Origin of the sequence: Burkholderia sp. LFS061, assembly GCF_047978125.1 — a bacterium.
Lineage (GTDB): Bacteria > Pseudomonadota > Gammaproteobacteria > Burkholderiales > Burkholderiaceae > Burkholderia > Burkholderia pyrrocinia_C.
Genome location: NZ_JBFPFS010000007.1, coordinates 57,672 through 171,369, shown reverse-complemented (window position 1 = coordinate 171,369; position 113,698 = coordinate 57,672). Strand labels below are relative to the sequence as shown.

The 113,698-nt window shown below is 66.4% G+C and carries 101 protein-coding genes and 3 pseudogenes (2 of these 104 only partly in view); 73 read left to right on the top strand and 31 right to left on the bottom strand.

Annotated elements, in window-relative coordinates; translation table 11 throughout:
* A protein-coding gene (locus ACNQQL_RS09055) for a hypothetical protein (RefSeq protein WP_347063905.1) crosses the window boundary here: on the top strand, nt 1–409 show its 3' portion. 239 nt of this gene lie to the left of the window's left edge; only the last 409 of its 648 coding nucleotides appear in the window; its start codon lies off the left edge, out of view; the stop codon is at nt 407–409.
* Between the two features lie 64 nt (nt 410–473).
* On the opposite strand, the gene fliD is transcribed toward ACNQQL_RS09055, so the two are convergent.
* Complete coding sequence (fliD, locus tag ACNQQL_RS09050; protein ID WP_347063904.1) at nt 474–1,985, bottom strand: flagellar filament capping protein FliD; 1,512 nt, start codon at nt 1,983–1,985, stop codon at nt 474–476.
* 1,077 nt (nt 1,986–3,062) lie between these two features.
* Here fliD and ACNQQL_RS09045 point away from each other — a divergent pair.
* From ACNQQL_RS09045 to ACNQQL_RS09020, 6 genes are all read left to right on the top strand, one after another.
* Complete coding sequence (locus tag ACNQQL_RS09045) at nt 3,063–3,476, top strand: DoxX family protein (RefSeq protein WP_347063903.1); 414 nt, start codon at nt 3,063–3,065, stop codon at nt 3,474–3,476.
* Between the two features lie 251 nt (nt 3,477–3,727).
* Nucleotides 3,728–4,693: a dTDP-4-dehydrorhamnose reductase family protein gene (locus ACNQQL_RS09040; protein WP_072440414.1), complete on the top strand. Its 966-nt coding sequence runs from the start codon at nt 3,728–3,730 to the stop codon at nt 4,691–4,693.
* A 400-nt stretch (nt 4,694–5,093) separates the two neighbouring features.
* Nucleotides 5,094–6,443: a reverse transcriptase family protein gene (locus ACNQQL_RS09035; RefSeq protein WP_347063902.1), complete on the top strand. Its 1,350-nt coding sequence runs from the start codon at nt 5,094–5,096 to the stop codon at nt 6,441–6,443.
* Between the two features lie 363 nt (nt 6,444–6,806).
* A complete protein-coding gene (locus ACNQQL_RS09030) occupies nt 6,807–7,136 on the top strand; it encodes an H-NS histone family protein (protein WP_347063901.1) in 330 nt (109 codons plus the stop codon).
* 336 nt (nt 7,137–7,472) lie between these two features.
* A complete protein-coding gene (locus ACNQQL_RS09025; protein ID WP_347063900.1) occupies nt 7,473–8,720 on the top strand; it encodes an MFS transporter in 1,248 nt (415 codons plus the stop codon).
* A 78-nt stretch (nt 8,721–8,798) separates the two neighbouring features.
* Complete coding sequence (locus ACNQQL_RS09020) at nt 8,799–9,365, top strand: DNA-binding protein (protein WP_347063899.1); 567 nt, start codon at nt 8,799–8,801, stop codon at nt 9,363–9,365.
* Between the two features lie 158 nt (nt 9,366–9,523).
* Here ACNQQL_RS09020 and ACNQQL_RS09015 read toward each other — a convergent pair whose 3' ends face one another.
* Nucleotides 9,524–10,504 carry a helix-turn-helix domain-containing GNAT family N-acetyltransferase gene (locus tag ACNQQL_RS09015; RefSeq protein ID WP_347063898.1) on the bottom strand — a complete coding sequence of 327 codons (981 nt, stop codon included), beginning with the start codon at nt 10,502–10,504 and terminating at the stop codon, nt 9,524–9,526.
* Nucleotides 10,505–10,839: 335 nt separating this feature from the next.
* Here ACNQQL_RS09015 and ACNQQL_RS09010 point away from each other — a divergent pair, with 335 nt between their 5' ends.
* Nucleotides 10,840–11,214 carry a sugar ABC transporter ATPase gene (locus ACNQQL_RS09010; protein ID WP_347063897.1) on the top strand — a complete coding sequence of 125 codons (375 nt, stop codon included), beginning with the start codon at nt 10,840–10,842 and terminating at the stop codon, nt 11,212–11,214.
* A gap of 207 nt (nt 11,215–11,421) precedes the next feature.
* On the opposite strand, the gene ACNQQL_RS09005 is transcribed toward ACNQQL_RS09010, so the two are convergent.
* Both ACNQQL_RS09005 and ACNQQL_RS09000 read right to left on the bottom strand, forming a co-directional pair.
* Nucleotides 11,422–13,857 (bottom strand): PEP-utilizing enzyme, encoded by a 2,436-nt coding sequence (locus tag ACNQQL_RS09005; protein WP_347063896.1) that lies wholly within the window; start codon nt 13,855–13,857, stop codon nt 11,422–11,424.
* 326 nt (nt 13,858–14,183) lie between these two features.
* Nucleotides 14,184–15,278 (bottom strand): AraC family transcriptional regulator, encoded by a 1,095-nt coding sequence (locus ACNQQL_RS09000; protein WP_347063895.1) that lies wholly within the window; start codon nt 15,276–15,278, stop codon nt 14,184–14,186.
* Nucleotides 15,279–15,530: 252 nt separating this feature from the next.
* On the opposite strand from ACNQQL_RS09000, the gene ACNQQL_RS08995 reads away from it, so the two are divergent.
* Genes ACNQQL_RS08995 through ACNQQL_RS08985 form a run of 3 tightly spaced genes read left to right on the top strand, consistent with a single transcriptional unit; the run spans nt 15,531 to nt 19,838 of the window.
* Nucleotides 15,531–16,922, top strand: a complete 1,392-nt coding sequence (locus ACNQQL_RS08995; protein WP_347063894.1) for an APC family permease — start codon at nt 15,531–15,533, stop codon at nt 16,920–16,922.
* Nucleotides 16,923–16,972: 50 nt separating this feature from the next.
* Nucleotides 16,973–18,370, top strand: a complete 1,398-nt coding sequence (locus ACNQQL_RS08990) for an aspartate aminotransferase family protein (protein ID WP_347063893.1) — start codon at nt 16,973–16,975, stop codon at nt 18,368–18,370.
* 28 nt (nt 18,371–18,398) lie between these two features.
* Nucleotides 18,399–19,838, top strand: a complete 1,440-nt coding sequence (locus ACNQQL_RS08985; RefSeq protein WP_347063892.1) for an aldehyde dehydrogenase family protein — start codon at nt 18,399–18,401, stop codon at nt 19,836–19,838.
* A 19-nt stretch (nt 19,839–19,857) separates the two neighbouring features.
* On the opposite strand, the gene ACNQQL_RS08980 is transcribed toward ACNQQL_RS08985, so the two are convergent.
* Nucleotides 19,858–20,712: a FadR/GntR family transcriptional regulator gene (locus ACNQQL_RS08980; protein ID WP_347063891.1), complete on the bottom strand. Its 855-nt coding sequence runs from the start codon at nt 20,710–20,712 to the stop codon at nt 19,858–19,860.
* A gap of 228 nt (nt 20,713–20,940) precedes the next feature.
* Here ACNQQL_RS08980 and ACNQQL_RS08975 point away from each other — a divergent pair, with 228 nt between their 5' ends.
* From ACNQQL_RS08975 to ACNQQL_RS08940, 8 genes are all read left to right on the top strand, one after another.
* Complete coding sequence (locus tag ACNQQL_RS08975; RefSeq protein WP_347063890.1) at nt 20,941–22,149, top strand: ABC transporter substrate-binding protein; 1,209 nt, start codon at nt 20,941–20,943, stop codon at nt 22,147–22,149.
* Nucleotides 22,150–22,218: 69 nt separating this feature from the next.
* On the top strand, nt 22,219–23,079 hold the full coding sequence (locus ACNQQL_RS08970; RefSeq protein ID WP_347063889.1) for a branched-chain amino acid ABC transporter permease: 861 nt from the start codon (nt 22,219–22,221) through the stop codon (nt 23,077–23,079).
* The gene (locus ACNQQL_RS08965) at nt 23,076–24,119 is read left to right on the top strand and encodes a branched-chain amino acid ABC transporter permease (protein ID WP_072440445.1); all 1,044 of its coding nucleotides are present in this window, start codon (nt 23,076–23,078) and stop codon (nt 24,117–24,119) included. Before ACNQQL_RS08970 ends, ACNQQL_RS08965 begins: the two co-directional genes overlap by 4 nt.
* A complete protein-coding gene (locus ACNQQL_RS08960) occupies nt 24,116–24,883 on the top strand; it encodes an ABC transporter ATP-binding protein (protein ID WP_072440446.1) in 768 nt (255 codons plus the stop codon). The genes ACNQQL_RS08965 and ACNQQL_RS08960 overlap by 4 nt, the downstream gene beginning before the upstream one ends.
* Nucleotides 24,880–25,581, top strand: a complete 702-nt coding sequence (locus ACNQQL_RS08955) for an ABC transporter ATP-binding protein (protein WP_072440448.1) — start codon at nt 24,880–24,882, stop codon at nt 25,579–25,581. Before ACNQQL_RS08960 ends, ACNQQL_RS08955 begins: the two co-directional genes overlap by 4 nt.
* 34 nt (nt 25,582–25,615) lie before the next feature.
* Nucleotides 25,616–26,905: a Zn-dependent hydrolase gene (locus tag ACNQQL_RS08950; protein WP_347063888.1), complete on the top strand. Its 1,290-nt coding sequence runs from the start codon at nt 25,616–25,618 to the stop codon at nt 26,903–26,905.
* Complete coding sequence (locus tag ACNQQL_RS08945; protein WP_347063887.1) at nt 26,902–28,410, top strand: M81 family metallopeptidase; 1,509 nt, start codon at nt 26,902–26,904, stop codon at nt 28,408–28,410. Before ACNQQL_RS08950 ends, ACNQQL_RS08945 begins: the two co-directional genes overlap by 4 nt.
* Before the next feature lie 122 nt (nt 28,411–28,532).
* Nucleotides 28,533–29,720, top strand: coding sequence for a beta-propeller fold lactonase family protein (locus ACNQQL_RS08940; RefSeq protein ID WP_347063886.1), 1,188 nt, complete (start codon nt 28,533–28,535; stop codon nt 29,718–29,720).
* A gap of 75 nt (nt 29,721–29,795) precedes the next feature.
* Here ACNQQL_RS08940 and ACNQQL_RS08935 read toward each other — a convergent pair whose 3' ends face one another.
* A complete protein-coding gene (locus ACNQQL_RS08935; protein ID WP_006405345.1) occupies nt 29,796–29,930 on the bottom strand; it encodes a hypothetical protein in 135 nt (44 codons plus the stop codon).
* A gap of 390 nt (nt 29,931–30,320) precedes the next feature.
* Here ACNQQL_RS08935 and ACNQQL_RS08930 point away from each other — a divergent pair, with 390 nt between their 5' ends.
* Nucleotides 30,321–30,779, top strand: coding sequence for a hypothetical protein (locus ACNQQL_RS08930; RefSeq protein ID WP_347063954.1), 459 nt, complete (start codon nt 30,321–30,323; stop codon nt 30,777–30,779).
* 89 nt (nt 30,780–30,868) lie between these two features.
* Nucleotides 30,869–31,681, top strand: coding sequence for an alpha/beta hydrolase (locus ACNQQL_RS08925; RefSeq protein WP_347063885.1), 813 nt, complete (start codon nt 30,869–30,871; stop codon nt 31,679–31,681).
* A gap of 55 nt (nt 31,682–31,736) precedes the next feature.
* Here the strand turns inward: ACNQQL_RS08925 and ACNQQL_RS08920 are convergent, their stop codons facing one another.
* The 3 genes from ACNQQL_RS08920 to ACNQQL_RS08910 are packed head-to-tail and all read right to left on the bottom strand — an operon-like array spanning nt 31,737 to nt 35,793.
* Nucleotides 31,737–33,725, bottom strand: a complete 1,989-nt coding sequence (locus tag ACNQQL_RS08920; RefSeq protein WP_347063884.1) for a DUF4034 domain-containing protein — start codon at nt 33,723–33,725, stop codon at nt 31,737–31,739.
* Nucleotides 33,726–33,739: 14 nt separating this feature from the next.
* Entirely contained in the window at nt 33,740–34,522 is a 783-nt protein-coding gene (locus ACNQQL_RS08915) for a DUF1266 domain-containing protein (protein ID WP_347063883.1), read from the bottom strand.
* Nucleotides 34,516–35,793: a hypothetical protein gene (locus ACNQQL_RS08910; RefSeq protein ID WP_072440462.1), complete on the bottom strand. Its 1,278-nt coding sequence runs from the start codon at nt 35,791–35,793 to the stop codon at nt 34,516–34,518. The genes ACNQQL_RS08915 and ACNQQL_RS08910 overlap by 7 nt, the downstream gene beginning before the upstream one ends.
* Nucleotides 35,794–35,854: 61 nt before the next feature.
* On the opposite strand from ACNQQL_RS08910, the gene ACNQQL_RS08905 reads away from it, so the two are divergent.
* Both ACNQQL_RS08905 and ampC read left to right on the top strand, forming a co-directional pair.
* Complete coding sequence (locus tag ACNQQL_RS08905) at nt 35,855–36,145, top strand: hypothetical protein (protein WP_347063882.1); 291 nt, start codon at nt 35,855–35,857, stop codon at nt 36,143–36,145.
* Nucleotides 36,146–36,387: 242 nt separating this feature from the next.
* Nucleotides 36,388–37,557, top strand: a complete 1,170-nt coding sequence (ampC, locus tag ACNQQL_RS08900) for a class C beta-lactamase (protein ID WP_347063881.1) — start codon at nt 36,388–36,390, stop codon at nt 37,555–37,557.
* Nucleotides 37,558–37,587: 30 nt separating this feature from the next.
* Here the strand turns inward: ampC and ACNQQL_RS08895 are convergent, their stop codons facing one another.
* Both ACNQQL_RS08895 and shc read right to left on the bottom strand, forming a co-directional pair.
* Nucleotides 37,588–37,959, bottom strand: a complete 372-nt coding sequence (locus ACNQQL_RS08895) for a cupin domain-containing protein (protein WP_239483149.1) — start codon at nt 37,957–37,959, stop codon at nt 37,588–37,590.
* 54 nt (nt 37,960–38,013) lie between these two features.
* Nucleotides 38,014–40,068: a squalene--hopene cyclase gene (gene shc, locus ACNQQL_RS08890; RefSeq protein WP_347063880.1), complete on the bottom strand. Its 2,055-nt coding sequence runs from the start codon at nt 40,066–40,068 to the stop codon at nt 38,014–38,016.
* Nucleotides 40,069–40,121: 53 nt separating this feature from the next.
* Here shc and ACNQQL_RS08885 point away from each other — a divergent pair, with 53 nt between their 5' ends.
* The 3 genes from ACNQQL_RS08885 to ACNQQL_RS08875 all read left to right on the top strand — a co-directional run bounded on the left by ACNQQL_RS08885 (nt 40,122) and on the right by ACNQQL_RS08875 (nt 42,600).
* A complete protein-coding gene (locus ACNQQL_RS08885) occupies nt 40,122–40,826 on the top strand; it encodes a TetR/AcrR family transcriptional regulator (RefSeq protein ID WP_072440471.1) in 705 nt (234 codons plus the stop codon).
* Nucleotides 40,827–40,870: 44 nt separating this feature from the next.
* Entirely contained in the window at nt 40,871–41,365 is a 495-nt protein-coding gene (locus ACNQQL_RS08880) for an ATP-binding protein (RefSeq protein ID WP_347063879.1), read from the top strand.
* 107 nt (nt 41,366–41,472) lie between these two features.
* Nucleotides 41,473–42,600, top strand: coding sequence for an aminotransferase class V-fold PLP-dependent enzyme (locus ACNQQL_RS08875; RefSeq protein ID WP_347063878.1), 1,128 nt, complete (start codon nt 41,473–41,475; stop codon nt 42,598–42,600).
* Nucleotides 42,601–42,699: 99 nt separating this feature from the next.
* On the opposite strand, the gene ACNQQL_RS08870 is transcribed toward ACNQQL_RS08875, so the two are convergent.
* The 3 genes from ACNQQL_RS08870 to ACNQQL_RS08860 all read right to left on the bottom strand — a co-directional run bounded on the left by ACNQQL_RS08870 (nt 42,700) and on the right by ACNQQL_RS08860 (nt 45,414).
* Complete coding sequence (locus ACNQQL_RS08870) at nt 42,700–42,924, bottom strand: hypothetical protein (RefSeq protein WP_072440475.1); 225 nt, start codon at nt 42,922–42,924, stop codon at nt 42,700–42,702.
* A 281-nt stretch (nt 42,925–43,205) separates the two neighbouring features.
* Nucleotides 43,206–43,409: a cold-shock protein gene (locus ACNQQL_RS08865; protein ID WP_105392005.1), complete on the bottom strand. Its 204-nt coding sequence runs from the start codon at nt 43,407–43,409 to the stop codon at nt 43,206–43,208.
* Nucleotides 43,410–43,968: 559 nt separating this feature from the next.
* Nucleotides 43,969–45,414: a DEAD/DEAH box helicase gene (locus ACNQQL_RS08860; RefSeq protein ID WP_347063953.1), complete on the bottom strand. Its 1,446-nt coding sequence runs from the start codon at nt 45,412–45,414 to the stop codon at nt 43,969–43,971.
* A 331-nt stretch (nt 45,415–45,745) separates the two neighbouring features.
* On the opposite strand from ACNQQL_RS08860, the gene ACNQQL_RS08855 reads away from it, so the two are divergent.
* Together ACNQQL_RS08855 and ACNQQL_RS08850 are read left to right on the top strand one after the other, a co-directional pair.
* Nucleotides 45,746–46,207: a VOC family protein gene (locus ACNQQL_RS08855; protein WP_347063877.1), complete on the top strand. Its 462-nt coding sequence runs from the start codon at nt 45,746–45,748 to the stop codon at nt 46,205–46,207.
* A gap of 306 nt (nt 46,208–46,513) precedes the next feature.
* A complete protein-coding gene (locus ACNQQL_RS08850) occupies nt 46,514–48,079 on the top strand; it encodes a methyl-accepting chemotaxis protein (protein ID WP_347063876.1) in 1,566 nt (521 codons plus the stop codon).
* Between the two features lie 140 nt (nt 48,080–48,219).
* Here the strand turns inward: ACNQQL_RS08850 and ACNQQL_RS08845 are convergent, their stop codons facing one another.
* The gene (locus ACNQQL_RS08845) at nt 48,220–48,627 is read right to left on the bottom strand and encodes a DUF3224 domain-containing protein (protein ID WP_072440481.1); all 408 of its coding nucleotides are present in this window, start codon (nt 48,625–48,627) and stop codon (nt 48,220–48,222) included.
* A gap of 266 nt (nt 48,628–48,893) precedes the next feature.
* Between ACNQQL_RS08845 and ACNQQL_RS08840 the strand changes: the two genes are divergently transcribed.
* Nucleotides 48,894–49,427: an HD domain-containing protein gene (locus tag ACNQQL_RS08840; RefSeq protein WP_347063875.1), complete on the top strand. Its 534-nt coding sequence runs from the start codon at nt 48,894–48,896 to the stop codon at nt 49,425–49,427.
* Nucleotides 49,428–49,517: 90 nt separating this feature from the next.
* Here ACNQQL_RS08840 and ACNQQL_RS08835 read toward each other — a convergent pair whose 3' ends face one another.
* Entirely contained in the window at nt 49,518–50,054 is a 537-nt protein-coding gene (locus ACNQQL_RS08835; protein WP_347063874.1) for a WYL domain-containing protein, read from the bottom strand.
* 174 nt (nt 50,055–50,228) lie between these two features.
* On the opposite strand from ACNQQL_RS08835, the pseudogene ACNQQL_RS08830 reads away from it, so the two are divergent.
* Nucleotides 50,229–50,564 (top strand): annotated as a pseudogene (locus tag ACNQQL_RS08830) (acetoacetate decarboxylase); the annotation flags it as partial.
* Between the two features lie 46 nt (nt 50,565–50,610).
* A complete protein-coding gene (locus ACNQQL_RS08825; RefSeq protein ID WP_347063873.1) occupies nt 50,611–51,855 on the top strand; it encodes a saccharopine dehydrogenase family protein in 1,245 nt (414 codons plus the stop codon).
* Between the two features lie 238 nt (nt 51,856–52,093).
* Here the strand turns inward: ACNQQL_RS08825 and ACNQQL_RS08820 are convergent, their stop codons facing one another.
* A complete protein-coding gene (locus tag ACNQQL_RS08820) occupies nt 52,094–52,972 on the bottom strand; it encodes a LysR substrate-binding domain-containing protein (RefSeq protein WP_204421013.1) in 879 nt (292 codons plus the stop codon).
* Between the two features lie 132 nt (nt 52,973–53,104).
* Between ACNQQL_RS08820 and ACNQQL_RS08815 the strand changes: the two genes are divergently transcribed.
* Nucleotides 53,105–53,737 carry an FMN-dependent NADH-azoreductase gene (locus ACNQQL_RS08815; protein ID WP_072440489.1) on the top strand — a complete coding sequence of 211 codons (633 nt, stop codon included), beginning with the start codon at nt 53,105–53,107 and terminating at the stop codon, nt 53,735–53,737.
* 81 nt (nt 53,738–53,818) lie between these two features.
* On the opposite strand, the gene ACNQQL_RS08810 is transcribed toward ACNQQL_RS08815, so the two are convergent.
* Nucleotides 53,819–54,436, bottom strand: a complete 618-nt coding sequence (locus tag ACNQQL_RS08810; RefSeq protein ID WP_347063952.1) for a LysE family translocator — start codon at nt 54,434–54,436, stop codon at nt 53,819–53,821.
* 67 nt (nt 54,437–54,503) lie between these two features.
* Between ACNQQL_RS08810 and ACNQQL_RS08805 the strand changes: the two genes are divergently transcribed.
* The 6 genes and pseudogenes from ACNQQL_RS08805 (at nt 54,504) to ACNQQL_RS08780 (ending at nt 59,234) form a co-directional block, all read left to right on the top strand.
* Complete coding sequence (locus ACNQQL_RS08805; protein WP_347063872.1) at nt 54,504–55,427, top strand: LysR family transcriptional regulator; 924 nt, start codon at nt 54,504–54,506, stop codon at nt 55,425–55,427.
* Between the two features lie 409 nt (nt 55,428–55,836).
* Nucleotides 55,837–56,037, top strand: a pseudogene (locus tag ACNQQL_RS08800) (MerR family transcriptional regulator); the annotation flags it as partial.
* 364 nt (nt 56,038–56,401) lie between these two features.
* Nucleotides 56,402–56,860 carry a hypothetical protein gene (locus ACNQQL_RS08795; protein ID WP_347063871.1) on the top strand — a complete coding sequence of 153 codons (459 nt, stop codon included), beginning with the start codon at nt 56,402–56,404 and terminating at the stop codon, nt 56,858–56,860.
* 53 nt (nt 56,861–56,913) lie between these two features.
* Nucleotides 56,914–57,771, top strand: a complete 858-nt coding sequence (locus tag ACNQQL_RS08790; protein ID WP_347063870.1) for an alpha/beta fold hydrolase — start codon at nt 56,914–56,916, stop codon at nt 57,769–57,771.
* Between the two features lie 120 nt (nt 57,772–57,891).
* Nucleotides 57,892–58,492 (top strand): annotated as a pseudogene (locus ACNQQL_RS08785) (MipA/OmpV family protein); the annotation flags it as partial.
* Nucleotides 58,493–58,901: 409 nt separating this feature from the next.
* On the top strand, nt 58,902–59,234 hold the full coding sequence (locus ACNQQL_RS08780; RefSeq protein ID WP_347063868.1) for a cupin domain-containing protein: 333 nt from the start codon (nt 58,902–58,904) through the stop codon (nt 59,232–59,234).
* Between the two features lie 163 nt (nt 59,235–59,397).
* Here the strand turns inward: ACNQQL_RS08780 and ACNQQL_RS08775 are convergent, their stop codons facing one another.
* Nucleotides 59,398–59,697, bottom strand: a complete 300-nt coding sequence (locus ACNQQL_RS08775) for an H-NS family nucleoid-associated regulatory protein (protein ID WP_034182467.1) — start codon at nt 59,695–59,697, stop codon at nt 59,398–59,400.
* Between the two features lie 296 nt (nt 59,698–59,993).
* On the opposite strand from ACNQQL_RS08775, the gene ACNQQL_RS08770 reads away from it, so the two are divergent.
* From ACNQQL_RS08770 to ACNQQL_RS08760, 3 genes are all read left to right on the top strand, one after another.
* On the top strand, nt 59,994–60,482 hold the full coding sequence (locus ACNQQL_RS08770; RefSeq protein ID WP_347063867.1) for a RidA family protein: 489 nt from the start codon (nt 59,994–59,996) through the stop codon (nt 60,480–60,482).
* A gap of 138 nt (nt 60,483–60,620) precedes the next feature.
* Nucleotides 60,621–61,628, top strand: coding sequence for an ankyrin repeat domain-containing protein (locus ACNQQL_RS08765; RefSeq protein ID WP_347063866.1), 1,008 nt, complete (start codon nt 60,621–60,623; stop codon nt 61,626–61,628).
* 463 nt (nt 61,629–62,091) lie between these two features.
* Complete coding sequence (locus ACNQQL_RS08760; RefSeq protein WP_072440505.1) at nt 62,092–62,343, top strand: hypothetical protein; 252 nt, start codon at nt 62,092–62,094, stop codon at nt 62,341–62,343.
* A gap of 168 nt (nt 62,344–62,511) precedes the next feature.
* Here ACNQQL_RS08760 and ACNQQL_RS08755 read toward each other — a convergent pair whose 3' ends face one another.
* Nucleotides 62,512–63,669, bottom strand: a complete 1,158-nt coding sequence (locus ACNQQL_RS08755) for a histidinol-phosphate transaminase (protein WP_347063865.1) — start codon at nt 63,667–63,669, stop codon at nt 62,512–62,514.
* A 600-nt stretch (nt 63,670–64,269) separates the two neighbouring features.
* Between ACNQQL_RS08755 and ACNQQL_RS08750 the strand changes: the two genes are divergently transcribed.
* The 6 genes from ACNQQL_RS08750 (at nt 64,270) to ACNQQL_RS08725 (ending at nt 71,568) form a co-directional block, all read left to right on the top strand.
* Nucleotides 64,270–65,244 carry a helix-turn-helix transcriptional regulator gene (locus ACNQQL_RS08750; RefSeq protein ID WP_347063864.1) on the top strand — a complete coding sequence of 325 codons (975 nt, stop codon included), beginning with the start codon at nt 64,270–64,272 and terminating at the stop codon, nt 65,242–65,244.
* 458 nt (nt 65,245–65,702) lie between these two features.
* Nucleotides 65,703–66,689 (top strand): TRAP transporter substrate-binding protein, encoded by a 987-nt coding sequence (locus ACNQQL_RS08745; protein WP_347063863.1) that lies wholly within the window; start codon nt 65,703–65,705, stop codon nt 66,687–66,689.
* The gene (locus ACNQQL_RS08740) at nt 66,686–67,258 is read left to right on the top strand and encodes a TRAP transporter small permease (protein ID WP_204421034.1); all 573 of its coding nucleotides are present in this window, start codon (nt 66,686–66,688) and stop codon (nt 67,256–67,258) included. The genes ACNQQL_RS08745 and ACNQQL_RS08740 overlap by 4 nt, the downstream gene beginning before the upstream one ends.
* Before the next feature lie 4 nt (nt 67,259–67,262).
* Nucleotides 67,263–68,615, top strand: coding sequence for a TRAP transporter large permease (locus ACNQQL_RS08735; protein WP_072440514.1), 1,353 nt, complete (start codon nt 67,263–67,265; stop codon nt 68,613–68,615).
* Between the two features lie 101 nt (nt 68,616–68,716).
* Nucleotides 68,717–69,820 (top strand): lactonase family protein, encoded by a 1,104-nt coding sequence (locus ACNQQL_RS08730; RefSeq protein ID WP_347063862.1) that lies wholly within the window; start codon nt 68,717–68,719, stop codon nt 69,818–69,820.
* Nucleotides 69,821–70,008: 188 nt separating this feature from the next.
* A complete protein-coding gene (locus tag ACNQQL_RS08725) occupies nt 70,009–71,568 on the top strand; it encodes a methyl-accepting chemotaxis protein (RefSeq protein WP_347063861.1) in 1,560 nt (519 codons plus the stop codon).
* 122 nt (nt 71,569–71,690) lie between these two features.
* Here the strand turns inward: ACNQQL_RS08725 and proP are convergent, their stop codons facing one another.
* Both proP and ACNQQL_RS08715 read right to left on the bottom strand, forming a co-directional pair.
* Nucleotides 71,691–73,160: a glycine betaine/L-proline transporter ProP gene (gene proP / locus ACNQQL_RS08720; protein WP_347063860.1), complete on the bottom strand. Its 1,470-nt coding sequence runs from the start codon at nt 73,158–73,160 to the stop codon at nt 71,691–71,693.
* A gap of 531 nt (nt 73,161–73,691) precedes the next feature.
* Nucleotides 73,692–73,949 (bottom strand): DUF4148 domain-containing protein, encoded by a 258-nt coding sequence (locus ACNQQL_RS08715; RefSeq protein WP_347063859.1) that lies wholly within the window; start codon nt 73,947–73,949, stop codon nt 73,692–73,694.
* Nucleotides 73,950–74,149: 200 nt separating this feature from the next.
* Here ACNQQL_RS08715 and ACNQQL_RS08710 point away from each other — a divergent pair, with 200 nt between their 5' ends.
* Both ACNQQL_RS08710 and ACNQQL_RS08705 read left to right on the top strand, forming a co-directional pair.
* Entirely contained in the window at nt 74,150–74,827 is a 678-nt protein-coding gene (locus ACNQQL_RS08710) for a heavy metal response regulator transcription factor (RefSeq protein ID WP_347063858.1), read from the top strand.
* A complete protein-coding gene (locus tag ACNQQL_RS08705; protein WP_347063857.1) occupies nt 74,824–76,305 on the top strand; it encodes a heavy metal sensor histidine kinase in 1,482 nt (493 codons plus the stop codon). Before ACNQQL_RS08710 ends, ACNQQL_RS08705 begins: the two co-directional genes overlap by 4 nt.
* Here ACNQQL_RS08705 and ACNQQL_RS08700 read toward each other — a convergent pair.
* The 3 genes from ACNQQL_RS08700 to ACNQQL_RS08690 are packed head-to-tail and all read right to left on the bottom strand — an operon-like array spanning nt 76,286 to nt 82,554.
* Complete coding sequence (locus ACNQQL_RS08700) at nt 76,286–77,872, bottom strand: efflux transporter outer membrane subunit (protein WP_347063856.1); 1,587 nt, start codon at nt 77,870–77,872, stop codon at nt 76,286–76,288. The genes ACNQQL_RS08705 and ACNQQL_RS08700 overlap by 20 nt on opposite strands.
* A 31-nt stretch (nt 77,873–77,903) precedes the next feature.
* Nucleotides 77,904–79,265 carry an efflux RND transporter periplasmic adaptor subunit gene (locus ACNQQL_RS08695; protein ID WP_347063855.1) on the bottom strand — a complete coding sequence of 454 codons (1,362 nt, stop codon included), beginning with the start codon at nt 79,263–79,265 and terminating at the stop codon, nt 77,904–77,906.
* 49 nt (nt 79,266–79,314) lie between these two features.
* Nucleotides 79,315–82,554 carry an efflux RND transporter permease subunit gene (locus ACNQQL_RS08690; protein ID WP_347063854.1) on the bottom strand — a complete coding sequence of 1,080 codons (3,240 nt, stop codon included), beginning with the start codon at nt 82,552–82,554 and terminating at the stop codon, nt 79,315–79,317.
* Nucleotides 82,555–82,824: 270 nt separating this feature from the next.
* Between ACNQQL_RS08690 and ACNQQL_RS08685 the strand changes: the two genes are divergently transcribed.
* The 6 genes from ACNQQL_RS08685 (at nt 82,825) to yjfF (ending at nt 88,284) form a co-directional block, all read left to right on the top strand.
* Nucleotides 82,825–83,103, top strand: coding sequence for a DUF4148 domain-containing protein (locus tag ACNQQL_RS08685; protein WP_072440532.1), 279 nt, complete (start codon nt 82,825–82,827; stop codon nt 83,101–83,103).
* Between the two features lie 15 nt (nt 83,104–83,118).
* Nucleotides 83,119–83,328, top strand: coding sequence for a hypothetical protein (locus ACNQQL_RS08680; RefSeq protein ID WP_347063853.1), 210 nt, complete (start codon nt 83,119–83,121; stop codon nt 83,326–83,328).
* Nucleotides 83,329–83,624: 296 nt separating this feature from the next.
* Nucleotides 83,625–84,587 (top strand): ABC transporter substrate-binding protein, encoded by a 963-nt coding sequence (locus ACNQQL_RS08675; protein WP_034182440.1) that lies wholly within the window; start codon nt 83,625–83,627, stop codon nt 84,585–84,587.
* Nucleotides 84,588–84,647: 60 nt separating this feature from the next.
* On the top strand, nt 84,648–86,162 hold the full coding sequence (locus ACNQQL_RS08670; protein ID WP_347063852.1) for a sugar ABC transporter ATP-binding protein: 1,515 nt from the start codon (nt 84,648–84,650) through the stop codon (nt 86,160–86,162).
* Nucleotides 86,159–87,199 carry an ABC transporter permease gene (locus ACNQQL_RS08665; RefSeq protein ID WP_347063851.1) on the top strand — a complete coding sequence of 347 codons (1,041 nt, stop codon included), beginning with the start codon at nt 86,159–86,161 and terminating at the stop codon, nt 87,197–87,199. The genes ACNQQL_RS08670 and ACNQQL_RS08665 overlap by 4 nt, the downstream gene beginning before the upstream one ends.
* The gene (gene yjfF, locus ACNQQL_RS08660) at nt 87,196–88,284 is read left to right on the top strand and encodes a galactofuranose ABC transporter, permease protein YjfF (RefSeq protein ID WP_347063850.1); all 1,089 of its coding nucleotides are present in this window, start codon (nt 87,196–87,198) and stop codon (nt 88,282–88,284) included. The genes ACNQQL_RS08665 and yjfF overlap by 4 nt, the downstream gene beginning before the upstream one ends.
* A 119-nt stretch (nt 88,285–88,403) precedes the next feature.
* On the opposite strand, the gene ACNQQL_RS08655 is transcribed toward yjfF, so the two are convergent.
* Entirely contained in the window at nt 88,404–89,492 is a 1,089-nt protein-coding gene (locus ACNQQL_RS08655) for an aldose epimerase family protein (RefSeq protein WP_347063849.1), read from the bottom strand.
* 27 nt (nt 89,493–89,519) lie between these two features.
* Nucleotides 89,520–90,713, bottom strand: coding sequence for a DNA-binding transcriptional regulator (locus ACNQQL_RS08650; protein WP_347063848.1), 1,194 nt, complete (start codon nt 90,711–90,713; stop codon nt 89,520–89,522).
* 273 nt (nt 90,714–90,986) lie between these two features.
* Between ACNQQL_RS08650 and xylA the strand changes: the two genes are divergently transcribed.
* From xylA to ACNQQL_RS08625, 5 genes are all read left to right on the top strand, one after another.
* The gene (gene xylA, locus ACNQQL_RS08645; protein ID WP_347063847.1) at nt 90,987–92,309 is read left to right on the top strand and encodes a xylose isomerase; all 1,323 of its coding nucleotides are present in this window, start codon (nt 90,987–90,989) and stop codon (nt 92,307–92,309) included.
* A gap of 4 nt (nt 92,310–92,313) precedes the next feature.
* Complete coding sequence (gene xylB / locus ACNQQL_RS08640; RefSeq protein ID WP_347063846.1) at nt 92,314–93,804, top strand: xylulokinase; 1,491 nt, start codon at nt 92,314–92,316, stop codon at nt 93,802–93,804.
* A 93-nt stretch (nt 93,805–93,897) separates the two neighbouring features.
* A complete protein-coding gene (gene xylF / locus ACNQQL_RS08635; protein ID WP_347063845.1) occupies nt 93,898–94,926 on the top strand; it encodes a D-xylose ABC transporter substrate-binding protein in 1,029 nt (342 codons plus the stop codon).
* 60 nt (nt 94,927–94,986) lie between these two features.
* Nucleotides 94,987–96,546 carry a D-xylose ABC transporter ATP-binding protein gene (xylG, locus tag ACNQQL_RS08630; protein ID WP_347063844.1) on the top strand — a complete coding sequence of 520 codons (1,560 nt, stop codon included), beginning with the start codon at nt 94,987–94,989 and terminating at the stop codon, nt 96,544–96,546.
* A complete protein-coding gene (locus tag ACNQQL_RS08625) occupies nt 96,543–97,745 on the top strand; it encodes a sugar ABC transporter permease (RefSeq protein ID WP_347063843.1) in 1,203 nt (400 codons plus the stop codon). Before xylG ends, ACNQQL_RS08625 begins: the two co-directional genes overlap by 4 nt.
* 11 nt (nt 97,746–97,756) lie before the next feature.
* Here ACNQQL_RS08625 and ACNQQL_RS08620 read toward each other — a convergent pair whose 3' ends face one another.
* Together ACNQQL_RS08620 and ACNQQL_RS08615 are read right to left on the bottom strand one after the other, a co-directional pair.
* The gene (locus ACNQQL_RS08620) at nt 97,757–97,927 is read right to left on the bottom strand and encodes a hypothetical protein (protein ID WP_175963431.1); all 171 of its coding nucleotides are present in this window, start codon (nt 97,925–97,927) and stop codon (nt 97,757–97,759) included.
* Nucleotides 97,928–97,986: 59 nt separating this feature from the next.
* A complete protein-coding gene (locus tag ACNQQL_RS08615; protein ID WP_347063842.1) occupies nt 97,987–98,898 on the bottom strand; it encodes a DUF72 domain-containing protein in 912 nt (303 codons plus the stop codon).
* A gap of 199 nt (nt 98,899–99,097) precedes the next feature.
* On the opposite strand from ACNQQL_RS08615, the gene ACNQQL_RS08610 reads away from it, so the two are divergent.
* From ACNQQL_RS08610 to ACNQQL_RS08555, 12 genes are all read left to right on the top strand, one after another.
* Complete coding sequence (locus ACNQQL_RS08610; protein ID WP_239483155.1) at nt 99,098–99,943, top strand: MipA/OmpV family protein; 846 nt, start codon at nt 99,098–99,100, stop codon at nt 99,941–99,943.
* Between the two features lie 10 nt (nt 99,944–99,953).
* Nucleotides 99,954–100,646, top strand: coding sequence for a response regulator transcription factor (locus ACNQQL_RS08605; RefSeq protein WP_204421053.1), 693 nt, complete (start codon nt 99,954–99,956; stop codon nt 100,644–100,646).
* A 193-nt stretch (nt 100,647–100,839) separates the two neighbouring features.
* A complete protein-coding gene (locus ACNQQL_RS08600) occupies nt 100,840–102,255 on the top strand; it encodes a sensor histidine kinase (RefSeq protein ID WP_347063841.1) in 1,416 nt (471 codons plus the stop codon).
* Between the two features lie 549 nt (nt 102,256–102,804).
* The gene (locus tag ACNQQL_RS08595) at nt 102,805–103,476 is read left to right on the top strand and encodes a GntR family transcriptional regulator (RefSeq protein ID WP_347063840.1); all 672 of its coding nucleotides are present in this window, start codon (nt 102,805–102,807) and stop codon (nt 103,474–103,476) included.
* Between the two features lie 127 nt (nt 103,477–103,603).
* Nucleotides 103,604–104,401: an ABC transporter substrate-binding protein gene (locus ACNQQL_RS08590; RefSeq protein ID WP_347063839.1), complete on the top strand. Its 798-nt coding sequence runs from the start codon at nt 103,604–103,606 to the stop codon at nt 104,399–104,401.
* A 49-nt stretch (nt 104,402–104,450) separates the two neighbouring features.
* The gene (locus tag ACNQQL_RS08585) at nt 104,451–105,149 is read left to right on the top strand and encodes an ABC transporter permease subunit (RefSeq protein ID WP_347063838.1); all 699 of its coding nucleotides are present in this window, start codon (nt 104,451–104,453) and stop codon (nt 105,147–105,149) included.
* Nucleotides 105,146–105,871 (top strand): ABC transporter permease, encoded by a 726-nt coding sequence (locus tag ACNQQL_RS08580; RefSeq protein WP_347063837.1) that lies wholly within the window; start codon nt 105,146–105,148, stop codon nt 105,869–105,871. Before ACNQQL_RS08585 ends, ACNQQL_RS08580 begins: the two co-directional genes overlap by 4 nt.
* Nucleotides 105,872–105,882: 11 nt before the next feature.
* Nucleotides 105,883–106,647, top strand: coding sequence for an ABC transporter ATP-binding protein (locus tag ACNQQL_RS08575; RefSeq protein ID WP_347063836.1), 765 nt, complete (start codon nt 105,883–105,885; stop codon nt 106,645–106,647).
* Between the two features lie 79 nt (nt 106,648–106,726).
* Entirely contained in the window at nt 106,727–108,097 is a 1,371-nt protein-coding gene (locus tag ACNQQL_RS08570) for an aspartate aminotransferase family protein (RefSeq protein ID WP_347063835.1), read from the top strand.
* Nucleotides 108,098–108,111: 14 nt separating this feature from the next.
* A complete protein-coding gene (locus ACNQQL_RS08565; protein ID WP_347063834.1) occupies nt 108,112–109,701 on the top strand; it encodes a gamma-glutamyltransferase family protein in 1,590 nt (529 codons plus the stop codon).
* Between the two features lie 45 nt (nt 109,702–109,746).
* Nucleotides 109,747–110,715 (top strand): agmatinase, encoded by a 969-nt coding sequence (speB, locus tag ACNQQL_RS08560; protein WP_347063833.1) that lies wholly within the window; start codon nt 109,747–109,749, stop codon nt 110,713–110,715.
* A gap of 157 nt (nt 110,716–110,872) precedes the next feature.
* Nucleotides 110,873–111,994, top strand: coding sequence for a porin (locus ACNQQL_RS08555; protein ID WP_347063832.1), 1,122 nt, complete (start codon nt 110,873–110,875; stop codon nt 111,992–111,994).
* Nucleotides 111,995–112,030: 36 nt separating this feature from the next.
* Here the strand turns inward: ACNQQL_RS08555 and ACNQQL_RS08550 are convergent, their stop codons facing one another.
* Entirely contained in the window at nt 112,031–112,987 is a 957-nt protein-coding gene (locus ACNQQL_RS08550; RefSeq protein WP_347063831.1) for a mannuronate-specific alginate lyase, read from the bottom strand.
* 147 nt (nt 112,988–113,134) lie between these two features.
* On the opposite strand from ACNQQL_RS08550, the gene ACNQQL_RS08545 reads away from it, so the two are divergent.
* Nucleotides 113,135–113,344 (top strand): hypothetical protein, encoded by a 210-nt coding sequence (locus tag ACNQQL_RS08545; protein WP_416392561.1) that lies wholly within the window; start codon nt 113,135–113,137, stop codon nt 113,342–113,344.
* Nucleotides 113,345–113,374: 30 nt separating this feature from the next.
* On the opposite strand, the gene ACNQQL_RS08540 is transcribed toward ACNQQL_RS08545, so the two are convergent.
* Nucleotides 113,375–113,698 carry the 3' end of a TonB-dependent receptor gene (locus tag ACNQQL_RS08540; protein WP_347063830.1) on the bottom strand. 1,782 nt of this gene lie beyond the right edge of the window, so 324 of the gene's 2,106 nt are visible here — the last part of the coding sequence; the start codon falls outside the window, past its right edge; the stop codon is at nt 113,375–113,377.

Genomic DNA, 113,698 nt, shown 5'->3' with positions numbered 1-113,698 from the left:
GTACGCGCTGTGCACGACGCGCGAGCGGCGCCGCACCGCGCGGCATCTGTCGCACCTCGCGCGGTATCACTGCTGGATCGAAGCGCGCCACGACGACGTCGGTGGCCGCGTGCGCAAGGAGATCGTCGACTTCACGCTGCGCCACGACGAGACCGTCGCGAACAATCTGGGGATGCCGTTCGCCCGCGCGTACCAGGCGTATTTCTGGGGCTGGGAGGACGAGCACGCGGTGCCGGCGGAGTTGCACGATCATCCCGTATTCGCGAAGCAGGGCCCGGTCTGGCGCTGGGCCGAGCGCGAATGCACGACGTTGCTGCGCGCATACGAGCGCGAACGGCCAGGCTATTTCGGGCGTCAGGTGTCGCGTGCGATCGATTTGTTCGCCGACCGCGTCGAGGGGCTCGGCTGACGGCTCGACCCGCTCGAACCATTGCGCGGGAACCGCCGAAGCGGTCACCGCGGGGCCCGGCCGTTCATCTTTTCGCCAGCGTGCCGCTGCTGTTTGCGCCGCCGAACAATCGCGTCAGGTACTGCGAGTTCGAGTTCATCTTGGCCATCAGCGTGTTGAGTGCCGTGAACTGCGCTTGATACTGCTTGGTCAATTGCGCAGCGTAGTCGGACAGATCGGACTGCTGCTGCGTGATGCGCTTCAGATCGGCGTTCAGTGCGGTCGTGCGCACGTCGATCATTCCGTTCTTCTTCGTAAATTGCGTGATCTGCTCGGTCAGGCGCGTGCCGATCCCGTTCGTCGGGTTGAAAAGGCGCGCGACCGCCGCCGGGTTGGCGGACAGCGTGTCGCCGAGCTTCGCGCTGTCGACGCTCAGCGTGCCGTCCCTCTCGAGCTTGATGCCGATCGACAGCAGGTTCGCGTGCCCGCTGCCCTTCTCGGTGTCGCCGCTGTCGACGCCGCGCGCGACGCTCGATGCGAGCGAGTTGCGGATCGTGTTCAGCGTCGAATCGCCGATCAGCGCGCCTTGTGCGCTCGCGCCTTCCGTGTAGCTCGTCAGCGCGCCCATCGTCTTGACGACGGTGTTGTACAGGCTCACGAAATTCGTGATCGTCGCCGCCTGCGATTTCGTGTCGGTGCTGACCGTCAGCGTCTGCGTATCGGTCGCGCTGACCGCGGCCGCCGACAGGTTCAGCGTGATGCCCGTCAGCACACCCGACACCGCGTTGCTCGCGCTGGTCGACGCGATCCCGTTGATCGCGAACTTCGCATCCTGTGCGACCGCGCTTTGCCGCCACGCGGCCGCGCTGTTCGCCGATTCGATCTTCGACGCGCCGCCGGCCGTGTCGGCCGTCGACGTGACGCCGAGGCTCGACAGCCCGTTGTCGTTGGTCACGTTGCCGACCGCGACGCTGATCGCGTTCGCCGCGCCCGTCTTCGACGATGCGAGCACGAGGTGCGCGCCGTCGGTGCCGTTGATGACCGTCGCGCTGATCCCCGGGTTGTTCGACGCCGCATTGATCGCGGCCGCGATGCCCGACAGCGTGTTGTTCGTGCTGCCGACCTCGACCTTGAACGACTGGCTGCCGAGCGACAGCGTCAGCGTGCCGGTACCGAGTGCCCTGGTCCCGTTGAAGCCCGCCGACGACAGCGCCTGCGCGGTCGCGATCTGCGTGACGCCGACCGTGTAGGTGCCGGCGACCGCGCCCGCACCCGCCGTCGCGGTCAGGCCCTTGCCGCTCGCGACGGCGTTGAACGTCGACTGCAGTCCGCCGTTCGTCAGCGATGCGAGGCCCGCCTGGAGCGCGCCCAGCGCCGACGACAGTGCGCCGAATGCGGAAATCCGCGTGCTGCCGGTCGCTTGCGACGCGGCAAGCGTCGCGGCACGGCCGGCCGTCTTCGCGTTCACCAGCGTCTTGACCAGCGTGCCGACGTCCATCGACGGATTGCCGGTCGAGCCGTTGATGATCGACTGCGCCGCCTGTTGCATCAGGCTGTTCGCGTTCGCGCCGCTATTCACGGGCGTGTTCGTTGGCATGGGTGGGCTCCGGTTGAAAGGCGATCCTGCGACGAACGGCTGTCGAGTCCGCTCGCGGTGATCCGGGCGGCCTCGTCGCGATTCGCCTGCATGCGGCCTCCCGCGCGACGCATGCCGGGGTTCACGGGAGGCGTTGGGGAAACGTAAGAACGAATCGGTGCGCCATCGTATATTTAAACCGGCATTAATTGGTAATTTTTTGTAATTTTTGTTGAGAAAATTGTAGGTGGAGGATGGCGAGTGAATACGCGATGGCGGTTTGCGATTCTTCATCGTAAACGCATGATTTTTATTGTATTTATTGAGGGATGTTTTCTGGAGTTTAAAACTTGCCGAAAGCGTGAATGTTTGATGGGGAATTTTTCGTTCATGCCGCTAAACGTCAGGCGGAGCAGCTGCATGGAGCAGGCGTCATGCTTGGTCAGTATCGAGCCGCAAACCTTGTCAGGTAGGCGATATCACGCTACATGAGATGTCGGGCCACGCGTACGTGAAACGTTTTCGGTTACCAATTTTCATTCCCGGTCCGTGTGTCTTTGATCGAAAGAAGATCACTAGATGACTGTAAAGACGATCGAATTGCTACGCCGAATCAATGACGAATGAAGCACGCGTAGAACGCGTCGCCAATTAACTGTCGAGACGAGTTGTTGTGACCGGCATGTGTCAATTGGTGCCAACAATATCAATTGAATAAGTCGGCCAGGAAGAAGAGGAACAGTTTTCCTGATCTGGAAACACGAAAACGGAGCGATTTGCGCGGGGCCGAAAGTCGTTTGCGCTGCCCCGTCATCCGCCGTGTAACGGTCTTGTTGCGTCCGATTGTCTACTTAAGTGAGACAGCGAATCGCTTCAAGGAGGATTGATGATTCATGGTGAGACAGTAGACTGTACCCGTGCTTCGCCAGAACCGATCCGGAGCGCGCCAGGAACGGCGCAACCGGAAGGATTCTTCGGCGGCGGGCCGTCCGGTCCGCTGTCCGATTGCGCGAGGAGTGGTCCGTTGCCGACCTGGCGTGCCGATTCGGCGCGCATCGGCGCCGGATGCCTCAAACCGTCAATTCAAGGGTGTTTGCTATGCGTTACGTTTCGCTGGAGTCGAAGAAGGACGAGCTGCTGCTGGCGGCTCGCGTGCTGCTGATGATCCTGTTCGTGCTGTTCGGCTGGCAGAAGCTGAACGGCTTCTCGGGCACGGTCGCGTACATGGCGTCGACGGGGAACCCGGCGCCGGAACTGACGGCCGTGATCGCGGTGGCGGTCGAACTGGCCGGCGGCCTGCTGATCGCGATCGGCTTCTATACGCGTCCGCTCGCGCTGGTGTTCGCCGCCTATACGCTCGCGACCGCGCTGATCGGCCATCGCTACTGGGCGCTGCAGGGCATGGACCAGTATATGGCGATGATCAACTTCTACAAGAACGTCAGCATCATCGGCGGGTTGCTGTTGCTCGCGCTGACCGGGCCGGGGCGGTATTCGCTCGACCGGAAGTAAGGCGGCGCGAAGTTTCAGTGCAGTATGGCAGGCCCGGTGCGCGCAAGTGTGCCGGGCTTTGTCTTTTGGGTGGCGGGCGAATCGCCGGTGGCTCCGGAGCTTGCGTGCGCCGGGTGGCGATTCCGCATGGTACGGTTCGAGGGTCGTTTGTCGTTGATCGGTTGCGCACCTTTTCCGCTATCCTCCGGACGACCACAGCTCGAACGCCGAACGCGACCCCGCGCCTCCCTACGTCACCCGAATCGCCGCCCATGCCAAGCCCAACTTCGTCGACCGAACTCCCGACCATCCTCGTCATCGGCGCCTCCGGTCTGCTCGGCCGCGCGGTTGCCGCGTCGCTGGCCCGCGAATCGTCGCTGACGCTGCTCGCGACCATCCGGAACCCGCAAAGCGCAGGCGCAAAACTTCTCGCGCTGCCCCCGGAAAACATCGCCCGACTCGACGCGCTCGACCAGCCGGCCCTCGAACACCTCTTCGAAACCCGCAAACCGGCCGCCGTCATCCTCTGTGCAGCCGAACGCCGCCCCGACGTCTGCGAACGCGACCCGGCCGCCGCGCGCGCCATCAACGTCACAGCACCGGCCCGCATCGGCGCGCTCGCCGCGCGATATGGCGCATGGACGCTGGGCATCTCCACCGACTACGTATTCGACGGCAAGGCGGCCCCGTACCGTGAAGACGCCACGCCGAACCCGCTGAACATCTACGGCCGCACGAAGCTGGAAGGCGAAGCTGCGCTCGTCGCCGCATCGCCGCTGTCGTGCGTGCTGCGCCTGCCGTTGCTTTACGGCCCGGTCGCCGACTGGAGCGAATCGGCCGTCACGAGCCTCGTCCCCGCGATCGTCGCTTCCGCGCGCCCGGGTGCCGACGCGGTCGGCATGGATGCATGGGCGATCCGCTATCCGACCTACACGCCGGACGTCGCGCAAGTCATCCGCGACCTGACGCTGCGTCATCTCGCGGGCGCGTCCATCACGGGTATCCGTCATTGGTCGGGCGAGGAGCCGATGACGAAGTACGACATCGCGCAGCGGATCGCGGCAGCGCTCGGCATCGACGCATCGCTCGCGCCGATCGACAAGCCGACCGATGCGACGCCGCGCCCGTACGACTGCCATCTGGACGCGTCGCGCGTGCGCGAACTCGGGATCGATTACGCGACGCCGTTCGATACCGCGTTGCGCACGGTGCTGCGCGATGCGCCGCAGGTGCCGTAGGATCGGGCGCCATCCGAGGCTTGCGGCGCACGCCCGACGCTGGCCTGCCGATTCGCCCCAAGGGCGAATCGCAAACACCGTGCAGCACCTCACGGCGCATCGAGGCGCCAAGCCATGCAACTGAAATGGCTCGAAGACTTCGTCGAATTCGCGCGCGCAGCGGCGGCGCGGGTCTGCCCGCCGGGTTTGACATCCCGCCTTCCCGGCCTATAAAGTCCCGACGCGGGGCGGTGGGTCAAGCACACGCCCGGAACAGGCAGCCGATGTTCCAGGACTACGGGGCTACCCCGTGGATCAGATCGACACCCCGATGCGTCGCAAGAGCGCGGGTTGCGCGTCGCGCAACGACTGCTCTCGCAGTACCGGTCACGTTGACTCATCGTCCCGCCCATCCATTGCCATGTACGCGTCCCTGTTCGATACCGTCCGCGTGATTGCCGAAGCGATGCTGGCCGGTTCGCCCGAACGCGGCGGCATCGTTGCCCGGATGGCGGCCGTGCTCGGCGATGCGCCGCCGTGGGCGCACGAAATCGCGGATGCCGCGCTCGCGCGCTTCGGCCCGAAGTGGGCCGACGCCGACATCGATGCGCTTGCGGCGGACCTGGCCGATGCGCCAGGATTCGTGCGCGCGTGGTACGGCGACGACCGCCCGGCCGTGATCCGCGTCGTGCGGCGGCCGCCGGTCCAGTGGCCGTTGCCGGCGCCGCTTGCCGGCTGCGACGTGCCGCAATGGGCGACGCCCGGCGATCTCGCTGGCTGGCTCGGCGTGAGCGAGCCGGAACTCGACTGGCTGTCCGACCATTGGCGCGTCGACGCACGCGGCGGCACGACGCCGCTGCATCACTACACGTACGTTGCGGTCGACAAGCGCAGCGGCGGGTGCCGCGTGGTCGAGATCCCGAAGGGGCGGCTGCGCGAAGCGCAGCGCCGCATCCTGCACGGGCTGCTCGATCGCATTGCGCCGCACGGCGCGGTACACGGCTTTCGCAAGGGGCACGGGATCGTGTCGTTTGCGGCGCCGCACGCGGATCGCGACGTGGTCGTCCGTTTCGATCTCGCGGATTTCTTCGTGTCGGTGCGCGCCGCGCGGGTCCATGCGCTGTTCGTCACGCTCGGGTATCCGGCCGAAGTCGCGCGCACGCTCACCGGGCTGTGCACCAACCGCGTGCCGTCGGCGCGGCTGCTCGCGCCGGACCTGCGCGAGCGGCTCGACTGGATTGCCCGGCAGCGCTACCGCAACCGGCACCTGCCGCAGGGCGCGCCGACGTCGCCGGCGCTGGCGAACCTGGGCGCATTCCGGTTCGACATGCGGCTCGCCGCGCTCGCGCGTTCGCTCGATGCGACCTATACGCGCTATGCCGACGATCTCGCGTTTTCGGGCGGCGGCGCGCTCGCACGCGAAGTCGAGCGGCTGCAGGTCAGGGTTGCCGCGATCGCGCTCGAGGAGGGCTTCGCGCTGCACCTGCGCAAGACCCGCGTGATGCGGCGCGGCACGCGGCAGCAGCTGGCCGGCGTGGTCGTCAATCGTCATCCGAATCTGGCGCGCGATGAGTTCGATCTCCTGAAGGCCATCCTGACCAACTGCATCCGGAGCGGACCGGCGTCGCAGAACCGCGACGCGCATCCGGATTTCCGCGCGCATCTCGCCGGACGCGTAGCGCATGCGGCCGCGCTGAACGCGGCGCGCGGCGCGAAGCTGCGCGCGCTGTTCGACCGGATCGCGTGGGATGCTGACGGCGTTGGCCGGTAAGGCGTCCTGGCAGGCATCGGCTTCGGCCGGCAAACGGCACGTCGGGCACGTCGTTCAGGCTCGGGCCCGCAACTCGTGCAACACGGCGACGCGCACTGCTATCATTCGCGCCATGCCGCGCCGGTGTCAGGTGCGGCGCATGACCTGCCGCAGCCGTTCGCCGTGCATTGGTACGCGGCGTGCCGCGCGCTGCCGGCCCGACCCGATCTGTTTTTGACGCGCGACGTCGTTTCGTGCGCGTCGCGCAAACCATGCCGGCTCGGCCAAACGATTCGCATATGTGACAGCACCGATCGGCGGAACTTCGTGGTAGGTTCGGCCATCGGAGTTTTTTGCAAAAACATGCCCAAAGAGGATGAATACATGACCCAGGCTCTGCAGGAACTCGAAGCACAACTTCGGGACCTGAACATCAAGCTGTCGGACGCAAAGCAGAAGGAGAAGCAGGCCGCGCTCGCGGCCTTCAAGGAACAGGTCGAGCTTTTGGGAATCACGCAGCAGGAAGTGCTGAGCGCGCTCGGCTATATCGTCCAGCGAAAACGCAAGGCGCCTGCCAAGTACTACGATCCGACGACCGGCCGCTCGTGGTCGGGCCGCGGCCCGCGGCCGAAATGGCTCGAAGGCAAGGATCTCGACATGCTCGTCGTCGACCGCGAGGCCAGGACCTGGTGGCCCGGGGACGATCAGGGCTGAAGCCCGCCGCGGCGCCGTCCGGTTCGCGCGCGCGGGCCGGCCGGCACCACCCGGCCAGCACAATGTCTTTCGTTCGGTGTCCGGCCTGATCGCGACATCGCCGGCCTCGCCGCCGACACCGGATCGCCGCTTTCCCGTTCATTGCCCGCCGATTCCCGCTCTCCGTCCCGGAAAGCGGGCGCGCGGCGCATCCTGAAGCGTCGCCGTCCATGCGCGCATGACGGACGGGAGCGGGGGGTGACGCGCGCCCGCACCGCCACGCATCGGCACGTTCGCCGGCCCGTCATGCGCGGGCACAGGCCTTAGAATGTCGCCGGACTTTCGTGGCAGGACACCATGGCAGCAAACATCAAATCCCCGGCGCTCGACGGCTCGTCGACCCCGCGCGCGGAGCAGGTCGGCCCCTACGCGTGGAAAGCGCTGGCCGGGTCGGCGATCGGCTATGCGATGGACGGCTTCGACCTGCTGATCCTCGGCTTCATGCTGCCCGCGATCACGGCGGCGCTGCAACTGACGCCCGGGCAGGGCGGCGCGCTGGTCACGTGGACGCTGATCGGCGCGGTCGCGGGCGGCATCGTGTTCGGCGCGCTGAGCGACCGCTACGGGCGCGTGCGCGTGCTGACCTGGACGATCCTGCTGTTCGCGGTCTTTACCGGCCTGTGCGCGTTCGCGCGCGGCTTCTCGGATCTGCTCGTCTACCGCGCCATCGCGGGCATCGGGCTGGGCGGCGAGTTCGGGATCGGCATGGCGCTCGCGGCCGAAGCGTGGCCTGCGAGCAAGCGTGCACGCGTGTCGTGCTACGTCGCGCTCGGCTGGCAGGCCGGCGTGCTGCTGGCCGCGCTGCTGACGCCGTTCCTGCTGCTCCACATCGGCTGGCGCGGCATGTTCGTGGTCGGCGTGCTGCCCGCGCTGCTCGCGTGGGTCATGCGCAACAAGCTGCACGAGCCGGAAGCGTTCGTGCAGCGCGCGGCGCAGCCGAAGTCCAACGGGTTTCGCATGCTCGTCGCCAACGGCCGCACCGCGCGCACGAGCCTCGGCATCGTGATCCTGTGTTCGGTCCAGAACTTCGGCTACTACGGGATCATGATCTGGCTGCCGACCTTCCTGTCGAAGCAGATGGGCTTCTCGCTGACGAAGTCGGGGCTGTGGACGGCGGCAACCGTCGTCGGGATGATGATCGGCGTCTGGGTGTTCGGGCAACTGGCCGACCGGATCGGGCGCAAGCCGACGTTCCTGCTGTACCAGCTCGGCTCGGTCGCGACGGTCATCGCGTATGCGCGGCTGTCGGACCCGACGGCGATGCTGTGGGCCGGCGCGCTGATGGGGATGTTCGTCAACGGGATGGTCGGCGGCTACGGGACGCTGATGTCCGAAAGCTATCCGACGGCCGCACGCGCGACCGCGCAGAACGTGCTGTGGAATATCGGCCGCGCGGTCGGCGGTTTCGGGCCGGTCGCGGTCGGCGCACTGGCCGCGCACTACTCGTTCCAGACGGCCATCGCGTTGCTCGCCGGCCTTTATGTGCTCGACATGGTCGCGACGTTGTTCCTGATTCCCGAGCTCAAGGGCGTCGAGCTCGAATGAGCGCGGCGGGCGCGGGCCCGCTTGCGGTCGGAACCCGATGCGATCGCACACACCGCAACGACATCACCGGAAACCACGATGCAACCAAGGAATAAAACGATCGGCGTGATGGGCTCGGGCAAGGAACCGTGGCTCGCGTTTTCGGAACCGCTCGGCGCGTGGCTCGCGCAGGCCGGCTTCAACCTGCTGACGGGCGGCGGGCAGGGCGTGATGCTGGCGGTCGCGCGCGCGTTCGCCGGCGTGCCGGGGCGCGCCGGGAGATCGATCGGCATCCTGCCGACGCAGGCCGATCCGCTCGCGGGTTTCGTGCCGCTCGCCGGCTATCCGCATCCGTTCGTCGACATCCCGATCCTCACGCCGCTGCCGCGCCGCGAGCCGGGCGCCGATCCGCGGACGATCAACCGCAACTATGTGAACGTGCTGAGCAGCGACCTGATCGTCGCGCTGCCGGGCGGGCACGGCACGGCCGAGGAGATTTCGCTCGCGCGGCGCTGGGGCAAGCCGCTTGTCTGCTTCGGGCCGGATGGCGCGTTTCGGGAGCTGGCTGCCGGCGGCGCATGCACGTCGTCGCTCGACGACGTGATCCGCTTCGTGGAAGACGCGTTTGCGCCGGAGCAGGTGCAGGTGGCGCAGGCGCTGCGATAGTTCACGCGTTCGGCTTCGACCGCTTGCGACCTGCGCCGCCGCGCGGCGATGAATCGGGCGCGAACGTGTCGGCCGAGATACCGGGACAGTGTGCGCCGCGAAATGTTGGTGCGCCGGACGACGCCGTCGATCGACAGGCTGTCGATCCCGGTTGAACCTCAGCAGCCGGACGGTCCCGGCCGGCTGAAACGTTGCTCGACCACCTCGGTTCCCCATTGCGTGCCCGCGGACTCGCCGGTCAGCGTAAAGCCGAACGACTCGTACAGATGGCGCGCGGAATCGAGGCCCTTGAACGTCCACAGGCAGGTTTCGCGAAAGCGCTGCTCGTCGACGAAGCGCATGGCTTGCGTCATCAGCTGGCGCCCGATGCCCGATCCGCGCAACGCGTCGTTCACGATGAACCATCGCAGATGCGCGACGCCGGTCGCCGGGTTGCCGTCGATCGCGAGCGACGCGAGCGTCCGCCCGTCCTCCTGGCAGAGCCAGAGCGCCTTGCCGTCGGCCGGCAGCGCGCCCGCGAACTCGGCAAGCTCGGTCGCCACGCGTTTTTCGAAAAAGGCGCCGAATCCCCAGTGCTCCGAATAGAAGCGCGCGTGCAGGCTCGCGATATCGCCGATGCAGCCCGGCTGGTAGCCTTCGCGGATCTGCGGTGCGTCGGGTGCCGCGGCGGGCGACTTGGCGGCGTTATCCTGCGCGAGCGCATCGGCATACAGCGCGAGCGAACGCAGCAGCGCCTGCTGGTCGGCCGGAATCATGCGGCGCAGCGCATTCGACACCTGATCCGTCGCGAACTGGTCGATTCGTTTCCGGAGCTTTTTCCCTTCGGCGGTGAGGGTCAGCTCGGTCGCGCGCGCATCCTCGCTCGACACGCGGCGCTCCACGATCCCGGCGGCTTCGAGCCGCGCGAGTTGCCGGCTCGTGTTCGATTTGTCCAGGCGCAGGATGTTGCCGAGATCCCGGGCGTTGATGCCGGGCGCCATCCCGATCTCGAGGATCGCGTGGACGGCCGAAGGCGCCCAGTCGCTGTCGGCCAGCGTGGCGCGCATGAAGCCGAGCTCGCGAACCAGTTTGCGGGAGAAGTCGCGAAGCTCGAGGATGGTCGCTTCGCGAGGCTTGGCGGGAGCGTCGATGAGATCCATGGTCTGCCCGAAAAGGTTGCGTGTCGCAATCGATAATAGTTGCGGATCGCAACTTGATCAAGGCGGATTTTCGGCGAAGCGGCGGCCCCCTTTGGTCGCCGTCGGGTGAGCGGCGTTGAAGTCGATCAAGGGGCCAGAACGAGTCGGCAGTTTTTGGCGGTGAATGGTCGCGGCGCGGGTGGCGCAGTGCGGTGACGTGGACGCATACTGGGTGTATCGAGTCGACCTGCGGGCAGGAGTGCCGACCGATCGTCGATCCGGTTGCGCGATCGCGGGCCATCATCCGGACATGATGCATCGTCGTCGATCCAGGTCCACCGACCACGGAGACCACCATGAACAAGCTGTTGCCGATGACGATTGCGTTGCTTGCCGGATCCTGCATCGGCGCCGGACCGCTCCACGCTGCCGGCAGCATGGATGCGCCACCCTGCAGCGCGGCGCATGCGGCGGATCAGGACGGGAACGCCCCGATGTCGGGCACGTCGGTCCGCAGCTTTTCGACCGCCGGTTGCTCGGGCGCGGTGCTGCAGGGCGAACGGGCGACCGCGACGGTCGACGGCGACCGGGTCGAACTGCGGGACGGCACCGTCTATGTGAACGGCCGGTCGTACGGCGCCGTCACACCCGCGCAGACGGTCGAATACGAGGCCGCGCACGACAGGCGCATATTGAAGGTCGACGGGAAAGTCCGCACGCCGCAGCGCTGAGTGCCGATTCCGGCCCCGTCGGCCGTGACGGGTCACGTCGTCTTCGGATCGCTGACTTCCATTCCCGCGCGCACGTCCTGCTGGATGCCGTACTGCGCAAACGGATGGCGCAGCCCGTTCCGCGACAGCGCGTCCATCCCCGCAATCGCCTGTTCCAGTGCATCCGGCGCCGGCCCCTTCGACACGCCGGCAGGCGGCGCGCGGCGCTTATTCGACCAGCGTCAGCCGGCCGTCGCTGAGCCGCACTTCGCGCCCGACCCATGCCGCGTCGACGCGCGGCAGCACGGCCGACGGCTTGCGCAGCTCGCGCAGCAGCGTCGCGCCGTGCGACAGCCGGCCACCCATGCGCGCGATCACGGCGCGCGCGGCCTGGTACTGCGCGTGCCGGCCCGGGTCGAGCGTGTCTTCCAGCAGGATGTCGCGGCCGAGCACGCCCTGCGTGTGGCCGGGATAGATCATGAAGCCGGTCGCCTCATCGGCGCCTTCGCTGCCGTCCTGCCAGAAGCTGCCGTTGCGTTCGCGGCGCTCGGGATGAGGCGCGAACCACGCGTCGCGATCGGCGGCCGGCATCGCATGATGCAGGCGGAAGAACACGCGCATCAGGTTGTCGCGATACCACTCGCGCACTTGCAGATACCAGCCGCGCATGCCCGGCGCGCCGAGCGTATGGAGCACGCGAACCGGCAGCGGCCAGTCGGGAAACGCCTGCAGCGGCAGGTCCGTGGCCGCCGGCCGCGCGGTGCCCGGATCGGTTTCCCACGGCAGCCGGTGCGGGCTGTCGTCGAGCTGGCCGTACACGGTCGGCGGGCGCCCCCATAGTGCGCCGCCGCTGCTGGCGAGCGATGCCGCGATGCACAGGTTGCCCTGCACCACGAACACGTAGAAGCGCGTGAACCAGTCGGCCAGTTGCCGGCCGTCGGCGCGCTGCTCGACGAGCGTCGCGAGTTCCCGGTCGAAGCGCCGCAAGCCGTGCTCGAGCGTCGGCAGGTGCGTGCGCGCGACGCGCAGCATGCGCCAGAACACCGGCAGCGATCGCAGCAGGCGCAGCGGTCGCCAGCGCAGCGGCGGCGTCGCGCCGCCGATCTCGCCGCTGTAGTTGCCGGCCGATACGCCCCAGTCGGCCAGGCGCGCCAGGAACAGGTCGTTGTTGATGTACGACGCGCCGCCATGGAGCGCGGTGAACGGTTCGTTGTCCCGCAGCACGCGTGCATCCCAGCGCGCCATGATGGCCGGGATGCTGCCGGCCGCGCGACGTTGCGCATACTCGACCAGCCGGCTCGGCTGCGGCGGCAGGATCTCGGCGATGTTGGCCGAGGTCAGGTGCCGGTGCCAGCCGTAGCTGCTGATCGGCCGGTACTGCAGCAGCCACAGCCGCGTGCCGTCCCATGCCCATTCGACATCGCCCGGCACGTAATGGAACGCGCGCAGCACGCGTTGCAGGAAGGTCCACAGTTGCGTCGCGTTCAAGCCGTGCGCGGTCGGGAACGTGCCGCTCTGCCAGGGCTCGCCGAGCCGCGACAGGATCGCGCGCTGCGGGCTCGCCTGCCCGTCGGCGAGCGTTTCGAGGTGGTCCTGCACCCATTCGACTTCGACCGCGAGATGTCGCACGAACGCGATGCCCGACAGTACGGGCGCGACGAAGCGCTGCACGACCGCTTCCTCGAGTCCGCCGTCGAGCAACTCGGCCACGCGCGCGGCCGCCTGCGACGCCGGCACGCGCAGGAACGTCGTGTGCAGGCCGGCATTGGCCGCATCGGCCTGGTCTTCGCCATGACTCGACGACCGGACTGCCCACTCGGCATCGGGCTGGCTCGCGAGAAAGCCGGGCAGGCGCGGGTCGTCGGCTCGGGTGAGCGACAGCGCGGGCGGTACGGGCAGACCGGCCATCGTGGCCAGCGCCAGGCGTCCGCCTTTCGTGTGCGCGACGAAACCCGTGTCGCCTGCTTCGAGCCACCGCGCGAAGGTTGCCGGCGCATCGATCCACGGATAGTGTCCCCAGCCGGCCTGCAGCGTGACGGTGAGGTCGGCGCGCGCGAGGATCGCCGACCACGCGGCGGCCTGGCGCACGCCGAGCACGTTGTCCTGGTCGCCCCACACGAGTTCGATGCGATCGGTGATCCACTCGAGCAGCGGCAGCGCGGTATCGGCGCGCACGAGATCCCAATGCGGCAGGAACGCACGGCAGCGCGCATAACCGGCGCCCATGCGGCGGTACTGCGCGTGTGTCCAGGTCTGGTTCGAGAACTTGCGTGCGAACAGCGTCGGGTAGCGCGAGAGCAGCCAGTGGATCGCTTTGCGCAGCGGCTTCGGCGCCATCAGTTTCGGCAAACGCCGTTCCCACAGGAACGCACCGACGGGCGCGAGCAGCACGCTGCGGCTGAAGTGGCCGGGGCGCCGCTGCAACGCGTGCAGCACCAGCAGTGCATTCACGCCGACCGCCATGATCGCGTGGCCCGGTTCGGTTGCGTCCAGCAGCGCTTGCGCGTAGGCGGCGAGGTCTTCGCACGGCGGCGCGGGATTGTCGCCGAAGCCCGGCAGTTCCAGCGGCACGGGTTGGTAGCGGTGGAAGTGGGGCAGCGCATCGTCCCACCAGTCGGCAGCGCTGCCGTTGCCGGCGAGGAGGTACAGGATCGGTTTGCTCATGGAGGCTTCGTCGGTCGACGATCGTCGCGGTTGCGCTCGCCCGATTACGCGGCGGCGTCAGTGGATGCCGCGGGTCTCTTTCGCATTGCGTCGATGCGAGCGGAATCGGAGCGTGGCCGCGTTCGGATTGATTGTTGCGGGCATTCTACGCGAGTCGATTCATTGCGATTTTCATTCCGGGTTGCGGATTTTTCGATGCGCGATCTATACGCGTTACCCGGTTGTCGATTGACCGACTTGTCGAGCACGTCTCCATTCAGGCGCTGGTCATGGATGACGTGTGCAAAGAATCCCGATGTCGGCAATGAAGCCGTAACCGGTGCTGCTCACGCGTCGACGTCCGGCTCGGCGCGCGGCGCCTTGCCGGTCCAGCGCCGGTACGCATGACGGAAGCTGCGCGGCTCGCTGTAGCCGAGACGTTCCGCGATCGCCGCGACCGTCAGCGTGTGGTCGTCGAGCATCCGCGCCGCTTCGTCGTGACGCACTTCGTCGAGCAGCGACTGAAACGTGATGCCGTCCTTGTCGAGCCGCCTCCGCAGCGTGCGCTCCGTCAGATGCAGCGCATCCGCGAGCGACGTCATCGACTTGAAGCGCGGCAGGTCGCGCGCCATCAGCTCCTTCGCGCGATCGGCGAAGCGCGTGCCGACCGACGCGGCCCACTGACGTTCGAGTGCTTCGCACTGATAGTGCAGTGCGTTGAAGCTGACTTCGTTCGCGAGGCGCGGCGTTTCCGTGCCGTTCACGGACGTGAACACGAGACGGTTGTCGCCCGCATTGAACGCGACCTTGCAGCCGAAGTGGCGCGTGTAGTCGGCCGCGTTGCGCGGCGTGCGGCGCGCAAGCTGCAGCTGCTCGGGCCAGACCGGCTTGCCGACGAGGTCGGACACGATCAGGCGCAGGCTGGACAGGCACATGTCGACCTGAAACACCTCGAGATCGGGCTCGCCGTTGTAGCGGCCGATCGTCACGCTCATGCCTTCCGCATGCGCATCGATACGCACATCGAAATACAGCCCCATGAACAGCGGAAACTGGCTCATGCACCGGAACGCCTGCATCACGGAGCCGCTGATCAGCATCGCATAGCCGGCGAGGCCGAGCGTCGACACGTGCAGCCGCGCGCCGATCGACAGCCCGATCGACGGCACGCCGCTGCAGCGCAGCAGGTTGCGGAAACAGCGCTGCTCCTGGCCGCGATTCACGTGCAGGTTCGGCGACGCGACTTCGTCCGCGCCGAGCCCGGTGCCTTCGAGCAGCGCGGCGCCGTCGATGCGCCGCACGCGGCACTCGTCCAGCGCGACCGCGATCGCGTGGACGGTGGCGGGAATGTCTTCCTGGCGTCCGGCCGGACGCGCGAGGCCGAGCGACGAACGCAGGCTGCGCTCGGCCCTGCTCTGGTTTCGATGGGAGCGGCTGTCCATGGTGCGGATGCGGCGACGGGATCGCGTAGAACATAGCCGGAATGTCCGCAAAACGCCAGTGCGGCACAGCACCATTCATGACTGGCCGGCACGACGCGCGGCGATGTGTCCGCAAATATCCCTCGATTACGTCCGCTTTTCTCATTCGTCGTCGATTTTTTGACGCACCACACTCGTTTCCGAATCGTGCAATGCACGCGTTGCCGACGAAACGAGTGTTGACGTCATGAACGCAATCCACGTGAGGACAGCATGAACAACGACAGGCCAGGTCGGTCCGCATCGGTCGCTTCGACGAATGACTCCGGGCCGCGCGCGCATCGATGCGACGCAAACGGACGACGCAACGCGCATCCGCTCGGACTGTTCACGCTGGTGATCTTCGGCCTCGCGTACATGCTGCCGATGACGGTGTTCACGACCTACGGAATCGTCACGAGCGAGACGAACGGGCATCTGACGGCCGCGTATGCGGTCACGCTGATCGCGATGCTGTTCACCGCGCGCAGCTACGGCCACATGGCGCGGCTGATGCCGAGCGCCGGGTCGGCCTATACGTTCTCGAGCCGCAATTTCGGTACGTCGGCCGGCTTCATGGTCGGCTGGGCGCTGCTGATGGACTACCTGTTCATCCCGATGATCAGCTACCTCGCGATCGGCATCTACATGAAGCAGCTATTCCCGGCCGTGCCGGCCAGCGTGTGGATCGTCGCGAGCATTGCGCTGGTCACCGGGTTGAACATCATCGGCATCCGGCTCGTCAATCGCGTGAACCTGATCCTGATCGCGAGCCAGCTCGTGTTCATCGCGATCTTCGTCGTGGCATCGGCGCGGGTCGCGAGCGGCGAAGGATTGTCGATGGCCATCGCGTTGCCGTCGTCGGGCGATGCGCGCGCGATCTTCGCCGGGGCCGCGATCCTGTGCCTGTCGTTCCTCGGCTTCGATGCGGTCACCACGCTGTCCGAGGAAACGCGCGAGCCGCGGCGCACGGTCCCGCGTGCGATCCTGCTCTGCACGCTGGCGAGCGGCCTGCTGTTCATGCTGATCGCGTACATCGGACAAGTGGTGTTTCCCGACTGGCACGCGTTCAGGGATCTCGATTCGGCTAGCCTCGAACTGATGCGGCGCATCGGCGGCGGCACGCTGTCGGCGCTGTTCGTCGCGGTGTATGTGGCCGGCTGCTTCGCAAGCGCGATGGCCGGCCAGGCGAGCGTGACGCGCGTGCTGTTCGCGATGGGCCGCGACCGGGTGCTGCCCGAGCGCGTGTTCGGCCACCTGCATGCGCGGCTGCACACGCCGGTGCGCGCGACGCTCGTGGTCGGCGTCGTGTCGCTGTCCGCGCTGTTCGTCACGCTCGATCTCGCGTCGACGATGATCAGCTTCGGCGCGCTCGTCGCATTCGCGATCGTGAACCTGTGCGTGATGCGCAGCTATCTGTGCCGGCCCGAGCACCACCATGCCGCGGGCTGGATCACGTTCGGCGCGATGCCGGCGATCGGCTTCGCGATGAACGTGTGGCTCTGGTCGGGGCTGTCGCGCCAGACGTTCTACGTCGGCATCGGCTGGCTCGCGCTCGGGCTCTGCCAGCTCGTGTGGCTGACGCGCGGCTTCACGCGCCCGGCGCCGACGCTGTCGATGAATTGAACGACCGGTCGCGCACTGCCGGTTTTGAAACCCTGAAGGAGGAGTGACCCATGAACGCCGTTGACGTCAATCCCGATGCGGACCTGCAGGCGCTCGGCAAGCGCCACCTGCTGATGCACTTCACGCATGCCGATGTGTATCGCGACCACGCGCTGACCGTGTTCGACCGCGGCGAAGGCTGCTGGCTCGTCGACCGCAACGGCAAGCGCTACTTCGATGCGCTGGCCGGACTGTACTGCGTGCAGGTCGGCTACAGCCACGGCGCGGAGATCGGCGACGCGATCCGCGAGCAGATGGTGCGGCTGCCGTTCGCAACCAACTGGGGCTATGGCCACGAGCCGGCGATCCGGCTCGCGCACAAGCTCGCGGCGCTCGCGCCGGACGGCCTGAACCGCGTGTTCTTCACGTCGAGCGGCTCGGAGTCGAACGAATCGGCGATCAAGCTGGTGCGCCAGTATCACCAGTCGCGCGGCGAGCCGCAGCGGCGCAAGTTCATCGCGCGGCGCGTCGCGTATCACGGCACGTCGTTCGGCGCACTGGCACTGAACGGAATGACGAACTTCCGCAAGCATTTCGAGCCGCTGATGTCCGGCGTGCGGCATGTGGGCAACACGAAGCGCTACGGCCGCCCGGCGGGCGAGACGGAAGCGCAGTTCACGCGCCACCTGCTCGACGAGATCGAATCGCTGATCGTGCAGGAAGGGCCGGACACGGTCGCCGCGATCGTCGTCGAGCCGCTGCAGAACGCGGGCGGCAGCCTGACGCCGCCGGCCGGCTACACGGCCGGGCTGCGCGACATCTGCGACCGGCACGGCGTTCTGCTCGTCGCGGATGAAGTGATCTGCGGGTTCGGCCGGCTCGGCGAATATTTCGGGTCGGCGCGCTACGAGCTGAAGCCGGACGTCATCACGTTCGCGAAAGGCATCGCGTCGGGCTACGTGCCGCTCGGCGGCGTGATCGCGAGCGACGCGGTCGTCGATACGGTGCTCGACGGGCCGCAGCAGATGTTCCTGCACGGCGCGACATACGGCGGCCATCCGGTCGCATGCACGGCCGCGCTCGCGAACCTCGCGATCATGGAGCGCGAAGGCGTGCTCGCGAACGTCCGCGACAACGAAGCGATGTTCCGCCGGACGCTCGACGGCCTGCTCGAACTGCCGTGCGTCGGCGACGTGCGCGGCGACGGTTACCACTACTCGCTCGAACTCGTGACCGACAAGGCCGCGCGCCGCTGGTCGGCCGGCATCGGCGCGCAGGCGTTCGTGTCGACGCTGCTTGCGCCCGCGATCTTCGACGCGGGGCTGCTGTGCCGCGCGGGCGTCGATCACGAAGGCACGCCGATCGTGCAGTTCTCGCCGCCGCTCGTGATGTCGCGCGACGAGATCGTGTGGTTCGTCGCGCAGATTCGAGACATCCTCGTCGACACCTATACGCGTGCGATGCGCTGAGCCGGGATCCTCACAACAGGAGCATTCGATGCGAACGTCACAACAGTCCTATATCGATGGCCAGTGGCTCGACCCGGCCGATGCACGGTCGATCGACGTGGTCGACCCGGCCACCGCGCGACCGTATGCGCAGCTCAGGATCGGCGGCGCGGCCGACGTCGACCGCGCGGTCGGCGCGGCGAAGCAGGCCTTCGAAACATACTCGCGCTGGTCCGTGGCCGAGCGCATCGCGCTGCTGCGGCGCGTGCTCGACATCTATCGGCGCCGCTACGAAGAGGTCGCGCAAACGATCAGCCAGGAGATGGGCGCGCCGATCGCGTTCGCGCGCGCGATGCAGGCCGCGGTCGGCACCGCGCACCTCGAACAGACGATCCGCGCGCTGCAGTCGTTCCGCTTCAGCACGCAGACCGATTCGCTGCTGGTGTCGCACGAGCCGATCGGCGTGTGTGCGCTGATCACGCCGTGGAACTGGCCGATCAACCAGATCGTGTGCAAGGTCGCGCCGGCGCTCGCGGCCGGTTGCACGATGGTGCTCAAGCCGAGCGAGATCGCACCGTTCAGCGCGATCCTGTTTGCCGAAATTTTGCACGAAGCCGGCGTGCCGCCCGGCGTGTTCAACCTTGTGCACGGCTACGGGCATGAAGCGGGCGATGCGCTGTCGCGGCACCCGGATGTCGACATGGTGTCGTTCACGGGTTCGACGCGCGCGGGCGTCGAGGTCGCGAAGGCCGCCGCCGATACCGTGAAGCGCGTGCACCAGGAGCTCGGCAGCAAGAGCCCGAACCTGATCCTGCCCGACGCCGATATCGACGATGCGGTCACACGCGGCGTGCGCAGCTGCTTCAGCAATAGCGGCCAGTCGTGCAACGCGCCGACGCGCATGCTCGTGCATGCCGATCATCTGGCGCTGGCCGAGCAGGCCGCGCGCCGCGAGGCGGAACGCACCGTCGTCGGCGATCCGCGTTCGCAGGAGACGGGCATCGGGCCGGTGGTCAGCCGCACGCAGTTCGACCGCATCCAGCATTTCATCCGGCTCGGGATCGAGGAGGGCGCGACGCTCGTCGCAGGCGGCCCGGGGCGGCCGGACGGGCTCGGCGACGGCTTCTACGTGCGGCCGACGGTGTTCTCGAACGTCACGCCGGGCATGACGATCGCGACCGAGGAAATCTTCGGGCCGGTGCTGTCGATCATGACCTACCGGACCGAGGATGAGGCGGTCGCGCTCGCGAACGATTCGGTGTACGGGCTCGCGGCCTACGTGCAGTCGAAGGATCTCGAACGCGCGCGCCGGATCGCCGCACGGCTGCGTGTCGGCAACGTCCACATCAACTATCCGGCGTGGAACCCGGCCGCGCCGTTCGGCGGCTACAAGCGCTCGGGCAACGGGCGCGAGTATGCGGAGTTCGGCCTCGTCGAGTATCTGGAGACGAAGGGCACGACGGGGTACACGGAAGGCGGCGCGCGATAAAGACTGCGTTTGCCGACGATCAGCCCTCTTCGGGATCCGTTGCGGCCGCATCGGATCCCGTTACGTGAGCGGCGGCCCGCCTGCGGATCTCGGAGTCGAGGATCAGACGCCCGCGCAGCTTGCCTTTCATCCGCTTCACATGCTTGGGCGCCTCGGTCATGTGCTCGACCATCAGCGCACGGACGCGCTCGGCATCGCGCTCGCGTGCGGCCTGCAGGATCGCCTTGTGGATCGACACGTTCGCTTCGCCGAAGCGCTTGTGTTCGACGAGCGGCGTGTCGTTCCGGAACTCGATCAACTGCCGGATCATCTCGTTGATCAGCTCGCAGCTGAATCGCAGGAACGGGTTCGGGTTCGCGGCCGCGAGGATGTCGTGGAACGTCGTGTCCTCCTGTCGCTGGCGCAGCATGTGGCCGCGGTCGTGCACGCCCGACGCGCCGTCGCAACACGCGATGTTCGACTCCAGCGCCGCGAAGTCGCGCTCGCTCAGGTGCGGCACGGCGCCCGCCGCCAGCTCGGGTTCGAGCAACTGGCGCACCGTATAGATGTCGTCGATCGTCACGTCCTTGAAGAACAGGTAGTTCTGCAGGAGCTGCAGCGTGCGATCGAGCGGCACCTCGACGACCATCCCGCCGCCCGACGGCCCCGTCGTGACCTTGATGAGCCCCTGCACCTCGAGCGACTTCAGCGCCTCGCGGATCGTGCTCTTGCTCACTGCATAGAGCTGCTGCAGCTCGGCTTCGCGCGGCAGGCGGTCGCCCGGCTTCAGGTCCTTCTCGGTGATCAGCCGCTTGATCTCCTCGGCGACGAGGTCGGCCCGCTTCGGCTGCTTGATTTCGACCGCGAGGCCCGCCCTGGCTCGGTCCATGACCATCTTCACGACTCCTTTGTCTGACTGCGCGCCGCGTCATCGTCGACGATCCGTTCCGGCGCAGCGTACGGAATTTTGCCTGATTGACACCAATTTTGATCAACTCTAGCATCAGGTTCATTCTATTTATCATGATAAATAGGATCAACCGGCGGCGCGCATCCTGCAGGGCGTGGGCACGGTTTGGCAGTCGGTCGCATCGCGTGTGTCCCCTTTATCAGGAGCGTCAACTTGAATCGCCGAGAACTGTTGAAACTGGCCGCACTGTCGGCCGTGCCGGGTGCGCTCGGCAGCATGTCGTCCCGTGCCGCGTTCGCGCAGGGGGCGACCATCCAGCTTGCGTGCCCGGTGCCGATGTCGGGGCCGTTCGCCGCCAACGGCAAGTACGCCGATCTCGGCATGCAGCTCGCCGTCAAGCAATACGGCAAGGTGCTCGGCGCGCCGCTTGCCTATACGGCGCTCGACACCGAGGGCAAGCCCGCGACCGCCGTGCGGCGCGTGCAGGAGATCGCGCAGCAGAAGGGCGTGCGCTTCTTCGCGGGCGGCATCCTGTCGTCCGAATCGCTGGCGATGGGCAAGGAAGTCCAGAAGGCGGACGGCGTGTTCATCACCACGGCCGGCGCGGACGAAATCACCGGCAAGGATTGCAATGCCGCGACGTTCCGCTGGTCGGTGCCGACCTTCGGCGCGATCGAGCAGACGGTGCGCCCGTTGATCCAGATGCTGCCGAAGGCGAAGCGCTGGTACACGATCACGCCGCAATACGTGTTCGGCGACGGCCTGCTGTCGGCCGCGAAAGCGATCTTCAAGGAGAAGGGCATCGAGCATGTCGGCAACAGCTACCACTCGCTCGCCGAGAAGGAGTTCAGCGGCTACCTGACGAACGCGGCGGCCGCGCAGCCGGACGTGCTGCTGATCCTGAACTTCGGCTCGCAGTCGTCGGACACGCTGCGCCAGGCCGTCAGCTTCGGGATGAAGCGCAATTGCACGATCCTGCTCGCATGGGCATCGGGCCTCGAGCAGTTCGAGGCGCTCGGGCCCGACATCTGCGACGGCGTGTATTTCGGCGCGCAGTACTGGCACGGCATCGATTCGCCGCTGAACCGCGACCTGGTGAAGCGCACGAACGCCGTGTTCAAGGCGAACCCGAACTACAGCCTCGCGGGTTCGTACATCTGCTCGAAGATCCTGATCGACGCGATGGTGAAGGCCGGCAGCGCCGATCCGAAGAAGGTCGTCGCGGCGATGGAGGGCATGAAGTACGACGGCCTCACGGGCCCGGAGGAAATCCGCAAGGCCGACCACCAGGTGCTGAAGAACTACTACCTGCTGAAGGGCAAGCCGAAGGGCCGGATGAAGAGCGCGGACGACTATGCCGACATCGTCAGCTCGGGCCAGTCGTTCCTGCCGGTCGACAAGACGGGCTGCAAGCTCGCGTGACGCCGTGCATGCGTCCGCGGCCATCGTGCGCCGCGGACGTCCGTTACCTTCCTTTCCGACACGGAAGCCATGAACGTCTATCTGCTGCAGATCGTCAACGGCATCGGCGTGGGCATGCTTTATTTCCTGCTCGCCGTCGGCCTGTCGATCGTATTCGGCCTGCTGCGCTTCGTGAATTTCGCTCACGGCGCGTTCTACCTGCTCGGTGCATATCTCTGCTACCAGGCGCTGCAATGGTCGGCGAATTTCTGGGTCGCGCTCGCGGTCGTGCCGCTCGTCGTCGGCGCGTTCGCATGGGGCGTCGAAAAGCTCGTGCTGCGTCATGTGTATGCGCAGCAGCATGAATTCCACATCCTGGCGACGGTCGGGCTCGCGCTCGTGCTGCAGGAGTGCGCGATCCTCGCATGGGGCCTGCTCGGCGACAACGTGCCGCCGCCCGACGCGCTGAACGGCGTCGTGATCTGGGGCGGCTTCGTCTACCCGAAATACCGGCTGTTCGTGATCGCGTTCACGGCCGTGCTCGCCGCCTTGCTGTGGTGGGTGCTCGAAGGCACGCGGCTCGGCAGCACGGTGCGCGCGGGCAGCGAATCGACGGAGATGGTCTCGCTGCTCGGCATCAACGTGACGCGCGTGTTCAGCCTCGTGTTCGCGCTCGGCGCGGCGACGGCGGCACTCGCGGGCGTGCTCGCCGCGCCGATCCGCGGTGTCGATCCGTTCATGGGCATTGAGGCGCTCGGCGTCGCGTTCGTCGTGGTCGTCGTCGGCGGGATGGGGAATTTTCTCGGCGCGCTCGTCGGCGGGTTGCTGGTCGGCATCGTGCAGAGCCTGATGAGCACGCTGTGGCCGGAAGGCGCGCGATTGATGATCTACGTCGCGATGGCGGCCGTGTTGCTGTTGCGTCCGAACGGGTTGCTGGGGAGGGCCGCATGATCGAATCGTCGAAACCGCTGCCGCCGGGGGCGGCGGCCTCGCAGCGCGCGCCGGCATGGCGCGCCGCGTTGCAACGCCCGGAAGGCTGGCTCGCGGTGGCCGTGGCCTGCGTGCTGCCGCTCGTGTTGAGCTCGGGATCGCTCGCGACCGAAGTGCTGGTGTTCGCGCTCGCCGCGCTCGGCTGCAACCTGCTGCTCGGCTACACGGGGCTGTTGTCGTTCGGGCAGGGCATCTTCTTCGGGCTCGGCAGCTACGCGGCGGGGCTCGTGCTGACGCGCGGCGTCGCGTCGGTGAGCGTCGCGCTGCTCTCTGCCGCCGCGCTCGGCGCCGTCGCGGCAGCGCTCGTCGGCTGGTTCTCGATCCGGCAGCGCGGCACCTATTTCGTGATGCTGACGCTCGCGTTCGGGCAGCTGTTCTACTTTCTCGCCTATACGACGCCGGACGTCACGGGCGGCGACAACGGGCTGCTCGACATCCCGCGCCCCGCGCTCGCCGCGTTCGGGCATCCGCTCGTTTCGCTCGATTCGCCGTGGCGCTACTACGGCTTCGTCGCAGTGCTGTTCGTCGCGGTGTTCTGGCTGCTGCTGCGCGTGTCGCGCTCGGTGTTCGGCCGTACGCTGCTCGCGATCCGCGACAACGAGGCGCGCGCGGCGGCGGCCGGTTACGACGTGAAGCGCTTCAAGCTCGCGGCGTTCGTGATCTCGGGTGCGGTCACGGGCCTCGCGGGTGCGCTGCACGCGTTGATGACGGGCATCGCGCCGCTGTCGAACATCGACTATCACACGAGCGAGATGATCCTCGTGATGACGGTGATCGGCGGCACCGGCAACCTGTTCGCGTCGGTGCTCGGCGCGGCGTTCTACGTGCTGTTCGCGGACTGGCTGTCGACGCTGTGGCCGCGCTGGCTGCTGCTGCTCGGCCTCGTGCTGATCGCGGTCAGCCTGTTCATGCAGCGCGGGTTGTGGGGGCTGGGCGAACGCGTCGCGGCGAAGCTGCGGCGCACCGATGGCACGGCGACCGATGCGAGGGAGCAGCAATGAGCGAAGCGATTCTCGAGGCGCGCGGCGTCGTCAAGCGCTACGGCAAGTTCACGGCGCTGGGCGGCGTCGATCTGCGGATCATGCCGCGCACCGTGCATTCGGTGATCGGCCCGAACGGCGCGGGCAAGACGACGCTGTTCCATACGCTGACGGGCACGCTGCCGATCACGTCGGGCTCGATCCTGTTCGACGGTCACGACGTGTCGCGCGAACCCGATCACAAGCGCGTGCGGCGCGGCATCGCACGCTCGTTCCAGGTGACGAGCCTGTTTCCGAACCTGAGCGTGCGCGAGAACCTGCGGGTTGCCGCACAGGGCGTCGAATCGCGGCGCGCGCTGAATCCGTGGACGCCGCCGCGCGGTGCGCTCGCGCACGACGGCATCGTCGACGACGTGCTCGAGCGGCTCGGCCTGCAGCGCTTCGCCGACACGGCGGCCGGCGTGCTGTCGCACGGCCAGCAGCGCCGGCTCGAGGTCGGGATGGCGCTGGCGGCGCGGCCGCGCGCGATCTTTCTCGACGAGCCGACGTCGGGTATGGGGATCGACGATCTCGACGACATGAAGGCGCTGATCCGCGGCCTGCGCGACGACTACACGGTCGTGCTGATCGAACACAACATGGGAATCGTGATGGACATCTCGGACACGATCACGGTGATGCAGCAGGGCCGCGTGCTGGTCGAAGGCAAGCCCGACGCGATTCGCGGCGACGAGCGCGTGCGCAGTGCGTATCTCGGCAACATGATCACGGGAGGCCGCGCATGATGCTCGACGTAAAGGAGGTCCATGCGTGCTACGGCAAGAGCCACGTCCTGCAAGGCATGACGCTGAACGTGAACGAAGGCGAGACGGTGACGCTGCTCGGCCGCAACGGCGCGGGCAAGTCGACGACGCTCAAGACGATCGCGGGCGTCGTCGCGCCGACCGGCGGCACGCTGACGTTCGCGGGCCGGCCGATCGCGGGGCAGCCCGCGCACCGGATCGCCGCGCGCGGCCTGTGCTTCGTGCCCGAGCATCGCGGGATTTTCCGGCTGCTGTCGGTCGAGGAAAACCTGCGGCTCGGCGCGCGCCGCGATTCGCCGTGGCAGCTCGACGATATCTACCGGATCTTTCCGCGCCTGAAGGAGCGCCGCCGCAACGGCGGCGCGCAGCTGTCGGGCGGCGAGCAGCAGATGCTCGCGATCGGCCGCGCGCTGATGAACCACCCGCGGCTGCTGATGCTCGACGAGCCGGTCGAGGGGCTCGCACCGGTGATCGTCGAGGAGATCGTCGAGCAGTTGAAGCGGATCAAGGCGGCCGGCGTCGCGATCCTGCTCGTCGAACAGAACCTCGAAGTGTGCACACGGCTTGCGGACCGCCACTTCGTGATCGAACAGGGCGTGATCGTCTACGAAGGCAGCAACGCGGCGTTCGCCGCCGATCACGAGGTGAAGGACCGTTACCTGGGCGTCGGCGTCGCGTAAGCGCCGTGCCTTTTCATTGCGAGGAATTCCATCGATGCAAGTTCAGGATTCGACACCGGGCGTCGCGGCGTCCGGCTTGCGCGTCGACGGCGCGCGGCTGTGGGACAGCCTGATGCGTCTCGCGCGGATCGGCGCGACCGACAAAGGAGGCGTGTGCCGACTCGCGCTCACCGAACTCGATCGCGAGGCGCGCAGCCTGTTCGTCGCATGGGCGAAGGAAACCGGCTGCACGGTGCGTGTCGACGCGATCGGCAACATCTTCGCGCGGCGTGCGGGCGAACGCGACGACCTGCCGCCCGTGACGACGGGCAGCCATATCGACACGCAGCCGACCGGCGGCAAGTTCGACGGCAACTACGGAGTACTTGCGGGCCTCGAAGTGCTGCGCACGCTCGACGACGCGGGCGTGCGAACGCGTGCGCCGCTCGAGGTCGCCGTCTGGACCAACGAGGAAGGCTCGCGCTTCGTGCCCGTGATGATGGGCTCCGGCGTGTTCGCGGGTGCGTTCACGCTCGACCATGCGCTCGCGCAGTGTGACCGCGACGGCGTGTCGGTGCGCGACGCGCTCGTCGCGATCGGCTATGCGGGCGATGTGGACGGTGGGCGCGACGCGCATCCGGTCGGCGCGTATTTCGAAGCGCATATCGAGCAGGGGCCGGTGCTGGAGGCGCACGACACGACGATCGGCGTGGTCGAGGGCGCGCTCGGGCAGCGCTGGTATGACGTCACCGTGCACGGGATGGAGGCGCACGCGGGCCCGACGCCGATGGAGCTGCGGCGCGACGCGCTGCTGGTCGCGGCCGATCTCGTGCGCGCGGTGAACGGCATCGCGCGCGCGCATCCGCCTCACGGACGCGGCACGGTCGGCTGGGTCGACGTGTACCCGAATTCGCGCAACGTGATTCCGGGCCGCGTGACGCTGACCGTCGACCTGCGCGCGGCCGACGATGCGACGCTCGCGGCGATGGATGCGCAACTGCGCGCGACGTGCGCCGACCTGGGCACATCGGCCGGCATGCGGATCGACGTCGAGCAGGTCGTGTACTTCCCGCCGCAGCCGTTCGACGCGACGCTGGTCGGGCAGGTTCGGGCCGGCGCGAGCGCGCTCGGGCTGTCGTCGATGAACGTGATCAGCGGCGCGGGCCACGACGCCGTGTATCTCGCGCGCGTTGCGCCGACCGCGATGATCTTCGTGCCGTGCAAGGACGGGATCAGCCACAACGAGATCGAGGACGCCGATCCGGTGCATCTGGAAGCCGGCTGCAACGTGCTGCTGCAGGCGATGCTGGGCGCTGCCGGGGTCGCGGAAGGTGGCGCACGATGAAGATCCTGATCGCCCGGATGAACCACGAGACCAACACGTTCTCGCCGGTGCCGACGCCGCTTGCCGCGTTCGGCCGCAACGGCCCCGATTGGGGCGACGACGCGTATCGCGCGAACCACGGGATGCGTACCGCGATGGCCGCGTTCATCGATGCGGCCGCGCGTGAAGGCGCTGAAATCGTGACGCCGGTGTCGGCGGCCGCGAACCCGAGCGGGCCGGTTGCGGCCGATGCGTATGCGGCGATCTGCGAGGCGATCGTCGCGGCCGCGCCCGGCTGCGACGCGGTGATGCTCGACCTGCACGGCGCGATGGTCGCCGAGCAGAGCGCGGACGGCGAGGGCGACCTGCTCGCGCGCGTGCGCGCGGCGCTGCCCGACGCGCCGATCGCGGTCGCACTCGACCTGCATGCGAACGTCACGCAGAAGATGATCGACCACGCGGACGTGATCGTCAGCTTCAAGACCTATCCGCATGTCGACATGTATGAGACGGGCGAGCATGCGGCGCGCGTGCTGCTCGACCGGCTTCATGGTCGCGCGCGGCCGGTGCTTGCGTGGCGGCAACCGCCGCTGATGACGTCGACGCTGCGCAGCGCGAGCGCCGAAGGCGCGATGAGGCGCGCGGTGGAGGCCGCGCGCGCGGCCGAGGCCGAGGCCGGCGGCGTGCTCGCCGTGTCGGTGCTTTCGGGTTTCTCGCTCGCGGACATTCCCGCGCCGTGCATCAGCGTCGTCGTGGTCGGCGACGCTGATCGCGCGGTGGCCGATGCCGTCGCCGAGCGTATCGCGCGGCAGATCTGGGAGGCACGCGACGAATTCGTCTACCGCAGCGCGCCGCTCGCGGAGTCGGTCGCGCAGGCCGCGGCGCTCGCGCGCGGCGCGGACCGCCCGGTGCTGATGCTCGATCACGGCGACAACTGCATGTCGGGCGGCCCGTGCGACACGATGGACCTGCTCGAAGAAGCGCTCGCGCAGGGGCTCGACGGGATCGTCAGCGGGCCGCTGTGCGACCCGCAAGCGGTCGCGGCGCTGATCGATGCGGGTGTCGGCGCGACCGTCACGGTGCCGGTCGGCAACCGGCTGCCGTCGCACGGCGGCGTGCGGCGCGAGCCGTTTCGCGCGACTGGCGTCGTGCGCGCGATTACCGACGGCGAATACGTGATCACGGGGCCGACCTATACGGGCCAGCGCGCGTACATGGGCCGCACGGCGGTGCTCGACATCGGCGCGGCGACGCTCGTCGTTACCGAGCGCACGCAGGAGCCGTGGGATCTCGGCGTGTTCGAGAGCGTCGGCGTCGATCCGCGCCGTGCGCGCTTCCTGCTGCTGAAATCGCGGATGTATTGCCGGCCGGTGTTCGTGCCGATCGCAGCCGCGCTGGTCGAATGCGACAGCTGCGGCGTGACGGGCTCGGACTACGGGCTGTTTCGCTACGAGCGGCTCGCGCGGCCCGTGTATCCGCTCGACAACGTCGATCGGTGGGGGCCGGGCGCGTCACCGGCGGCCTGACGGAGCGGGGTGCGAGACGCCGGATTCGCACGCTTTCGGGCATCATGCGATGGCAGCGGCCCGTCGAGCAGCAGGGTCGTGCAATCCATTGCGTCCGCAACCGATCCGGAGAATCGACCGCCATGCATTCGAATCCTTTCCGCCTGCGCAGCGCGCGCCTGCTCGCCGCGCTGACCCTCGCCACGACGGCCGTCGCCGTGCACGCCGCCGACTGGATCGTGTCCGGCAACGACGGCAAGTACCAGCGCGTCGAGGGCCGCGACACCTTCCTCGCCTCACCTCCCGCCGACACGCTGACGCTGCTCGACGCCAGCACGTTCCCGCCGAAAGTCGCATTGCAGGTCGACGTCGAGAACGGCATCCAGGGGCCGCCGCAGGCCGTCGCGATCACGCCCGACGCGAAGCTCGCGCTCGTCGGCGCGCCGACGCGCTACGACGCGGCCGCGAAGCAGCTCCTGTTCGACACGTTCCTGCAGGTCGTGAATCTCGACGCCGCACCGCCCGCGATCACGCGCATCGAGCTTGGCACGCATCCGCAAGGGATCGCGATCGACCGTTCGGGCCGGCTCGCGCTTGTCGCCAATGTCGACGGCAGCGTATCGATCCTGCGCATCGACGACACGCACGTGACGCTCGACGGCAACCTTAAGATTGGCAAGAAGCGGCTCGCAGGGATCAGCTTCACGCACGACGGCAAGCATGCGCTCGTGTCGCTGCGCGACGAGCAGGGCGTCGCGGTGCTGAACGTCGACGACGGCAAGGTGACCGACAGCGGCACGCGCCTGAGCACGGGCGTCGCGCCTTACACGATCGACGTGTCGAGCGACAACCGCTGGGCGGTCGTCAGCAACGTCGGGCTCGCGGGGCTGCCGGGCTATACGGGCACGCTCGCGGGCGACGCCGATACGGTCGCGCTGATCGACGTGTCGCGCGTGCCGTTCCGGACGGTCCAGTACCTGACGGTGCCGTCGCTGCCGGAAGGCGTCGCGATTTCGCCGAACGGGAAATGGATCGCCGTGCAGGCGATGGACGGCTCGAACCTGACGTCCGATAATCCGGGCCGCCGCAAGCTCGGCAAGGTGCTGCTGTTCGAGATCCGCGACGGGCACGCCGTGCAGACCAACGAGTTGCCCGGCGGCGAAGCCGCGCAGGGCATCGTGTTTACCGCCGACAACCGGCACGTGATCGTGCAGTTCAACGTCGAACGGCAGCTTGCGCTTTATGCGGTGGAAGGCGGCAAGCTGCGCGATACGGGCAAGCGTATCGCGCTGACCGGCGGGCCGTCTTCGTTGAGGACGTTGCCGCGCTGACGCGCGGGGCGCCGGTTCGTTCACCTCCGTGCATTCATGCGGCGCCCGGATTTTCCAGGCGCCTGTCGATGCGCGTTACGGCCGCAGCAGATCGAACCCGCCGAATACGACGACACCGCTGAGCGCGATCATCGCAACGGAATGCTGGCCGAAGTAGAGAATCGCGGCGGCAAGCCACGTCGTGATGCAGAAGGCGCCGATGCGGGCCATCGTCTGTTCCTCGAATGCGTAATGAAGTGGGCGCCGCCCGGCGAGCGGTGCACGAAGGCGGACGGAGAGGGTGACCCGCGAAGCCGCGACGGCGGCGCGGCACGCTCACGTGCCACGCCCGGAAGGGCGGGAGTCGAACCCGGCGGCGTTGCGCGACCGTGCCCGCAGGCCGTCGACGCGCGGATCCGCCCGGCGAAACGGCAATTTTACCAGCGTCGTTTCGCCGCTAATCTGGCCCTTTCGCGACTTGAGTGCCGCGATCTACCGCGGAAACCGCGGAATCCGTCCGACCCCGATACTCAAGTTTCGTGTGACGAATGACGTAAACGAGTCGGAAGGCATTTCATGCCACCCCGTCACGACTTGTTTACCGACATACGGACCGACACGATGCAGATCGATTTTTCCACGACCGCGCGATCCCCACTGGCGGACGGCAGCGTTACAGCAAACGCGCCGGGCGCATCGGCCACGACATCATCCGCCGACGGCGCAACGGATACCGCGGGTACCACCGGCACGACGAGTACCACCGGCGCGAAGAGTTCGACCGGCGGCACCGGCGAAACGCTCGGCGCATCGGGCGCGTCGTCGGAAAGCCCGGCAGTCAGCCAGTTGAAGGCGCTGATCGAACGGCTGCAGAAGCAGCTCGCGACGCTCGAGCGGCAAATGGCGAGCGCCGCCCAGCGCGCTAAGGACGACCCGGCCGCGGCGGTCGAACAGCAGTCGCTGAGCGCGGAGGCCAGCGCGATCTCGGCGGCATTGGCGACGGCGATCTCGCAGCTGTCGGCGGCGATCGAGAAGTCGGGCGGCTCGTCGGCGGGCGGGCTGGTGTCGACGCAGGCCTGACGGTTTCCGGCTGCGCGCGGCCGTCAATGCCGCGTCGGCCGCGCGCATTACAATCGCAAGCTCGTCTCCCTCGAAAGGACGGCAGAACGATGCATGCGGAACTCGACGACGACGAACTCGTCCGCTTCGACGCGCACGGCGACACGCCGCTGCCGGCGGCCGATGCGCAAGGATGGCTGGAACACGACGGCGCGCGCATCTGGCACGCGTCGTTCGGCCACGGCCCGCCCGTCGTGCTGCTGCACGGCGGCCTCGGCCACGGCGGCAACTGGGGCAACCAGGTGCCGGCGCTGCTCGCGGCCGGCTACCGCGCGATCCTGATCGACAGCCGCGGCCACGGCCGCAGCACGCGCGACGACCAACCGTATTCCTATGAACGCATGGCGTCGGACGTGCTTGCGGTCCTGGACGCGCTGCACGTCGACCGCGCACGCTTCGTCGGCTGGAGCGACGGCGCATGCACCGCACTCGTGCTGGCGGCCCGTGTGCCGGAGCGCGCGGCCGGCGTGTTCTTCTTCGCGTGCAACATGGACCCGGGCGGCACGAAGGAGATGGTGCCGAGCCCGCTGATCGACCGCTGCTTCGCGCGCCACCGGAAGGACTATGCGCAACTGTCCGCAACGCCGGACCAGTTCGATGCATTCGTTTCGGCCGTCAGCGAAATGATGCGCACGCAACCGAATTACAGCGCACAGGATCTCGCGGCGATCGCGGTGCCGGTGACGATCGTACAGGGCGAGCACGACGAATTCATCCGGCCCGAGCATGCGGCGTATCTGGCGCGCACGATTCCGGGCGCGACGCTGACGATCCTGCCCGGCGTGAGCCACTTCGCGCCGCTGCAGCGGCCCGCGCGATTCAACGCGGCGATGCTGGCCTTCCTCGACCGGCTGCCGGGCTGACCGCTCGTGCGGCCCGCGCGCGCCGTCGATGGGTGCGCGCGTTCGTCGCCCGTGCTCAGACCATCGCGTTGTCGTTGCCGGGAATCTCGTGCGCCTTGATCTGCTTGCGGTGCAGCTTGTACAGCAGCTTGCCGAGCATGCCGTCCTCGTGACGCAGGCGCGTGATGTTGCGCACGTATTCGTCGTCCGGCGCGATCGCCTGGGCGCCCATGATCCAGCGCACGCTTTCGCGATAGTTGTAGAGCGATTTGTCGCGGCTGTCGGCCAGGATCGACGACAACGCGGCCATCGCCGCCGGATGGCCGTCTTCCGCATGGCGGCGCAGTTCGTCGACGTAACGATGGCGCGACGGGAGATCGTCGACGTCGGCGATGAACATCAGCATCGTCTCGAGGCCCTCGGTATGCCCCATCTCGTGCGCCATGCGCGCGGCCTCGACGGCTTCGACCTGCATGCGCGTGCGTTCGGCTTCGTCCTTGCTGGCGCCCGCGATGTGATAGTACGCAAACGCGAGCTTGTACGCGGCCATGTTGCCGCCGTCGTCGACCGACTCGCGGAAGTAATGGGCGGCGCGATACAGATCCTGCGTGACGTGCATGCCGTCTTCGTAGAAGCAGCCGAGCAGGTAGCCGCACGAATCGCCGCCCGCTTCATGGCCGAGCTCGCACAGCGCGACGGCGTCGGCGGGCCGACGGCCTTCGTCGCGCATCGCCGACGCGAGCTGGTTCCATGCGAGCGAGCCCGGCTCGTTCACACGCGCGGCTTCGAGCCACGCATCGCCGCGTGCGTCGTCCTGCGCGAAGCCGAACGTGCCGGTGCGATGGGCGTAGCCGCGCAGGATCATCGCCGACGTGCATGCACGCGCATCCGATGCGCGTTCGATCGCGCCGGTCAGCCAGGTGCCCTGCGGATCGAGGTCGAGCGCGAGCCGTACGCCCATTGCCATCGCGTGGTTGTCGTCGATCGGCTGATCGCGCTCGGCTTCCCGCAGGCGCGCGTAAGCCTGCTCGTATTCGCTGCGCATGAAATGACTGTGCGCGAGCCAGTGCAGCGTTTCCCAGCGGTGATACGGATGCAGCGCGGCCTTGGCCCGCGCGAGCGTCGCGGCCATCGCGCGGCGTGCATCGTCGTCGTCGTCATTCGAATCGAGCGTATTGCCGATATGGTCGTCGCGCCAGATCTCGTGGCGCAGCCGGTCCTTCTCGACCGCGTCGAGGTGCGCGCACGCGTCGGAATCGACGAACGCGCGGACGTGGTCGTGCGAGCCGCCCCAGCGCGGCTGCATGTACCAGATGAACGTGCGCATCGGGAAAAACTGGTGCGGGTGAATGTGCAGCGTCGCTTCCATCCAGTACCACTTGCCCTTGCGCAGCTTCTTGCCCTGGACGGGGCCGGGCAGCGCTTCCGGAAATTCCGCAGGGCAGGCGACGGGTACGCCGGGGTTCAGCCCCGAACGCGCGAGCATGCCCTGCAGTTCGGCGCGAGTGGCCTCGTCGTGGGCGCCGACGTTCAGGTGCAGCTCGGTCACGGGCCAGCGCCGCTGTTGCACGAGTTGCGTGAGCCACTCGGGTTCGTCGAACGACGACACGCTCGTGAAGATCACCTTCGGCGCGCTCCACATCGTCGGCGCGAGCACGAGCGCGCGCAGCGCGGCGACGATCGTCAGCGTTGCGCACGCATGCGCGCAGATCCAGCCGGTTTCTGTCACCGTCTCGGCCCAGCCGGAGCCGCGGTACTCGTACGCCCAGTGGTGCCAGTAATGCGCCTCGCACAGCCACGCGTGCGCGGATTTCGGGTTCGCGGCCTGCCAGGCGCGCAGGCGCGCGAGGCCTTCGGCGCCGGCTTCGATGCACGGCTGCACGTCGGCCGGCAGCGCGTCGACGTACAGCGCTTCGGCCGTGCGGTCGGCGAAGCTGGCGGCGAGCGCGGCGTCGAGCTGCGTGTCGAGGGCGGCAAAATCGTCCGCGCGCAGCAGCGCGTCGACGTCGCAGATGAACCATCGGGACTTCGCGGGCGGAATCAGGTCGGCGGGGGCTGAGGACATGTCGGGGTCGGCGGTCATGACGAAACGGGTTGGGGATCGAAGATGCGGTAGCGCTTCCACGGCAGCGAAAGCCAGTTTCCGGACGGATTGCGCAGGTGCTCGCGCACTTCCTGCGTGGCGCGCGACGACGCGGGGCCGTTCTGGCCGCTGCCGCGCAACCAGTGCTGGCGCGCCCGCGCATACGCGAGCCCGAAGTCTTCCCAGCTGTCGAAGCTGTCCTGCGCGCGCTGCGCATTGAGCAGCAGCACGACCCACGCCTGCTGTTCGGACGCCCAGCCGAGCAGCGCGATGCAGCGCACGAGAAACGCGGTGCGCGCGCAATCGAACGCCAGCGCGTCGCGCACGCGCCCGACGGCCGCAAGCTGTTCGTAGAAGCCTTCGTGCGAGCGGCCGACACCGCGTATCCAGCCCGCGAGGATCGGCGCAACGCGCTGCACGATCTGCCACTCGGGCAGGTCGGCCGGCAGGTCGAGTTCGCGCCGCAACTGGCGGGCGAGCTGTTCGCGCTGCGTGTCGGGCAGCGCGTACACGAGGTCGTCGCAATCGCAGCGCAGCCCGTTGCGGATCAGCAGGATGTCGGCAAGTGCGAGCGACCAGCGGCGGCGATTCGGCGGCGCCTGGTCGGCGAGCGTGCGGGCGAACGAAACCGCGGCGGTCTGCCGGACCGGCACCGCGCGGTCGGTGCCCGCGGCCTGGTCGGCGTCGACTTCGCGCACCATCCGCGCGGCGATTCGCAACGAACGCCACACGTACCGCACGAGCCACAGCACGGCCGCGCCGATCAGCAGTTTCAGCATGACGGGCTCCCGGCCGCTGTTGAGGGCAGCGCGAACGCCGCGCACAGCGCGGGATCGATCGGAATGCCCTCGATCGAGAAGGCGGCCGCTGCCCGAGGTGCATCAGGTTCGCGCGCGGCCGGCAGCGCATCGCCCGGCAACGCGTGGCGCGCGGCCGCTGCGACGGCCGGGTCGATTTGCCGAAGCTGACCGAGCGCGTACGGCGCGTTGCGTAGCAGCAGCCATTGCAGCACGGCCGGCGGCTGCGCGAAATGCTCGATCAGGTGGAAGTTCTCGCTCATTACGCTCAGCAGATGGTCGGGCGAGCGCACGTCGGTGACGAAGGTCCATTCGCCGGTGGCCGCGCCCGGCGTGTCCGGCTCGAACACGAGGCCCATGCCCTCGCAATCCGGATGACGCTCGCCGCGCGGCGCGAGCGTGCGCAGGAACTGGCGCACGTCATCCGCATAGCGGCGCACCGGATGGCGGTTCTGCTTGCCCTTGATCTGGTCGATGCGCAGGCCGTCGCCGGTCACCGACAGGCTGATCGTCACGTGCGGCTGGTTGCCCGCGCCGCGCAGCGTGAACAGGCGCAGCCGGCCGTCCTGCGCGGCTTGCGCATACTGCTCGCCGTACCCGCCGCGCAGCCGGCGGCGATCCGCGAACTGGCCGAGACAGTGCTGCATGTAGTACGACTCGTAAGCCAGCTCCTCGCGCAGCGCCGCATGATCGCCGGCGAATTCGAAGACGATCCCGTTCGGCGTGCGCAGCACCTCGCGTAGCGCGAGGCCGCTGCTCGGCACCCAGCCCTTGTCGCGGCGCGCCTGCATCCGCTGGTGTTCGCGCTCCCGCATGTCGAGCGCCATCGCGCACGTGATGCGCTGCAGTTTCTGCGCGAGCCGCGTGCCGGCGCGTGAGCGCAGGAATTCGACCAGCACGCGCTCGCGGTCGATCAGCAGCATGTGCTCGGGATCGATGAAGTAGAGCGGCTTCGGCTCGACCGCCGCGCCGTTGACGCAGCCGGATGCCGGTTGCGTGCGGAACCGGCGCACGAGCCAGTCGGGCGCAGGCCGGTCGGCGCCGGCGAGCGCGCGGTAATCGGCGAGCGAATCGAGCGGCCGCGCCTGCTCGAACGCGCCGACGACCCAGCGGAAGAAATGGTTGCCGAGCCACGCGCGGATGTCGGCCGGATCGCCGCGCTCGGCGCTGCGGCGCGCGATGGCCGCCTTGATGTCGGGCGCGTTGACGACATCGCGCGGCCGATAGGCGGACGCGGCGACGGTTTCGGTCACGGGGTCACTCTCCGGTCAGGCAGGGCGTCCGCGGGCGGGACCCTGGAGGTTTTTGGCTTGCGTGCTGGAGGGCATGCGGGCGCGATACGCGGCGGTATTGCGGGTGCCCGATGCAGGTCGGTCGACGCGTGAAAATCACGCGACCGCGCGGCGGCCAATGACGCGGGAGCGGGCGATCGAGGAATGGCGATTCATGGTTTCTCTCAGGACGAATTTTATTTTTTGCTGCCGCGAGTTTACTGCGATCCGCGCGGACGAATCAATCGCGCGGCGCGCCGGCGTTTGCCAATCTGACAAGACTTATCTCTTTTTCATCGATTTTCGATGCAGCGCCATTCGGCTGCCGGATTGAATGCCGTTAAAACCGACAGGTTTTTCCGGCAAACCGTCGAGCGATTCGGGGTTGCAGCGGTGCGATCCGGCGCTTCGTGCATTTCATAAGTTTTTCTTTAGGCTCGCGCAACATATCGTCGATTGTGCGCGGCCGGCCGGTAATGGATAGTCATGCTTCGACTGGCCGACCGCCGCGATTTCCGCGCGGCGCGGCCGAATCCGTTGTTCATGCAACCATCCGATATCAAAGGAACCGCAACCATGCGATTCGACGCGACACGCTTCGCCGCGACCCTGTTCGTCGCTGCGTGCGCCACCGCCATGGCCGGCCGCGCGGCCGCATTCACGCAGAACGACATCCACGCAACCGTGACCCGCCATGTCGCGCCGCTGATGAAGCAGTACGCCATTCCCGGCATGGCGATCGGCATCGTCGCCGACGGCAAGCCCTACGTGTTCGACTACGGCGTGATGTCGACGCAAACCGGCAAGCCCGTCACCGGCGACACGCTGTTCGAGATCGGCTCCGTCAGCAAGACGCTGACCGCGACGCTCGCGTCCGATGCGCAGGAGGGCGGCGAGCTGTCGCTGTCGGACCCTGCGGCCAAGTACCTGCCCGCAATGCAGGGCAAGCCGTTCGGCGGCGTGACGTTGCTCGAGCTCGGTACGCACACGCCCGGCGGCATGCCGCTGCAGGTGCCCGACAGCATCCGCGACGATGCCGGCCTGATCCGCTATCTCGACGCGTGGCGGCCTGCGTATGCGCCGGGCACGCGCCGCACGTATTCGAACGTCGCGATCGGGATGCTCGGGTGGCTCACCGCGAAGGCGATGAACCGCGATTTCTCGGTGCTGATGGAGCAGCGGCTCTTTCCCGCGCTCGGGATGACGCACACGTATATCAACGTGCCCGATGCGCGCACGGCCGATTATGCGCAGGGCTATACGCAGGACGGCAAGCCGATCCGGATGACTGGCGGCATGCTGTGGCAGCCGGCGTACGGCGTCCGGACCACGGCGGCCGACCTGCTGCGTTTCGTGCAGGCGAACATGGGGCTGATCGAAACGGCGCCGCGGCTGCAGCGCGCGATCGAGCGCACGCACACCGGCTATTTCCGTGCAGGGCCGCTGACGCAGGACCTGATCTGGGAGCAGTATCCGTATCCGGTCGCGCTGCCGACGCTGCTCGCAGGCAACGCGCCGAAGATGCTGTTCGATGCGACGCCGGCCAGCGCGATCAAGCCGCCGCTCGCGCCGAACCCGGACACATGGATCAACAAGACGGGCTCGACCAACGGCTTCAGCACGTATGTCGCGTTCGTCCCCGCGAAGCGGATCGCGATCGTGATGCTCGCGAACCGCAGCTTCCCGATCGAGGATCGAGTGAAGACGGCATACCGGATTCTCGAGTCGCTCGGCGGCGGCCGGTAACGCCTCCGGCGGCGGACGAAGCGCCGCCGCTTACTCGGGCGGTTGTTCGTCGTACGCGACGAAGATCTTGCGCGTGCGTTCGACGACTTCCCACGTGCCGCGAAAACCCGGCGGAATCACGAAACGATGGCCGGCACGCAGGGTCTTCCTGTTGCCCTCCAGGTCGGTGATCACGGACGTGCCTTCCAGGATCTCGCAGTATTCTGCTTCGGTGTACGCGACGTGCCAGCAACCCGGCGTGCTTTCCCAGATGCCGGTCGAGAAACGGCCGCACGGGCTCGCGAAGCCGGGCGTGAGCGTTTGCAGCGGATCGCCCGAAATCAGCTTCTCGGGCGACACGTGGTACTGCGTCGGCTCGCCGCTCGGGGTGAGCGCGTCGGTAATGGATGAAACGTCGATCATGATCGGCATGCTTCGTCGAGTTGGGTGGAGTGGAGCGCGCCGGCGCGGCGTCGCTCAGGCGACTGCCGTGTCGGTTGTTTCCACTGCCATCGTACCGCGCACGGTCGAGCCCGGCGATGACGCAGCGCCCGCGAGCCGCCGATAACGCGCAAGCGCCCACAGCGGGAAGTACGCGGTATAGCCGTGATACTTCAGATAGAAGATGCGCGGAAAGCCCGGCGCATTGTGCGAGCGGTGCCACCAGAAACCGTCGTCCTGTTGCACCGACTGCAGATACGCGATGCCGCGCTTCACCGAATCGGATTCGCAGTCACCGAACGCCATCTGCGCGAGCAGCGCCCACGCGGTGCAGTTCGACGTGCTCTCGCCGGAATTGGTGCCGGCGAGCTTCGGGTCGATGTAGCTGTCGTTCGTCTCGCCCCAGCCGCCGTCCGCGTGCTGCCGTGCGCGCAGCCAGTCGAGCGCGCGGGCGATGTACGGCTGCGACTTGTCCTCGCCGGCAAGCGCGAGGCCGGCCAGCACGCTCCACGTGCCGTACAGGTAGTTCGTGCCCCAGCGACCCCACCAGCTGCCGTCGGGCTGCTGCGTGCGCTTCACGTAGTCGATGCAGCGCGCAAGCGCCGCGCGGTCGTCCGCGCGCTTCGTCACGCCGAAGCACAGCAGCACGCGGCCCGACACGTCTTCGGTCGGCGGATCGAGCAGCGCGCCGTGATCGGCGAACGGGATCGCGTTCAGGTACATGCGGTCGCAGTCGGCGTCGAAGGCCGCGAAGCCGCCGTTGCGCGATTGCAGCCCGCGCATCCAGTCGAGCGCGCGCGCGACGCGCGGCGCATACGGGTTCGTGCCGTCCGCGTTGCGATGCGTGCGGCCGCGGCGATCGAGCATCGCGGTGACGAGCGCGCTGTCGTCGATGTCGGGGTAGTACGGGTTCGCGTACTGGAATGCCCATCCGCCCGGCTCCGTATCGGCCGGCGCGTTCTCGATCCAGTCGCCGCGCAGGTCGTTCACCTGGCGCTCGGCCAGCCAGTCGTACGCGCGCGCGATGCGTTCGTCGAGTTCGCGCAGCGCGCCGGCCGGCTCGCCGCCTTCCGGCACTGCCACGCCGCGCGCCTGCTCGAGCGCCATCGTGCTCCATGCGGTGTCCCACACCGGCGACAGGCACGGCTGGCAGTACACGCTGCTGTCCGGCCGCGCGACCAGCAGCTTTTCCAACGCGTTTTCGCAATCGCGTCGCAGCGGATGATCGTCCGGATAGCCGAGCACTTCCATCATCTGGTAGCTGTACACGATCGGCGGGAAGATGCCGCCGAGCCCGTCCTCGCCGTTCATGCGTTCCGCGCACCACGCCTCCGCCTGGCGGATCGCGCGCCGGCGCAGGCGCTTCGGCATCAGCGGCTCGAGATGGCGGACCGTGCGGTCGAGCGCGAGGAACAGCTTGCGCATGCCGCGCGCGGGCGGGAAGTAGTGACGTTCCTGGTCCGGCGGCGTGACGAACAGCTCGCGGATCGAAACGTTGCGCGGATTGCGGGCGCGCGCCTTCAGCGAGCACAGCACGAGCAGCGGCACCATCGTCGTACGCGCCCAGTACGCGACCTTGTACATCGAGATCGGCACCCACTTCGGGAACAGCACGAATTCGATCGGCATGAACGGGGCCGCGCGCCACGGCACCTGGCCGAACGTCGCGAGCAGGATGCGCGTGAACACGTTCGAGCGCGCCGCGCCGCCGAGCTTCAGGATCGCGTCGCGCGCGCGGGCCATGTGCGGCGCGTGTTCGCTGTCGCCGGCGGCCTTCAGCGCGAAATACGCCTTCACGCTGCACGACACGTCCGGTGCACCGTCGACGTACAGATCCCATCCGCCATGCGTGTCGAGCCGCTGGTTCGCGCGCAGGTAGCGCGCCATCTTCTGCTGGCGGACGTCGTCGATCCTGTCCATGAAATGCATCATCAGGATGTATTCCGCGGTGATCGTCGCGTCGGATTCGAGTTCGAAACACCAGCTGCCGTCGGGCTGCTGAAGACGCACGAGCGCGTCGCGTCCACGGGCGATGGCGGTGTCGAGCGCTGACCAGGGGGAAGGGGCGGGTTTGTTCATGCGGCGGATCATACCATCCAGCCGGAATGTTTATATCGAGACCCTCGGGTGCTAACATCCGCACCATGAAAAAACGCCTTGAACCTGCGCCGCACGACGTGTCCGCGCCTGTCGAACCGGCTGGAACGGCCGCTGTGCGGGCATCCGAAGGATCATCGGTGCCGGTGGCTGCCGCCGCTGCCGGCGTGCGGCGGAAAAAAGCGCCGGATCAGGTGCGCGCGCAATTGCTGGCGGCGGCATCCGAGATTGCGACGCATCACGGCGTGGCGGCGTTGACGCTCGATGCGGTGGCCGAGCGTGCCGGCGTGACGAAAGGCGCGCTGCAATATCACTTCGCGAACAAGCAAGGGCTGCTGGATGCGCTGTTCGGGCAGGCGACCGAGCGGTTCGCCGCGCAAATGGCCGCGCGGACGGCGGCGGATCCCGGCGGCGACGGCGCGGCGGCGCGGGCCTATCTGCACGCGGTGCTCGACGCGGCCAATCCGGCGGCGAGTACCGATGTGCTGCGCGTGCTGGTCGCGTCGATGATTACCGAGCAGGAGACGCGCGCGCGATGGTCGGTGCCGATGCGGGAATGGACGCGGCCCGATCCCGTGCCGCTGGAGCGGGCGGCGACGCTGATGATCTGCCGGCTCGCGGCCGACGGGCTGTGGATTTCGGAATTGCTCGACAGCGTCGAGGTATCGGCCGAGTTGCGTTCGGAGATCGTCCGGCAGCTGGATGCGATGAGCAAGGGGGTGTTTCCGAAGGAGAGTGGCGGGGCGGCGTGACGTGGACGCGCCGCAATATTGCCGGCGGGGTAGCCATCGACTGAATGCATGTCATCACAACCCGCCCGGAAGGCGGGTTTTTGCTTTCCGGGCAATCGATGGAGAGCCTGGAAAGGCAGACCGAAACGACGCATCGCGCGACGGCATCGAACGATGCGGTCATGCTGCACATGGTATGCGGCAAGATCGCGTCCGGAAAATCGACGCTGACCGCGACGCTCGCAAGCGCCGAGCGGACCATCCCGATCAGCGAAGACGATTGGCTTGCTCGCCTCTATCCGGGCGAGATTCTGTCGATCGACGACTATGTCCGATGTGCAACGCGCATCAAGGATGTGATCGTCGATCACGTCGGCGCCGTGTTGCAGGCCGGCGTCCCGGTGGTTCTCGATCTCCTGTTCAATACCGTCGCTGCGCGCGCATGGGGGCGCGCCGTTTCGCAGCCCGCCGGCGCTTCGCTCCGGCCGCCGCCGCGCAACTTCAAGCGTGCGCGCGAGACCAGACAAAATATGCGCCAGGTTGCGGGCGGCCTTCGTTAGAATCGGCTTTCGTCGAGAAAAAAAACGAATTTGCATCGGTGCAGCGGTACCCCGTCACGGATACGGCTCGCCCCGACGCCATTGTTCATCTATTACCGGAGACGACCATGCCAGGCTTACTTCCCGATGTCGACCGCGACGGGCTCCTCGAATATTCCGTGGTCTACACCGACCGATCGATCAATCATATGTCGCAGCTTTTTCAGGGCGTCATGCATGACATTTCCGCTTCGCTGAAACAGGTCTACAACGCGAAGTCGGCCGTCGTCGTCCCGGGCAGCGGGACGTTCGGCATGGAAGCCGTCGCCCGGCAGTTCGCGACGAACAAGAAGTGTGTGGTCATCCGCAACGGCTGGTTCAGTTTCCGCTGGTCGCAGATTTTCGACATGGGCAGCATTCCGTCCGAGACGACGGTGCTGAAGGCACGCCCGGTCGAACCGGGAAGGCAGGCCGCCTATGCACCGGCCCCGATCGACGAGGTGGTCGCCGCGATCAGGGAGCACAAGCCGGATCTGGTCTTTGCGCCGCACGTCGAAACCGCATCCGGGATGATGTTGCCCGATGCGTATTTGCGCGCGGTATCCGACGCCGTGCATGCCGTCGGCGGCATGTTCGTACTGGATTGCATCGCCTCCGGTACGGTCTGGGTCGATATGCAGGCCAGCGGCGTCGATGTCCTGATCAGCGCGCCGCAAAAGGGCTGGAGTGCGCCACCCTGCTGTGCACTGGTCATGCTCAGCCCGCTCGCCCGCGAAAGAATCGATGCGACGACCAGCACCAGTTTCGCGTGCGATCTTCGCAAATGGCTGCAGATCATGGAAGCGTACGAGAACGGCGGGTTCGCGTACCACGCGACGATGCCTACGGACAGTCTCGCGACGCTGCGCGACGTGATCAAGGAAACCGACGCATACGGTTTCGACAAGGTGAGAGCGGAGCAGCTCGAGCTCGGCAAGCGCATTCGTGCGCTGCTCGCAGACAAGGGTTTCAGGAGCGTGGCGGCTGAAGGTTTTCAGGCACCGGGCGTCGTGGTCTGCTACACGGACGATGACGGCATTCGATCCGGCAAGAAATTCGCCGATGTCGGCTTGCAGATCGCGGCCGGCGTTCCGCTGCAATGCGACGAGCCTGAAGATTTCAAGACCTTCCGCATCGGACTGTTCGGCCTGGAAAAACTGCATGACGTCGAAGGCGCGGTTGCAAGGTTCGCCGGCGCGCTGGACCGCATTCTTTAGGTCGACTTCCGATCCGCTCGAGTGATGTTTGGGCGCGCTTTGTCGAGCGCGCCCCGGTGCCTCGGATACGTTGGGTTTCCGGTACCGGGGGCGTTGCGCTTAACCGCGCGTGTCGACCCAGTTGCGTGCCCAGCGTGTCGAGTGCTGCAGCGCCTGCGCTTCGCTCGTGAAGTAATCGAGCGAATAGAACTGGTAGCGGCCTTCGGCGCGCGAGCTATCGGTGTGTTCGAGCAGCAGGTTGGATGAAAAACTACCGTCGGGCAAACGATGCGCCGAGGGTTGGACGGCATAGCCGTTGTATTGTTGAATTCGTTTGTTCTGCATTTTAATTTTAATAATGATGTGCGAATGCGCGCGTGCCGTGCGAAATATGCACGGGTGCGCCGATTCAAAGCCATTGCGAGCTGAATCTGAAGCAGTCGGAAAGCGAAAAAAGGGCCTTGCAGCCAGAGGGGAGAATGAAGTGCAACGAGGCGTGTGGCGCTTGGCAAGCTGCTGAATAACCGATGCAGCTAAGAGCGATCGCGCCAACTTTGGGAGACGAAGCTCCGCGAGGGTGTCGCTGCAACCCGGCGTCCGTTTCGGGAGGCCGGGTTCTTCAAACTTTACAGCGGCTGGATGTTAGCCGCTTGCAGACCCTTCGGGCCTTGCTTCGTTTCGAAGCTCACCTTCTGATTTTCAGCCAGCGTCTTGAAGCCGTCGGCCCGAATTTCGGAGAAATGAGCGAACAGGTCGTCGCCGCCCTTGTCCGGAGTGATGAAGCCAAAGCCTTTGCTGTCGTTGAACCACTTGACGATACCGGTATCCATGAAGAATCCTTGAGAAAAAAATACGGAGATTTGCTCTGTTGAAGAGCGCGTGAAGCGTCAAGGAGGGAGAGGACAACGAATACCGCCGAGGAGCGAGCAATTGATGAACAGCAATCGAACTTCTTGAACTTCGATGCACACACTAACCGCCGGGTAGTGCCAGCGTCAATAATTATCTTGTAACTGTGTTGCCGGGCGGTCCGTGTTGCGGGTGAAGCGATGTGGCCCTGCGTGGCTGCGCGCCATGCGTGGCATGGCGCGCGGGTTAGGCAGAGCGTAAGCCGGTCGGTGATTCCGAACGACCCTAAGCGGTAGTTCGCGATGCCGATCAAATGACGGCTTTCGTGTGAGAAGCGGGCACATTCGCCGGAGACGACCTCGATCGGGCGCTCGCTGCGCACGATTTCAACGTCCGTTCGGCCCCGAAGTTGTTGCGAATCCTGGATTCAGTGCGCCGTTACCCGCCGACCCGATGCGCGCCGAAGCCGCGCCGCTGCCTGCCGGCGGGGGCCGCAAACCGCCGGCCTGTTGCGAGGCTGGCGTGACTCATCCCAACGAATCAGGGTTGACGTTTGCCGCGGCCGCCAGCGAGTTTGCCAGCCGGCTTGCGTGAACCCGCAGCCGGTTTGCTGGCGGGTTTGCTGCGTGGCTTCTGAGCGCTGAATGGGTTGCCGCTCGACGAACTCGTGCCTTTCCCCGCGGCTACAGCACGCTGCGCCGCCGGATTGTGCTTGTTTTCGCCACCTTGCGGGCGCGGTTTTTTGCTGGGCGCCTGCATGGCGCCCGACGCAGCTTGCGGTACTTTGGGCTTCTTGGGCTTTTTGGGTTTCTTGATGATCTGCCCCGTTGCGCTGGTTTCCGGCACGCGGTGTTCGGCTTCGAAACCCGGCTCTTCTTCACGAGGCAGCGTTTGCCGGATCAGCGCTTCGATCGCGGCCAGTTGCGGCGCTTCATCGGCACACACCAGGGACACCGCCACGCCGCTGGCGCCCGCGCGGCCGGTACGGCCGATACGGTGCACATAGTCTTGCGCCACGATCGGCAGATCGACGTTGATCACCAGCGGCAGGTCGTCGATATCCAGCCCGCGCGCAGCCACATCGGTGGCGACCAGCATATTGACTTCGCCCGTCTTGAAGCGTTCCAGCGCACGCAGGCGCGCGGGTTGCGGTTTGTCGCCATGGATGGTGTCGATCGCATAGCCCGCTTCATCCAGCATGGCCGCCAGGTAATCCACGCCTTTGCGGGTTTTGACGAACACCAGCGCGTGCTCCCAGTTGTTCTCGGCCACAAGATGCATGAAGAGGTCGGGCTTGTTCCTTTTATCCACCGGCACCACCCACTGCTTGATCTTGCTGGCCGTCGCATTGGGCGGGCTGACGCTGATATTGACCGGGCTGCGCAGAATGCCCGCCGCCATGGCACGGATATCGTCGGTAAACGTGGCAGAGAACAGCAGAGTCTGGCGCCGAGCGGGCAACGCGGCAAAGACGGTGTCGAGTTCGCGCGCAAAGCCCAGATCCAGCATGCGGTCGGCTTCGTCCAGCACCAGCGTTTGTACTTGATCGAACTGCACGGCGTTCTGGCGATTGAGATCCAGCAAACGGCCCGGCGTGGCAACGAGCACATCCACGCCTTTGCGCAACTTCATCATCTGCGGGTTGATACTCACACCGCCGTAGGCGGCCAGAAATCGTAAATCGAGGCCTTTGCCGTAATCGACAAAGCTTTGCAGCACTTGTTCGGCCAGTTCTCGCGTGGGCACCAGCACCAGAACACGTGCGCGGTTGCTGGACACCGCCGGGCCGTGTTGCACCAGCCGTTGCAACAGCGGAAGCGCAAACCCCGCCGTTTTGCCGGTGCCGGTCTGTGCCGCGGCCATGACGTCCTTGCCACCGAGCACGGCAGGAATCGCCTTGGCCTGCACCGGCGTAGGTGTCTGGTAATTGAGATCCTGCACATTACGCAGCAAGGGATCGATCAGGCCAAGCGAGGCAAAAGACATGGGCGTATTCCGGGCTAAAACCGCAATTCTAGCGGTTACCGCGCTGATTGCACCGTGCACATCGATGGTCAACAAGATCGACGTCGATCGCCACTGAAAGACGTAGCGGTGCCGGGTGCCGCGCACCCGCATCGCCGCCAACTGCCCGAAACGAGGCCGGAGGCTTGCCTGGCCATCCGTGATCGAATCTGTCGCGGTAACGAGAATCAGGAAAAGTCGAGGCGGCACGAATAGGAATGCTTATTTCGCAAGATCGTGGAACCGACAGGCGACTGAACCATGCCGGTTGCCGACAGACGCAATCGGCCGTTGCCTCTCCCTTTGCAGACCTTTGGCGCCCGGAGCACAATACCCCGGGAAATCTCGTCGGAGGCAGCGCGACATGATCAAATTTCAGCCCGATGGATGGCATACCATCACGCCTCGAATCGTCGTCCGGGATCCGGAAAGCCTGATCGAATTCATCCGGACGGTGTTTCGCGCACAGGGCGAATTCCGCGCCGGGCTGCCTGCCGAAATCCGGATCGGCGACTCCGTCTTGATGATCAGCGGCGGAGACGGCCTGCGCGATCCGATGCCGGCGTTTCTGTACGTCTATGTCGAGGATGCCGATTCGACCTATCGGCGAGCGATTGCAGCGCATGCGATCTCGCTCGAAGTTCCAGCCGACATGCCGTACGGCGACAGGCGCGCGATGGTGAAGGATCCGTGGGGAAACACATGGCAGATTGCCACGCACCAGCGCGACTTCCCGGTTGACGAGATTCGTTCGAGGCTGGCCAACGACGGATAGCCGATGGTACGGTGCAGCGCGCGCTCCGAGGGTTCCGCTTTCCGTCCGCAGTTGCCCGAATTCCGCCCACGGCGCCCCGCCAGCACCGCTTCGCTCGACAGCGGACGCACCGGCTGTACGCATCTTCCGCGCCCCATTTGTCGCAATCGTCAAGATTCGAGTCGCGTGCAGATAAAACCTTCCCGCCGACCTCGCCGTTAACCCGTTCGTAGCCCACGCGCCGCGTGTTGCGATGCAGCGCTCGTCTTTCGTGATCCGGAATCCACATCCGCCGCCGGCCGCGCGTGGTCGGCGCAAGGGAACGTCATGCGAAAACAATTCACCATCCGTGGCGGACTCGTCGCGACCATCGCCGGCTATACTGTGCTGCTCGTGCTGGTGGTCGGCGCATGCATCGCCGGCCTCTACGTGAGCAATGGCTCGCTCGAGGCGATGTACCGCGACGACACCGCGTCGCTGCTGCACCTGAAGACCAGCTCCGAGCGGATGCTCGTGCTGCGCGAACGAATGAGCGACGTCGCGCAGATCATCAGCGCGGGCCAGTCGGGCAAAGCGGAAATCGCGCAGCTGCACGTGCTCCTCAAGCAGAGCAACGACGAACTGGACGCCTACACGCGCCTGCACGTGCGCGACGCCAACGAGCAGGTGCTGTTCGACACGCTGCAGAACCGCCGCCGCGCGCTGCTCGAGCGCGTGTTCCTGAAGGCGCTGTCGCAGCTCGACGGCGACGACGCGTTCAACTTCCTCGATACGCAGCGCACGGCGCCACCGGCGCTGTTCGCTGCGTACCAGGATGCGATCGACGCGCTCGAATCGTTCCAGGTCGCACGCGAAAAAGCCCGCTACGATGCAGCCGGTGTCAATTTCCACCGGATCGTGTGGGGGATGGCGGCGGTCGCGGTGCTTGCGCTCGTCGTCGGCTTCTTTGCGCAGCGCGTGCTCGCGAAGGCGATCATCGAGCCGATCAATCTCGCGGTCGATCAATTCGAAAAGATTTCGAAAGGCGACCTGACCGGAACGGTCGTCATTCCCGGCGCAAACGAAATGGCTTATCTGCTGAATGCGCTGAAGCGGATGCAGGACGGCCTCGTCGACACCGTGAACCAGGTGCGTGCGAGCACGGAGACGATCGTCGGCGACGTTCGCACGATCGCGAGCGGCAACGTCGACCTGTCCGCGCGTACCGAGCAACAGGCCGTATCGCTGCAGCAGGCGGCGGCGAGCGTCGAGCAACTGACGGCGGCCGTGCGCCAGAATGCGGACAACGCACGCGATGCCCGCACTTACGTCGAGGGCGCGGCCGGCATCGCGTCGCGCGGCGGCGACACGATGCGGCGCGTCGTCGAGACGATGTCCGAGATTTCGCACAGCTCCGCGCGGATCTCCGGCATCGTCGGCGTGATCGAGAGCATCGCGTTCCAGACGAACATCCTCGCGTTGAACGCTGTCGTCGAAGCCGCGCGTGCCGGCGAGCAGGGGCGCGGTTTCGCGGTCGTCGCAACGGAAGTTCGCGGGCTTGCGCAGCGTTGCGCGTCGGCGGCGAAGGAAATCAAGGATCTGATCGGCAATTCCGCGCGACGGGTCGAAGACGGCAGCGGCCTCGTCACGCTGGCCGGCTCGGCGATGGCCGAACTCGTCGCCGCGGTCGAGCGCGTGAACGCGATCATGAGCGAAACGAGCAACGCCTTCGAGGAACAGTCGTCGGGCATCGAGCAGGTGAACGCCGCGGTCATCCAGATGGAGCAGACGATGCAACGCAATGCCGCGCTGGTCGAGGAAGCGGCGGCCGCGGCGCTGTCGCTCGACGAGCAGGGTTCACGGCTGAGCGCGGCGGTCGCGCAGTTCCGTCTGCGCGACGAGGCAGTCGCATGACGTGCTGACGCTTGCGACCGCAGCCGGGTTGTCGATGTCGATTGCTTTCGCGACGTGTTGACGAATGAGGTCGCTGCTTTCCGTACGGCGCGCGAGAGGCTGGAGCGCGTCATCGTCTAGCGGTACCTTTGCATGTCGATTCACTGCGGCGATTCGGGCAACTCGTAGTCGAAGGTGTACGAATGCTGGCCGTTATCTATGTTGATGATCATCGAGCCTGAGAGCCCCAGCAATTCTCCCGCTCCGGAATCGGGCACGACGGTGATCGATTGCTTCGGCTGCCCACGGGTCATGGTGGAGCTGTGCTGCAGGACAAAGCTGCCTTGGCGGCCACCCAGCGTGCCTTGCACGGCTTCCATCGCAACGTAGCCCGCGGAGCCTTGAACGCTGCTTCGAAACGCGAGCATCTCGCCGTGGCTGATGGCTTCCAGGTCGCCGCGAAATTGCTTGTCGAGCGACATGCGGCCGAGTCCGGTGTTTTCCGCGACGCTACTCAGCGATTCTGGATTCAGCTTCACTTCAAACGGACCGTTGGCCTGCAGTTTCATTGCGGATCTCCTCGTCGAATGGGCACTCCGCACTATAAGCCAATCGGGTTCCGCCGGAGGGAACGGCTTGCTTTATGCACTCGCATGGACCGCGGATCGTGTGCCGTGTCGCGCTTGCGGCGATAATCGGCATTCAGTCTTTCATCGCTCGCACCCGTGACGACATCTGCGTATGCCCCCTTTCAGGATTTGGCCGAGACCCTGCTGGCTCACTGGAACGACGCCAACGGCGACGGCTCCCATGACACTTCGCATCTGCAACGCGTGTGGAAGAACGCGCGGCGATCCATGCCGAGGAGGGCGGGGATGCCGAAGTGCTGTTTGCGGCAACGCTGCTGCACGATTGCGTGTCGGTAGAGAAAAACTCTCCGCTTCGGCCGCAGGCGTCGCGTCTGTCGGCGGAAAAGGCCAGGTTGGTGCTGAAGTCGCTGGATTGGCCGGACGCGAAGATCGACGCTGTCGCGCATGCGGTCGAAGCGCATAGTTTTTCGGCCGGTGTTACGCCGATGACGCTGGAAGCAAAAACGCTGCAGGATGCCGACCGGCTCGATGCGATCGGCATGCTGGGTGTCGCACGTTGTTTTTATGTCGCCGGCCGGATGGGCAGTGCGCTGTATGACCCGGCCGATCCGCACGCATCGGCACGCGAGCTCGACGACACGCGATTCGCGATCGATCACTTTCGCACGAAACTGCTGAAGCTGGCGTCGGGTTTTCAGACCGCTACCGGTGCCCGTTTGGCGAACATCCGCCACGATCGCTTGCGCCGCTATCTCGACGAGTTTGCCGACGAGATTTGATTGTGCCGACGGTGGCCTCAGATGCCGTTATTGGCCGGCAAACACGGTTCGATACGGCATACGCGGTGCATCGACGCCAAAGGCGACGCTTCAATCGCCGCCCGATTGATAGAGCGTCTTCAACTGCGACAACTCTTCGATGAGTTGATCCTTGAGCGCTTGCGGCCCGAGGATCTTCAGATGCGCGCCGTACCCCAGCAGCTTCCGCGCGCCGTGCTCGATGGATTCGATGGGCATCAGGAACGCCTTCCATCCTGACGGCACCTCCGCGTTGCCTGCCTCCTGCAAAACCGGCGCGGTCTTGATCCGCGCATTGGCCAGCCAGGTCTCGCCGCGCGGCGAGACGGCGATATGAGCGGTCAGCCGGTAAATATCGGTCTCGTACCGGCTCATTGCGTCACGCCAGTGCTGCGCCAGATCGAATCGCGCAGGGCGCTTGAAACGGCGCCGCGTCGCGCTGAATTCGCAGATATTCGCCAGCCGGAAAGTGAGTGCGCCCGGTTTGCCCACGACCTTGGCAATCAGATACCAGGCGCCGCCCCTGAGCACCAGGCCGAGCGGTTCGAGTTCGCGGCGGGACGCACCTCGCCAGCTTCGATACTTCACTTCGATACGGTACGAACCCACACCGCATCGGCGACTTCGCGCAGAAACTCCGGCGTTTCCTGTGCCCGATACCAGTCGACGGTATCGATGTGCAGCCGGCTGGCGACGCGATCGGCCTGCTCGCGCGAGCCGGGCGGCAGGCTGGCCATCATCTTCAGCCGTGCGGAAGTGGCCATGCCGTCGAGGCCCAGTTCTCTCGCCGGCCCGGGAGGCCGGCCGGATCTGAGCCTGAGCGTGCCGCTGCCTGCGCTGATCAACGTCGCGTCCCAGTCGCGGATGAGCATGACGACGATGATCAATCGCATCGACGGCGAATGGCACCAGACCTCGGTGCAGACCAATACGCTATCGTTCGCCCAGCGCCTGTTGCCGCGCGATGTCGAGCTGGTGCGGCACGGCGGCCCGCTGAGCCAACTGCTCGACGAGCTCGGCGCATCCACCATCATGCGTCTCGATGTGGTAAAAGACGCGCAACTGGTCCTGAACCTGCCGACGCCTTTGAAGGCCATCGATGAACCCGGAAAGCTACGTTCACGGCACGGACGCTCGCGACACGCCCGCGCCGAAGGAGCCGTCAATGACCCAGCCGACACACGATCTCGTCGTATTCGGCGCGACCAGTTTCGTCGGGCGGATTCTGACCCGCTACCTGTCCGAATACCTGTCGGGCGCCGGCGAGACGCTGCGCTGGGCCATTGCCGGCCGTTCCGAAACGAAGCTCGGGCAGGTCAGGGATTCGCTCGGCGCGGCGGGACGGTCGGTGCCGATCATCGTGGCCGACGCGGCCGACGAAGCGCAATTGCGGGCGCTCTGTGCGCAAACGCGGGTGGTCGTATCGACTGTCGGACCCTACGCGCTTTACGGCGAGCCGCTGGTCAGGGTCTGCGCGGAAACCGGCACCGACTACTGCGACCTTACCGGCGAGACGCAGTGGATCAAGCGGATGATCGAAAAATACGAGCCCGCGGCCCGGCAATCGGGCGCGCGCATCGTCCATTGCTGCGGGTTCGATTCGGTTCCGTCGGACATGGGCGTGTTCTTCCTGCAGCAACAGGCAATGCAACAGTGGGGCATGCCGGCCGGGCAGGTGAAGATGCGCGTCCGAACACTGAAGGGCGGCGCGTCGGGCGGTACCGTGGCGAGCATGATCAACGTCGTCCGGGAAGCCGCGGCCGATCCCGCGTTGCGCAGGGAACTGCTCGATCCGTATTCGCTGTGCCCGAAAGGGCATGGCTTTACGGTGCGGCAGCATGCGGTTCGATCGGCCGAATTCGATCGCGACTGCGACGCGTGGATCGCGCCCTTCGTGATGGCGGCGGTCAACGAGCGCGTCGTGCATCGCTCCAATGCACTCGCGGGCAATGCGTATGGCAGCCGGTTCACCTATGACGAAGCCGTCATGACCGGCACGGGCCTCAAGGGCCGTCTGACCGCGCTGACGATGGTGGCGGGCCTGGGTGCGTTCATGGTGGGCGTCGTCATCAAGCCGGTGCGCAGCCTGATGGAGCGCTTCCTGCTGCCGAAACCCGGTGAGGGTCCGAGTGCCGCGGCTCAACTGGCCGGCCGCTACGACTTGCGTTTCTTCGGCCGCACCGACGACGGGCGAACCTTGCGCGTAAAAGTCACCGGCGACCGCGATCCGGGTTACGGCTCCACCGGCAAGATGCTGGGCCAGGCCGCGATCAGTCTTGCGCTGGATTGCGGCAGGGACGGCATCAAGACCGGGCGCGGCGGCGGTTTCTGGACGCCCGCGACGATGTTCGACGAGCGTTTTGTCGAGCGTCTGGTTCGCCACGCGGGGTTGCGTTTCGAGGTGATTTGAGCGCGATTCCTGTCCGCTATGCAGATCGGATTGCGAATCAATGTGAGGAGAAAACTTACTGTCGCGGCGGGTCGAATGGTCGGCTGCGGTCCGGCCGGGGAGTCCCGGAATCGTGAAGATCGGGGAACTGGCGGAACGCACCGGCCTGTAGCGCGCCCCGCTGTTCCATCTGCCACTCGGCGTTATAGGGCACCTTCTTCACGGCGCCGGCCTGCGCATCAGGCGCGAAGGAAGCTCGCTACGGCCGGTTGCGCTTGCCTGCCCCCGTGCGAACCGCCGCTTCATCTGAAATCGTCGCGGCGAATTCGACGGCGGCCGGCATCCGGGCGTCATGCATCATCACGAATTCCGTGTCCGGCAGTTCCGGCAACCCTTCGGGCCCGGCCAGTTCGCGAAGCGTGTCGTCGATCGCACTGCGTGGCACCGGTGCGATCGCGATGCCGGCGCGCGCGAACGTGAGGATGCCGGTGACGCTCGGGCTTTCGCATGCGATCCGATAGCGCATGCCGGCCAGCGCGAGCGCCTTGATGGCGGCGCCTCGGTACGGACACGGATCGGGAAAGCATGCGAGCGGGACATCGCCTTCCGGAAGCGGCTCGTGGCGCGCAAATGCCCAGACGAGCGGTTCCTGCCACAACGTCGCGCCCTGGCCCGAGTGCGCACACCGGCTGCCGATCACGAGATCGAATTCGCCGTTTGCGTGCCGTCGAAACAAACTGTCGCCGATGTCGACCGTCAGATCGAGCCGCAAGCCGCGCCGCGCGGCGCTGTAGCGGCGCATCGCGTCGGGTAGCCAGCCTCCCGCGAAATCCTCCGATGCACCGATACGCAGCTTGATCTCGACGGCGTCGCCGGGCCCCAGCCTGGACCGGGCTTCCTCGCTCAGATTGAGCATCGCGCGAGCGTATCCGAGCAGCGTCTCGCCATGCGCGGTGAGCGTGACGCTGCGCGTATTGCGCACGAGCAGCGCACGGCCGACCTGCTCTTCAAGACGAACGACCTGGGCGCTGACCGCGGATTGGCTGAGATTCAGCCTGCGACCGGCGCCGGTAAAGCTCCGCATGTCGGCGACCGCCACAAACGTATGAAGCAGCGCCGTGTCGAGGGGATGGCTCATTGATCACCAGATCGGGTCAATTCAATCAATTAATAGCGTTTCAAAATTATAGGCCGGTTCGATAGTCTGCGGATCGTAGTGGGCGGCCGCGCATCCCGCGCGTCGCCGTCACTCTTGGCGAGGACAGGCTCCATGACACGCGTGCTCTATATCGAAGGTTCACCCAACAAGGCATATTCGGCGTCCATCGAAGTGTGTCAGGCATTTCTCGATGCATACCGGCACGCACATCCCGATCACGAGATCCGGAAGCTCGACATCTGGGATCTGGCGATGCCCGAGTTCGACGCAGCCGCGCTGGCCGCGAAATACGCCGGATTGAGCGGAACCGCGTTGACGCCGGAACAGGCCGCGGCGTGGCAGCAGATCGAGCAGCTCGCGGCGCCGTTCCATGAAGCGGACAAGTTCCTGTTCGGTGTGCCGCTGTGGAATTTCAGTATTCCGTACAAACTCAAGCACCTGATCGACGCGATCTCGCAGAAGGACGTGCTGTTCACGTTCGACGGTTCGGGTTTTGCCGGCAAGCTGGCCGGGAAAAAGGCGGCGGTCGTCTACGCGCGCGGGCTCAGTTACGAGTCGCCGGGTTCGTTTACGCCGGCCGCCGAGTTCGACCTTCAGCGCCCGTACATGGAAACCTGGCTGAAATTCGTGGGCGTGAGAGACATCACCGGCATTGTGGTCGAGCGCACGTTGTTCGGTCCGGACGGAAAGGTCGATCGCAGTCGTGCGATCGACGAAGCCCGCGCGATTGCGCGCGCGTTCTGAATAAGGCAGCCGCGCTTCGCACCCGGCGCGTCAGCGGAACATGCCTGACGGCCGCCTCGAAGCGCGGACCGGACACACGAATCAGCGGCCGCCGCGCGCGATGGCGAGCGCGACGCCGAAGCCCACGAGCAATCCTCCGAAGGTGCGGTCGATCCAGTGACGCAGCGACAGCAATCGCTCGCGGACGGCCGTGGCGGAGAAGCAGGCGGCCACCAGACTGAACCAGCCGGCATGCGCGAACGCGATGAAGGCGCCGTAGCCGATCTGCACGATCAACGGCGTGTCGGGCCGGACTGCCTGCATGAACAGGCTGACGATGAATACCGTGGTTTTGGGATTCAGCACATTGGTCAAGAAACCGGTGCGCAGCGCCGCCAGATCGGACAGCGGCGCCACATTTGCGTCGGGTTGCCCGGTGTTGGCCTTCGTCATGAGCATCTTCGCGCCGAGGTAGATCAGGTAGATCGCGCCGACGAGCTTGACGGTATTGAAGAGCCACGGCGATTGCCGGATCAGCAGGCCCACGCCCAGCAGCGTGTAGCTTACATGCACCGTGACGCCGAGCCCGATGCCCAGCGCAGTGAGCAAGCCCGATCGGCGCGACAGCATCAGGCTGTTGCGCGTGACCATCGCGAAGTCCGGCCCGGGGCTGATGACGGCCAGCAGCGTGATGGTGACTACAACTATCAGTTCCGTCATCGCGTCGTCCTTTCGATTGATGTCGTCATGGCACAATCTTAGGGACCGTATCCCATCCGGAAAAGCGATGATTTCTGACCAGAATGGTGAGATTGACTCACAACACGTTCGCACAAACCTGCCGTCGCTGATGGCGTTGCGCTGTTTCGAGGCGGCGGCGCGTCACGAGAATTTCAGCCGTGCCGCCGACGAACTGTGCGTGACCCACGGCGCGGTCAGCCGTGCGGTGCGTCTGCTCGAAGACGACCTGGGCGTGGCGCTGTTCCAGCGGCGCAGCCGCCGTGTGTTCCTGACCGACGCGGGCCGCAAGCTGGCCCAGGCGGTGCATGACGGCCTGGGGCTGATGCGTCACGCCGCGCACGAATTGCGCACCGAGGCCGCCCGCGCGCGGCGTTGGGTTCTGTCGTGCGAGCCCACGCTGTTGATGCGTTGGCTGATCCCGCGCTGGCCGGGTTTCCAGGCCCGATACACGGGCGTCGATATCCACCTGGCCGCTGCGGGCGGTCCGTTTTCGTTCGACAGCGGCATCGACATGGCTATCCGCCGCAACGACTTTGCGTGGCCAGCCGGTTATCACGCCGAGCGTTTGTTTGCCGAGAGGGTGGGGCCGGTTTGTCGGCCGGACAAAGTCGATGCGTGGTTTTCCGGTGGCCGCGATGGTTGTTTGTTGAAGCCGGATGCGCCGCAATTGCACACGCGGACCAGGCCGGACGCGTGGAAGGAATGGGCGGTGGCCGCGAATCGGCCGGCGGGGAGCGGGCGGCGGCAGATGTTCGACCATTTCTATTTCAGTCTGCAGGCGGCTGTCGCGGGGCTGGGGGTTGCCATCGGCCCCTGGCATCTCGTTCGCGACGATCTGGAAAGCGGTGTGCTGGTCGCGCCGATGGGCTTCGTGGAAGACGGCTCGCACTACTGCTTGTTGACGCCGGAACCCGTGACGGCCGGAAGCGCGCAGTCGGATCTGCTTGCGTGGTTGAAGACGATGGTTTGACGGGTGCGGAAGGACGCTCGGAGACGGTTGGCTAACGACGAACGCGATCGGCTGCTTCCGGCTGCAGATTCAATCGGTCGTGACCTCGGGCACCTGGCCGAAAGGCGAACTTCGCGCTCGCACGTCCGGGCCGCTGGTAAACTCGGGCGGCCAAGACAACTTTTCCCGGTCACATGAGCGCTCAACGCCCCGACGCACCTGCCAACGTCGCTCCAATGATGCGCAGGCCTTTGCGCCTTGTGTGACGAGGCTGGAATCAGAAAGCTACGCTGGAACCTACGCCAGCGAATGTCTGAAAGCCGTTGCTGTTTGTTCAGGAACAGAAATTCGCCCGGAACGCGGCAGTCATGGACATTGAGCAATTCCCACTTCCCTATCCGCCATACTCCATATTGTTGACGGAATTTCTATGCCATTAACGGTTGGCATGCTTGCCCGACGTTGCGGCATTACCGTCCGCGCGTTGCACTACTACGATCAGACAGGTCTACTGAAGCCGATCGGCCGCTCTACATCAGGCTATCGGTTGTACGACGAAGCCAGCGTGTCGACGATCAGGACGATCCAGGCGCTGCGTGGTCTGGGACTGACACTGGATGCGATCGCGCAGATGCTGCGCAACCGGCAGATCGCCCTGGCGGAAGTGATTGCCGAGAGCCGGCGCGCAATCGACGCTGAACTGACAAGGTTGAATACGCTAAGCGAGCGGCTCGGGGTGCTGCAAGCGGCCTCCGATTCAGGCATGACCTGGCGTGATGCGGATTGGCCGGACACGCTCGCGTTGCTCGATCGGTATCGGGAACACTTCAACACGTCAGAAATTGCGACGATCCTTGCGCGTTGGAAGGACATGGAAGCGGCCTTGTCGACATTGTTTGCGGACGTGCGCGACGCAATGGATCGGCATGTTCCCGCCCGACTCCCGCGAAGCGCAAAAGCTCGCGTATCGCTGGCTTGCCGCCGCGATGAAATGGATGGACGGCGACATCGGTATCACGCGGCGCTGGCGGCAATTGCATGTCGGCGGGGCGCCGGCTCCCGACCATGCAGGGCTCGATCACACGCTGATCGCCTACATCGAACAGGCGACCCGTCTGCATCTGGCGGCCTGGCGGCGCCACCTGACGGACGACGAACTCCAGTGCCTCGACAAGACGCTGTCGGCCGAATGGATCGCGCTCGGTGCAGACATCAGACGGGCGATCGCTTGCGGCGCCGACAATGGAGATCCCGCCTCGCTCGCGAGCCGCTGGCACTCGCTGCTCGAACGAACGACGCGCGGCGACGTCGCGCTACGCCGCAAGCTGCAACAGGCACTGCGTGACGAGCCCATTCTGCAAGCCGGCCATCCGATCGATTCCGACGTACTCGCATGGCTGCAACGTCAGGGAGCCGTCATTGCCGACGACGGCAACGATGAGTCTGGCGCTTGACCCTCACGTGGGCGTCAGGGTTCATGCTGGCGTCTTTTCCTCGGAGGAAGCGCATGAACTCCATACCTGACGAACTGAACGAGTTCCGGATCGGTGCTCGTCCCGTTCGAGCGATGCGGCTGGACGGCGGTATCCTGGCCGCACAGGTGGGTAACGGACCGCCAGCGGTCGTCGTACTGAATGGCGGACAAGCCTTCGTCTCGAAGGCGACCCGGCGTCGGCTGCGGCGCGACCCGCGCCGCGTTGCCGGCATCCTGCCGCCCGACACGCCGTTCGTACTGCTCGGGTATCCTGACAAGCCCGGCGCGCAATACCGGATCGCCGACATCGTCGCGCATATCGCGCGTGGGATCGCCGCGCATTGGCAGTGCACGACGCTCATCGGCATCTCGTTCGGAGGCGTCGTCGCGGCTCGCCTTGCGGCCGCCCATCCGGAACTCGTCTCGCGACTCGTGCTGATCTCGAGTGCGCATCGCCTGGCTCCGGACGGCTGCCGGCTGGTCGAGCAGCAAATCATTCACGCGACCCGCTCCGAGTTCGTACGCCTGCTCGATACGATGTCGGGATGCTTCCGCGCAGGCTGGCGCAACCTGCTTCTGCGCGCAGCGTTGCTCGGTCGACGCCGCAGCGTCGCGTCGTCGGTCAACGCGGGACACGTCATAGTCCGCACCCTGCGCGCGTTGCGTGACGACGCACACGACGGTTCGCCGTGGCCCCGCCAGATCCGCGCAGATACGTTGATTGTCGGCGGCACCGCCGACCCGATCTTCGCCGACGCAGCGCGCGAAACGTCCGCGTGGGTGCCGTCGGTCACTCATCATGCGCTGCCAGGCGAAGGGCATATGGTAATGATCGAGCGCCGGAGGCAGGTTGCCCGGCTCGTCCGGGACTGGCTCGATCCGCGATCCTGATCTTCGCGTTCACGGCACACGTCCGGGCTCGACCGTCTCGTTGATATCCACGAGGCCAGGCCACTGTCTTGGGGATCCGTGCGTCCCCGGATTGCCGTCGTCCCCTCATGGGAATTTTGAAACGGCTTCTTCATCAGCTCCACAGGCGGGGCAGGCTACCGCCATACATCGCCGCGCGGCATGTTCGTGTCCGCATCGATCGGCTACGCGGGCGGGCGCAAGGATTCGAACAGTTTTAGCGGGGAGGGTTCGGATTACCTGAAGGGCATGGGCAACGCGCCCGGTTCGGTGATCGCGCTAGCGGCGGGCAGGCGTGTGCGACAAAGAGGGCGTCGAACTGTCGGTGACGATCGATGCACCGATCACGCACACATCGCGCGGGTTCGCCGGACACGTCGATCTGGCGGTGCCGCTGCTGCATGCGGGCAAGAATCAAATCGTCTTGACGGGAACCGCACACGCGGCGACAGGCCGTTATATGCAGCCATTTTATGGCGTGACGGATGCGCAGGCGGCGTCAAGCGGATTCCGGCCGTATTCATTGACCGGCGGATTTCATCACGCGTCGATGTCGTTCGCGTGGACGCGCGCAGTGTCGCAACATTGGTCGGTTGTTGCAACGGCCGGGATATCGAGAATCCGTGGCCGCTACGGCGACAACCCCATCGTGCAGACGCGGAGCAATTACTATGGAGGTGCAGGCATCAATTTCCGATTCTGAAAGAGGCCGGGAAATTTCCCGGCTTTTACACTGCGGTTGAATGTCACAAAGTGGCTGGCGGTCATCTGAAGTGTTTCAGAACGGGACTTTGGCTTGGTGATCCCGAATGGGTGCCGTGAACTTTCGCGTCTGCACTTGATATTTCAGAATGCTGCCATCCGGCACACCCAACTCATTGTTGGGGATTCGATCGTGCAGCTGAATGTTGGCGGGTCGATATGACGGTCGAACCTGGAACGCGCGAATGGTGGGTCTACAAGCGGGATCCGTCGTTCAACGCCCATTCATCATCTTTTTGCGTGCATTCATCGACGCGTTTGTAAACAAGGCGACCGTTAGGCTACAGTGAACATTCCCGGCACTCTTGAACCTGCTTCCTTCAAACGAAGGCCAACGACGAGGTCAAACCATGCAACTTCAAACCGGCAACCTGTTCGGCGTCGAAGGGCAGCGCGGCGGCGACGAGCGGATCGACATCCTCGTCACGGGGCAGCGCCTGAACGTCGAGCGGATCGTGTCGATGGGGCACGCGAGCCCCGACGGGTTCTGGTATGACGACTCGCGGGCCGAATGGGTCGTGCTGCTGTCGGGGGCGGCCGTGCTCGAGTTCGAAGAGGGTTCGACGCGGCACGACATGCGCCCCGGCGATTACGTGCTGATCGAGCCGCATTGCCGCCATCGCGTCGCGTGGACGCATGAAGACGAGCAATCCGTCTGGCTTGCGATCTATTACGAACGCTGAAGAAAGTATTGGCGCGCGACGCAATCTGACGATTAGCCGGCGCGCCACGCGCTGAATGACACAAATCGCCATCAACCCGGAGCGGTCTTTGAATACCGCCGGTATCGATGCCCAATATCGCCGGACAGCGCGCTGAACCGCGCGCCGGTGCGCGTCGAGAACCTTATTCCTGGATCAGGAATCGATTGCGATTCTTCGCATCCTTGATCCATGCGGGCGCACGGCCGCGGCCGGACCAGGTTGCCCCGGTCTTCGGGTCGCGATACTTGGCCTGCACGGGGGCGGCCGCTTGCTTGGCCGACCGGCCTCGACGTACGCCGAAAATGTCCTTCTCGGTAATGCCGAATTCCGCGACCTTGGCGCGGATGTCGTCGACGATCGACTGGAATTCCGCGGCGCGCGCTGCTTCGGCTTTCTCGGCCAAAGCTTCCATTTGGGCTTTCAGTTCCTTGTAAGTTGCCATATATCGCTCTTGGGGTTGTGTGTTCACACATGATAGCGGTTTCAATCGGAAATGATGAGGAAATTCTCTCCGACTACGAATTCCATCGGCGATATGGCGCGCAAGACTGCTTCGAACACCTGAAAAGTGCGTCGCATTTGGCGAACGCATACATGATTGCCGAGAAGCACAAACGGTCTGGCTACGTCTCTTTGGTCGTTCGAGGCGGAACCTAGAGGCGGAACCTATCCTTCGGGACACGCCCCTGAGACTCAATTATTCTTTATCTTTTTTCGGAAGTATCGGGGAATTCACTGATGAACAGAGACGATAAGCTGATACGGGTTGCGGCCGAATTCGGATTCGATCCGGACGAGGAAATCAGGATCGGCGGAAAGTACACGCCGATTCTGGTCGACGGGAGTACGGCCTATATTGCCGGCCAGATTCCGCGGGTGGGGGAAGTGGTGCATTTCGTCGGCGTCGTGGGCGAATCCGTTTCGCTGGATGACGGTCGCCGTGCGGCGGGAATATCGGCGCTGCGTGCGCTGTCGCTGATTCGCAAGCACTGCGGCACGCTCGATGCGATAGAGACGGTTCCGCGCATCACCGTGTACGTGCGGAGCGCACCCGGCTTCACGATGCAAAGCGAAGTGGCCGATGGTGCGTCCGACGTTTTGTATGCGGTGCTCGGCGATGCGGGCGTTCATACGCGTTCGTCGGTCGGCGTGCTGCAATTGCCGAAAGGTGCTTCGGTGGAAGCGGATTTCATTTTCGGGTTGCAGCGTAGCAATGCCGGTAGCTGATTCTCCGCGAGCCGGATTTCACGTGCAGGCAGCCTTGCGAAACATTCAGACAACCGATGCATGATGCGTATTCCCGCGATGGCGGAGACTTGCAATGCCGAAAGAAAAAAGAAGCTACTACCGAAGGACTTCGAAACGTTGCTCGACGAAGGCAACCTCGCGAAGCTGCAGGCCGTGTTCGACACCTGCGACGTGAATGCGCGCGGCGGGGTCGGCAAACGGACGGCGCTGTCGTTCGACCGTTGCCCTGATGACCTTGCACGCTGGCTGGTTGCGCGGGGCGCAGATATCGGAGCGGCCGACGCATACGGTAACACCGCGCTGCACGTGCGCGCCCGCAGCCGCCGCAGTCGTTTCGACGTGCTGCTCGAACTCGGCGCGGACGTTCACGATGACGGTGCATCGATCGGCACCGCACTGCACGCGGCGGCCGATTCGCGCAATGCGCAGTCCGCCCGCGTGCTGCTCGACCACGGTGCCCGCGTCGACGCGTTGAACCGCGACGGGCAGACGCCGCTCGAGCGCGCGCTGCGCACCTGCGGCAATGCGGATCTGGAACACATGGTCGCGCTCGCCGAGGTGCTGCTCGGCGCCGGCGCGGCGAGGACGCCGCGCATGCAGACCAGCGTCGCGGAGATCGGCGAGCGTTTCGAGTTCATGCGCGAGCGCTTCAACCCGGAGTCCGTCGATGCGGCCAGCGCCGCGCTGGAGCGGCTCTACGCGCTGTTCGACGTGCCGCCGGTGCCGCGCCGTCAACTGCACGACGCGCGGCGGCCGATCGTCGTCGCGGCCGGCACGTGGCAAGAGCGGCATCAGGCTTTGTGGACGCAACTGGTGCCGGGGGCCGGGCATGCAGCGACGGTGCAGGGCGAACTCATCCGGATCTCGGGCCGCATCGCGTACGAACTCGACCACAACGGCGGCTGCAACTGGGACGCGGACTTCCGGAAGATGGCCGATGCGTTCGCAGCATTCGTGCGCACCGGCACGCCGCTGCCGTCGGCCGGTTTGTCGGACGTGGAAGCGGTCGTGCACGACGTCAAGCGCCAGTCCGGCGATCCGGCGCAACTGTGCCGGTTCGCCGTCGCATGGGTGCGCCTGAACCCCGATCCGGTCAAACTCGAGCCGCCGCCTTATCGGCGGTAACCGCGCTCCGTCGTGCACGGGGCGAGATCCGTTCGGGCACGCTGAAAATCCCCGTTTCCGACTCGCCCGACAACAGCGCACCGGCGGCAGGCCGTTCGAGTCGGGCGCTATCGCGCAGCAGCGCCGGCGGGCAGCCGCGTGCTCGCCGGCCATTCCGCTTCCCGTCATTTCCTGAAACCGCCACTTCCCCGATTTCGGCCGGCATCCCCACTTTTGGGGATGCCGGCGCCGGGCAGTCCGCCTACGATTGGCAGCAGGGCATCGGGGATGGATGTAACCGGAACGCACGGACAGGGTCGCCATTCCGTGTCGAACGCCGGCAATGCCCACGCAGTCGACTGACACAGGCTGGGCCTACGCTGACGGGCAACGTGTGCGGTGCATCATGCCTCACTGCATCGCCGCACGATGGCGTGTTGATGGCGGAAGGCCTGATGTCGCATTTCGGGGAATTTCAATCAATATGCTGGCACGAGACTATGTGGAACGAGAGCTTTCTCACATCCAGAGAATGGTGGCTCTCCTGGACAGCGAGACGATCGCTGACGACGTGTCGATGTCGGGCGCCGCACGCGTGAGGCACCCGAGTTACTGGCGAGGGCGGATCGAGGAACTGCTGTCGACGCCTGACGTGCCGCGTCACCTCAGAAAGCTCAGCGAAACGGTGCTCGCGAAAATCGACGAGATGGAATCGCGATACGTGGCGATGAAGTAAGCGCATCGTTGGTCATTGCACCGACACGCACCGACACGCACCGACACGCACCGACACGCACCGACACGCACCGACACGCACCGACACGCACCGACACGCACCGGCCGCCGCGCCGGCCGCCGCGACGGGCGACGTGGCCGGCACGGCGCACCCGAACGGGCGCGATCATCAAACGTCGCTCTCCATCGCGCCATCGACCGCATGGTCCGCTGCCTGTTCGTTCGCCATCACCGCAAGCAACGCCGCGCGAAACGCGGCCATCTCCGCCGCGGTGCCGATGGACACGCGCAGGTATTCCGGCGGGCCGGACTCGCGAATCAGGACGCCGTGGCGCAGGAGCCCGCTCCAGATCCGGTGGCGATCGGCAAACTTGCCGAACATCACGAAGTTGGCGTCCGAATCGGCCACGGTGAAACCCTGGCTGCGCAGCCAGCAAACGATTGCGTCGCGCTCGGCCTTGATCGCGTCGACCTGCGACAGCATCTCGTCACGCGCGACCAGCGCCGCGCAGGCGGCCGCCTGCGTAAAGGCGGACAGGTGATAGGGCAGCCGAACCAGCTTCAGCGCTTCGACGATCGCAGGCGCGCATGCGCAATACCCGACGCGGCCGCCCGCGAACTTGAACGCCTTGCTCAGCGTGCGGGTAACGACGAGCCGCGGATGGTCGGGCAGCAGCGTCACCGCGCTGCGGACGCCTTGGCGCCGGAACTCCGCATACGCTTCGTCGACGACCACCACGCCCGGCGCGGTGTCGAGAATGGCGCGGATATCGTCGACGGGAAGCGCGGTCCCGGTCGGGTTGTTCGGCGACGTCAGCAGAATCACGCTCGGCCGATGCTCGCGGATGCTGTCGATCGCCTGATGCAGATCCAGCGCGAAATCCTCGGTACGCGGCAACGTATGCAGGCGAGTGAAGGTCGTGCGGCAGTATTCGTCGTACATCGGATACGCGGGCGTAAAGGCCAGCGCCGCTCGCCCCGGGCCGCCAAACGCCTGAAGAATCTGCTGGATCACTTCATTCGAACCGTTGGCTGCCCAGACGCTCGATGCGTCGATCGTCACGCCTGTATCGTGCGTCAGATAGGCGGCCAGATGCGCTCGCAGCTCGGCAAAGTCGCGGTCGGGATAGCGGTTCGCCTGTCGCGCCGCGTCGGCCACGGCAGTCGCGATGCGCTCGACGAGCGATGGCGACGGCGGATACGGATTCTCGTTGACGTTCAGGCAGACCGGCACGTCGAGTTGCGGCGCCCCGTAAGCGTGCTGCAACCTGAGATCCTCCCTGAGCGGCAAATCCGACAGGGACACTTCTTTCCACGGCCGTTGCATTGGAAACACTCCGTACGTTATCGATTGATCGGCGCAGCAGGTTTTTAGGCGACAAAAAACAAAAAAGGCGCCAGAGGCGCCTTGGTTGTCGTCTTGATCGGGAAAGCCCCGATTCAAGTGCTAGATGCGAAACGAACCACGGCGCAACAGAGGGCGTCCGTGGTGATGGTGCAGGTGGGTCGTCGCGTTTCGGATCTTCATGCGCTGCATCATGACATACGCCGATCCTGATGAATAGCCGGCGTCGTGATGAATTCCGCGGAATGCGCGCTGCAATCCCGATCGGCGTCGTCGAGTGCCAGGGTCCGTCATTTGTGCGGAAAGGAACCGAAAGCTTGTTGAGAATGGCCATTACGTCTGACGATAAGCGGTAACAAACGTGGTATTCCGAATCAAATGCGCACCGGTAATTTGAACAATGCCGCTGGTTGAGTAAGATTCGCGCAAGACGTTCGACAAAAGCGCACGGCGCGGGGTAGCCAGATGCAACGGAACGGATTGATTCCATCGGCATGGATCGATGACATCTATGCTGCGGCACTGGGCGATCAGCGATGGGAAACGGCGCTGGACGGGCTGCGATCGACGGTTGGCGTGCGCATGGCCACGCTACTGTCGTTCGACGACGCGGCGAGGGTGCCGGCGATCGAGCAGGCGGCCGGCGACGACGCGTCGTGGGTCGCCGCGTGTTATCACACCTACAACACCGAGTTCTACCGGTACGACCCGGTCGTGCCGGTCGCCGGCAACTGGCCGGCGGGCCGCTGGTTCGAGGACGTCAAGCACCTGTCCCCGCTACAGCGCACACACGGCGTGTTCTATCAGGAATTCCTGCGTCCGTATGGGCTCGGCAGCATCTCGGGCCTGTATATCCATCGCGAAGCGGGGGGCGGCGCATTCCTCAGCGTACAGAGCGGCCCCGAATCGCAAGGGCTATCCGGCGATCAGCGCCGCGCGATCGAAATCATGGGTACGCATATCAGCCGCGCGCTGCGGATCCAGGCGCGCATCGGGGAACTCGAGGCACGCGTGGCCGCTGCGGAATCGGCGCTCGATGCGATTCCGGTACCGGTGTTCCTGCTCGGCGCGCATCGCGAACTGCGTTATACGAATCGCGCGGCCGATCAACTGATCGCGGCGGAACCGGCAATGCGGATCGTGAACGGGCGCTTCGCGCCGGAAGGCTGCGTCGACGATGCGCAATGGCGGCACGCGTTCGAGTGCGGCGGGTTGCTGCTGCGCCGTGCGACGGGCGAACCGTTGTTGCTTGCGCTGATGCCGATTCCCGAACAGTCGCGCCTCCTGCGTGAACGGCCCGGCGTCGCGGCACTGATGACGGCCGCCGACCTGCGTTCGCCGGCGGCCCGCGCGCAGCGGCTGCGCGTGTTCTACGGGCTGTCGTCGGCCGAAGCCGATCTCGCCGTGCTGCTGTGCTGCGACGGGCTGTCGCCGCAGGAATGCGCGGCGCTGCGCGGCGTGTCGATCGGCACGGTCCGCGCGCAGATCAAATCGATCTACGCGAAGACGGATGTGGCACGCGCGGCGCAACTGACGTCGCTGGTCATGCAGACGTGACGGCGCGGCAAGCGCCCGCGCTTGCACGGATTCCTCCCGAACCTTCGTCGTTCCGCCGCACACGATGCGTGTGCCGGCACGTGCTCTTGGCCGCGCGCGGGCGTGCTTGCGTCGTGGTCAGTCATCCTATAACGAAGGCAACCGAAGCGAAAGATTGCTTTCCGGCGTCGGGAAACCAGCCACGCTGGCACCTGACTCAAGCGCGGACCCATTTCCGGAAAACGTTTCGCCGAAAACCGCCAGAACAGAGAATGCGATCCCAGACCTCTGCCGAAAACCCCCGGCGGCAGTGGTTATAGGGGTATGCACCAAGTGAGTTAAACGATTAACCGACGTACATTCCCGTCAACACATCATACGACGTATGACTCTGCGGCTCAGGGGAGAGCGCATCGCCGCCGAACGCGCATGCCGACGGATCGCCGCACAACAACGAACGACCATCAAGGAGACTCACCATGAAGCATCGATTCACCGGTTCCCGTACCGCACTGGCCGTCGCGCTGCTGGCCGGCTTCGCGATGTCCGCGCAGGCGCGCGTGTTCCGCTCGGCGGACGTGCACGGCGACAACTTCCCGACCAACATGGCGGTGAAGTTCATGGGCGACGAACTGTCGAAGCAGACGGGCGGCAAGGATTCGATCAAGGTGTTCGGCAACAGCGCGCTCGGTTCCGAAAAGGACACGGTCGACCAGGTCCGGATCGGCGCGATCGACATGGCGCGCGTGAACGGCGCGTCGTTCAACGAGATCGTGCCGGAATCGCTGATCCCGTCGTTCCCTTTCCTGTTCCGCGACGTCGATCATTTCCGCAAGGCGATGTACGGCCCGGCCGGCCAGAAGATCCTCGATGCGTTCACCGCGAAGGGGATGATCGCGCTGACGTTCTACGAGAGCGGCGCGCGCTCGATCTACGCGAAGCGCCCGGTGCGCACGCCGGCCGACATGAAGGGGCTGAAGGTGCGCGTGCAACCGTCCGACCTGATGGTCGACGAGATCAGGGCGATGGGCGGCACGCCGACGCCGATGCCGTTCGCCGAGGTGTACACGGGCCTGAAGACGGGCCTCGTCGACGCGGCGGAAAACAACCTGCCGTCGTACGAGGAAACGAAGCACTACGAAGTGGCGCCCGACTATTCGGAGACGCAGCACGCGATGACGCCGGAGGTGCTGGTGTTCTCGAAGAAAATCTGGGACACGCTGTCGCCGCAGGAGCAGGCGGCGATCCGGAAGGCAGCGGCCGAATCGGTGCCGTACTACCAGAAGCTGTGGACCGCGCGCGAGGCGTCCGCGCAGCAGGCGGTGGCGAAGGGCGGCGCGAAGATTCTGCCGGCCGCGCAGATCGACCGCGCGGCGTTCGTGAAGGCGATGCAGCCGCTGTGGACGAAGTATGAAAAGACGCCGCAGATGAAGCAGATCGTCGACGAGATCGAGGCGACCAAGTGACGCGTCGCACTTCCCTGAACAGCGCGGCGGCCGCTAGTTCGCCGGCCGCCGCCCCGGACGGCGCGGCGCCGGCGCGGCCGCACGCCGCGCCGCTCCTGCGCTGCGTGAACGACGTGCTGTTCCGCGTGCTGGCCGTGATCGCGTCGGCCTGTCTCGCGGTGCTGACGATGCTGGTGTTCTACGCGGTGGTGATGCGCTACGTGTTCGAGAACGCACCGGATTTCGTCGAGCCGATCGCGCTGCTGCTGGTGATCGTGATCGCGATGTTCGGCGCGGCGATGAAGGTGCGCGACGGCGGCCATATCGGCCTCGATTCGCTCGTGCGCCGGCTGCCGCCGAACGCGCGCACCGCGGTCGTCGCGATCCAGCACCTGAGCCTGATCGCGTTCGCGATCGCGATCATGGTCGGCTGCGGCAGCATGGCCGCCGAGACGATGGGCGACCGCATTCCGATCATCGGGCTGCCCGAAGGCGTGCGCTACCTGATCACGATGCCCGCGGCGGTCGCGATCATCCTTTTCTCGCTCGAGCACCTGCTCGCGCTTCGTCGTTCTTCGTCGGGACAATAACGCCATGGAACTCGCGATCCTGTCCGTCAGTTTTCTGATTTTCCTCGTGCTCGGCGTGCCCGTGTCGTTCGCGCTCGGGATAGCCTGCGTGCTGACCTATATGGTGGAAGGCTTGCCGATCGCGACCGCGATGCAGGCGATGATCTCGGGGATGAATGCGTTCTCGTTCCTCGCGGTGCCGTTCTTCATCTTCTCGGGCGAGCTGATGCTGCACGGCGGCATCGCGGACCGGATCCTGCGCTTCGCGCAGGCGACCGTCGGCCATTTCCGCGGCGGCCTCGGGATGGCGAACGTCGTCGCGTGCACGCTGTTCGGCGGCGTGTCGGGCTCGCCGACCGCCGATACGTCGGCGATGGGCGGCGTGGTGATTCCGCTGATGAAGCGCGAAGGCTACAGCGCCGCGTACGCGGTCAACGTGACGACGCATGCGTCGCTCGCGGGCGCGCTGATGCCGACGTCGACCAACATGATCATCTATGCGTTCGCCGCGCAGGGGATCACGGGGATGCTGCACGGCCAGCCGGTGAGCGGCGTGTCGATCGGCGACCTGCTGTTCTCGGGGCTGCTGCCCGTGCTGTGGGTGATGGGCTTCGTGCTCGCGGCCGCGTACTGGCAGGCCGTGCGTCACGGCTATCCGCGCCGTGCGGACGGCTCGTCCGCGCTGCCCGCGTTTCCCGGCTGGTATGCGGTGCTGCGCAGCTTCGTCGGCGCGGTGCCCGGGCTGATGGTGATCGCGATCATCCTCGTGTGCGTCGCGAAGGGGATTGCAACCGCGACCGAAGCGGCCGCGATCGCCGTCGTGTACTCGCTCGTGCTGACCGCGATCGTCTACCGCACGCTGACGGTCGAGAAGCTGCGCCGCGCGCTGTCGCATGCGGCGCGTACGACGGGTGTCGTGCTGCTGCTGATCGCGGTGTCCAACATGCTGCGCTTCCAGATGTCGTACCTGGAGATCCCGGATGCGATCGAAGGGCTGCTGAAGCAGTCGACCGCAGCGCCTTGGCTGATGCTGCTGTACATCAACATCATCCAGGTGTTCCTCGGCACGTTCGTCGACATGGCCGCGCACATCCTGATCACGACGCCGCTGTTCCTGCCGATCGCGATGGCGTGCGGCGTCGGGCCGGTGCAGTTCGGGATCATGCTGCTGCTGAACTGCTCGCTCGGCCTCGTGCATCCGCCGATCGGCTCGGTGCAGTTCGTCGGCTGCGCGATCGGCAACGTGTCGATCGGCGAGACCACGAAGATGGCGTGGCCGTACTACCTCGCGATCTTCAGTGCGATCAACATCGTCACGTACATGCCGTTCTTCTCGACCTGGCTGCCGAGCGTCATCAGCGGGCACGCGGTGTTCTGATCGCGCGTTGCGCTTGTCTTCACCCATCGCGGCGCCGGACGATCGAGGTTGTCCGGCGCCGCAGTTGCGTGTGTCGTTCGCTTTCCTTCACCTGAAGACTCATGAACACGAAAACACTCCGGCGCGCCGTTGCCGTTGCCGTTGCCGCGGCCGCATTCGGGATGGTCGCGTCGCTCGCGCACGCGGCGACGTATGCGTACGTATCGAACGGCGACAGCCGCGACATCTCGGTGTTCGGCATCGACACGTCGAACGGCGCGCTGACCGCGATCGAAACCGTACCGGTCGGCGGCACCGTGATGCCGATGGCGCTGTCGCCCGATCATCATCGCCTCTATGCGGCGCTGCGCTCGACGCCGTACCGCGTCATCAGCTTCGCGATCAACCCGCTCGACGGACGGTTGATCGAGCTCGGCCGCGCGCCGCTCGCCGACAGCATGGCTTATGTCTCGACGGATGCGTCGGGCCGCTATCTGTTTTCGGCGTCGTATGGCGGCAACCTGCTCGCAGTGAACCGGATCGACGCGAACGGCGTCGCGGCCGACGTGCAGCAGACGGTGAAGACCGGCCCGATGGCGCACGCGATCCGTCAATCGCCGGACGGCCGCCACGCGTTCGCGTCGGTGCTCGGTGCCGATGCGTGGCTGCGGCTGCCGTTCGATGCGTCGACGGGGACGCTGACCGACGTCGCGACGCCGGCGTACCGGCTGCCGGAGAAATCCGGCCCGCGCCATTTCGTGTTTTCGTCGAACGGGCGCTTTGCATACCTGATCGACGAACTCGACGGCAAGCTGCACGTGCTCGCGCTGTCGCGCGGCGGCGCGGACGCGCGGCCGATCCAGACCGTATCGATCCTGCCGCCGGATTTCCATGGCGACAAGCCGTGGGGCGCGGACCTGCACCTGACGCCGGACGGGCGATTCCTGTATGCGTCGGAGCGCACGTCGAGCACGCTCGCCGCATATCGCGTCGACGCCGCGTCGGGCAAGCTCGCGCGGATCGGCACGTTCGCCACCGAGAAGCAGCCGCGCGGCTTCGGCATCGACCCGTCGGGCAACTATCTGCTCGCGGCCGGGCAACTGTCGCCGACGCTTGCCGTCTACCGGATCGACCGCGGCACGGGCCGCCTCGACGAAATCGGCAAATACCCGGTCGGCAAGGGCGCGAACTGGGTGGAGATCGTCACGTACGACGGGACGAACTGACGGGAAAACGGCGGAACGGGCGGTGTCGGCCGCGTGCCGCCCGTTTTGCAATGTGTTGTGCTCGAGCGCGACCGTCGTGCGCAGCGAACGCGATGCGCGGTCGCTCGTCGAAATTCCGGCGCATCGACTCAAGGTGGCGAAACGGCTGCCGTTAACCGACATGGGAAAACTTCGAGAGCCGATCCATCATGCGTGATCTGAAGGTAAAAAACAGTTTGCTCGCCGTGCTCGCTGCCTTTGCAACGATGATCGTCATCGGCGGCATCGTCGGAATCGCTGCACTCGGAAACGCGAACACGAATGCGAAGCGCCTGCATGAAATCGCCACCCAGGCGTTGCTCGTCAACGACGCATACAAGGACAGTACCCGTACGCGCTCGGCACTCGTGCGCGCCTACGCGGCGCTGAAGGAGCACAACGACCCGGCGCAGCGCGACTCGGCGCTGCAAAGCGCGCAGCGGACGTTCGATTTGTCCGCGAAGGAAACGCAGGCGTTTCAGCGCGCTCCGTCGGCCGCCGGTATCGACGCGGACCTGAAGCGGGCACTGGTCGAATCGTCGACGCATCTGGCCGCCGTCCTCGCACGCGCGAGCGATGCGCTTCGCAACGGCGATACCGCTGCGTACGCAACGATCAACGACAAGGAGATCACGATCGCCGGCCAGGTCTACTCGGCGAACGTCGAGAAATTCCAGCGCCTCGCGAACCGTCTGTCGGAAGAAACGATCGGCGACGACAACGACGCTTACACGCGCATCGTCGCGATGGTCGGCATCGGCGTCGCGCTTGCGCTCGCGCTGATCGTCGCGACGCACTTCGCGCTGCGCCGGATCGTGTCGAGGCCGCTTGCGAACGTGGCCGCGCTGCTCGACCGGATCGCATCGAACGACCTGACCGTGAACGTGCCGGACGCCGGCAGCAATGAAATCGGCCAGTTGTTCGCGGCGATGAAGCGGATGCAGCGCGGTCTCGCGGCGACCGTCGCCGGCGTGCGCGACAGCAGCGATGCGATCCACACGGCCGCGCGCGAGATAGCCGCGGGCAACCTCGATCTGTCGAGCCGCACCGAGCAGCAATCCGCGTCGCTCGAAGAAACGGCCGCGAGCATGGAGCAGCTGACGTCGACGGTTCGCCAGAACGCGGACAATGCGCAGCAGGCGAGCACGCTCGCCGCGGGCGCGGCGGACCTCGCGCAGCACGGCGGCGAACTGGTCGGCCGCGCGGTCGACATGATGGGCGTGATCAATGCAAGCTCGCAGAAGATCGCGGAGATCACCGGGATGATCGACGGGATCGCATTCCAGACCAATATCCTCGCGCTCAATGCGGCGGTCGAATCGGCGCGCGCGGGCGAGCACGGTCGAGGTTTCGCGGTGGTCGCGGGCGAGGTGCGGACGCTCGCGCAGCGCAGCGCGACCGCCGCGCGCGAGATCCGCGAACTGATCGGCGCGTCGATCGACGATGTGCGTGACGGCAACGCGCTCGTCGCGCAGGCGGGGCATGCGATGGGCGAGATCGTGTCGTCGGTGCGACGCGTCGCGACGATCATGACCGAAATCACGACGGCGACGGTTGAGCAAAGCGCCGGCATCGACCAGGTCGGCCAGGCAGTCACCCAGATGGATCAGATGACGCAGCAGAACGCGGCGCTGGTCGAACAGGCCAGTGCCGCCGCGACTGCGCTCGAGCATCAGGCCGGCGCGATGCAGGCCGCGATGTCGGTCTTTCGTATCGCGCACGCCGGCTGAAACAGGCAGGCGCGATCCGGGCACGTTCGACGACGGACGATGCGGTGGTTCTGTTTCGCGAGCGTGTCGTGGCGGTCTTCAGCCCGAGCCTGGCGCGCGGCGCCGCATCACGCCGAACCGCGTCACGCTCGCTCGCTGACCGGCGTGAATTTCCTGCCTGGCACGCGGGCTTGTTCGGCACCGCCGCGAACGAGGCTCAGCGCTTCCGCACGGCTCGACACGCACGGCCCGGAACCGGGCAGCGGCTGGCGCGCAGTCTCGCGCAGCGCGAGCACCGACACGATGCCGATGAACGACGCGCCCATCAGGTAGTACGCGGGCATCATCAGGTCGCCGGTGCGATCGACCAGCCACGCGGTGACGAGCGGCGTCGTGCCGCCGAACAGCGATACCGACACGTTGAAGCCGATCGCGAGCGCGCCGTAGCGGATCCGCGTCGGGAACAGCGCCGGCAGCGCCGACGGCATCACGCCCGTGAACGTCGACAGCAACGTGCCGTAGATCAGCATCCCGCCGAACACGGGCAGCATGCCGCCGGTGCGGATCAGCATCAGCGCCGGCACCGACAGCACGAGCAGGCCCACGCAGCCGGCCATCATCACCGGCTTGCGGCCGACCTTGTCCGACAGATGCCCCGCATACAGCGTCATCGGCATCATCAGCACCATCACCAACAGCACCATGAACAGGCTGTGCGATTCGCGCAAGTGCAGCGTCGCCGACAGGTAGCTCGGCAGATACGACAGCGCCATGTAGTCGGTCACGTTGAAGATCAGCACGAGGCCGACGCATTGCAGCAGCGGCTTCCATTGTTCGGCGAGCAGCGTCGCGAAGCCTTGCTTCGGCCGCGCGCGTTCGTCCGCCTCGCGTGCTTCGGCTTCCTTCTTGAATGCGGGCGTTTCCTCGAGCTTCAGCCGGACGTAGAGGCCCACGAGGCCGAGCGGCCCGGCGATGAAGAACGGCACGCGCCAGCCCCACGACAACAGCGCGTCCTGCGATAGCGTCGCGGTCAGCAGCGCGACCGTCGCCGCGCCGAGCGTATAGCCGATCAGCGTGCCGAATTCGAGGAAGCTGCCCATGAAGCCGCGGCGCTTGTCGGTCGAGAATTCGGCGATGAAGGTGGCCGCGCCGCCGTATTCGCCGCCGGTCGAGAAGCCCTGCACGAGACGTGCGACGAGCAGCAGCACGGGCGCCATGATGCCGATCGATGCATAGCTGGGGATCAGGCCGATCGCGAAGGTACCGACGGCCATCATGATCATCGTCGCGGCAAGCACGCGCTGGCGGCCGATACGATCACCGAGCGGGCCGAACACCATGCCGCCGAGCGGGCGCACGAGGAACGCGGCCGCGAACGTGCCGAAGGTCGCGAGCAGTTGCGCGGACGGGCTGCTGGACGGGAAGAACACCTTGCCGAGCGTGACGGCGATATAGCTGTACACGCCGAAGTCGAACCATTCCATCGCATTGCCGAACGCCATTGCGCCCACCGCGCGCTTGAGGACGGCAGGGTCGACGATCGTGATGTCGTCCAGCTTGACGGACTTGCGCGAAGACCGGGCTTTCGCGGGGTGCGCTTGCGACTGGCTCAATGAACTCTCCTGGAATTGCCTTGGCGGCCGGCCGGGCAGACCCGCGACGAAGTAGTGCGGGCCCGATAGACAGCGAAGGCGGATGTCTAGGGGGGCCTCGATGTCGGTGGGATGACGCGCGCAGCGGGCGACACCGGGCAGGCGTGTTGTGCGAACCAGTTTAGAGAATCGGGCGCAACCGGCTATCGGTCATGCGCCCGCAATTCGGTCATAAACGACACGGGTTCGAGCGCTGCGTGTGGTGCCGAATCGGGCGTTTGCGAGCGGGCGTCGCTACTCGGCCGCGTACGACATGGCGCAGCGAAACGCGCCGTGGCAGCGGTTGGCGCATCGATATCGAAGGGGCGAGCGGGCCGTGCACGAACCCGCAGCGTGCCTGGCGCGATCGTTCGACCGGCGCGCGCCAGTTGGTCTTCGGATGGCCTGGCGATGAAGAAACGGGCCAGTGCGCGGGCCTTGGCGTCGGGTGCAAGTGCATCGTGGGCCGGCCCGGCATCCGGCTGTCGGCCGGATGCCGATGACGTGCCGCGATCAATTTCCGGCCGAAGCCGTCGCGATCGGCGTCGCGTCGTGATGCTGGATCGCGAAAATCTGGCGATTTCGCGCGATCTCCGCGTGCGACGGCGGATAGTCGTTCCGGTTCGACGGCAGCAGGCCGTCGGCTTCGGCATCGATCAGTTGATGGCGCACCTCGGCGCGCGTGAGCGGCGCCTGCGTGGACTGGGCGAAGGCCTGCGTGCCGAACGGCAGGCTCAGCGTGGCAACGACGAAAGCGGCGACGAGTTTCATGACGGCTCCTGGATGGATGAGTGAACGGGCGAGTGGGGATAGGCCCACGCTTCGAATTCTGGCCGCCGCGGCCGTCACCACCCTGACCCGCCGATTACGGTTTCGTCATCCGGGCGTGGCGCGCTTGCGCGCTGCCGTTCGCCCGCGCCGTTTCCCGGTAACATCGGCGCATGTCACCACCGAATGCGACGGAGTCGATCATGCGCATCCTGATAGTCGAAGACGAACCGAAGACCGGCGCGTACTTGAAGAAAGGGCTCGAGGAATCGGGCTTCAGCGTCGATCTCGCGAAGGACGGCGGCGAGGGCCTGACACTCGCGCAGGAAGAGAGCTACGACGTGATCGTGCTCGACGTGATGTTGCCCGTGCTCGACGGCTGGAGCGTGCTCAAGCGGCTGCGCGACACGCACGCGACGCCCGTGCTGTTCCTGACCGCGCGCGACGACGTGCAGGACCGCGTGCACGGCCTCGAACTCGGCGCGGACGACTACCTCGTGAAGCCGTTCGCGTTCGTCGAGCTGCTCGCGCGGATCCGCACGCTCGCGCGCCGCGGGCCGCCGCGCGAGACGGAGCGCATTTCGGTGGGCGACCTGGATATCGACGTCGTGCGCCGCCGCGTGAAGCGCGGCACGGTGCGAATCGACCTGACGCCGCGCGAATTCTCGCTGCTGCAGTTGCTCGCGCGCAGGCAGGGCGAAGTGCTGAGCCGCACGCAGATCGCGTCGTACGTGTGGGACATGAATTTCGACAGCGATACCAACGTCGTCGAGGTCGCGATTCGCCGGCTGCGCGCGAAGATCGACGACGAGTTCGCGGTCAAGCTGATTCATACGGTGCGCGGCGTCGGTTACGTGCTCGAACCGAAGGAAGCCGCATGACGCTCGGCCGCTCGCTTGGCGCGACGCTCGCGCTCGGGTTCGGCGCGACCCTGCTTGCCGTATTCGCGCTTGTCGGCACATACGTGTACACCGGCCTCGAGCGGCAGGTGAGCACGCAGGACGACTTCGACATCGTGCTCGCCGCGCGGCATACGCGCCGGCTGGCGGCCGAACTCGATTCGCTCGACGCGGTGCGCGCGCATGCGGACCGGCTGACGAGCCAGGTGCTCGGCAACGAGGCGCTGTCGCTGGCCGTCGTCGACGGGCAGGGCAGCATACTCGCGCGCCACAACGTCGAGCGGACCGCGCTCGGGGATCTGCCCGGGACGGCAGCCGGCGCATCGTCGCCCGCGCTGCCGGTGCTGCCCGATGCCGAACTGTTTCCGCCGCACGCGACGCCGGTGCCCGCGAACGAACGGATTACCGCCGACCGGATCGCGACGTGGACCGCCGACGGCGGCACGCCCGTGCGCGGCGTCGTCGCCGAGGCCGCGTTGCGCGACCGCACGAAGATCCGGATCGCGATCGCGCGCAACATGAGCGATCGCGTCGAACTGCTCGACGGCTACCGCGACAAGCTGAAGATCGCCGGCGGCCTGGGCGCGCTGTTCGCGATGCTGCTCAGCTACTGGCTGATCCGCAAGGCGCTCGCGCCGCTGCGCGAGATCGTCGCGAACACGGGCCGGATCACCGTCGACAAGCTCGATACGCGGCTCGATGCATCGCGCGCGCCGCGCGAGCTGACGGCGCTGGTCGACGCGCAGAATGCGATGCTCGGCCGTCTGCAGCAGGCGTTCGGGCACCTGTCGCAATTCAGCGCGGATCTCGCGCACGACCTGCGCACGCCGCTGAACAACATGCGCGGCGCGACCGAGGTGGCATTGGCGCGGCCGCGTTCCGCCGGCGAATACCAGGCGCTGCTCGAATCGAATCTCGAGGAATACGACCGTCTCGCGCGGATGATCGAGAACGTGCTGTTTCTCGCGCGCGCCGAGCATCCCGGCTTCGTCACGCGGCAGCGCGCCTTCGACGTGCACGACGAACTGGAGCGCATCGCCGGTTATTTCGAAGGGCTTGCGGACGAAGCCGGTTCGATGCTGCGCGTCGACGGGCACGGCCGGCTGACCGCCGATCTCGAACTGTTCCGCCGCGCGGTCAGCAACCTGCTCGCGAATGCGCTGCGCTATACGCCGGCGGGCGGCGTGATCGTGCTGCGCGTCGACGAAACGGCGGACGCGGTGTACGTGGTCGTCTCGAACCCGGGCGAACCGATCGATCCCGCGCTGCTGCCGCGCATTTTCGACCGCTTCGTGCGGGGCGACCCCGCGCGCAGCGGCGGCGTGCCGGGCGGCACGGCCGGGCTCGGCCTCGCGATCGTGCGGTCGGTGATGGAACTGCACGGCGGCACCGCACGTGTCGAGAGCGATGCGGCCGGCACGCGGTTCATCCTGACGTTCATCAAGACGCCGACGGCGTAGCGGCCGTGTGCGCGGCGGCGGTTGCGTCCGCACCCGCATCTGCACCGGTATGCCAGCCGCCGCCCAGCGCGGTCAGCAACCCGACCGCCGCCTCCATCCGGCGCGCAGCGATCTGGTCCGACAGACGCCGGTTCGTCAGCGCAATCGTCTGTGCGGTCACGACATCGAGGTAGCTGACGGCACCCGCGTTGAAGCGGTTGGTCGTCAGCCGCAGCGACAGGTCGGCCGCATCGGTCGCGCGCTGCTGGCTGCCGGCTTCCGACGCGAGCGCATCGAGCGTGGACAACTGATCCTCGACCTGCTGGAACGCAACCAGCACGGTTTGCCGGTAATCGGCGACCGTACTGTCGTATTGCGCATGCGCGCCGCGCAGCGACGCGCTGCGGCGGCCGCCGTCGAACAGCGTGCCGGCGAGCTGCGAGCCGAGCGACCAGAACAGGCTCGGTGCGGTGAGCCACGGCGCGAAGAACGAGCTTTCAAGCCCGGCGCTCGCCGACAGCACGAGATCGGGAAAGAACGCGGCGCGGGCCTCGCCGATCTGCGCGTTCGCGGCCGCGACGCGGCGCTCGGCCGCCGCGATGTCGGGCCGCCGTTCGAGCAGTTGCGACGGCACGCCGGCCGGGATCGCCGGCACGTCGAACGATTGCACGCGCGGCGGCAGCGCGAACGTCGACGCGCTTTCGCCGACGAGCGTCGCGATCGCGTGCTGGAGCTGCGCCCGCGACGCATCGATGTCGGTATCCTGCGTGCGGGTCGATTCGAGTTGCGTCGCGGCCTGCGCGACGGCCGACGCGTCGATCGCGCCGGCCGCGAGCTGCTGTTTCAGCAGCTTCAGCGCGTCCGCATACGCACGCACCGTATCGTCGAGCAGCTGCTTCTGCGTATCGAGCGAGCGCAGCGCGAAATAGTCGGTCGCGAGCGTGGCCGTGACCGACAGCTTCACGGCCTGCAGGTCGGCCGCGCTCGCGTCGGCGTTCGCCTGCGCGCCCGTCACCGCGTCGCGCACGCGGCCGAACAAGTCGGGTTCCCAGCTCGCGGCCACACCGGCCTGATAGTCGGGCGTCGTCTTGCCGGCGAGCGACGAGCCGAGCTTGTTCTGCGACAGGCGCGCGCGGCTCTGCGCAACGCCGGCCGTGACGGTCGGCAGGAACCCCGCATGCTGGTAGTCGACCATCGCGCGCGCCTGCTGGAGATCGGCGACGGCTTTCTTCACGGTCTGGTTCGACACGTCGACACGCGCTTCGAGCGCGTTCAGGTCGGCATCGTCGAAGACGGTCCACCATGCGCCGCGCGATGCGGCATCGGCCGGCGCCGCGACGTTCCAGCCCGGCTGGGCGGCGGGGGCGTTCGCAGCCGGTATGCCCGATGCCGGTATGCCCGCAGCCGGTACGCCCGAAGCCGGTATGCCCGAAGCCGGTATGCCCGAAGCCGGTATGCCCGCATAGTGCGCGGGCACGGCGACGGCGGGCGGCGAATAGGGCGGCAATGTCGAGCACGCGGACAACGCGGCGGCGACGCCGAGCGCGACGACGCGGCGGGTGAACGGAAGCGGACGGAGGAAGCGCATGATGGGTATCTCGTGAGTGTTCGTGAACGGATCAGCCGCGAACGGGCGTTGAAGCTGCTGCCGGCATCGAAGCCGGCACCGCGACGGCGGCAGGCGTCGACGCAGCCGCGCCAGACGCTGCCGCTGCGCCGGTTGCCGGGCCCGTTTGCACCGCCGGCGCGGCCGACACGATCTTCACGGCCTCGCCGGCGGCAATCGAATCGCCCGGGTTGTCGATCACGCGATCGCTCGCGGCGAGCCCCGACACGATCTCGACGCGCGTGCCGAAATCGCGCCCGATCTGCACGGTCTTCAGCGCGGTGGTGCCGTTCGCGGCAACGGTCGCGACCGTCACGCCGTTCGGCCGGAACAGCAGCGCGCCGACGGGCAGCTCGAACGCCGGGGCCGCGCTCGGCACGAGCAGGTGCGCCTGCGCATACGCGCCGGGCATCAGCGCGCCGTCGCCGTTGTCGACGTCGATCTCGACGCGCAGCGTGCGCGTGACCGGATCGATCGCGCCCGCGCTGCGCGCGACGCGCGCGGCGAAGCGCCGCCCCGGATACTGCTGCGTGGTCAGGTAGACGGCGGTCCCGGTCGTCACGCCTGCCGCGCTGTCCTGCGGCACGTCGACGAACACGCGCAGCGTGCCGGTCTGTTCGAGATGGAACAGTTCGCCGGACAGGCCGGGGCTGCCCGGCGTGCCGCCCGCGGTGACGAGCGTGCCGACGTCGACGTTGCGCGCGGTGATCACGCCGTCGAACGGCGCCGCGACCGATTCGTACGACACCAGCTCGGTCAGGTGCGCGACGTTCGCCTGCGCGGAGGCCAGCATCGCGCGCTTCGCGTTCATGTCGGCGACCTTCGTGTCGGTGTCCTGCTGTGACACCGATTGCGTCTTCAGCATGTCCTGCCAGCGCTGCGCGGTCGATTTCGCGTAGTCGTAGTTCGCCTGCGCGGTCGCCGCGTCGGCGCGCGCCTGCCGCAACTGCGCGTCGAGGTCGGGTGCCGTGATCTGCGCGAGCGTCTGCCCGGCTTTCACGTGTGCGCCGATGTCGGTGCTCCAGTGCGCGATATAGCCGCTCGTGCGCGCATAGATCGATGCTTCCGCGTACGGCATCACCGAGCCCGGCAGCGTCAGCGTCTGGTCGGTGGGCGCCGCGCCCGGCAGGATCACCGACACCGGCAGCGCCTGCTGCGCGGCGACCTGCACGCGCTGCGCGGCGCGCGCGTCGATGCGCGGCACGATGCCGGCGGCCAGCAGCGCGGCGGCCGCCGCGATCGCGACGAGCGGAACGGCCAGCTTGCGGCCGCGGCGTGGCGGCGTGGTGTCGGGCGCCGTGTCGCGCGCGGTTGACGGTGCCGTGTCCGCTTTGGCGGCCGGCGGCGGGGCGAGAGGTTCGGTCGAGTCGTTCATGATGGGTTCTGGGTCGGGCGAGTCGAAGGGAGTCGAGGTGAAGTCGCGATCAGCGCAATGCCGGCGTGTCCTGCGCGCGGCGCGCGGCGGCCGCATCGCGGCGCCGTTCGAGCCATGCATGGATGAAGCCGAACACGACGGGCACGAACAGCAGCGTCGACAGCGTGCCGAACGCCAGCCCGCCGATCACCGCGCGGCCGAGCGGCGCGTTCTGTTCGCCGCCGTCGCCGAGGCCGAGCGCCATCGGCAGCATGCCGATCAGCATTGCGAGCGCGGTCATCACGACCGGGCGGAAGCGGCTGAAGCCTGCGTCGAGCGCGGCCTGCCACGGCGGCGCGCCGCCCGCCATCAGCTCGCGCGCCGCGTTGACGACGAGGATGCTGTTCGCGGTCGCGATGCCGATGCACAGGATCGTGCCGGTCAGCGCGGGCACCGACAGCGTCGTGCGCGTGACGAACAGCATCCATGCGATGCCGGCGAGCGACGCGGGCAGGCCGCCGACGATCGCGAGCGGGTCGAGCCACGACTGGAAGTTGACGACCATCAGCAGGTAGACGAGCGAGATCGCGAGCGCGAGGCCGCCGAGCAGCCCGGCAAACGACTCGTGCATCGCCTGCACCTGGCCGCGCAGCACGATCGACGAACCGGGCGGCAACTGCGCGCGCGCATCGTCGACGAGCTTGGTCACGTCGGCCGTGACGCCGCCGAGATCGCGTCCCTGCACCGACGCGAAGATGTCGAGCACCGGCTGCACGTTGTAGTGCGATACGACCGCCTGCTGCGTCGCGCGCGAGAAGCTGCCGAGCGAGCCGAGCAGGTTCTGCGCGGGCGCGCCGGCCGCCGGGCCGCCGGCCGGCGTCTGCGGCGAACGCGCGGTGCCCGCCGGCAGCGGCACGTTCGCGAGTGCCTGCAGCGAATCGACCGAATACTGCGGCGACTGCACCAGCAGCGGATAGCTGACGCCGTTGCGCGGGTCGAGCCAGAAGTTCGGCGTCGTCTGCGAGCTGCCGGACAGCGCGATCAGCAGGTTCTGCGCGACGTCGCGCTGTTCGAGGCCGGCCTGGATCGCCTTCGTGCGATCCACGTTCACGTTGATGGCCGGCTCGTCGCCGGGCTGCTGGATGCGCGCGTCGACGAGGCCGCGCACGCCGCGCAGCTTCGCGAGCAGCGCGTTCGCGACCGCGCGGTTCTGGTCGAGCTTGTTGCCGACGATCTGGATGTCGATCGGCGCGGGCAGCCCGAAGTTGAGGATCTGGCTGACGATGTCGGCCGGCAGGAACGCGAACGTCACGCCGGGGAACGACTGCGCGAGCAGGTTGCGCAGCTTCGCGACATAGGCGGCGGTCGGCGCGTGGTTCGGTTTCAGCGTGATCATCACGTCGGCATCCTCGGTGCCGATCGGGTCGGACGAGTCGTACGTGAGGTTGATCCCGCTGACCGGCACGCCGATGTTGTCGAGCACGCTCGCGATGTCGTTCGCGGGAATCACGTCGTGGATGCGCGCTTCCACTTCGTCGGTCAGGCGCGCGGTTTCCTCGATCCGCGTGCCGGTCGGCGCGCGCAGGTGCAGGCGGATCTCGCCGGTGTCGACCGACGGGAAGAAATCCTGCCCGGCGAACGCGAACAGCGCGGTCGATGCGACGCATGCGAGCAGGAAGGCCGCCGCGAAACGGCGGCGGCGCGCGATCGCCGCCGACAGCAATGCGCGATAGCGCAGCCGCACCGCCTCGAAGCGATGCTCGAACGCGGCCTGGAAACGCGCCAAATGCACGAGGGGGGCGAACACGCCGCGCGGCGGCTGGCCGTGCCCCTTCGCGCGCATCAGCGCCATCGCGAGCGTCGGCACCAGCGTGCGCGAGAAGAAATACGACGCGACCATCGCGAAGATCACCGCCTCGGCCATCGGCACGAACAGGTAGCGCGCGACGCCCGTGAGCAGGAACATCGGCACGAACACGATGCAGATCGACAGCGTCGACACGAAGGTCGGCACTGCGATCTCGCCCGCGCCGGTCAGGATCGCGTCTTCGAGCGGCGCGCCGCGTTCGAGGTGATGCGTGATGTTCTCGATCGCGACGGTGGCATCGTCGACGAGAATCCCGACCGCGAGCGCGAGCCCGCCGAGCGTCATGATGTTGATCGTCTGGCCGAGCGCGGCCAGCGCAAGCAGCGACGTGAGCACCGCGAGCGGAATCGATACCGCGATGATCAGCGTCGCGCGCCAGCTGCCGAGGAACAGCAGGATCATCAGCGCGGTGAGGCACGCGGCGATCAGCGCCTCGCGCACGACGCCCTGGATCGCCGCTTTCACGAACACCGACTGATCGCCGAGCGCCGAAATGTGCAGCGCCTTCGGCAGGCCGGCCGCGATCTTCGGCAGCATCGTCTTGACCTGGTCGATGATCGTCAGCGTCGACGCGCTGCCGGTTTTCTCGACGGTCAGCAGCGCCGCGCGCTTGCCGTCGGCGCGCACGATGTTGGTCTGAGGTGCGTAGCCGTCGCGAACGTGCGCGACGTCGCGCACATACACGACGCTGCCGCCGATCGTCTTCACCGGCAGGTTGTTCAGCGCGGCGACCGTCTGCGTGCTGCCGTTCATCTGCACGTTGTATTCGCGCGTGCCGATTTTCGCGGTGCCGCCGGGCAGGATCAGGTTCTGCGCGTTGATCGCGTTCACGACGTCGATCGGCGCGAGCCCCTTCGCCTGCAGCGCGCGCGTATCGAGATCGACGACGATCTGGCGGATCTTGCCGCCGAACGGCAGCGGCACGGCCGCGCCCTGCACGGTCGCGAGCTGCGTGCGGATGAAGCTGTTGCCGAGGTCGTAGAGCTGCTGCTCGGCGAGCGTGTCGCTCGACAGCCCGAGCTGCAGGATCGGCACCGTCGACGCGTTGTACGTGATGATGTTCGGCGGCAGTGTGCCGGGCGGCAGGATCCGCAGGATCGACGCTGAATTGCTCGCGGCTTCCGCGATCGCGCGATTGATGTCCGCGCCGGGGTGGAAGAAGATCTTCACGACCGACACGCCGTTCAGCGACTGCGACTCGATGTGCTCGATGTCGTCGACGTCGGACGTGAGCGCGCGCTCGTAGTTCGACGTGATGCGCTTGGCCATGTCCTCGGCGGAGAAGCCGTTGTACGACCAGACGATGCTGACGACCGGGATGTCGATGTTCGGAAAGATGTCGGTCGGCGTGCGCAGGAGCGCGAGCGGTCCCGCGATGAAGATCAGCAGCGCGAGCACGACGAACGTATAGGGCCTGCGTAACGCCAGCCGGACGATCCACATGATGTTTTCCTCGAAGCAGGGCAGGGGTGCCGCATTCGATGCGACGAGCATGCAGTCTGACGATGCCGCATTGACCCGACCCTGACTCGAAGATTACGAAGCTGTTATCTGCGTGCCGCGCCGCAGATTTCGAAATTGTCATCCGGCGGTCAGCGTCGCGCCGGCCGCGATCACCAGAATGAACGTGTCAGGCGGCGAAAACGCATCCGCGGTCCCGCCGGCGGCGCATCGACGATGCGTCCTCATCGAACCGTTCTCGGGAGTTTCATCATGAATCGCAGACTGATCGCAGCCGCCGCGCTGCTCGCACTCGCAATCGGCACGCCGGTCGCCGCTTTCGCACAGACGTCGTCGTCGGGCCTGACGCGCGCCGACGTGATCGCCGATCTGGTCCAGGCGCAGCGCGACGGCACCGTGCCCACGTCGAACTGGGACTATCCGCCGAGCACGCGGACGATCGCGCGCAATCGCGAGCTTTACGCAATCGCGCACGGCGAGCCGGGCGTCGCGACCGCGTCGGCGTCCGTGCCGACCGTCAGCGCGCAGTAAGCCGGGAGTCGGGCGATGAAGTTCCTTTCCCGACTGGCGATCGCCGCGCTGCTCGCGGCGGCGATCGCGCCGGCGTTTGCGCGCGGGCAGCCGCAATTGTCCGATGACGACGGCGGGCGCGCCAGCGTGCTGCGCGAGTTGAATCCGACGCGGGCGCATGCCGCCGGCGTCGCGTCGAATTCGAGCGGCGAGACCGACAGGACGGCGGTGGCCCGCCGGAACTGAGTCTCGTCGAGCGCCGCGGCGATGGCCGTCCTGGTTCCCGGTTTCGGGGGCGGCGCGTCGTCCGCCACCGCTCCAGGCGCCCCCGCGCGCTTAGGTGTTTATACGTATGCCGATTCCGATATCGCTTCAATCCAAGATTTCATTGGAAGGTTATCGGACTTGTTCCTAGACTGATCCGGGGCATGCATACCGGGCCGGGCCGGCCGGACACGCTGCCCGGCACAGCCCTGAACCGCGCGCGCCACGCAGAAACAGAACAGCGCCGCGGCATACAACGACATCATTGGAGACGGACCATGACATTCATCAGGAAGCTGGCGGCCGGTGCGATCGTCGCCGCGGCGACGGTACTCGCGCCCGGCGCATTCGCGCAGCAAAAGCCGATCACGCTCGGGTTCTCGCAGGTCGGCGCGGAAAGCGCGTGGCGCACCGCGAACACCGTGTCGGTGAAGGGTGCGGCGAAGGACGCCGGCATCAACCTGAAATTCTCGGACGCGCAGCAGAAGCAGGAAAACCAGATCCGCGCGATCCGCTCGTTCATCGCGCAGAAGGTCGACGTGATCGCGTTCTCGCCGGTCGTCGAATCGGGCTGGGAGCCGGTGCTGACCGAAGCGAAGGCCGCGCACATCCCGGTGATCCTGACCGACCGCGCGGTCGACGTGAAGGATCCGTCGCTGTACGTGACGATGATCGGCTCGGACTTCCTCGAGGAAGGGCGGCGCGCCGGCCACTGGATGGAAGAGCGTTACAAGAACGACGCGGGCCCGATCAACATCGTCGAGCTGCAGGGCACGGTCGGCTCGGCACCGGCCAACGATCGCCGCGCCGGGCTGCTCGAAGTGATCAAAAGCAATCCGAAGTTCAAGGTGATCGCGTCGCAGAGCGGCGACTTCACGCTCGCCGGCGGCAAGCAGGTGATGGAAGCGTTCGCGAAGACCTACGGCAAGCAGATCAACGTCGTCTACGCGCACAACGACGACATGGCGCTCGGCGCGATCCAGGCGATGGAAGAGGCCGGGATCAAGCCCGGCAAGGACGTGAGCGTCGTGTCGTTCGATGCGACGAAGGGCGGCTTCCAGGCGATGATCGCCGGCAAGATCAACGTCGACGTCGAATGCAGCCCGCTGCTCGGCCCGCAGCTGATGAGCGCGGTGAAGGACGTCGTCGCCGGCAAGCCGCTGCCCAAGCGCATCGTGACGAACGAGACGGTGTTCCCGATGAGCGTCGCGGCGCAGGTGCTGCCGACCCGCAAATATTGATGTCCGTGCGGGCGGCGGCGTGGCACGCCGTCGTCCGGCAACCGCTCCGAGGGAGGGTTCATGACGCATCCGCCGGTGGTCGAGATGACCGGCATCGACAAGGCGTTTCCGGGCGTCAGCGCGCTGCAGCGCGTGAGTTTCCGGCTGTTTCCGGGCGAGATCCACGCACTGATGGGCCAGAACGGCGCGGGCAAGTCGACGCTGATCAACGTGCTCACCGGCGTGCATGCGCACGACGCGGGCGAGATTCGCGTCGGCGGCGAGCCGGTGCGCTTCGCCGCGCCGCGCGAGGCCGAGGCGGCCGGAATCCAGACGCTGTATCAGGAAGTGAACCTGTGCGCGAACCTGTCGGTCGCCGAGAACATCTTCGCGGGCCGGCAGCCGACGCGGCGCGGCGCGATCGACTGGAACGCGATCCATGCACGGGCGCGCGCCGCGCTGGCCGAACTCGACCTGTCGCTCGACGTCACGCGCTCGCTCGACGCGTATCCGATCGCGGTGCAGCAGATGGTCGCGATCGCGCGTGCCGTGTCGGTCGATGCGCGCGTGCTGATACTCGACGAGCCGACGTCGAGCCTCGACGACGGTGAGGTCGCGCGGCTGTTCGACGTGCTGCGCCGGCTGAAGGCATCGGGCATCGCGATCCTGTTCGTCACGCATTTCCTCGAGCAGACCTATGCGGTGTCCGACCGGATCACCGTGATGCGCAACGGCGAGCGCGAAGGCGAGTACCTGGCGCGCGACCTGCCGGTCGACGTGCTGGTCGCGAAGATGACCGGCCGCGAACGAATGTCCGACACGCTGCAGGCGGGCGCCGCCGCGGTCGAGCGCGCCGCCGGCACTGCCGCGCCGTTCCTGTCGATGCGGCAGGTCGGCCGGCGCGGGATGATGAGCCCGCTCGATCTCGACGTGCGGCCCGGCGAAATCGTCGGGCTGGCCGGGCTGCTCGGCTCGGGGCGCACCGAAACCGCGCAGCTCGCGTTCGCCGCGGAGCGCACCGACACCGGCGCGATCGAGATCGACGGCGCGCGCAAGCGGCTTGCGTCGCCGCACGATGCGGTCCGGCACGGGATCGCGTATTGCCCGGAAGACCGCAAGAAGGAGGGCATCGTCGCCGCGCTGTCGATCCGCGAGAACATCGTCCTCGCGCTGCAGGCGCGGCGCGGCTGGTGGCGGCTGATCGGGCGCGCGCGCCAGCGCGAGATCGCCGAGTCGTACATCGCGCGGCTCGGCATCAAGGCGCGCGACGCGGAGCAGCCGATCGGGCTGCTGTCGGGCGGCAACCAGCAGAAGGTGCTGCTCGCGCGCTGGCTCGCGACGGACCCGAAGCTGCTGATTCTCGACGAGCCGACACGCGGCATCGACGTCGCCGCGAAGTTCGACATCATGGAGCGCGTGCTCGCGCTGTGCGCGACCGGGCTCGCGATCCTGTTCATCTCGTCGGAGATCGGCGAGGTCGTGCGCGTGAGCCACCGGATCGCGGTGCTGCGCGACCGGCGCAAGGTCGCCGAACTGACCGGCGCCGACGCGTCGGAGGAGCAGGTTTACCGGCTGATCGCGGGAGGCCAGTCATGATGCGTGTACGCACGCTGTTTCGTCATCCGCTCGCGTGGCCGTTGCTGACGCTTGCGCTGCTGTTCGCGCTCGACGTCGCGCATCGTCCGGGCTTCCTGTCGATCGCGCTGCTCGACGGCCACCTGTTCGGCGCGCCGATCGACATCCTGAACCGGGCGGCGCCGCTCGTGATCGTGTCGCTCGGCATGACGCTCGTGATCGCGACGCGCGGGATCGACATCTCCGTCGGCGCGATCGTCGCGATTGCCGGCGCGGCCGCGGCGATCGTGCTCGAAGGCGATCCGTCGCGGGTCGGCACGGCGCTGGCCGCCGCGCTCGGCGTCGGGCTGCTCGCGGGCGCGTGGAACGGCCTGCTCGTCGCGTTCGTCGGGATGCAGCCGATCATCGCGACGCTGATCCTGATGGTGGCCGGCCGCGGCATCGCGCAACTGCTGACGGGCGGCCAGATCATTCCGATCGGCGCGCCCGGCTATCTGGCGCTCGGCGGCGGTTATCTGGCGACCGTGCCGTGCTCGGTGTGGATCGCGCTCGCGACGATCGCCGCGACCGCGCTGCTGGTGAACCGCACGGCGCTCGGGCTGTTCATCCGCGCGATCGGCGTGAACCCGGTTGCGACGCGGCTCGTCGGGCTGCGCTCGGGCGCGGTCGTGTTCGGCGTGTACCTGTGCTCCGGCGTGATGTCGGCGGTCGCGGGCATCCTCGCGAGTTCCAACGTGCGCAGCGCCGACGGCAACAACGCGGGGCTGCTGCTCGAACTCGACGCGATCCTCGCGGTGACGCTCGGCGGCACGTCGCTGCTCGGCGGCCGCTTCAGCCTCGCCGGCTCGGTGCTCGGCGCGCTGATCATCCAGACGCTGACCTACACGACCTATTCGATCGGCGTGCCGCCGGAGGCGACGCTGGTCGTCAAGGCGGTCGTCGTGATCGTCGTGACGCTGATCCAGTCGGACGCGGCGCGCGCGCTCGTGGTCCGGCATGCGTCGCGGCTGCTGCCTTCCGCGCGTTCGCGCGCCACCTCTGGAGCCACGCCCCGATGACCCGATTCCTTGGCCGGCTCGCCGACCCGCGCACGCTGCCGATCGTCGTGACGATCGTGCTGTTCGCCGCGCTGTTCGGCTTCGGATCCGTGATGTACACGGGATTCTTCTCGATGCAGGTGCTGACCGGCCTGCTCGTCGACAACGCGTTCCTGCTGATCGTCGCGATCGGCATGACGTTCGTGATCGTGTCGGGCGGCATCGACCTGTCGGTCGGCTCGGTCGTTGCGCTGACAACGATCTTCTGCGCGGTCGGCGCTGAGCGGCTGCACTGGCCCGTATGGGTGATCGTGCCGCTGGTGCTCGCGTTCGGCGCGCTGTACGGCGCGGCAATGGGTGCGCTGATCCACTATTTCCGGCTGCAGCCGTTCATCGTCACGCTGGCCGGGATGTTTCTCGCGCGCGGCGCGTGCTTCCTGATCACGACGCAGTCGATCACGATCAACGAGCCGACGTTTCATGCGATCGCGGGCGTCAGCGTGCCGGTCGGCGGCGGCACGCTGAGCGCGGGCGCGCTGATCGCGCTCGCGACGCTGGCCGTCGCGATCTACGTCGCGCATTTCACGCGTTTCGGCCGCAACGTCTATGCGATCGGCGGCAACGAGCGTTCGGCGCTGCTGATGGGGCTGCCGGTCGCGCGCACGAAGATCGGCGTCTATGCGTTGAGCGGGCTGTGTTCGTCATTCGGCGGCGTGGTGTTCACGCTCTACGTGCTGTCGGGCTACGGGCTGCAGGCGCAGGGGATGGAGCTTGACGCGATCGCCGCGACGGTGATCGGCGGCACGCTGCTCACGGGCGGCGTGGGTTACGTGATCGGCTCGGTGTTCGGCGTCGGCATCCTCGGCACGATCCAGGTGCTGATCACGTTCGACGGCACGTTGAGTTCGTGGTGGACGCGGATCGTGATCGGCGCGCTGCTGTGCGTGTTCTGCGTGCTGCAGAGGGTTATCGAGCGGCACGCAACGCGGCGGCGCACGGGCGGCACGGGACTCGGCGCGCAGCAGCCGAAGCGCGACTCCGCGCACGCGCGGCCGGCCGAGCCCGGAGAGGACGCGGCGCTGGTGTCGACGATGCGGCGCGTGTAGTGCGTGTAGTGGAGCGCACGGCGCGCGCCGCGCGGTGACGGGCAACGGGGTGGCGGCACGCGCGACGTGTTTGATGCCTGGCCGCCGGTGCTTGTTGTCGAAGGCGGCCGGCGCGCGCGTTACGCGCGAACGGCTACCCGGTACAGAGTGGTCTGACGATAGACGGCGCCCGGATGAAGGATGACGTCGTCGCGCAGGTCGGCCATGTTGACCTGGTCCGGAAAACCGCCGGCTTCGACGCACAGCGCGGCGTGTTGCGCGCACCGCGTGCCGCCCCTCACGCGCACGCCGTCCAGATAGTTGCCGGTATAAAGCTGGAGGCCGCGCTGATCGGTCGACACGACCAGTTCGCGGCCGCTTTCGGGATCGTAGATGCCGGCGACGGGCCTGACCGCGCGCGCGCCGTCGCGCAGCACGAAGCAGTGATCGAAGCCGCGCGCCCTTGCAAGCTGCGCATGCGGCCAGTCGAGGCGCGCGCCGAGCGGCGCGCTGTGCCGGAAATCGAAAGCCGTGCCGGTCACGTCGGCGGTGCCGGTGGGGATCAGCGCGTCGTCGACCTCGAGGAACGCGTCGGCGTCGATGCTCAGCACGTGGCCGCGCACGTCGCTGCCCGCGCGGCCGCTGAGGTTGAAATAGCTGTGATTCGTGAGGTTGAGCGGCGTGGGCGCGTCGGTGACGCCGGTGTAGTCGATCGTCAGCGTGCCGTCGTCGTCGAGCGCGTAGCGAACCTGCACGCTCACGTTGCCCGGAAAACCCGCGTCGCCTTCCGGCGAATCGAGTCGCAGCGTCAGCCCGCCGCAGTCGTCGACGACTTCCCAGCGCTGGCGGTGAAAGCCGCTCGCGCCGCCGTGCAGCAGATTGCCGTTCTCGTTGCGATCGAGCAGGTAGTCGACGCCGTCGAGCGTGAAGCGCGCGCCGGCGATCCGGTTCGCCCAGCGGCCGACCGTCGCGCCGAGGTAGGCGCCCGATTCGACATATTCCGCGGGCGTGTCGTGCGCGAGCACGATATCGGCGAAGCGTCCGGTGCGATCGGGCGCGAGCCACGACACGACGGTCGCGCCGAGGTCGCTGACGACGACGCGCATGCCGTGCGTGTTGCGCAGCGTATAGCGTCGCACCGTGTCGCCGTCGGGCAGCGTGCCCCACGGCTCGGAGTGTACGCGTGCGACGCCGGGCGTCGGGCGGGGGGATTCGGTATCGATGTGCATAGGATGATTCGATGTGAACGGCGGGCTTCAGTGCGCGGCGATCACGCGTTCCTGGTATTCGCGCGGCGTGCAGCCCAGCTCGCGCCGGAACACCGCGTACATGTACTGGAGCGACGTGAACCCGCAGCGGATCGCGACCTCGGCGCTCGACGCCTGCCTGCCGGCGAGCAGCGCCTGCGCCGCTTCGAGCTTGTGGCGCAGGATTTCCTGGTGCACGGTGCGCTGCAGTTCGCGCCGGAAGTGCTCTTCGAGCAGCGAGCGCGACACACCGACGTAGTCGGCGACCTGCTCGGTCTTGATGCCCTGGCACGCGTACTGGCGAATGAAGTGGCGGGCGCGCATCACGTGCGGGCTCGCGAGCGGCTCGTGGCGCGTCGAATCGAGCACGTTGATCCCGACGGGCGGCACGAGAATCCGCCGGTCGGGAAAACGCGCGCCGCCCAGCATCTGGTGCAGCAGGTGCGCGGCCGTACGGCCCATTTCCTCGGTGCCCTGGATGACCGACGACAGCGGAATCCGCGTGAGCGTGCGCGTGAGCGGATCGTTGTCGATGCCGATGATCGCGACCTGTTCCGGCACCGCGAGGCCGGCGAGCAGGCACGCCTGCAGCAGGTGCCGCGCGCGCGCGTCGGTCACCGCGATCACGCCGACGGGTTTCGGCAGTGCGTGCAGCCAGCCGATCAGCTGCTCGATCGCGTGGTTCCAGCCCGATGCGCTGGTCGACAGTCCGCGGTAGATCGGCGCGTCGACGCCGTCCGCGCGCGCGAGGCCGTCGAACGCGAGTTCGCGCTGCTGCGCCCAGCGGTTTTGCTGCGCGACGGGCAGGCTGTACATCGCGAAGTGCGGCAGCCCGGCGCCGATCAGGTGCGTGTATGCGAGCGACACGAGCTTCGCGTTGTCGGTCGCGATATACGGCACGCCGTCCGGATACTGCGCCGGATCCTCGTACGACGAACCGAGCGCGACGATCGGCAGCGGCGAGCCGGCGAGCGCGTCGGCGACGGCCGGATCGTCGAAATCCGCGATGATGCCGTCGCCGTCGAAGCGCTCGATGCCGGCGAGCCGGCAGCGGAAATCGTCTTCGAGGAACAGGTCCCATACCACGCGCGTCGAGCGCAGGTACTGGCCGATGCCGCTGATGATCTCGCGGTCGTAGACCTTGTTGGCGTTGAACAGCAGCGCGATGCGGTGCGGCGTCTGGGTGGAAGGGGCGCGGTTCATCTCGGTCTCGAAGCGCGCGCCGTCCGGGGCGTCGCGCCGTTGTCTCCGGGCGCGCGGGCAACGCCGCGCGGCTGTCTGATCTGTCTGGTGTCCGGCGATTGTAGGACGGAACGCGTGCCGTGCGCAGCGCGCTGGCAAGAAACGTTAAGCGTGCTGCGCAATTTCGCAATTGCGGGCGAGGGGGCGCGCGGGCACGATCCAGCCAGATCGAATTCGGCCCGCACGCCAACGCGATGCACGCCGCACTGCAACAAGAAACCGGACGGAGACGCCATGTCGTATTTCGAACATATTCCCGCGATTCGCTACGAAGGTCCGCAGTCGGACAACCCGCTTGCATACCGCTATTACGACCGCACGAAGCGGGTGCTCGGCAAGACGCTCGAGGAGCACCTGCGGATCGCGGTGTGCTACTGGCACACGTTCGTGTGGACGGGCCACGACATCTTCGGCCAGGGCGCGTTCCGGCGGCCATGGCAGCAGCCGGGCGACCCGCTCGAGCGCGCGCGCCAGAAGGCGGATGCGGCGTTCGAGTTCTTCACGAAGCTCGGAACGCCGTTCTATACGTTCCACGACACCGACGTGTCGCCGGAGGGCGACAGCCTGCACGAGTACGTCGAGAACTTCGCGCGGATGACCGACTACCTGGGCGAGCGTCAGCAGGCGACGGGCGTCCGGCTGCTGTGGGGCACCGCGAACCTGTTTTCGCATCCGCGCTTCGCGGCGGGCGCGGCGACCAACCCGAACCCCGACGTGTTCGCGTGGGCGGCCACCCAGGTGCGCCATGCGCTCGACGCGACGCATCGGCTCGGCGGCGAGAACTACGTGCTGTGGGGCGGCCGTGAAGGGTACGAGACGCTGCTCAATACCGATCTCGTGCGCGAGCGCGAGCAGTTCGCCCGCTTCCTGTCAATGGTCGTCGAACACAAGCACCGGATCGGCTTCAACGGGGCGCTGCTGATCGAGCCCAAGCCGCAGGAGCCGACGAAGCACCAGTACGACTACGACGTCGCGACGGTGCACGGTTTCCTCACGCAATACGGATTGCAGAACGAAATCCGCGTGAATATCGAGGCAAACCATGCGACGCTCGCCGGCCATTCGTTCCATCACGAGATCGCGAACGCATTTGCGCTCGGCGTGTTCGGCAGCGTCGACGCGAATCGCGGCGATCCGCAGAACGGCTGGGACACCGACCAGTTCCCGAACAGCGTCGAGGAGCTGACGCTCGCGTTCTACGAGATCCTGCGCCACGGCGGCTTTACCACCGGCGGCATGAACTTCGACGCGAAGGTGCGGCGCCAGAGCGTCGATCCGGAAGACCTGTTCTACGGCCATGTCGGTGCGATCGACGTGCTCGCGCTTGCGCTCGAGCGCGCGGCCGTGCTGGTCGGCAACGACCGGCTCGACTCACTCCGCCGGCAGCGCTACGCGCAGTGGGACAGCGCGTTCGGCCGCGAGATCCTGTCGGGCGGCTACACGCTGGAGTCGCTCGCCGCCGACGCGCTCGCGCGCGGCGTGAACCCGCGGCATGCGAGCGGCGCGCAGGAACGGCTCGAGAACATCGTGAACCAGGCGATCTACGGGCTGCGCTGACGTCATGTACATCGGACTCGATCTTGGCACGTCGGGCGTGAAGGCCGTGCTGCTCGACCGCGACGGTGCGGTGCGGGCCAGCGCGAGCCGGCCGCTGTCGGTGAGCCGGCCGCGGCCGCGCTGGTCCGAACAGGCGCCGCTCGACTGGTGGGATGGGGCATGCGGCGCGCTGGCGGCGCTCGTCGCCGACGCGCGTGCGGCCGGCATCGATCCGCACGACATCGGCGCGCTTGGCCTGACCGGGCAGATGCATGGCGCGACGCTGCTCGATGCGCACGGCGACGTGCTGCGCCCCGCGATCCTGTGGAACGACGGCCGCGCCGATGCCGAATGCGCGGAGCTCGAGCGGCTCGCGCCCGCGCTGCGCGCCGTCGCCGGCAACCTCGCGATGCCGGGCTTCACCGCGCCGAAGCTGCTGTGGGTGCGCCGGCACGAGCCGGACGTGTTCGCGCGGATCGCGCACGTTCTGCTGCCGAAGGATTATCTGCGCTACCGGCTGACCGGCGTGTTCGCGACCGATCCGTCGGATGCCGCCGGCACGCTGTGGCTCGATGTCGCCAAGCGCGATTACGACGACACGCTGCTCGCCGCGTGCGGGCTGTCGCGCGAGCAGATGCCCGCCGTGTTCGAGGGCAACCGCATCACCGGCACGCTGCTGCCGGCCGTCGCGCGCACGCTGGGGCTGCGCGAGATCCCGGTCGTCGCGGGCGGCGGCGACAACGCGGCCGGCGCGGTGGGCGTCGGCATCGTGCAGCCCGGCGATGCGCTGCTGTCGCTCGGCACGTCGGGCGTTTATTTCGCGGTGTCGGATGGGTTCCGCGCGAATCCCGAATCGGCGGTCCACAGCTTCTGTCATGCATTGCCGCATACCTGGCACCTGATGTCGGTGATGCTGAATGCGGCCGGCTGCATCGATTTCACCGCGCAGCTGGCCGGCTACGACGGCGTTGCCGCGCTGCTCGCCGACGCCGAGACGAACGCGCGCGCGGACCGCCCGTGGTTCCTGCCTTATCTGAGCGGCGAGCGCACGCCGCACAACGACGTGAATGCGAAGGGCGTGTTCTACGGGCTGACGCCCGACACGCAGCGCGCGGATCTCGCGAACGCGACACTCGAGGGCGTCGGCTTCGCGCTGCTCGACGGGATCGACGCGCTGCATGCGGCCGGGCTCGCGCCCGACGGCATCACGGTGATCGGCGGCGGCTCGCGAAGCGCGTACTGGACGCAGATGCTCGCCGACCTGAGCGGCCGCGCGTTGACGTTGCGCGCGGGCGGCGAAGTCGGCCCGGCGCTCGGCGCCGCGCGGCTCGCGCATCTCGCGCTCGAACCGGATGCGCCGCTCGACGCGGTGTGCCCGCAGCCGCCGGTGGTGGCCGTGCGCGAGCCCGACATGGCGCGCCACGCGTGGTATCGCGACGCGCGGCGGCCGACGTTTCGCGCGCTGTATCGCGCGCTCGAACCGGTGTTTTCGGCAGGCGCGGGTCATACCGCATAACGCCGCGCCGTGTAGTGGCCAGACAAAGGGCAGCGCGCTTCGGCGGCCGCCCGGCGTTCGTGGGGTTGTCCAATAAAGAGAGGAGTTGGAGACATGAAATCCGTAACGCGTCGTACCGTATTGAGTGCGCTGGCAGGCGCCGCCACGTTGGCGGTTCTCACGCTTGGCGCACCGCTCGCGCATGCGAGCAAGGACAAGCCGGAAATCGGCTTCTGCATCGACGACCTGCGCGTCGAGCGCTGGTCGCGCGACCGCGACTATTTCGTGGCCGCCGCCACGCAGCTCGGCGCGAAGGTGTCCGTGCAGTCCGCGGACGCGAGCGAGGCGCGGCAGATCTCGCAGATCGAGAACCTGATCTCGCGCGGTGTGGATGTGATCGTGATCGTGCCGTTCAATTCGAAGACGCTCGGCAACGTCGTCGCCGAAGCGCGCAAGGCGGGCATCAAGGTGGTGTCGTACGACCGGCTGATTCTCGACGCCGACGTCGATGCGTATATCTCGTTCGACAACCAGAAGGTCGGCGAGCTGCAGGCGCAGGGCGTCTACGATGCGAAGCCGAAGGGCAACTATTTCCTGCTCGGCGGCGCGCCGACCGACAACAACGCGAAGATGCTGCGCGAAGGACAACTGAAGGTGCTGAAGCCGGCGATCGATCGCGGCGACATCAAGATCGTCGGCCAGCAATGGGTGCCCGAGTGGAGCGCGTCGACCGCGCTGCGGATCGTCGAGGATGCGCTGACCGCGAACAACAACAAGATCGACGCGATCGTCGCGTCGAACGACGGCACCGCGGGCGGCGCGATCCAGGCACTCGCCGCGCAGCATCTGGCCGGCAAGGTGCCGGTGTCCGGGCAGGATGCGGACCTCGCCGCGGTCAAGCGGGTGATCGCCGGCACGCAGACGATGACCGTCTACAAGCCGCTCAAGCTGATCGCGAGCGAAGCGGCGAAGCTCGCGGTGGATCTCGCGAAGGGCGCGAAGCCTGCCTTCAACGCGCAATACGACAACGGCAAGAAGAAGGTCGACACGGTGCTGCTGCAGCCGACGCTGCTGACCAAGCGCAACGTCGACATCGTCGTGAAGGACGGCTTCTATACCCAGGCGCAGCTGGCGAGCCAGTAACGGCGCGGCGCGCGGACGGCCCACCGGTGCGTCCGCGCGCATACTGCGAGGCATGAGCGAATGACCGAACCCTTGCTGACGATGCGCGGCATCGTCAAGGATTTCGACGGCGTGAAGGCGCTCGACGGCATCGACCTGACGGTGCGGCCGGGCGAGTGCGTGGGGCTGTGCGGCGAGAACGGCGCGGGCAAATCGACACTGATGAAGGTGCTGTCGGGTGTTTATCCGCACGGCACGTGGGACGGCGAGATCCGCTGGGAAGGCGCGCCGCTAATCGCGTCCGGCGTGCGCGACACCGAGCGCGCGGGCATCGTGATCATCCACCAGGAGCTGATGCTCGTGCCCGAACTGTCGGTGGCCGAGAACATCTTCCTCGGCAACGAGATCACGCTGCCGGGCGGCCGCATGCACTACGCGGCGATGGTCCAGCGTGCCGAGGCGCTGCTGCACGAGCTGCGGATCGATTCGATCAACGTCGCGCAGCCGGTGATGAACTACGGCGGCGGACACCAGCAGCTGATCGAGATCGCGAAGGCGCTGAACAAGCGCGCAAAGCTGCTGATCCTAGACGAGCCTTCGTCGTCGCTGAGCGCTTCCGAAACGCGCATCCTGCTCGACATCGTGCGCGACCTGAAGCGCCGCGGCGTCGCGTGCGTGTATATCTCGCACAAGCTCGACGAGGTCGAGGCCGTGTGCGACACGGTGTCCGTGATCCGCGACGGCCGCCATGTCGCGACCGAGCCGATGCGTACGCTGACGACCGACCGGATCATTTCGATGATGGTCGGCCGCGAGATCCGCGACCTGTATCCGCGCGAGCCGCACGAAATCGGCGACGTCGTGCTGGAAGCGCGCCACGTGACCTGTCGCGACGTGACGAACACGCGCCGCAAGCGGGTCGACGACGTGTCGTTCAGCGTGCGGCGCGGCGAGATTCTCGGCGTCGCCGGGCTCGTCGGCGCGGGCCGCACCGAGTTGATGCAGGCGATCTTCGGCGCGTATCCGGGCGCGTGCACGGCGACCGTGCTGATGAACGGCCGGCCGCTCGCGATCCGCTCGCCCGCTGACGCGATCCGCGCCGGCATCGCGATGGTGCCCGAGGATCGCAAGCGCCACGGCATCGTGCCGCAGCTCGGCGTCGGCCACAACATCACGCTGACGGTGCTGCGACGCTTCGCGGCGCGCGGGCGGATCGACGCGGCCGCGGAGCTGGACGCGATCCGCACCGAGATGCAGCGGCTGTCGGTGCGCGCCGCGCATCCGTTCCTGCCGATCTCGAGCCTGTCCGGCGGCAACCAGCAGAAGGCCGTGCTCGCCAAGATGCTGCTGGCCGAGCCGCAGGTGCTGATCCTCGACGAGCCGACGCGCGGCGTCGACGTGGGCGCGAAGGCCGAGATCTACCGGCTGATTTTTGCGCTGGCGAAGCGCGGCGTCGCGCTGATCGTCGTGTCGTCGGAAATGCCTGAGGTGCTCGGGCTTGCCGACCGCGTGCTGGTGATCGGCGAAGGCGAGCTGCGCGGCGATTTCGTCAACGACGGCCTCACGCAGGAACAGATCCTCGGCGCCGCGCTGAAGCCCGCGCGGCGTCCGACCGAACCCATTGCAGCGAGTGCGACATGAATTCCGAACTTTCCTCCTCTCCTCCGGCGGCGCCGGACGCCGACGCGCGCGGCCGTTCAACTGGCCGTCCGCTTCGCCAGGTCTTCGTGCGCTACAAGATCCTCGCGCTGCTGTTCGCGGTCGTCGCGATCTGGGCGTTCTTCTCGGTGCTGACCGACGGCGCGTTCGTCACGCCGCGCAACGTGTCGAACCTGCTGCGGCAGATGTCGATCACCGGCATGCTCGCGTGCGGGATGGTGTTCGTGATCATCGCGGGCGAGATCGACCTGTCGGTCGGTTCGCTGCTCGGGCTGCTCGGCGGCGTCGCGGCGATCCTCGACGTGAACCGCCACTGGCCGGTCGCCGCGACGGTGCCGGCCGTGCTCGCGCTCGGCGTGCTGATCGGGCTCTTCAACGGCTGGTGGTCGACCTACCGGCGCGTGCCGTCGTTCATCGTCGGGCTGGGCGGGATGCTCGCGTTTCGCGGGATCCTGCTCGGCGTGACGGGCGGCTCGACGATCGCGCCCGTGTCGGACGGCTTCGTGTTCCTCGGGCAGGGCTACCTGCCGCGCGTGGCGGGGGACGGCCTCGCGCTGCTGCTGTTCGCGCTCGTCGTGCTGCTGGTCGTGCGGCAGCGCGGCACGCGGCGCCGCTACCGGCTCGCGGTCGCGCCGCTGTGGCAGGACGTCGTGAAGATCGCGGGCGCGGGCGCGGTGCTGCTCGCGTTCGTCGCGACGCTCGACCGCTACGGCGGCATTCCGGTGCCGGTGCTGCTGCTGCTCGCGCTGCTCGGCATCTTCTCGTGGATCGTGACGCAGACCGTGTTCGGCCGGCGCATCTACGCGGTCGGCTCGAATCTCGAGGCGACGCGGCTGTCGGGCGTCGATACCGATCGCGTGAAGCTCGCGATCTTCGCGCTGATGGGGCTGATGTGCGCGTTCGCGGGCATCGTCAACACCGCGCGGCTCGCGGCCGGCTCGCCGTCCGCGGGCTCGATGGGCGAACTCGACGCGATCGCCGCATGCTTCATCGGCGGCACGTCGATGCGCGGCGGGTCGGGCACCGTCTACGGCGCGCTGATCGGCGCGCTCGTGATGGCGAGCCTCGACAACGGCATGTCGATGCTGGACGTCGACGCGTACTGGCAGATGATCGTCAAGGGCGCGGTGCTGGTGCTGGCGGTGTGGATCGACGTGGTGTCGCGGTCGAACCGGCGGTGACGCGGGGCGCGCTACGTCCGGTCGCGGTTGCGGGCGCGCGTCGCGCCCGTGATCACCGCGATGCCGAACAGAATGACGGCGACGATCTCGACGATGTGCTGGGACACGTGCAGCGTCACCAGTCCCCATGCCACGCCGCCGATGAAAATGATCCATCCGACCAGGTAGATAAGCAGGGTCATCGTTCCTCTCCTTGCGGTTCGGTTACATCGTGCAGACTGCTGCCGCGCGGCATGCCGTTTTATCCGGCCGCCGCTTCGTGCGCACGCAGACCGAGGCGCTCCATCAAACGCCGGGCGTCGAACGGTGCGTTCGTTTTTGCGTCGTTGTCGAAGTAGCAATACACGTCGCGTGTTCGCGCGCGCGGCGCAGGCAGCTCCGGTGCGGCGAGACGGGCATCGGCGGGCTGTTCGCCGCGGCTCCACGACTCGATTCTGCGCGCCCAGTGTTCGAGTGCCGCATCGGAGTATTCGCCGGAATACTTCGTTTCGGTACCGTGCAGCCGCATGTAGACGAAGCCCGCGCTCAGGTCTTCGAACCGCGGCCATGGCTCGGTCGAATCCGACACGACGAGCGCCACGCGGTGGCGGCGCAGCAGCTTTACGAACGCCGGATCCACGAAGCTCGCGTGACGCACTTCGACTGCGTGACGCAGCTTGCGCTTGCGGTCGATCCGCAGATACGGCGTCCTGACCTTGCGATCGTGCTGTTGCGCGAGAGCGAGCGCGGCTGCCGTGTCGGTCGGCAGCAGGCCCAGGAAGTGCTCCATGTGCTCGGGGTCGAACCGCAGCGACGGCGGAAACTGCCAGAGGATCGGCCCGAGCTTGTCCCTCAGCGCGAGGAGCCCCTGCGCGAAAAAGTTCGCGCATGCAACCGTCGCCGTTTCGCCGCGAAAGCGCAGCATGTGGGTCAGGTAGCGTGAACCCTTCACGCTGAACGTAAAATCCGGCGGCGTTTCGTCGTACCAGTGCTGCCAGTTGTCGAGCGATTGCAGGCTGTAGTGCGTACCGTTGATTTCGATGGTCTGCATCCGGTTCGATGCGTACTGCAGCTCGGCGGCCTGCTTCAGCCCTTTCGGATAGAAGGTGCCGCGCCAGCCGCCGTAGCGCCAGCCTGAAATGCCGATGTGAATTTCACCTGATTTGCTCGTCACGTCGATGTCCGGGGGGCCGGTGGATGCCGTCGTGATTAGCAATGTGCGTGCCGTCGGGCTCGATGTCGGAGGGCGACAAATCGTAGGCCCGACTGGCCTCGGCGGCCATCGCATCATCGACGCTGCGCGCGCTGCAACGCAGTGAACTCTTGAACGGTAAGTAACCGGTAAGTCGGGTTCCCATAAAGTCGGTTCCGCTTTGTCCACCGACTTCCTGGGATCGATCGTGATAAAAAATCCGTTGCCTGTTCGCCGTATATTGCTGACTGCTGCATGGTTCGCGCTCATTTCCGGGCCGGCGTGGGCGGAAGAAGGCGACGCCGACCATATCGATGCGCAGCGTTCCGGTCTTGCGATCCTGAACAATGCGGCGAACGTGACCCACTGGGGTCTTGGTGCGGGCGTCGGCATCGGGGAATCGCCATACAAGGGATACGGCTCGAAAGTCGAGCCGCTCCCGCTGGTCTACTTCGACGATAAGTGGGTACATGTTTTCGGTACCGCGATCGACGTGAAGATCGGGAACTGGAGTGGTATAAGCGTTGCGCTGCGCGGAAAGTTTTCGCTCGGCGATGGTTACAAGCAGTCCGATGCACCAATCCTGAATGGCATGGAAGACCGACATGGTGCATTCTGGTACGGTCCCGCGCTTGCTTTACATACCGCATTCGGCACGCTTTCGGGAGACTATCTGGCGGGCGGAAACAAGGGGCAGCGTGCGAGCCTGGACTACAGCAAGTCTTTTGATGTCGGAGATTTCTCGATCGCTCCGCATGTGGGCGTGGACTGGTTGAGCGGCAAATACGTCGATTACTATTACGGCGTGCGCCCCGCCGAGGTGCGCCCCGGACGTCCGGCGTACACCGGCACGGCAACCTGGAAGACTTCGTTGGGAACGCGTGTCGATTACAACTTCGCGAAGCATCAACGCCTCCTGTTGGACGTTGGCGTGTCGCATCTTGGCAGCGGTCTCACGGATAGTCCTCTGGTCGGCAAGCGGTTCATCCCGGAGATCCGGGTCGGCTACCTGTACCAATTCAAGTGAGTGCAACGTCATGTCGCGAGTTGCGATTGTCGAGGACCATGCACGCCTTGCCGACATGGTGAGCCAGGCCCTCATGCGAGTGGGCATCGAAGCCGATCAGTTTCGCAACATCTCCGGAGCGACCTACGGCGTGCGCCAGCTCGACTACGCGGTGTTGATCATCGATCGTAGCCTTCCGGACGGCGACGGGCTGTCCTTTCTGCGCGCGTTGCGCGCGGCCGGTCGGATGACGCCATGCCTCATGCTGACGGCGCGCGATGCTTTGCACGATCGTGTCGACGGGCTCGAAAGCGGCGCGGACGACTACGTGACCAAGCCGTTTGAAATGAGCGAGCTGGTTGCGCGGGTGCGCACGCTGATGCGTCGGCCAGCGGCGCTGACCGCGCTTGTCGCGTCATTCGCGGACATTGCAGTGGATCCGCTGCAACGTGAGATGCGCTGCGGCGCGCGGTCGGTTCAGCTTGCGCCCGCTGAACTGCAGATCATGCTTTGCCTGATCGAAGCGGCCGGCCGAACGGTGCGGCATGCGGCGCTCGAGCATGCCGCCTGGGGGCTTGCCGAAGCCGTAACACCGAATGCACTGGAAGTGACCGTGCACCGGTTGCGTAAAAAACTGGCGTCGATCGACACAAGGACACGCCTGACGAACCTTCGCGGCGTGGGATTCGCCGTCGAGGAAGTCTCCGGGCCGCCGCAACGGTAGCGGAGCGTTCCGCACTCGAGCACGCTCGCCGGAGGCGTCTTGGGGTGGGACGAGACGCGATGCGTGAGAGGTGGCGACGACGATACGTGCACGAGGGTGCGTTCTGCCCGGACGCGAGTGGCAGGCTCGTGCGTGTGAGCGGAAGGATTGGCCGGATCGCTTCGCCCGGCGGCGCATCCGACAAAGATGCTCGGTGAGCGACGCTTCGCTCGGCTACGGCATTTCACACCCGTTCCAATATGGGGACGTCATGCTCAATCACTGGATTCGAAGTCTGTCGGCGCGACTGTGGGCGACGACGGTCGTTGCCCTTGCAATCAGCCTGACGGCGATTGCCGGTCTGGTTATCTACGTATTCGACCGCTATCCGGAGCAGACGCTGGGTTACCACGAGCTGACGGAGAACGTCGACAGGGTAATCAATGGACTCAGGTTCAACGATGTCGATCGCCCCTATTCCGTCGATCTTCCCGATCGTGACGAAGGGGGCGGGTTCGATCTCGTGCCCGCGGAACTCAAATACCGTGTGCTGGATGGGCAAGGTCGAGTCCTGCTTGCGTCGATCGGAGCAAAGACAGCCGGTCAATGGCCGATAGACGATCCGGCTGCAGCCGTCGGAAAGATAGCTTACCTGAATATCGACGGAAAGCTGTTCTTCGTCGCGACGCGGCGGGTTCTGCGGGGGCGCTCCGTGCTCTATGTGCAGACCGCAACCAGCGAACGTTTCCTGAACGCGCTGGTCGGTTCGAAAGTCAAGTCGATTCCGGCCACGGTCAAGGTCATTTTCTTCGTTATATTCATTATTTCCGGCCTGGTGCTGCCGCTTACGATCTATCGGGTGCTCAAGCCGTTGCGAGATGCGTCCGGGGCGGCCGCGCGGATAACGCCGCACCGGCTCAAGACGCGCCTTTCGGCCAGTGGCGTTCCGAGCGAGATCAAGCCGTTGATCGACGCATTCAACGACGCGCTTGAACGGCTGGAGAACGGTTTCAGGGTCCAGCAGGAATTTCTTGCGGCTGCCGCGCATGAACTTCGAACGCCGCTGACGTTGATCCGCGGCCAGATCGAGTTGCAGCCGGAGATCACAGGAAAAGATCTGCTGTTTCGCGAAATCGATCTGATGTCGCGACAGGTTCGGCAGCTACTGCATCTTGCCGAAGTCAGCGAGGCGCAGAATTTCGATTTCGGCGAAGTCCGCACCATCGATGTCATGCAGGATGTCGTCGAGTATCTGGCCCGTCAGGCAGATGGAAAGCAGGTGACGCTGCGGATCGAGGAGCGTCGCGCATCGCCGCCGATCTGGGCGGACAAGGGCGCACTGTTCATCCTGCTCAAGAATATCGTCGAAAACGCGATCCATGCGTCGCCCGCCAACAGCATCGTGTCGTTGACGATCGACGACGCCTCGATCGAGGTTCGCGACGAAGGCCGCGGCATCCCGAAGGATCATCTTCCGTTTCTGTTCAAGCGATTCTGGCGCGCGCCCGATACCAGGCACGACGGCGCGGGCCTTGGGTTGGCGATATGCAAGGAAATTGCGTCGGCGCACAACTGGCGGTTGACGGTGAGCAGTCTCGCGACGGGAACGCGGTTTACCGTCTGGTTATGACGGCGTTCTTCGTCGTTCGGGAATTGGTCGCGGGTCTTGACGATCTTGCGCATTCGTCCGTTACATCGTTCATTCGCGCCTGCCGTTCGTCGAGCGGGCATGCAGAAACGCCGCTCTGGCACATTGATGCCATCCGGTTTTGAAGGGCCTTCTGCGCGGTCCATCGGACCCCGCTTTCCCGATGGGAGGACGGTGTCCGATTGCGGTCGCCGGGTAGCGCGACAGTTCGGTCGCCCCCACGGCTTGCCGCCTTCGTCAACCACCGCGATCAGCCGCAGCGCATCCGCGATCAGACACGCCTGACGACCGATTCCCGGCGTCAGGCGTTTTGTTTTCGGGCGCGCGGCGACCGGTTTCGACTACGAGGGTTAACCCATATTCGACATTATTTATGGCGACGTATAGTGCATCCGTAGATACAAATATCCACTATTACTTTTTGCTTTCAAATGTAGGCGAGCAAGGAGCCGTGAGCCATTCGCATGCGAATCCGGCGTGCGAGCGCTTCGTCGCCGATCCCGAGGGCTGATAAGAGGTCATTCTTTGAACATGGACACACGCACGCCACCGCTGCATCCGCAATTTCCGGCCACGGCCGAGGAGGAAGCCTACGCGTATGTGCTCTACCGCATTCGAATGGGAACGTACAAAGCGGGTGATCGCCTGATTCCCGAGGACATCGCCGCCGAGATCGATACGAGTCGCATGCCGGTGAGGGAAGCGTTCCGTCGGCTCGCAAGCGAAGGCTTGGTCGTGATCCGGCCGAATCGCGGCGCAGTGGTGCGGGGGCTCGACGTCGACGAGATGGAGGTGGTATTCGGCATGCGCGGCGTGCTGGAAGGCCTTGCAGCACGCATGGCGCTGCCGAAGATCGCGCCGGAACACATCGACGAGCTGACGCGGCTGATCGACGCAATGGAGCGCGCCGAACCGGACGGCCAGCAGTGGGTGACCGCGCATCGCAGCTTTCACGAGTATCTGTGCCGGTTATGCGGTCAGCAGCGCCTGATTACACAGATTGCGGCGCTGCACACCATGGTGGAACCGCACATGCGGTTATGGCTCGAGTTGGCGTACAAGCCGAAGACATCGCGCGACGACCACATGGCGCTGGTCGACGCGATCCGATGCGGTGATCCGTCCGCGCTCGAGGCAGTAGTGCGGGAGCACATCGAAGCGACCGTGCCTGCGTTGCGTGACTGGATGACGGGAAGCAACTGACAAAAAAAGACGGGGCGGGGATGCCGCTCCGGGTAGATCAATAAGGTATCCATAGTATTTTTAAAACCAAAGCCGCGTAACACGAACAGGCAGTCATTTCCAACGAAACACGTTACGGAGTATCGACATGAAACGACACATGATGAGATTCCTGCTGCTCGTCGCCGTCATGCTGACGGCGACGCAGATCCAGGCGAGGGAGTGGAAGGACATCCGGATAGGCTATGAAGGCGCGTACCCTCCGTTTTCGTCGATGCAGCCGGACGGCACGCCGGTGGGTTTCGACATCGACATTATTCATGCGCTGTGCGCGCAGATGCACGCCAACTGCACGCTGGTGCAGATCAGCTGGGACGGTCTGCTTCCCGCGCTGATGGCGGACAAGGTCGATGCGATCGTCGCATCGGTAGCGATCACCGCCGAGCGCAAGCAGAAGGTGGGGTTCACCGACAAGTACTACAACACGCCGCGCCGGCTGGTCGTCGCGAAGAACAGCGCGATCAAGGATGCGACGCCGGCGGACCTCAAGGGCAAGCGGCTCGGCGTTCAGCGAGGCACGCTGGCGGACAAGTATGCGAGCGCGTACTGGGTGCAAAACGGCGTGCAACTGGTTCGCTATCCGACCCAGGACGAGGTGTATCTCGACCTGCGTTCGGGGCGCATCGATGCCGCGTTGCAGGACGCGACCGCCGCGTATTCCGCGTTCCTGACGAAACCGGAAGGCGCCAATTTCAAGTTCGTCGGCGCCCCCATCGTCGGCGCGACGCCCGAACAGAAAACGCTGCTCGGAGAAGGTTACGGCATTCCCGTGCGCAAATCGGACGACGATCTCCGGCAGCAATTGAACCAGGCGATTACTGCCATTCGCGCCAATGGCGTGTATCAGGCCATCGAGAAGAAGTACTTCGATTTCGACATTTACTGACCGGGTCCGCGCCGATGTGCGCAGTCCTGATACGGAACGAAGGAACGTTATGTCCGATTTGCAGCGATATCTGCCCGCGCTGTTGCGCGGTGCCGAGATGACGATCCTGCTTGCCGTGCTGTCCGTCATGCTGGCCGTTTGCGTCGGCATGGCGGGTGCGATGGCCAAGCTGTCGGGTTCGCGCGTGCTCGCGTCGGTCGCGACGGCATACACCACGCTGATTCGCGGCGTACCGGAGTTCGTGATGATGCTGCTGGTGTTCTATGGCGGCCAGATCATGCTGAATCTACTGTCGGCCGCATTCGGGTTTCATGCGCCCGACGTCGACGCATTCGCGACCGCCGTCCTGACGATCGGCTTGATCTTCGGCGCGTACTACACGGAGACGTTCCGCGGTGCGATTCTCGGCGTGCCGCGCGGTCAGATGGAGGCGGCGCGCGCTTACGGCTTCTCCGGCTGGCTGGCATTTCGCCGCATCCTGTTTCCGCAGATGGTGCGTCTTGCGCTGCCTGCGGCAGTCAACAACTGGCTGGTGCTGCTCAAGACCACGGCGATCGCGTCGCTGATCGGCCTGCACGACGTGATGTTCATCTCGGACCAGGCCGGCCGCACGACGCAGGCGCCGATGACGTTCTACCTGGCGGCGTGCGCGGTCTATCTGCTGGTGACGTCGGGATCGACGGCCTGCCTCGCGCGGATGCGCGTGCGCCTGAACCGCGGCATGCGCGAGGGGAGGCTGCACGGATGAGCTACGAACAACTGGCCCCGCTGCTTGGCGCATACGCCGGCGGCCTGTGGGTCACGGTCCAGTTGACGGTCGGTTCGCTGGCGCTCGGCTTGATGCTCGCGATTCCGCTGGCGGTGCTGCGCGTGTCGCCGAACCGGTTCGCGAGCGGCCCGGTGGCGGCATACACCTGGTTCATGCGCGGCACGCCGTTGCTCGCGCAACTGATGATCGTCTATTACGGATTCGGCCAGTTCCAGTGGGTGCAGGACGCGTGGCAGCGCGGCAATCCGGTGCTGTCGCTGCTGCGCGACCCGTTCGGCTGCGCGATGATCGCGCTGACGGCGAACACCTGTGCGTACACCGTCGAGATCCTTGCCGGCGCGATCAGGGCGACCGCGTACGGCGAGATCGAAGCCGCGCAGGCCTACGGCATGTCGCGCTCGACCGCGTGGCGCCGCATCCTGCTGCCGTCGGCGCTGCGCCGTTTCCTTCCCGCGTACAGCAACGAAGTCATCCTGCTGCTGCACGGCACGTCGCTGGTCAGTGCGATCACGCTGATCGACCTGACCGGCGCCGCGCGGGATTTCTACGCGAACTACTACGCACCGTTCGAAGCATTCGTTTCCGTCGGGACCGTCTATTTCGCGCTGACCGGCATCGTCACGCTGCTGATCAGGGCAGCCGAACGACGCTTTCTCGTTCACCTGCGGCCGCTGCCGCTCTCCACGCTTGCCAAATCCTAGAGCAACGTCACATGAATGCACTGTCTGTCGAGAATCTTCATAAACACTACGGCGACAACGAAGTGTTGAAAGGCGTGTCGCTGGCCGCGAAGCAGGGCGACGTGATTAGCGTGATCGGGTCGTCCGGATCGGGCAAGAGCACGCTGCTTCGCTGCATCAATTTTCTCGAATCGCCTTCGTCGGGGCGCGTATCGCTCGGCGGCGGCGAGGTGAGGACGTCGATCGACCGGAGCGGCCGCATCCGGATTTCCGATCCCGTGCAGTTGCGCAGGATGCGGACCCGGCTCGCGATGGTGTTCCAGCACTTCAACCTGTGGGCGCACATGACGGTGTTGCAGAACGTCGTCGAAGCGCCGCTGCACGTACTGAAGCTCGGCCGGGCCGAGGCGCGCGAGCGGGCGGAACGCTATCTCGAGCAGGTCGGCATGACGCGCTTTGCCGATGCATATCCGGCGCACCTGTCCGGCGGCCAGCAGCAGCGTGTCGCGATCGCGCGTGCGCTCGCGATGGAGCCCGATGCGTTGCTGTTCGACGAACCGACGTCGGCGCTCGATCCGGAGCTGGTCGGCGACGTGCTCAAGGTGATGCGCGATCTCGCGCGTGAAGGACGCACGATGATCGTCGTCACGCATGAAATGGGCTTCGCGCGTGAAGTGTCGAACCACGTGATGTTCCTGCACCGGGGCGTCGTGGAAGAGGAAGGACACCCGCGCGACATATTGAAGACGCCGAGAAGCGGCCCGCTGCAGAAGTTCCTGTCCGGCGGGCTGAAATGACGCTTCCCGGCGGCTGTTTCGCGCCGGTTCCGGCATACGGCGACACAACCATGGAAGAGACGAAACCAGGAAGGCTCTCATGCAAAATCTGAAGCAGAACGACATCGACCACGTCCTTCACCCGTACACGAACCTGAGCCGCCATCGCGATGTCGGGCCGATGGTGATCGAGCGCGGCGAAGGCGTTTACGTGTACGACACGGACGGGAACCGCTACATCGAGGCGCTGAGCGGATTGTTCTGCGCGTCGCTGGGTTTCAGCGAGCAGCGGCTGGCCGACGCGGCGGACAGACAGATGCGCAAACTGCCGTTTTATCACGCGTTCGGCCACAAATCGTCGGAGCCGTCGATCCTGCTGGCCGAGAAACTGATCTCGATGGCGCCGGTGCCGATGTCAAAGGTGTTCTTCGCGAACTCGGGTTCCGAAGCCAACGACACGGCAATGAAGCTGATCTGGTATTACAACAACGCACTCGGGCGGCCACGCAAGAAAAAGATCATTGCGCGCACCCGCGCCTACCACGGCGTGACGATCGCATCCGCGAGCCTGACCGGCTTGCCGAACAATCACCGGGATTTCGACCTGCCGATCGATCGCATCCTGCATACGGACTGTCCGCACTACTACCGTCATGCGCGGCCCGGAGAATCGGAGGAGCAGTTCGCAACGCGTTGCGCCGAGTCGCTGGAGCAACTGATCCTCTCGGAGGGGCCGGACACGATCGCAGCGCTTTTCGCGGAGCCGATCATGGCGTCGGGCGGCGTGATCGTTCCGCCGGCGACCTACATGGAAAAGATCCAGCGTGTGCTGAAGCGATACGACATCCTGCTGGTGGCCGATGAGGTCATTTGCGGTTTCGGCCGCACCGGCAACATGTTCGGCTCCGAGACATTCGGCATGCAACCCGACATGATCGTCGTGGCCAAGCAGCTGTCGGCCGGCTACCTGCCGATCTCCGCGCTGATGGTCAACGACGCGATCTACCGCGGGCTCGTGTCCGAGAGCGAGAAGATCGGTACCTTCGGTCATGGCTTCACGTACAGCGGTCATCCGGTCTGTGCAGCCGTCGCGCTCGAGACGCTGCGCATCTACGAGGAAGACGGCATTCTCGAGCACGTACGCGGCGTGATACCGCACTTCCAGCAGCGCGTGGACGATCTCGGCACGCATCCGCTCGTGGGCGAAGCGCGCGGTGCCGGGCTGCTCGCGGCGGTCGAACTGGTCGCGGACAAGGCGACGAAGGCGCCGTTCCCGCCGACCGACGGCGTGGCCGCGCATGCCGGCGAGCGGGCGTTGATGCATGGTGTGATCACGCGCGCACTCGGCGATGCGTTCAATTTCTGCCCGCCGCTGATCATTACGCACGACGAAATCGATCAGTTGTTCGATGCATCGAGAAAGGCGCTCGACGATACGCTCGAATGGCGCCGTTCGCTGGCCACGCGCTGAACCGGGAGGAAACGATGAGAAATTTCGAACAACCGGGCCGCTCGCTCGTGATGTCGACCGAAGGGATGGCCGCGACGTCGCATCCCGCGTCGACGCTGGCTGCCGTCCGGATCCTCGAAGCGGGCGGCAATGCGATGGACGCCGCCATTGCCGCCTGCGCGGTGCAATGCGTGGTCGAACCCGGTTCGACCGGCATCGGCGGCGACTGCTTCGCGCTCTATTCGCGCGGCGGTGCCGACGATATCGTCGGTTTCAACGGTTCGGGCTGGGCGCCGGCCGCCGCGAGCGCCGAGCGGCTTCGCGCGCTCGGTGTCACGTCGATCGACCGGCATTCGCCCCATGCGGTGACGGTGCCCGGCGCGGTCGACGCATGGGCGACGCTGGCGCGCGATCATGGGTCGCTGCCGCTCGCCACGCTGCTCGCGCCTGCAATCAGGATGGCCCGCAACGGCTATGCGGTCGCGCCGCGCGCGGCCGCGGACTGGGCGCATCAGGCGCAATTGCTGTCGCTGGACGATACGAGCCGCGAGCAGATGCTGGTGGACGGTAACGCGCCGCGCGCGGGAAGCGTGCATCGGCAGCCGTCGCTCGCCCGCACGCTCGAGGCGATCGCGCAATCGGGCCCGCGCGTCTTCTACGAAGGGGGCGTCGCCGAAGATATCGTCGCCCGCCTGCGCGGCATGGGCGGCCTGCATACGCTGGCCGATTTCGCGGAGTTCCATGGCGAGTACGTGACGCCGGTCACCGCGCGTTTTCGCGGTTACGACGTGCACGAATGCCCGCCGAACGGGCAGGGCGTCATTGCGTTGCTGATGCTGAAATTGCTCGAGGCATTCGATGCGTCCGACGATCCGCTCGGTGCCGAGCGCCTGCATCGGGAAATCGACGCCGCGCGCATCGCATACGCGCTTCGAGACGCGCTGCTCGCCGATCCGCGTCAGCACCGGCTCGATGTCGATGCACTGTTGTCCGACGCGTCGATCGATGCGTTGCGGTCGCGTGCGGCCGGCTTGCACGCCGACGGCGTGCCGGTCGCGCAACCGGTGGAGCACAAGGATACGGTCTATATCTGCGTGGTCGACAAGGATCGCAATTGCGCGAGCTTCATCAATTCGCTGTTTCATCCGTTCGGCAGCGGCATCATGTCCGCGCGGACGGGCGTGATGCTTCACAACCGCGGCCAGAGTTTCACGCTCGAATCGGGGCACCCGAATGCAATCGCGCCGCGCGCAAGACCGATGCATACGATCATTCCGGGCATGGTGACGCGCGACGGCAAGGTGCAGATCACGTTCGGCGTGATGGGCGGCCATTATCAGGCGATGGGGCATGCTCATTTCCTGTCGAAGGTGCTCGACTACGGTCTCGACATGCAGGCGGCGATGGACTTGCCGCGCCTGTTTCCGCGGCCGGGCACCGATCTGGTGGAGGTGGAAGGCACGATGCCGGCGGCGGTATGCGCCGCGCTCGCGCAACGCGGCTTCAACCTGGCTGCACCGAACTGGGCGATCGGCGGCGCGCAGGCGATCCGGATCGACTGGGAGGCCGGCACGCTGATCGGCGCGTCCGACCATCGCAAGGACGGTTGCGCACTGGGTATCTGACACGGGCGTTCACGCGACGTCCAACCGGGACAGGGGACACACATCATGCAGAAGCAGCCAGCCATACGCGGAGACGGCGCGATCCGTCGCGAATCGCCGTACGGCTCGTCGAAGGAAAACACGTACGCGGGCGTCGTGTCGTTCATGCGGCGGCTGTATACGAAGGATCTGTCCGGCGTCGATCTCGCCGTGACCGGGGTGCCGCTCGATATCGCGACGACCAACCGGCCGGGCGCGCGGCTCGGCCCGCGCGCGATTCGCGCCGCGAGCAGCCAGCTCGGCGTCCTGCTGCCGTACCCGTGGGGGATCAACCCGTTCGACGACTACGCGTTGGTCGACTACGGCGATTGCTGGCTCGACGTCCACAATCCTTCGACCGTCAAGGAGACGATCGTCGCGCATGCGCGCACGATACTGGGTGCCGGCGCGAAGATGCTGACGCTCGGAGGAGATCACTACATCAGCTATCCGCTGCTCGTCGCGCATGCGGAGAAGTACGGCAAGCCGCTTGCGCTGATTCATTTCGACGCGCACTGCGATACCTGGCCGGACGATCGGCCGGACAGCCTCAACCACGGGTCGATGTTCTACAAGGCCATCAGGGAAGGGCTGATCGATCCCGCGCATTCGGTGCAGGTCGGCATCCGGACGTGGAATGACGATTTCATGGGCGTTCAGGTGCTCGACGCGCCGTGGGTGCATGAGCACGGTATCCGCGCGACGGTCGGCAGGATCGTCGAGATCGTCGGCACGCGGCCGGCCTATTTCACTTTCGACGTCGACGGGCTGGACCCGGCGTTCGCGCCGGGCACCGGCACGCCCGTGCCGGGCGGCCTGTCGACCGCCCAGGCGCTGTCGATCATCCGCGGGCTCACGTCGATCGACATGGTCGGTGCGGACGTGGTCGAGGTGGCGCCCGCGTACGACCATGCGGACATTACCGCGCTCGCGGCCGCGCATGTGGCGAGCGAGCTGATCTGTCTGTTCAGGCAGCGCGCGTACGAATCGAGGTAGAAGCGCGGGAAGTTCCGGCGACTGTTTCGTCGCCGGATAGCCGTGGATCGACGCATCCGTATCGCCACTGTAATTTCGTTATCCGAATTGAATGAAGAATGATGTCCGATAGCTGAACGCTGATTGATCAACCACGCAACGACGGGAGAGCAGGGAAATGAAATGGATCGCATCGACCACACTGGCATGCGCGGCCGGCATGTGCGGCAGCGCGTTCGCGCAAAGCTCGGTCACGCTTTATGGCGTCATCGACGAATCGATTCAGTACACGCACAACACCGGTGGCGCGAGCAACCAGGTCAAGCTGCAGTCGGGGCAGATGTCCGTCAGCCAGTGGGGGGTGCGCGGCAAGGAAGATCTGGGCGGCGGCATGAGCGCGCTGTTCAACCTGCAGAACGGGTTCAACGTGAATACCGGCAAGATGAGTTCCGGGCTGCTGTTCGGACGCAAGGCCTATGTCGGGTTGACGGGCGGATTCGGCACGGTGACGGCCGGCCGTCAGCAGGATACGTTGCAGGATCTCGTGTTGCCGGTGCAGGGCGACAATTTTCTCGAGTATTTCACCGCGCCCGGGGACGTCGACAACGCGGACGGATCGGTGCGCAACAGCAATGCCGTCAAATGGGTGAGTCCGTCCTGGGGCGGGTTGCAGGTGGCCGCGATGTACGGCTTCGGTGGTGTGGCGGGATCGGTCGGGTCCGGGCAGGCTTACAACGCTGCGCTTTCGTATACCGCCGGGCAACTGACCGTCGCGGCCGGCTATGCGCACCTGGACAACGGCAACGCGGTGCGGTCGACGCGCGGCGCGAGCAGCGCCGACACGATCTTCCTGTCGTCGGTGAACAACGCGTATGCGACCGCGAGTGCGGTGAATATCGCTCGCGCGGGCGCGACCTATGCACTGGGTGCCTTCACGTTGGGCGGGTATTACAGCTATGCCGAGTACTTGCCGGATGCAAGCTCGGCGTTCGGCGCGGCCGAGCGCTACAACAACGGTTCGGTGTTCGTGGCCTGGCAGGCTTCGCCGGCGCTGCTGTTCCAGACGGGTTACAACTACCTGAAATCGCACGGCGATTCGTCGGCCACATATCAGCAGGTCACGCTTGCCGCCGACTACGCGCTCAGCAAGCGCACGGATATCTATGCGACGGCGAGCTATGGGCATGCATCCGGAAACAACGGCGCCGGGGCGGCGCAGGCGGTGATTTCGGACGCCTATGTCGATGGCGGGAAGTCGACGCAGGAACTCGCGATCGTCGGCATCCGCCACCGGTTCTGAGCGCGCGCCGCGCGCGTCGGCGCGGCGCGGCGTTTCCTACCGCAGCGGCACGCCCCACGCCGCTGTCACGTCGCCGCCAAGCCGCCATTCGTCGAACGGGCGGCGCGGCGCGATGATTGCGGGCAGGCGGCGATCGCCGAAGCGCGCGTAGTACGGCTCGACCCAGCTCAGTTCGTCACGGAACGTCCACGGGAACAGGTCCTGCTTGACCGGCGTGATCTTCGTGAAGCTCGCGGGATTGTCCACCGCGTCGATCACGAGATTTGCGAGGCGGCCGATCGCGCCGTCGTTTTCGCGGTAGAGGTCGATATTGCGCTGTTGCACGAGTTCCGCCGCGAACACGAGCGGCAGCAGCGCAAAGGTGTGATAGTGGAGCGCGCGGTCGCCGCGCTTGACTTCGCGCGCGAGCGAACCGTCCGGGCCGATGTCGCGAATTCCTTCGCGGACCCGCAGCAGGCCCGAATCGATCAGGCTCGCATTGCCGGTGACGGTGCCGATCGCGATCAGGTCGAGCCCCGCCCAGTACACGAGATTGTTGTGCAGGTGGTTGATCGCTTCCGCATCGCGGGTGGCGATCGCGATGCGTTCGAGCCACGGATCGATCGCGTCGAATTGCGCGCGGTTCGCTTCGCGCAAGCCGCGCGGCACGCGCAGGATCACCATTGCGAAATCCGTGCCGGCCCACGAGCGCTCGTAATAGCCCTGATAACCGGAGATATGGCCCATCAGCGCGTCCGATCGCGCCCAGCTGTCGAGAAGCGTCAATGCGCACGACCAGTCGCCGTGGTCCGCGGCCGTGTTGAGCTTCGACACGAAATCGCGCATCGGCTTCACGGCGCGCGCATAGCCGGCGGCGTCGTCGTAGTAGCCGGGTGGATCGATCGTCCGCACGGGGGTAGGTATCTCGCATGCGCGCGAAGGTGGCGTGGCGCCGAAAAGCGCGGCCACGGCGAACAACGCTGCAAATAGCGGTCGGATCGACAGATGGCGCATGAGGCCCTCGGTGGTAATGATTGTTTTGCGATGCGTAAGCGGAACGCGCGGCGGCGGCCTGACGCGATCGGTTCGAATGCATGCGATGGCAGTCTATTGTTTCGGTCTTTCATCCGCCTTTCCCGAATGTAACGGGCAGGGGCCGGGGTGGTGCTCTGTCCCGCGCTGGGCGGCGTCCCCGAGCGGCAGTTCGGTTATCCGGCCTTCGTCGCGTGTGCACACCGCGCGAAGGCCGACCCGATGCCGCTGCTGTACATCTGCGTGTTCGTGGCCAATACGGCGCGCTTCGTGCTGGCGATCTCGAACCCGGCGAATCTCGTGCTGCACGGCTCGCGCATGCCTGCACTCGGCGCCTGACGCGCGACGCACGCCAGGCGACCGCTTCGACTAAAACGAGTAGGAGAGCGACGCGAACAGGCTGCGCGGCGCGCCCGGCGTGACCCACAGGCTGTTGTACGAGCTGACGTAGGTCGTGCGATTGAACAGGTTGTTCAGCACGACCGACGCGCGCAGGTGCTTGTCGACCTGCACATAGCCGTTCAGCTGCACGGTCGCATAGGCCGGCAGCTCGAAGCCGTCCTGCGTGTTCGCGGTGTTGCCGGCGCGGCGCCCGACATAGATCAAGCCCGTGCCGATGCCGGCCTTGTCCGCGAACGGCAGCGCGGTTTCGTACATGAGCAGCGCGCTGCCGCTCAGCTTCGGAATGTCGAC

Bases quoted from the DNA above. Each gene is read 5' to 3' on its own strand.
- ACNQQL_RS08845 (WP_072440481.1), bottom strand. From the start codon at position 48,627: ATGAAACTGCAGGCCAACGGTCCGTTTGAAGTGAAGCTGAATCCAGAA.
- ACNQQL_RS08730 (WP_347063862.1), top strand. From the start codon at position 68,717: ATGAACACGAAAACACTCCGGCGCGCCGTTGCCGTTGCCGTTGCCGCG.
- ACNQQL_RS08850 (WP_347063876.1), top strand. From the start codon at position 46,514: ATGCGAAAACAATTCACCATCCGTGGCGGACTCGTCGCGACCATCGCC.
- ACNQQL_RS08980 (WP_347063891.1), bottom strand. From the start codon at position 20,712: ATGGTCATGGACCGAGCCAGGGCGGGCCTCGCGGTCGAAATCAAGCAG.
- ACNQQL_RS08695 (WP_347063855.1), bottom strand. From the start codon at position 79,265: ATGAACGACTCGACCGAACCTCTCGCCCCGCCGCCGGCCGCCAAAGCG.
- yjfF (WP_347063850.1), top strand. From the start codon at position 87,196: ATGACCCGATTCCTTGGCCGGCTCGCCGACCCGCGCACGCTGCCGATC.
- ACNQQL_RS08895 (WP_239483149.1), bottom strand. From the start codon at position 37,959: ATGATCGACGTTTCATCCATTACCGACGCGCTCACCCCGAGCGGCGAG.
- ACNQQL_RS08960 (WP_072440446.1), top strand. From the start codon at position 24,116: ATGAGCGAAGCGATTCTCGAGGCGCGCGGCGTCGTCAAGCGCTACGGC.
- ACNQQL_RS08570 (WP_347063835.1), top strand. From the start codon at position 106,727: ATGCAAAATCTGAAGCAGAACGACATCGACCACGTCCTTCACCCGTAC.
- ACNQQL_RS08715 (WP_347063859.1), bottom strand. From the start codon at position 73,949: ATGAAACTCGTCGCCGCTTTCGTCGTTGCCACGCTGAGCCTGCCGTTC.
- ACNQQL_RS08620 (WP_175963431.1), bottom strand. From the start codon at position 97,927: ATGACCCTGCTTATCTACCTGGTCGGATGGATCATTTTCATCGGCGGC.
- ACNQQL_RS08815 (WP_072440489.1), top strand. From the start codon at position 53,105: ATGACACGCGTGCTCTATATCGAAGGTTCACCCAACAAGGCATATTCG.
- ACNQQL_RS08670 (WP_347063852.1), top strand. From the start codon at position 84,648: ATGACGCATCCGCCGGTGGTCGAGATGACCGGCATCGACAAGGCGTTT.
- ACNQQL_RS09005 (WP_347063896.1), bottom strand. From the start codon at position 13,857: ATGAGCAAACCGATCCTGTACCTCCTCGCCGGCAACGGCAGCGCTGCC.
- ACNQQL_RS08950 (WP_347063888.1), top strand. From the start codon at position 25,616: ATGCAAGTTCAGGATTCGACACCGGGCGTCGCGGCGTCCGGCTTGCGC.
- ACNQQL_RS08915 (WP_347063883.1), bottom strand. From the start codon at position 34,522: ATGCTGAAACTGCTGATCGGCGCGGCCGTGCTGTGGCTCGTGCGGTAC.
- ACNQQL_RS09045 (WP_347063903.1), top strand. From the start codon at position 3,063: ATGCGTTACGTTTCGCTGGAGTCGAAGAAGGACGAGCTGCTGCTGGCG.
- ACNQQL_RS08970 (WP_347063889.1), top strand. From the start codon at position 22,219: ATGAACGTCTATCTGCTGCAGATCGTCAACGGCATCGGCGTGGGCATG.
- ACNQQL_RS08590 (WP_347063839.1), top strand. From the start codon at position 103,604: ATGAAACGACACATGATGAGATTCCTGCTGCTCGTCGCCGTCATGCTG.
- ACNQQL_RS08965 (WP_072440445.1), top strand. From the start codon at position 23,076: ATGATCGAATCGTCGAAACCGCTGCCGCCGGGGGCGGCGGCCTCGCAG.
- ACNQQL_RS08790 (WP_347063870.1), top strand. From the start codon at position 56,914: ATGAACTCCATACCTGACGAACTGAACGAGTTCCGGATCGGTGCTCGT.
- shc (WP_347063880.1), bottom strand. From the start codon at position 40,068: ATGATCCGCCGCATGAACAAACCCGCCCCTTCCCCCTGGTCAGCGCTC.
- ACNQQL_RS08650 (WP_347063848.1), bottom strand. From the start codon at position 90,713: ATGAACCGCGCCCCTTCCACCCAGACGCCGCACCGCATCGCGCTGCTG.
- ACNQQL_RS08755 (WP_347063865.1), bottom strand. From the start codon at position 63,669: ATGCAACGGCCGTGGAAAGAAGTGTCCCTGTCGGATTTGCCGCTCAGG.
- ACNQQL_RS08885 (WP_072440471.1), top strand. From the start codon at position 40,122: ATGAAAAAACGCCTTGAACCTGCGCCGCACGACGTGTCCGCGCCTGTC.
- ACNQQL_RS08675 (WP_034182440.1), top strand. From the start codon at position 83,625: ATGACATTCATCAGGAAGCTGGCGGCCGGTGCGATCGTCGCCGCGGCG.
- ACNQQL_RS08680 (WP_347063853.1), top strand. From the start codon at position 83,119: ATGAAGTTCCTTTCCCGACTGGCGATCGCCGCGCTGCTCGCGGCGGCG.
- ACNQQL_RS08775 (WP_034182467.1), bottom strand. From the start codon at position 59,697: ATGGCAACTTACAAGGAACTGAAAGCCCAAATGGAAGCTTTGGCCGAG.
- ACNQQL_RS08770 (WP_347063867.1), top strand. From the start codon at position 59,994: ATGAACAGAGACGATAAGCTGATACGGGTTGCGGCCGAATTCGGATTC.
- ACNQQL_RS08605 (WP_204421053.1), top strand. From the start codon at position 99,954: ATGTCGCGAGTTGCGATTGTCGAGGACCATGCACGCCTTGCCGACATG.
- ACNQQL_RS08795 (WP_347063871.1), top strand. From the start codon at position 56,402: ATGGACGGCGACATCGGTATCACGCGGCGCTGGCGGCAATTGCATGTC.
- ACNQQL_RS09025 (WP_347063900.1), top strand. From the start codon at position 7,473: ATGGCAGCAAACATCAAATCCCCGGCGCTCGACGGCTCGTCGACCCCG.
- fliD (WP_347063904.1), bottom strand. From the start codon at position 1,985: ATGCCAACGAACACGCCCGTGAATAGCGGCGCGAACGCGAACAGCCTG.
- ACNQQL_RS08875 (WP_347063878.1), top strand. From the start codon at position 41,473: ATGCCAGGCTTACTTCCCGATGTCGACCGCGACGGGCTCCTCGAATAT.
- ACNQQL_RS09020 (WP_347063899.1), top strand. From the start codon at position 8,799: ATGCAACCAAGGAATAAAACGATCGGCGTGATGGGCTCGGGCAAGGAA.
- ACNQQL_RS08805 (WP_347063872.1), top strand. From the start codon at position 54,504: ATGATTTCTGACCAGAATGGTGAGATTGACTCACAACACGTTCGCACA.
- ACNQQL_RS08930 (WP_347063954.1), top strand. From the start codon at position 30,321: ATGCAGATCGATTTTTCCACGACCGCGCGATCCCCACTGGCGGACGGC.
- ACNQQL_RS08700 (WP_347063856.1), bottom strand. From the start codon at position 77,872: ATGCGCTTCCTCCGTCCGCTTCCGTTCACCCGCCGCGTCGTCGCGCTC.
- ACNQQL_RS08665 (WP_347063851.1), top strand. From the start codon at position 86,159: ATGATGCGTGTACGCACGCTGTTTCGTCATCCGCTCGCGTGGCCGTTG.
- ACNQQL_RS08655 (WP_347063849.1), bottom strand. From the start codon at position 89,492: ATGCACATCGATACCGAATCCCCCCGCCCGACGCCCGGCGTCGCACGC.
- ACNQQL_RS09010 (WP_347063897.1), top strand. From the start codon at position 10,840: ATGAACAAGCTGTTGCCGATGACGATTGCGTTGCTTGCCGGATCCTGC.
- xylA (WP_347063847.1), top strand. From the start codon at position 90,987: ATGTCGTATTTCGAACATATTCCCGCGATTCGCTACGAAGGTCCGCAG.
- ACNQQL_RS09040 (WP_072440414.1), top strand. From the start codon at position 3,728: ATGCCAAGCCCAACTTCGTCGACCGAACTCCCGACCATCCTCGTCATC.
- ACNQQL_RS08920 (WP_347063884.1), bottom strand. From the start codon at position 33,725: ATGTCCTCAGCCCCCGCCGACCTGATTCCGCCCGCGAAGTCCCGATGG.
- ACNQQL_RS08990 (WP_347063893.1), top strand. From the start codon at position 16,973: ATGAACGCCGTTGACGTCAATCCCGATGCGGACCTGCAGGCGCTCGGC.
- ACNQQL_RS08625 (WP_347063843.1), top strand. From the start codon at position 96,543: ATGAATTCCGAACTTTCCTCCTCTCCTCCGGCGGCGCCGGACGCCGAC.
- ACNQQL_RS08745 (WP_347063863.1), top strand. From the start codon at position 65,703: ATGAAGCATCGATTCACCGGTTCCCGTACCGCACTGGCCGTCGCGCTG.
- speB (WP_347063833.1), top strand. From the start codon at position 109,747: ATGCAGAAGCAGCCAGCCATACGCGGAGACGGCGCGATCCGTCGCGAA.
- ACNQQL_RS08750 (WP_347063864.1), top strand. From the start codon at position 64,270: ATGGCCACGCTACTGTCGTTCGACGACGCGGCGAGGGTGCCGGCGATC.
- ACNQQL_RS08585 (WP_347063838.1), top strand. From the start codon at position 104,451: ATGTCCGATTTGCAGCGATATCTGCCCGCGCTGTTGCGCGGTGCCGAG.
- xylB (WP_347063846.1), top strand. From the start codon at position 92,314: ATGTACATCGGACTCGATCTTGGCACGTCGGGCGTGAAGGCCGTGCTG.
- ACNQQL_RS08945 (WP_347063887.1), top strand. From the start codon at position 26,902: ATGAAGATCCTGATCGCCCGGATGAACCACGAGACCAACACGTTCTCG.
- ACNQQL_RS08595 (WP_347063840.1), top strand. From the start codon at position 102,805: ATGGACACACGCACGCCACCGCTGCATCCGCAATTTCCGGCCACGGCC.
- ACNQQL_RS08935 (WP_006405345.1), bottom strand. From the start codon at position 29,930: ATGGCCCGCATCGGCGCCTTCTGCATCACGACGTGGCTTGCCGCCGCG.
- ACNQQL_RS08820 (WP_204421013.1), bottom strand. From the start codon at position 52,972: ATGAGCCATCCCCTCGACACGGCGCTGCTTCATACGTTTGTGGCGGTC.
- ACNQQL_RS08710 (WP_347063858.1), top strand. From the start codon at position 74,150: ATGCGCATCCTGATAGTCGAAGACGAACCGAAGACCGGCGCGTACTTG.
- ACNQQL_RS08735 (WP_072440514.1), top strand. From the start codon at position 67,263: ATGGAACTCGCGATCCTGTCCGTCAGTTTTCTGATTTTCCTCGTGCTC.
- ACNQQL_RS09035 (WP_347063902.1), top strand. From the start codon at position 5,094: ATGTACGCGTCCCTGTTCGATACCGTCCGCGTGATTGCCGAAGCGATG.
- ACNQQL_RS08870 (WP_072440475.1), bottom strand. From the start codon at position 42,924: ATGCAGAACAAACGAATTCAACAATACAACGGCTATGCCGTCCAACCC.
- ACNQQL_RS09015 (WP_347063898.1), bottom strand. From the start codon at position 10,504: ATGGATCTCATCGACGCTCCCGCCAAGCCTCGCGAAGCGACCATCCTC.
- ACNQQL_RS09000 (WP_347063895.1), bottom strand. From the start codon at position 15,278: ATGGACAGCCGCTCCCATCGAAACCAGAGCAGGGCCGAGCGCAGCCTG.
- ACNQQL_RS08940 (WP_347063886.1), top strand. From the start codon at position 28,533: ATGCATTCGAATCCTTTCCGCCTGCGCAGCGCGCGCCTGCTCGCCGCG.
- xylG (WP_347063844.1), top strand. From the start codon at position 94,987: ATGACCGAACCCTTGCTGACGATGCGCGGCATCGTCAAGGATTTCGAC.
- ACNQQL_RS08995 (WP_347063894.1), top strand. From the start codon at position 15,531: ATGAACAACGACAGGCCAGGTCGGTCCGCATCGGTCGCTTCGACGAAT.
- ACNQQL_RS08575 (WP_347063836.1), top strand. From the start codon at position 105,883: ATGAATGCACTGTCTGTCGAGAATCTTCATAAACACTACGGCGACAAC.
- ACNQQL_RS08725 (WP_347063861.1), top strand. From the start codon at position 70,009: ATGCGTGATCTGAAGGTAAAAAACAGTTTGCTCGCCGTGCTCGCTGCC.
- ACNQQL_RS08880 (WP_347063879.1), top strand. From the start codon at position 40,871: ATGCATGTCATCACAACCCGCCCGGAAGGCGGGTTTTTGCTTTCCGGG.
- ampC (WP_347063881.1), top strand. From the start codon at position 36,388: ATGCGATTCGACGCGACACGCTTCGCCGCGACCCTGTTCGTCGCTGCG.
- ACNQQL_RS08985 (WP_347063892.1), top strand. From the start codon at position 18,399: ATGCGAACGTCACAACAGTCCTATATCGATGGCCAGTGGCTCGACCCG.
- ACNQQL_RS08580 (WP_347063837.1), top strand. From the start codon at position 105,146: ATGAGCTACGAACAACTGGCCCCGCTGCTTGGCGCATACGCCGGCGGC.
- ACNQQL_RS08705 (WP_347063857.1), top strand. From the start codon at position 74,824: ATGACGCTCGGCCGCTCGCTTGGCGCGACGCTCGCGCTCGGGTTCGGC.
- ACNQQL_RS09030 (WP_347063901.1), top strand. From the start codon at position 6,807: ATGACCCAGGCTCTGCAGGAACTCGAAGCACAACTTCGGGACCTGAAC.
- xylF (WP_347063845.1), top strand. From the start codon at position 93,898: ATGAAATCCGTAACGCGTCGTACCGTATTGAGTGCGCTGGCAGGCGCC.
- ACNQQL_RS08550 (WP_347063831.1), bottom strand. From the start codon at position 112,987: ATGCGCCATCTGTCGATCCGACCGCTATTTGCAGCGTTGTTCGCCGTG.
- ACNQQL_RS08810 (WP_347063952.1), bottom strand. From the start codon at position 54,436: ATGACGGAACTGATAGTTGTAGTCACCATCACGCTGCTGGCCGTCATC.
- ACNQQL_RS08555 (WP_347063832.1), top strand. From the start codon at position 110,873: ATGAAATGGATCGCATCGACCACACTGGCATGCGCGGCCGGCATGTGC.
- ACNQQL_RS08825 (WP_347063873.1), top strand. From the start codon at position 50,611: ATGACCCAGCCGACACACGATCTCGTCGTATTCGGCGCGACCAGTTTC.
- ACNQQL_RS08860 (WP_347063953.1), bottom strand. From the start codon at position 45,414: ATGTCTTTTGCCTCGCTTGGCCTGATCGATCCCTTGCTGCGTAATGTG.
- ACNQQL_RS08955 (WP_072440448.1), top strand. From the start codon at position 24,880: ATGATGCTCGACGTAAAGGAGGTCCATGCGTGCTACGGCAAGAGCCAC.
- ACNQQL_RS08685 (WP_072440532.1), top strand. From the start codon at position 82,825: ATGAATCGCAGACTGATCGCAGCCGCCGCGCTGCTCGCACTCGCAATC.
- ACNQQL_RS08780 (WP_347063868.1), top strand. From the start codon at position 58,902: ATGCAACTTCAAACCGGCAACCTGTTCGGCGTCGAAGGGCAGCGCGGC.
- ACNQQL_RS08565 (WP_347063834.1), top strand. From the start codon at position 108,112: ATGAGAAATTTCGAACAACCGGGCCGCTCGCTCGTGATGTCGACCGAA.
- ACNQQL_RS08690 (WP_347063854.1), bottom strand. From the start codon at position 82,554: ATGTGGATCGTCCGGCTGGCGTTACGCAGGCCCTATACGTTCGTCGTG.
- ACNQQL_RS08760 (WP_072440505.1), top strand. From the start codon at position 62,092: ATGCTGGCACGAGACTATGTGGAACGAGAGCTTTCTCACATCCAGAGA.
- ACNQQL_RS08865 (WP_105392005.1), bottom strand. From the start codon at position 43,409: ATGGATACCGGTATCGTCAAGTGGTTCAACGACAGCAAAGGCTTTGGC.
- ACNQQL_RS08925 (WP_347063885.1), top strand. From the start codon at position 30,869: ATGCATGCGGAACTCGACGACGACGAACTCGTCCGCTTCGACGCGCAC.